The sequence below is a fragment of the Antiquaquibacter metalliresistens genome, from assembly GCF_029211225.1.
Classification (GTDB): Bacteria; Actinomycetota; Actinomycetes; order Actinomycetales; family Microbacteriaceae; genus Rhodoglobus; species Rhodoglobus metalliresistens.
In genome coordinates, this window is the sequence record NZ_JARGEM010000004.1 from 143945 (window position 1) to 255515 (window position 111571).

The 111571-nt window shown below is 70.0% G+C and carries 113 protein-coding genes and 1 tRNA gene (1 of these 114 only partly in view); 67 read left to right on the forward strand and 47 right to left on the reverse strand.

The genetic code is table 11. The annotated features are described in order from the left end of the window. Positions 1–62: 62 nt before the first annotated feature. On the reverse strand, positions 63–221 hold the full coding sequence (locus PYV02_RS08735) for a hypothetical protein (protein ID WP_275758212.1): 159 nt from the start codon (positions 219–221) through the stop codon (positions 63–65). 313 nt (positions 222–534) lie between these two features. On the opposite strand from PYV02_RS08735, the gene PYV02_RS08740 reads away from it, so the two are divergent. Further along, the gene (locus PYV02_RS08740) at positions 535–1665 is read left to right on the forward strand and encodes an acyltransferase family protein (protein WP_275758214.1); all 1131 of its coding nucleotides are present in this window, start codon (positions 535–537) and stop codon (positions 1663–1665) included. Here the strand turns inward: PYV02_RS08740 and PYV02_RS08745 are convergent. From PYV02_RS08745 to PYV02_RS08760, 4 genes are read right to left on the reverse strand one after another with little or no spacing between them, the layout of a single operon-like run. Continuing rightward, on the reverse strand, positions 1662–2561 hold the full coding sequence (locus tag PYV02_RS08745; protein ID WP_275758216.1) for a class I SAM-dependent methyltransferase: 900 nt from the start codon (positions 2559–2561) through the stop codon (positions 1662–1664). The genes PYV02_RS08740 and PYV02_RS08745 overlap by 4 nt on opposite strands. Positions 2562–2617: 56 nt before the next feature. Beyond that, positions 2618–3601, reverse strand: a complete 984-nt coding sequence (locus PYV02_RS08750) for a Gfo/Idh/MocA family protein (RefSeq protein WP_275758706.1) — start codon at positions 3599–3601, stop codon at positions 2618–2620. Continuing rightward, complete coding sequence (locus PYV02_RS08755; protein ID WP_275758218.1) at positions 3598–4695, reverse strand: DegT/DnrJ/EryC1/StrS family aminotransferase; 1098 nt, start codon at positions 4693–4695, stop codon at positions 3598–3600. Before PYV02_RS08755 ends, PYV02_RS08750 begins: the two co-directional genes overlap by 4 nt. Then, entirely contained in the window at positions 4692–5294 is a 603-nt protein-coding gene (locus PYV02_RS08760) for an acyltransferase (RefSeq protein WP_275758220.1), read from the reverse strand. Before PYV02_RS08760 ends, PYV02_RS08755 begins: the two co-directional genes overlap by 4 nt. Positions 5295–5424: 130 nt before the next feature. On the opposite strand from PYV02_RS08760, the gene PYV02_RS08765 reads away from it, so the two are divergent. From PYV02_RS08765 to PYV02_RS08775, 3 genes are all read left to right on the forward strand, one after another. Continuing rightward, positions 5425–6672: an MATE family efflux transporter gene (locus PYV02_RS08765; protein WP_275758222.1), complete on the forward strand. Its 1248-nt coding sequence runs from the start codon at positions 5425–5427 to the stop codon at positions 6670–6672. A 64-nt stretch (positions 6673–6736) separates the two neighbouring features. After that, complete coding sequence (locus tag PYV02_RS08770; RefSeq protein ID WP_275758224.1) at positions 6737–7726, forward strand: GDP-mannose 4,6-dehydratase; 990 nt, start codon at positions 6737–6739, stop codon at positions 7724–7726. Beyond that, positions 7723–8667, forward strand: coding sequence for a GDP-mannose 4,6-dehydratase (locus PYV02_RS08775; protein WP_275758226.1), 945 nt, complete (start codon positions 7723–7725; stop codon positions 8665–8667). The genes PYV02_RS08770 and PYV02_RS08775 overlap by 4 nt, the downstream gene beginning before the upstream one ends. Here PYV02_RS08775 and PYV02_RS08780 read toward each other — a convergent pair. Next, positions 8664–9968, reverse strand: a complete 1305-nt coding sequence (locus PYV02_RS08780; RefSeq protein ID WP_275758228.1) for an O-antigen ligase family protein — start codon at positions 9966–9968, stop codon at positions 8664–8666. The two genes, PYV02_RS08775 and PYV02_RS08780, sit on opposite strands and share 4 nt — an antisense overlap. A 53-nt stretch (positions 9969–10021) precedes the next feature. Between PYV02_RS08780 and manA the strand changes: the two genes are divergently transcribed. Further along, positions 10022–11134, forward strand: a complete 1113-nt coding sequence (gene manA, locus PYV02_RS08785; protein WP_275758230.1) for a mannose-6-phosphate isomerase, class I — start codon at positions 10022–10024, stop codon at positions 11132–11134. On the opposite strand, the gene PYV02_RS08790 is transcribed toward manA, so the two are convergent. Further along, positions 11131–12084 (reverse strand): GlxA family transcriptional regulator, encoded by a 954-nt coding sequence (locus PYV02_RS08790; protein WP_275758232.1) that lies wholly within the window; start codon positions 12082–12084, stop codon positions 11131–11133. The genes manA and PYV02_RS08790 overlap by 4 nt on opposite strands. A gap of 205 nt (positions 12085–12289) precedes the next feature. Then, on the reverse strand, positions 12290–13615 hold the full coding sequence (locus PYV02_RS08795; RefSeq protein WP_275758233.1) for an O-antigen ligase family protein: 1326 nt from the start codon (positions 13613–13615) through the stop codon (positions 12290–12292). A gap of 35 nt (positions 13616–13650) precedes the next feature. Here PYV02_RS08795 and galE point away from each other — a divergent pair, with 35 nt between their 5' ends. The 4 genes from galE (at position 13651) to PYV02_RS08815 (ending at position 19428) form a co-directional block, all read left to right on the forward strand. Further along, complete coding sequence (galE, locus tag PYV02_RS08800) at positions 13651–14619, forward strand: UDP-glucose 4-epimerase GalE (protein ID WP_275758235.1); 969 nt, start codon at positions 13651–13653, stop codon at positions 14617–14619. A gap of 109 nt (positions 14620–14728) precedes the next feature. Then, positions 14729–15052: a WhiB family transcriptional regulator gene (locus tag PYV02_RS08805; protein WP_275758237.1), complete on the forward strand. Its 324-nt coding sequence runs from the start codon at positions 14729–14731 to the stop codon at positions 15050–15052. Between the two features lie 66 nt (positions 15053–15118). Beyond that, complete coding sequence (locus tag PYV02_RS08810) at positions 15119–17917, forward strand: glycosyltransferase family 2 protein (protein ID WP_275758239.1); 2799 nt, start codon at positions 15119–15121, stop codon at positions 17915–17917. After that, the gene (locus tag PYV02_RS08815) at positions 17914–19428 is read left to right on the forward strand and encodes a DUF5719 family protein (protein WP_275758241.1); all 1515 of its coding nucleotides are present in this window, start codon (positions 17914–17916) and stop codon (positions 19426–19428) included. Before PYV02_RS08810 ends, PYV02_RS08815 begins: the two co-directional genes overlap by 4 nt. 29 nt (positions 19429–19457) lie before the next feature. Here PYV02_RS08815 and PYV02_RS08820 read toward each other — a convergent pair whose 3' ends face one another. Next, positions 19458–19901 (reverse strand): metallopeptidase family protein, encoded by a 444-nt coding sequence (locus PYV02_RS08820; protein ID WP_275758242.1) that lies wholly within the window; start codon positions 19899–19901, stop codon positions 19458–19460. Positions 19902–19962: 61 nt separating this feature from the next. Between PYV02_RS08820 and PYV02_RS08825 the strand changes: the two genes are divergently transcribed. Genes PYV02_RS08825 through ahcY form a run of 3 tightly spaced genes read left to right on the forward strand, consistent with a single transcriptional unit; the run spans position 19963 to position 23084 of the window. Next, positions 19963–20178 carry a DUF3499 family protein gene (locus PYV02_RS08825; RefSeq protein ID WP_275758244.1) on the forward strand — a complete coding sequence of 72 codons (216 nt, stop codon included), beginning with the start codon at positions 19963–19965 and terminating at the stop codon, positions 20176–20178. After that, entirely contained in the window at positions 20165–21589 is a 1425-nt protein-coding gene (locus PYV02_RS08830) for a phosphomannomutase/phosphoglucomutase (protein WP_275758246.1), read from the forward strand. The genes PYV02_RS08825 and PYV02_RS08830 overlap by 14 nt, the downstream gene beginning before the upstream one ends. Before the next feature lie 28 nt (positions 21590–21617). Further along, entirely contained in the window at positions 21618–23084 is a 1467-nt protein-coding gene (gene ahcY, locus PYV02_RS08835; RefSeq protein WP_275758248.1) for an adenosylhomocysteinase, read from the forward strand. Between the two features lie 101 nt (positions 23085–23185). On the opposite strand, the gene PYV02_RS08840 is transcribed toward ahcY, so the two are convergent. Beyond that, positions 23186–24043, reverse strand: a complete 858-nt coding sequence (locus tag PYV02_RS08840) for an RDD family protein (RefSeq protein WP_275758250.1) — start codon at positions 24041–24043, stop codon at positions 23186–23188. A gap of 16 nt (positions 24044–24059) precedes the next feature. Here PYV02_RS08840 and PYV02_RS08845 point away from each other — a divergent pair, with 16 nt between their 5' ends. From PYV02_RS08845 to PYV02_RS08855, 3 genes are read left to right on the forward strand one after another with little or no spacing between them, the layout of a single operon-like run. Continuing rightward, positions 24060–25055: a stage II sporulation protein M gene (locus PYV02_RS08845; protein WP_275758252.1), complete on the forward strand. Its 996-nt coding sequence runs from the start codon at positions 24060–24062 to the stop codon at positions 25053–25055. A 57-nt stretch (positions 25056–25112) separates the two neighbouring features. Next, positions 25113–25562 (forward strand): Fur family transcriptional regulator, encoded by a 450-nt coding sequence (locus PYV02_RS08850; protein ID WP_275758708.1) that lies wholly within the window; start codon positions 25113–25115, stop codon positions 25560–25562. Positions 25563–25571: 9 nt separating this feature from the next. Further along, positions 25572–27020 carry a catalase gene (locus tag PYV02_RS08855; protein ID WP_275758254.1) on the forward strand — a complete coding sequence of 483 codons (1449 nt, stop codon included), beginning with the start codon at positions 25572–25574 and terminating at the stop codon, positions 27018–27020. A gap of 50 nt (positions 27021–27070) precedes the next feature. Here PYV02_RS08855 and PYV02_RS08860 read toward each other — a convergent pair whose 3' ends face one another. Genes PYV02_RS08860 through PYV02_RS08880 form a run of 5 tightly spaced genes read right to left on the reverse strand, consistent with a single transcriptional unit; the run spans position 27071 to position 32321 of the window. Continuing rightward, entirely contained in the window at positions 27071–28378 is a 1308-nt protein-coding gene (locus PYV02_RS08860; protein WP_275758256.1) for a DUF58 domain-containing protein, read from the reverse strand. A gap of 4 nt (positions 28379–28382) precedes the next feature. Continuing rightward, the gene (locus tag PYV02_RS08865; RefSeq protein ID WP_275758258.1) at positions 28383–29339 is read right to left on the reverse strand and encodes an AAA family ATPase; all 957 of its coding nucleotides are present in this window, start codon (positions 29337–29339) and stop codon (positions 28383–28385) included. A 14-nt stretch (positions 29340–29353) separates the two neighbouring features. Next, the gene (locus PYV02_RS08870) at positions 29354–30517 is read right to left on the reverse strand and encodes a DUF4350 domain-containing protein (protein WP_275758259.1); all 1164 of its coding nucleotides are present in this window, start codon (positions 30515–30517) and stop codon (positions 29354–29356) included. Next, on the reverse strand, positions 30514–31164 hold the full coding sequence (locus tag PYV02_RS08875; protein WP_275758261.1) for a DUF4129 domain-containing protein: 651 nt from the start codon (positions 31162–31164) through the stop codon (positions 30514–30516). Before PYV02_RS08875 ends, PYV02_RS08870 begins: the two co-directional genes overlap by 4 nt. After that, the gene (locus PYV02_RS08880; RefSeq protein WP_275758263.1) at positions 31161–32321 is read right to left on the reverse strand and encodes a hypothetical protein; all 1161 of its coding nucleotides are present in this window, start codon (positions 32319–32321) and stop codon (positions 31161–31163) included. Before PYV02_RS08880 ends, PYV02_RS08875 begins: the two co-directional genes overlap by 4 nt. Positions 32322–32438: 117 nt before the next feature. Between PYV02_RS08880 and mtrA the strand changes: the two genes are divergently transcribed. From mtrA to secA, 6 genes are all read left to right on the forward strand, one after another. Then, positions 32439–33119, forward strand: coding sequence for an MtrAB system response regulator MtrA (gene mtrA / locus PYV02_RS08885; protein WP_275758265.1), 681 nt, complete (start codon positions 32439–32441; stop codon positions 33117–33119). Between the two features lie 3 nt (positions 33120–33122). Then, complete coding sequence (gene mtrB / locus PYV02_RS08890; RefSeq protein ID WP_275758267.1) at positions 33123–34706, forward strand: MtrAB system histidine kinase MtrB; 1584 nt, start codon at positions 33123–33125, stop codon at positions 34704–34706. After that, complete coding sequence (locus tag PYV02_RS08895; protein ID WP_275758268.1) at positions 34699–36342, forward strand: LpqB family beta-propeller domain-containing protein; 1644 nt, start codon at positions 34699–34701, stop codon at positions 36340–36342. Before mtrB ends, PYV02_RS08895 begins: the two co-directional genes overlap by 8 nt. Positions 36343–36402: 60 nt before the next feature. Next, the gene (locus tag PYV02_RS08900; protein ID WP_275758270.1) at positions 36403–37131 is read left to right on the forward strand and encodes a ComF family protein; all 729 of its coding nucleotides are present in this window, start codon (positions 36403–36405) and stop codon (positions 37129–37131) included. A 17-nt stretch (positions 37132–37148) separates the two neighbouring features. After that, the gene (gene hpf / locus PYV02_RS08905) at positions 37149–37832 is read left to right on the forward strand and encodes a ribosome hibernation-promoting factor, HPF/YfiA family (protein WP_275758272.1); all 684 of its coding nucleotides are present in this window, start codon (positions 37149–37151) and stop codon (positions 37830–37832) included. A gap of 77 nt (positions 37833–37909) precedes the next feature. Beyond that, on the forward strand, positions 37910–40735 hold the full coding sequence (gene secA / locus PYV02_RS08910) for a preprotein translocase subunit SecA (RefSeq protein WP_275758274.1): 2826 nt from the start codon (positions 37910–37912) through the stop codon (positions 40733–40735). 54 nt (positions 40736–40789) lie between these two features. Here the strand turns inward: secA and PYV02_RS08915 are convergent, their stop codons facing one another. Continuing rightward, positions 40790–41257 (reverse strand): Rv3235 family protein, encoded by a 468-nt coding sequence (locus PYV02_RS08915; RefSeq protein ID WP_275758276.1) that lies wholly within the window; start codon positions 41255–41257, stop codon positions 40790–40792. Between the two features lie 156 nt (positions 41258–41413). Between PYV02_RS08915 and PYV02_RS08920 the strand changes: the two genes are divergently transcribed. Continuing rightward, entirely contained in the window at positions 41414–41989 is a 576-nt protein-coding gene (locus PYV02_RS08920) for a hypothetical protein (RefSeq protein WP_275758278.1), read from the forward strand. 44 nt (positions 41990–42033) lie between these two features. Here the strand turns inward: PYV02_RS08920 and PYV02_RS08925 are convergent, their stop codons facing one another. Continuing rightward, positions 42034–42309: a helix-turn-helix domain-containing protein gene (locus tag PYV02_RS08925; RefSeq protein ID WP_275758280.1), complete on the reverse strand. Its 276-nt coding sequence runs from the start codon at positions 42307–42309 to the stop codon at positions 42034–42036. Between the two features lie 87 nt (positions 42310–42396). Here PYV02_RS08925 and PYV02_RS08930 point away from each other — a divergent pair, with 87 nt between their 5' ends. Further along, positions 42397–43029 (forward strand): hypothetical protein, encoded by a 633-nt coding sequence (locus PYV02_RS08930; protein WP_275758283.1) that lies wholly within the window; start codon positions 42397–42399, stop codon positions 43027–43029. A gap of 1 nt (position 43030) precedes the next feature. Further along, a complete protein-coding gene (locus tag PYV02_RS08935; protein WP_275758285.1) occupies positions 43031–44254 on the forward strand; it encodes a CpaE/TadZ family protein in 1224 nt (407 codons plus the stop codon). On the opposite strand, the gene PYV02_RS08940 is transcribed toward PYV02_RS08935, so the two are convergent. Then, complete coding sequence (locus PYV02_RS08940; RefSeq protein ID WP_275758286.1) at positions 44244–44807, reverse strand: DJ-1/PfpI family protein; 564 nt, start codon at positions 44805–44807, stop codon at positions 44244–44246. The two genes, PYV02_RS08935 and PYV02_RS08940, sit on opposite strands and share 11 nt — an antisense overlap. Positions 44808–44964: 157 nt before the next feature. Here PYV02_RS08940 and PYV02_RS08945 point away from each other — a divergent pair, with 157 nt between their 5' ends. After that, a complete protein-coding gene (locus tag PYV02_RS08945; RefSeq protein WP_275758288.1) occupies positions 44965–45741 on the forward strand; it encodes an IclR family transcriptional regulator in 777 nt (258 codons plus the stop codon). Between the two features lie 64 nt (positions 45742–45805). Continuing rightward, positions 45806–47332: a sensor histidine kinase gene (locus tag PYV02_RS08950; RefSeq protein WP_275758290.1), complete on the forward strand. Its 1527-nt coding sequence runs from the start codon at positions 45806–45808 to the stop codon at positions 47330–47332. Between the two features lie 114 nt (positions 47333–47446). On the opposite strand, the gene PYV02_RS08955 is transcribed toward PYV02_RS08950, so the two are convergent. Then, positions 47447–47695, reverse strand: a complete 249-nt coding sequence (locus PYV02_RS08955) for a WhiB family transcriptional regulator (protein WP_275758292.1) — start codon at positions 47693–47695, stop codon at positions 47447–47449. Between the two features lie 226 nt (positions 47696–47921). Here PYV02_RS08955 and PYV02_RS08960 point away from each other — a divergent pair, with 226 nt between their 5' ends. Further along, positions 47922–48281, forward strand: coding sequence for a hypothetical protein (locus tag PYV02_RS08960; protein WP_275758294.1), 360 nt, complete (start codon positions 47922–47924; stop codon positions 48279–48281). A 40-nt stretch (positions 48282–48321) separates the two neighbouring features. On the opposite strand, the gene PYV02_RS08965 is transcribed toward PYV02_RS08960, so the two are convergent. Beyond that, a complete protein-coding gene (locus PYV02_RS08965; RefSeq protein ID WP_275758296.1) occupies positions 48322–49689 on the reverse strand; it encodes an HNH endonuclease signature motif containing protein in 1368 nt (455 codons plus the stop codon). An 83-nt stretch (positions 49690–49772) separates the two neighbouring features. Continuing rightward, positions 49773–50243 (reverse strand): thioredoxin-dependent thiol peroxidase, encoded by a 471-nt coding sequence (gene bcp, locus PYV02_RS08970; RefSeq protein ID WP_275758298.1) that lies wholly within the window; start codon positions 50241–50243, stop codon positions 49773–49775. 70 nt (positions 50244–50313) lie between these two features. On the opposite strand from bcp, the gene PYV02_RS08975 reads away from it, so the two are divergent. Further along, a tRNA-Lys gene (locus PYV02_RS08975) sits at positions 50314–50389 on the forward strand. Positions 50390–50487: 98 nt separating this feature from the next. Further along, complete coding sequence (locus PYV02_RS08980; protein WP_275758300.1) at positions 50488–50658, forward strand: hypothetical protein; 171 nt, start codon at positions 50488–50490, stop codon at positions 50656–50658. 16 nt (positions 50659–50674) lie between these two features. On the opposite strand, the gene PYV02_RS08985 is transcribed toward PYV02_RS08980, so the two are convergent. From PYV02_RS08985 to PYV02_RS09005, 5 genes are all read right to left on the reverse strand, one after another. Beyond that, positions 50675–51595, reverse strand: a complete 921-nt coding sequence (locus PYV02_RS08985; RefSeq protein ID WP_275758302.1) for an SMP-30/gluconolactonase/LRE family protein — start codon at positions 51593–51595, stop codon at positions 50675–50677. Between the two features lie 2 nt (positions 51596–51597). Next, a complete protein-coding gene (locus tag PYV02_RS15390) occupies positions 51598–51780 on the reverse strand; it encodes an SDR family NAD(P)-dependent oxidoreductase (RefSeq protein ID WP_420833607.1) in 183 nt (60 codons plus the stop codon). Further along, positions 51777–54656: an FAD-binding and (Fe-S)-binding domain-containing protein gene (locus tag PYV02_RS08995; protein ID WP_275758304.1), complete on the reverse strand. Its 2880-nt coding sequence runs from the start codon at positions 54654–54656 to the stop codon at positions 51777–51779. The genes PYV02_RS15390 and PYV02_RS08995 overlap by 4 nt, the downstream gene beginning before the upstream one ends. After that, positions 54643–54900, reverse strand: a complete 258-nt coding sequence (locus PYV02_RS09000) for a Gfo/Idh/MocA family oxidoreductase (protein ID WP_275758306.1) — start codon at positions 54898–54900, stop codon at positions 54643–54645. Before PYV02_RS09000 ends, PYV02_RS08995 begins: the two co-directional genes overlap by 14 nt. Before the next feature lie 79 nt (positions 54901–54979). Further along, entirely contained in the window at positions 54980–55471 is a 492-nt protein-coding gene (locus tag PYV02_RS09005) for a Gfo/Idh/MocA family protein (RefSeq protein ID WP_420833612.1), read from the reverse strand. A 139-nt stretch (positions 55472–55610) separates the two neighbouring features. Here PYV02_RS09005 and PYV02_RS09010 point away from each other — a divergent pair, with 139 nt between their 5' ends. Further along, positions 55611–55835 (forward strand): hypothetical protein, encoded by a 225-nt coding sequence (locus PYV02_RS09010; protein ID WP_275758307.1) that lies wholly within the window; start codon positions 55611–55613, stop codon positions 55833–55835. Further along, entirely contained in the window at positions 55817–56089 is a 273-nt protein-coding gene (locus PYV02_RS09015) for a hypothetical protein (RefSeq protein ID WP_275758308.1), read from the forward strand. Before PYV02_RS09010 ends, PYV02_RS09015 begins: the two co-directional genes overlap by 19 nt. Before the next feature lie 11 nt (positions 56090–56100). Here the strand turns inward: PYV02_RS09015 and PYV02_RS09020 are convergent, their stop codons facing one another. The 4 genes from PYV02_RS09020 to PYV02_RS09035 all read right to left on the reverse strand — a co-directional run bounded on the left by PYV02_RS09020 (position 56101) and on the right by PYV02_RS09035 (position 61385). Further along, on the reverse strand, positions 56101–56826 hold the full coding sequence (locus PYV02_RS09020; protein ID WP_275758310.1) for a hypothetical protein: 726 nt from the start codon (positions 56824–56826) through the stop codon (positions 56101–56103). A gap of 25 nt (positions 56827–56851) precedes the next feature. Then, positions 56852–58036, reverse strand: coding sequence for a thiolase family protein (locus PYV02_RS09025; protein ID WP_275758312.1), 1185 nt, complete (start codon positions 58034–58036; stop codon positions 56852–56854). A 154-nt stretch (positions 58037–58190) separates the two neighbouring features. After that, on the reverse strand, positions 58191–59708 hold the full coding sequence (locus tag PYV02_RS09030; protein WP_275758314.1) for a hypothetical protein: 1518 nt from the start codon (positions 59706–59708) through the stop codon (positions 58191–58193). Positions 59709–59831: 123 nt separating this feature from the next. Continuing rightward, positions 59832–61385 (reverse strand): amino acid permease, encoded by a 1554-nt coding sequence (locus PYV02_RS09035; protein WP_275758316.1) that lies wholly within the window; start codon positions 61383–61385, stop codon positions 59832–59834. A 189-nt stretch (positions 61386–61574) separates the two neighbouring features. On the opposite strand from PYV02_RS09035, the gene PYV02_RS09040 reads away from it, so the two are divergent. The 5 genes from PYV02_RS09040 to PYV02_RS09060 all read left to right on the forward strand — a co-directional run bounded on the left by PYV02_RS09040 (position 61575) and on the right by PYV02_RS09060 (position 66612). Continuing rightward, positions 61575–62936: a glutamine synthetase family protein gene (locus PYV02_RS09040; RefSeq protein ID WP_420833608.1), complete on the forward strand. Its 1362-nt coding sequence runs from the start codon at positions 61575–61577 to the stop codon at positions 62934–62936. Positions 62937–63018: 82 nt separating this feature from the next. Continuing rightward, a complete protein-coding gene (locus PYV02_RS09045; protein WP_275758710.1) occupies positions 63019–63726 on the forward strand; it encodes a gamma-glutamyl-gamma-aminobutyrate hydrolase family protein in 708 nt (235 codons plus the stop codon). Further along, positions 63719–65077 carry an aldehyde dehydrogenase family protein gene (locus PYV02_RS09050; protein WP_275758320.1) on the forward strand — a complete coding sequence of 453 codons (1359 nt, stop codon included), beginning with the start codon at positions 63719–63721 and terminating at the stop codon, positions 65075–65077. Before PYV02_RS09045 ends, PYV02_RS09050 begins: the two co-directional genes overlap by 8 nt. 7 nt (positions 65078–65084) lie before the next feature. After that, entirely contained in the window at positions 65085–65873 is a 789-nt protein-coding gene (locus PYV02_RS09055; protein WP_275758322.1) for a 3-oxoacyl-ACP reductase, read from the forward strand. 22 nt (positions 65874–65895) lie between these two features. Next, positions 65896–66612, forward strand: coding sequence for a FadR/GntR family transcriptional regulator (locus tag PYV02_RS09060; RefSeq protein WP_275758324.1), 717 nt, complete (start codon positions 65896–65898; stop codon positions 66610–66612). Here the strand turns inward: PYV02_RS09060 and PYV02_RS09065 are convergent. Beyond that, the gene (locus PYV02_RS09065; protein ID WP_275758326.1) at positions 66605–66934 is read right to left on the reverse strand and encodes a hypothetical protein; all 330 of its coding nucleotides are present in this window, start codon (positions 66932–66934) and stop codon (positions 66605–66607) included. The two genes, PYV02_RS09060 and PYV02_RS09065, sit on opposite strands and share 8 nt — an antisense overlap. Positions 66935–66937: 3 nt before the next feature. Beyond that, a complete protein-coding gene (locus tag PYV02_RS09070) occupies positions 66938–67129 on the reverse strand; it encodes a hypothetical protein (protein WP_275758327.1) in 192 nt (63 codons plus the stop codon). A gap of 71 nt (positions 67130–67200) precedes the next feature. Here PYV02_RS09070 and PYV02_RS09075 point away from each other — a divergent pair, with 71 nt between their 5' ends. The 4 genes from PYV02_RS09075 (at position 67201) to PYV02_RS09090 (ending at position 73628) form a co-directional block, all read left to right on the forward strand. After that, a complete protein-coding gene (locus PYV02_RS09075; RefSeq protein WP_275758330.1) occupies positions 67201–68355 on the forward strand; it encodes an ArsB/NhaD family transporter in 1155 nt (384 codons plus the stop codon). A gap of 83 nt (positions 68356–68438) precedes the next feature. Continuing rightward, on the forward strand, positions 68439–68993 hold the full coding sequence (locus PYV02_RS09080) for a TetR/AcrR family transcriptional regulator (protein WP_275758332.1): 555 nt from the start codon (positions 68439–68441) through the stop codon (positions 68991–68993). A gap of 52 nt (positions 68994–69045) precedes the next feature. Continuing rightward, on the forward strand, positions 69046–71943 hold the full coding sequence (locus PYV02_RS09085) for an MMPL family transporter (RefSeq protein WP_275758334.1): 2898 nt from the start codon (positions 69046–69048) through the stop codon (positions 71941–71943). Continuing rightward, entirely contained in the window at positions 71940–73628 is a 1689-nt protein-coding gene (locus tag PYV02_RS09090) for a YhgE/Pip family protein (RefSeq protein WP_275758336.1), read from the forward strand. Before PYV02_RS09085 ends, PYV02_RS09090 begins: the two co-directional genes overlap by 4 nt. A 6-nt stretch (positions 73629–73634) precedes the next feature. Here the strand turns inward: PYV02_RS09090 and PYV02_RS09095 are convergent, their stop codons facing one another. Genes PYV02_RS09095 through PYV02_RS09105 form a run of 3 tightly spaced genes read right to left on the reverse strand, consistent with a single transcriptional unit; the run spans position 73635 to position 75941 of the window. After that, positions 73635–74024 (reverse strand): hypothetical protein, encoded by a 390-nt coding sequence (locus PYV02_RS09095; protein WP_275758338.1) that lies wholly within the window; start codon positions 74022–74024, stop codon positions 73635–73637. A 49-nt stretch (positions 74025–74073) separates the two neighbouring features. Continuing rightward, positions 74074–75090, reverse strand: coding sequence for a magnesium/cobalt transporter CorA (gene corA / locus PYV02_RS09100; RefSeq protein WP_275758340.1), 1017 nt, complete (start codon positions 75088–75090; stop codon positions 74074–74076). A 35-nt stretch (positions 75091–75125) separates the two neighbouring features. Next, positions 75126–75941: a sugar phosphate isomerase/epimerase family protein gene (locus PYV02_RS09105; RefSeq protein ID WP_275758341.1), complete on the reverse strand. Its 816-nt coding sequence runs from the start codon at positions 75939–75941 to the stop codon at positions 75126–75128. A 61-nt stretch (positions 75942–76002) separates the two neighbouring features. On the opposite strand from PYV02_RS09105, the gene otsA reads away from it, so the two are divergent. The 13 genes from otsA to PYV02_RS09170 all read left to right on the forward strand — a co-directional run bounded on the left by otsA (position 76003) and on the right by PYV02_RS09170 (position 90703). Then, entirely contained in the window at positions 76003–77499 is a 1497-nt protein-coding gene (otsA, locus tag PYV02_RS09110) for an alpha,alpha-trehalose-phosphate synthase (UDP-forming) (RefSeq protein WP_275758343.1), read from the forward strand. Further along, on the forward strand, positions 77469–78317 hold the full coding sequence (gene otsB / locus PYV02_RS09115; protein ID WP_275758345.1) for a trehalose-phosphatase: 849 nt from the start codon (positions 77469–77471) through the stop codon (positions 78315–78317). Before otsA ends, otsB begins: the two co-directional genes overlap by 31 nt. 99 nt (positions 78318–78416) lie before the next feature. Beyond that, on the forward strand, positions 78417–81266 hold the full coding sequence (locus PYV02_RS09120) for a Na+/H+ antiporter subunit A (protein ID WP_275758347.1): 2850 nt from the start codon (positions 78417–78419) through the stop codon (positions 81264–81266). Further along, positions 81263–81739, forward strand: coding sequence for a Na(+)/H(+) antiporter subunit C (locus PYV02_RS09125; protein WP_275758349.1), 477 nt, complete (start codon positions 81263–81265; stop codon positions 81737–81739). Before PYV02_RS09120 ends, PYV02_RS09125 begins: the two co-directional genes overlap by 4 nt. Beyond that, positions 81736–83253, forward strand: a complete 1518-nt coding sequence (locus PYV02_RS09130; RefSeq protein ID WP_275758351.1) for a Na+/H+ antiporter subunit D — start codon at positions 81736–81738, stop codon at positions 83251–83253. The genes PYV02_RS09125 and PYV02_RS09130 overlap by 4 nt, the downstream gene beginning before the upstream one ends. Continuing rightward, complete coding sequence (locus PYV02_RS09135; RefSeq protein ID WP_275758353.1) at positions 83250–83813, forward strand: Na+/H+ antiporter subunit E; 564 nt, start codon at positions 83250–83252, stop codon at positions 83811–83813. The genes PYV02_RS09130 and PYV02_RS09135 overlap by 4 nt, the downstream gene beginning before the upstream one ends. Next, positions 83801–84073, forward strand: a complete 273-nt coding sequence (locus PYV02_RS09140) for an MrpF/PhaF family protein (RefSeq protein WP_275758354.1) — start codon at positions 83801–83803, stop codon at positions 84071–84073. The genes PYV02_RS09135 and PYV02_RS09140 overlap by 13 nt, the downstream gene beginning before the upstream one ends. Continuing rightward, positions 84070–84429 carry a monovalent cation/H(+) antiporter subunit G gene (gene mnhG / locus PYV02_RS09145; protein WP_275758356.1) on the forward strand — a complete coding sequence of 120 codons (360 nt, stop codon included), beginning with the start codon at positions 84070–84072 and terminating at the stop codon, positions 84427–84429. The genes PYV02_RS09140 and mnhG overlap by 4 nt, the downstream gene beginning before the upstream one ends. 81 nt (positions 84430–84510) lie before the next feature. After that, positions 84511–86208, forward strand: coding sequence for a dihydroxy-acid dehydratase (gene ilvD / locus PYV02_RS09150; RefSeq protein ID WP_275758358.1), 1698 nt, complete (start codon positions 84511–84513; stop codon positions 86206–86208). Positions 86209–86282: 74 nt separating this feature from the next. Beyond that, positions 86283–88067 (forward strand): acetolactate synthase large subunit, encoded by a 1785-nt coding sequence (locus PYV02_RS09155; RefSeq protein ID WP_275758359.1) that lies wholly within the window; start codon positions 86283–86285, stop codon positions 88065–88067. A 4-nt stretch (positions 88068–88071) separates the two neighbouring features. Further along, positions 88072–88578, forward strand: coding sequence for an acetolactate synthase small subunit (gene ilvN, locus PYV02_RS09160; protein WP_275758361.1), 507 nt, complete (start codon positions 88072–88074; stop codon positions 88576–88578). Between the two features lie 75 nt (positions 88579–88653). Then, the gene (gene ilvC, locus PYV02_RS09165) at positions 88654–89682 is read left to right on the forward strand and encodes a ketol-acid reductoisomerase (protein ID WP_275758363.1); all 1029 of its coding nucleotides are present in this window, start codon (positions 88654–88656) and stop codon (positions 89680–89682) included. A gap of 169 nt (positions 89683–89851) precedes the next feature. Continuing rightward, on the forward strand, positions 89852–90703 hold the full coding sequence (locus tag PYV02_RS09170) for an SDR family oxidoreductase (protein ID WP_275758365.1): 852 nt from the start codon (positions 89852–89854) through the stop codon (positions 90701–90703). 214 nt (positions 90704–90917) lie between these two features. Here PYV02_RS09170 and PYV02_RS09175 read toward each other — a convergent pair whose 3' ends face one another. From PYV02_RS09175 to PYV02_RS09185, 3 genes are read right to left on the reverse strand one after another with little or no spacing between them, the layout of a single operon-like run. Then, positions 90918–91169: a DUF6510 family protein gene (locus tag PYV02_RS09175; protein WP_275758367.1), complete on the reverse strand. Its 252-nt coding sequence runs from the start codon at positions 91167–91169 to the stop codon at positions 90918–90920. Continuing rightward, complete coding sequence (locus PYV02_RS09180; protein ID WP_275758369.1) at positions 91169–91879, reverse strand: ferredoxin reductase; 711 nt, start codon at positions 91877–91879, stop codon at positions 91169–91171. The genes PYV02_RS09175 and PYV02_RS09180 overlap by 1 nt, the downstream gene beginning before the upstream one ends. A 7-nt stretch (positions 91880–91886) precedes the next feature. Beyond that, positions 91887–92477 carry a sulfite oxidase-like oxidoreductase gene (locus tag PYV02_RS09185; protein WP_275758371.1) on the reverse strand — a complete coding sequence of 197 codons (591 nt, stop codon included), beginning with the start codon at positions 92475–92477 and terminating at the stop codon, positions 91887–91889. 88 nt (positions 92478–92565) lie between these two features. On the opposite strand from PYV02_RS09185, the gene PYV02_RS09190 reads away from it, so the two are divergent. After that, positions 92566–93186 (forward strand): TetR/AcrR family transcriptional regulator, encoded by a 621-nt coding sequence (locus PYV02_RS09190; RefSeq protein ID WP_275758373.1) that lies wholly within the window; start codon positions 92566–92568, stop codon positions 93184–93186. Here PYV02_RS09190 and PYV02_RS09195 read toward each other — a convergent pair. Further along, positions 93180–94298: a YncE family protein gene (locus PYV02_RS09195; RefSeq protein WP_275758375.1), complete on the reverse strand. Its 1119-nt coding sequence runs from the start codon at positions 94296–94298 to the stop codon at positions 93180–93182. The genes PYV02_RS09190 and PYV02_RS09195 overlap by 7 nt on opposite strands. A 121-nt stretch (positions 94299–94419) precedes the next feature. Here PYV02_RS09195 and moaA point away from each other — a divergent pair, with 121 nt between their 5' ends. Then, positions 94420–95505: a GTP 3',8-cyclase MoaA gene (gene moaA / locus PYV02_RS09200; protein WP_275758377.1), complete on the forward strand. Its 1086-nt coding sequence runs from the start codon at positions 94420–94422 to the stop codon at positions 95503–95505. Then, positions 95498–95731, forward strand: a complete 234-nt coding sequence (locus PYV02_RS09205; protein WP_275758379.1) for a MoaD/ThiS family protein — start codon at positions 95498–95500, stop codon at positions 95729–95731. Before moaA ends, PYV02_RS09205 begins: the two co-directional genes overlap by 8 nt. A 1-nt stretch (position 95732) precedes the next feature. On the opposite strand, the gene PYV02_RS09210 is transcribed toward PYV02_RS09205, so the two are convergent. Further along, complete coding sequence (locus tag PYV02_RS09210; RefSeq protein ID WP_275758381.1) at positions 95733–96134, reverse strand: molybdenum cofactor biosynthesis protein MoaE; 402 nt, start codon at positions 96132–96134, stop codon at positions 95733–95735. 40 nt (positions 96135–96174) lie between these two features. Between PYV02_RS09210 and PYV02_RS09215 the strand changes: the two genes are divergently transcribed. Continuing rightward, complete coding sequence (locus PYV02_RS09215; RefSeq protein ID WP_275758383.1) at positions 96175–97083, forward strand: EamA family transporter; 909 nt, start codon at positions 96175–96177, stop codon at positions 97081–97083. Here the strand turns inward: PYV02_RS09215 and moaCB are convergent. The 3 genes from moaCB to PYV02_RS09230 are packed head-to-tail and all read right to left on the reverse strand — an operon-like array spanning position 97036 to position 100234. Next, a complete protein-coding gene (gene moaCB / locus PYV02_RS09220; protein ID WP_338056614.1) occupies positions 97036–97989 on the reverse strand; it encodes a bifunctional molybdenum cofactor biosynthesis protein MoaC/MoaB in 954 nt (317 codons plus the stop codon). The two genes, PYV02_RS09215 and moaCB, sit on opposite strands and share 48 nt — an antisense overlap. Continuing rightward, complete coding sequence (locus tag PYV02_RS09225) at positions 97986–99158, reverse strand: molybdopterin molybdotransferase MoeA (RefSeq protein ID WP_275758388.1); 1173 nt, start codon at positions 99156–99158, stop codon at positions 97986–97988. The genes moaCB and PYV02_RS09225 overlap by 4 nt, the downstream gene beginning before the upstream one ends. Beyond that, the gene (locus tag PYV02_RS09230) at positions 99158–100234 is read right to left on the reverse strand and encodes a ThiF family adenylyltransferase (protein ID WP_275758390.1); all 1077 of its coding nucleotides are present in this window, start codon (positions 100232–100234) and stop codon (positions 99158–99160) included. Before PYV02_RS09230 ends, PYV02_RS09225 begins: the two co-directional genes overlap by 1 nt. 66 nt (positions 100235–100300) lie before the next feature. Between PYV02_RS09230 and PYV02_RS09235 the strand changes: the two genes are divergently transcribed. From PYV02_RS09235 to PYV02_RS09260, 6 genes are all read left to right on the forward strand, one after another. Beyond that, a complete protein-coding gene (locus PYV02_RS09235) occupies positions 100301–100708 on the forward strand; it encodes a TOBE domain-containing protein (RefSeq protein WP_275758392.1) in 408 nt (135 codons plus the stop codon). Further along, positions 100705–101472 (forward strand): molybdate ABC transporter substrate-binding protein, encoded by a 768-nt coding sequence (gene modA / locus PYV02_RS09240; RefSeq protein WP_275758394.1) that lies wholly within the window; start codon positions 100705–100707, stop codon positions 101470–101472. The genes PYV02_RS09235 and modA overlap by 4 nt, the downstream gene beginning before the upstream one ends. Then, positions 101459–102253: a molybdate ABC transporter permease subunit gene (modB, locus tag PYV02_RS09245; RefSeq protein ID WP_275758396.1), complete on the forward strand. Its 795-nt coding sequence runs from the start codon at positions 101459–101461 to the stop codon at positions 102251–102253. The genes modA and modB overlap by 14 nt, the downstream gene beginning before the upstream one ends. Beyond that, positions 102250–102945 carry a sulfate/molybdate ABC transporter ATP-binding protein gene (locus PYV02_RS09250; RefSeq protein WP_275758398.1) on the forward strand — a complete coding sequence of 232 codons (696 nt, stop codon included), beginning with the start codon at positions 102250–102252 and terminating at the stop codon, positions 102943–102945. Before modB ends, PYV02_RS09250 begins: the two co-directional genes overlap by 4 nt. 617 nt (positions 102946–103562) lie before the next feature. Further along, on the forward strand, positions 103563–104591 hold the full coding sequence (locus PYV02_RS09255) for an acetamidase/formamidase family protein (RefSeq protein WP_275758400.1): 1029 nt from the start codon (positions 103563–103565) through the stop codon (positions 104589–104591). Continuing rightward, complete coding sequence (locus tag PYV02_RS09260; protein ID WP_275758403.1) at positions 104588–106084, forward strand: AtzH-like domain-containing protein; 1497 nt, start codon at positions 104588–104590, stop codon at positions 106082–106084. The genes PYV02_RS09255 and PYV02_RS09260 overlap by 4 nt, the downstream gene beginning before the upstream one ends. Here the strand turns inward: PYV02_RS09260 and PYV02_RS09265 are convergent. Beyond that, positions 106074–106517 (reverse strand): hypothetical protein, encoded by a 444-nt coding sequence (locus PYV02_RS09265; protein ID WP_275758405.1) that lies wholly within the window; start codon positions 106515–106517, stop codon positions 106074–106076. The two genes, PYV02_RS09260 and PYV02_RS09265, sit on opposite strands and share 11 nt — an antisense overlap. Positions 106518–106558: 41 nt before the next feature. On the opposite strand from PYV02_RS09265, the gene PYV02_RS09270 reads away from it, so the two are divergent. Both PYV02_RS09270 and PYV02_RS09275 read left to right on the forward strand, forming a co-directional pair. Then, complete coding sequence (locus PYV02_RS09270) at positions 106559–107776, forward strand: pyridoxal-phosphate-dependent aminotransferase family protein (RefSeq protein ID WP_275758407.1); 1218 nt, start codon at positions 106559–106561, stop codon at positions 107774–107776. After that, positions 107766–108983, forward strand: coding sequence for an allantoate amidohydrolase (locus PYV02_RS09275; protein ID WP_275758409.1), 1218 nt, complete (start codon positions 107766–107768; stop codon positions 108981–108983). The genes PYV02_RS09270 and PYV02_RS09275 overlap by 11 nt, the downstream gene beginning before the upstream one ends. A gap of 14 nt (positions 108984–108997) precedes the next feature. On the opposite strand, the gene PYV02_RS09280 is transcribed toward PYV02_RS09275, so the two are convergent. Further along, positions 108998–109531: a nucleotidyltransferase family protein gene (locus tag PYV02_RS09280; protein ID WP_275758411.1), complete on the reverse strand. Its 534-nt coding sequence runs from the start codon at positions 109529–109531 to the stop codon at positions 108998–109000. A 16-nt stretch (positions 109532–109547) separates the two neighbouring features. On the opposite strand from PYV02_RS09280, the gene uraD reads away from it, so the two are divergent. Together uraD and uraH are read left to right on the forward strand one after the other, a co-directional pair. Continuing rightward, positions 109548–110027, forward strand: a complete 480-nt coding sequence (uraD, locus tag PYV02_RS09285; RefSeq protein WP_275758414.1) for a 2-oxo-4-hydroxy-4-carboxy-5-ureidoimidazoline decarboxylase — start codon at positions 109548–109550, stop codon at positions 110025–110027. Next, a complete protein-coding gene (gene uraH, locus PYV02_RS09290; RefSeq protein ID WP_275758416.1) occupies positions 110024–110350 on the forward strand; it encodes a hydroxyisourate hydrolase in 327 nt (108 codons plus the stop codon). Before uraD ends, uraH begins: the two co-directional genes overlap by 4 nt. A gap of 218 nt (positions 110351–110568) precedes the next feature. Here the strand turns inward: uraH and PYV02_RS09295 are convergent, their stop codons facing one another. Both PYV02_RS09295 and pucL read right to left on the reverse strand, forming a co-directional pair. Continuing rightward, positions 110569–111039: a nucleoside deaminase gene (locus tag PYV02_RS09295; RefSeq protein WP_275758418.1), complete on the reverse strand. Its 471-nt coding sequence runs from the start codon at positions 111037–111039 to the stop codon at positions 110569–110571. Then, a protein-coding gene (gene pucL / locus PYV02_RS09300; RefSeq protein ID WP_275758420.1) for a factor-independent urate hydroxylase crosses the window boundary here: on the reverse strand, positions 111036–111571 show its 3' portion. 358 nt of this gene lie beyond the right edge of the window; only the last 536 of its 894 coding nucleotides appear in the window; the start codon falls outside the window, past its right edge — the gene reads right to left on this strand; it ends in the stop codon at positions 111036–111038. The genes PYV02_RS09295 and pucL overlap by 4 nt, the downstream gene beginning before the upstream one ends.

Sequence of the window (111571 nt, forward strand, 5' to 3'; positions counted from 1 at the left end):
GGTGGGGCCAACGCGACGACGTATGTTTCGACGGCGGCGGATGTTGGTAAGTACCTGACGGCTCAGCTCGCCGGGAGCAACTCCTCAGGGTTCGCCCTTTCCGGGGCGGTGAACACGACGGCGGTGACGGGGGCGGCGTCGGCTTCCCCGGCGAATACGGTTGCGCCGACGGTGTCGGGTTCGCCGGTTGTGGGTTCGACGTGGACGTTGAACACGGGCACGTGGACGGGTTCTCCGGCCCCGACGTTCGTGCAGGCGTGGTTGCGGTGCAGTGCGCCGGTGTCGGCTCCATTTACGACGGTGCCGTCGGGGTGCGTGGCGATTGGTGGGGCCAACGCGACGACGTATGTTTCGACGGCGGCGGATGTTGGTAAGTACCTGACGGCTCAGCTCGCCGGGAGCAACTCCTCAGGGTTCGCCCTCGCGGGGGCGGCGGCGTCCATCGCGACGCAGCCGTAACCTCGCCCGATCCGGCCACCGCACGTCGTCCTTTACAATTGGCGTTGGTCCATCGTCAGCACAACGATCATCCACATGCCAACCGGTGAAGCCAGGGGAGAGCGAGTGTCACAGCGGTCGGTTGGGCTGGATGTCATTCGCGCCGCGTGCGTCGCCGGAGTGGTCGCCACTCATTTTTCGCCCTTCTTCTTCCCCGCTGAGGGCATCGGCGCATTGATGCGAAACGGGCTTTCGCTCGGATCGTTCGGGGTCACCGGGTTCTTCCTGTTGAGTGCCTACCTGCTCATGGGCATCCTCCTCAAGGAGGTCGGTACGGGCCAGAAGCAGGTCTGGAAGCGGTATTGGATTCGCCGCTCGCTGCGGATCTGGCCACTGTATTTCCTGGCCATTCTTGTCGTGATAGTTGTTTCGCTGATCACGGCAACGCCAGTTTCGGGACTTCCGTGGCTTGCCACATTCACCTACAACTGGGTTAGTTGGCGCGAGCCCAGCCTATTCCTGAGCCATTTCTGGTCGATGGGTGCGGAGGAGCAGCTGTATGTCCTCATCCCCATCCTCGCTTTCGTTGCCTTCAAATGGCGTTGGCCGATCATTGTCGCCCTGATTGCAATCGCCCCGGTGAGCCGGTTGTTCGTCTCCGAGCACTTCCCGTATCCGGCGGTTTGGAACTTCACGACCTCCCACCTGGACGTCTTTGCGATCGGGATTCTGATCGCGTCCCTTGACTACAACCAGTCGCTGCCATGGTTGCGAGTGCGTGCCGTAATCGCCAGCAGCCGCTGGGTCGCGGGCGGCGTGGGGGTGCTGGCCCTCGTCCTGGCTGGCGCCGCCGTCCTCAACCCACAGTGGGTATTCGGAAGCGCGGCGGCCTCGTGGACTTACCTTGCGGTGGCATTGGTCTGGACCTGGCTTCTGGTGAAGCTCACGCAGCGGCCGCGGACCGAGATTGGGGCGCCTACCCGAGCCGCGGTTTGGATGGGGCAACGCAGTTACGGCATTTACGTCTACCACTGGCCAGCAGCGGTGCTCGGCACCTGGTTGGTCACCTCGACCGCCATACCGGCGCCGCTCGTCGGCGTGGTCCTCATCGCTGTGGTGCTGGCCTTCAGCGAAGTCTCCTTCCGCTGGATCGAGAGCCCGTTCCTCAGGCTGAAGTCCCGCTTCAGCCGGGTCGACGCCCCGATCGCCGAGAAGAGCGCGCCCTAGCGCGAGCGAACGCCCCGCACCGTGATCCCGTACGGATCCACCAGACGGTGCACGATGTCGAGATTCGCCGCGTCGAACCAGCCCTCGACTTCTTCCAAAGTGTGTCGAGTGGCGAGCTGCGGGTGGTACCAGTCGTAGTTGATCGCGGCGTTGGCTTCGAAGTCCAGTTCTGGGCTCCAGAACATCTTCGTGAAGAAGTTGTAGATGAGGCGCTGAACGTCGTAGGTGCCCGCCGGGATGTCGAGCACCGTCACCTCTGGCACCGTGACGTCGACCTTCAAGTCCGAGAGTGCGCGCCCGAGCTCCGTGATCTGCCGCATCGCTGCCATGGCCTCTTCATAGGGGAGGCCCGAGATGCGGTCGCGAACGTAGTCGTCGCTGAACTCGCGAATAGCGGGCTTGATCTTGTAGACGTAGATGGCGATCTCGCCGCCTTCAGCGAGAAGACCGGTCAGGTTCTGGAACGCCGCGGCCGGATCGCCGGTGTGGTGCAGCACTTCTTGGCAGTAGATGAGGTCGAACTCGCCCAGACCCGTCAAGTCGCCAAGCAGGTCCCGCGTCTCGAAGTGCATGTTGGGTGCGCCGGCGAGGTTCTCGGCCGCTACATCCGCAGCTGTCAGGTCGATCCCGACCAACTGGGCGTCGTCTGGCGCATACCGACGAAGCAGCGCTGTCACGCGACCGTTGCCACACCCGGCATCAAGCACGCGCGTGCGCCTGGAGAGCCACGTCTTCAGACCCTCGATGCTCCCGAGGCCGTTTCGGGTGAGGATCCAGTTCTGAATATCGGAGTTCTCAACGGAGGTCGTGTCAAAAGCCAGCTGGCGATTGTTGTGCCACTTCTCGCTGAAGCTCTTGGCGGTCTGCTCTTTGTTGTTGGTGTCTGGATTACTCAAGGTCTCGACTCCGATTCGTGTGGAAAGCCAATAGAAGGGCGTCAGCCGCGCCGCGGCTAACCCAGCCGCCGCTCGACGCCGTCGGCGACCATCCGCTCGGCGATCTCGACCACCCGGGTGCCCTCGGCGAGCGTAACGATGCCCTTCGGCTCGCGGGCGAGCACCGAGTCCCGGAATGCCTCGTGCTCGGCGAGGAGAGGCTCTTTACGGTCGAGAGCGAACCGGGTCATGTCGCCCTCAGAGACCCCGCGGAACACCGCCGCCTGATCCCACGTGTTGCGCACCGTGCCGTTCTCAAAGTGCGTGAGATCAGCGGTGAGGGTATCGGCGACCAGCACACCCTTCTCGCCGGAGATGATCGTGACCCGCTCTTTGAACGGGGTTAGCCAGTTCACGGTGTGCGAGGTGATCGTGCCGCCCGAGAGGGTGCCGACCGCCACGACCATGTCCTCGTGCGGTCGCCCGCTGCGATGCGCTGTGCGGGCGTTGACGGAGACGTAGTCCTGTTGAGCAACCCAGGCGGTGAGGTCGATGTCGTGCGATGCGAGATCTTTGATGACCCCGACATCCGCGATCCTGCCCGGAAACGGTCCCTGACGACGGGTGGCGATCTGGTAGATCTCACCGATGAGGCCGTCTTCGATGCGCTGCCGGGCCGCCTGCAGCGAGGGGTTATATCGCTCGATGTGCCCTACGGCGCCGACGAGCCCCTTCTCGGCGAAGAGGTCGCGCAGCACAGCCGCATGCTCGGCGCTTGAGGCGACCGGCTTCTCGATCAGCGCGTGAACGCCTGCCTCAGCCAGCCGTGTGCCCATCTCGAGGTGATAGATCGTGGGCGCCGCCACGATGGCGTAGTCGAGGTCGAGCTCGAGCAGGTCCTCGAGATCGTGGACCACCGGCTGGTCGTGCACCCGATCCGGAACGTTCGGCGCAGGGTCGAAGACACCGACGAACTCGACGCCCTCCAGGCCAGCCAGCACACGGGCGTGATTGCGGCCCATGACCCCGAGCCCGAGCACACCGGCTCGCAACGTCATCAGGCGCCAGCCTTCGCCACCGCGTTGACCGCGGCGACGATGCGCTCGAGATCAGCCGTGCTGAGCGACGGATGCACCGGGAGCGAGACGACTTCGCGAGCGGCGCGCTCGGTCTCCGGCAGGTCGAGTCCCGGCGCATACGGTGCGAGCGAGGGCAGGCGGTGGTTCGGGATCGGGTAGTACACCCCGCTGCCGACCTGGTACTCCTCGCGCAGTGCCGTGACGAATCCGTCCCGGTCCTCACCGACGCGGATCGTGTACTGGTGGTAGACGTGGCGGGCTCCGTCGGCGACTGGAGGCACAATCACGTTCTCCAGGTTGGCATCGAGGAACGCGGCATTGGATCGGCGAGTCTCGGTCCAGGCGTCGACCTTCGTGAGCTGGACGCGCCCGATCGCGGCGTGGATGTCGGTCATCCGCGCGTTGAAACCGATGATCTCGTTCTCGTACTGCTTCTCCATGCCTTGGTTGCGAAGCAGCCGCACGTTGCGGGCGATCGTGTCGTCGGCACAGGTGACCATTCCACCCTCGCCACTGGTCATGTTCTTGGTCGGGTAGAGGCTGAACATGGCGAACGCACCGAAAGTGCCGACCGGGGCGCCGTTGAGCGAGGCGCCGTGCGCCTGCGCGGCATCCTCATAGAGCGCGACGCCGTGCTTGCTCGCAATCGCGGCGAGCTCGACCATCCTGGCCGGGTGACCGTAGAGGTGCACCGGCATGATTCCCTTGGTGCGCGGAGTGATCGCGGCTTCGACTGCTGCAGGGTCAAGCGTGAAGGTCTTCGGCTCGATGTCGACGAAGACCGGACGAGCGCCCGCGAGCGCCACGGAGTTGCCCGTCGCGGCGAAGGTGAACGATGGCACGATGACCTCATCGCCGGCCCCGACACCCGCTGCCAGGAGGCCGAGGTGGAGCCCGGAAGTGCCGGAGTTGACCGCGACGGTTGGTCGGCCATCCACGAAGTGCGCAGCGAACTCGGATTCGAATGCCGCGACCTCCGGTCCTTGCGCGACCATGCCGCTGCGCAACACACGATCAACGGCCTCACGCTCCTCGTCGCCGATGATCGGTTTTGCCGGGGGGATGAAGTCGTTCACAGGTTCGCCTCTCTTAGAGCGCCGTCGGTCTCCAGGTATCGGTCGCCGGTCTTCGGGCAGATCCACTCGTCGTCGTTACCAGGCTCAAGCGGAAGACCGGCCTTGCCAACCCACCCGACTCGGCGCGCGGGGCTGCCGACGACGAGCGCGAAGTCCGGCACGTCCTTGACGACGACCGAGCCCGAGCCCACGAGCGCCCAGCGACCGATCGTGACGGGGGCCACGCACGTCGCGCTCGCGCCGATCGACGCGCCCTCGCGGATCTCGACGCCGACGGGGTGCCAATCGTCAGCGGACTTCGGCGTTCCGTCGGCATTGATGGCACGAGGGAAGTGGTCGTTGGTGAGCACCACGGCGGGGCCGATGAAGACCCCGTTCGCAAGGCTGGCGGGTTCGTAGACGAGGGCGTAGTTCTGGATCTTGCAGTTGTCGCCGACCTCGACGCCGGTGCCGACGTAGGCGCCACGGCCAACGATCACGTTCTCGCCGAGCTTCGCGTGCTCACGCACCTGCGCGTAGTGCCAAACCCTCGCGCTCGCCGCGATCTCGGCGCTCGCGGCAACGTCAGCGGTCGAATGCACGCGGGAGGGGTTGCTCATAGGTGACTCCAGGGATTGAGGCGGACGCCAGCGTCCATCGTAGTAGTTGTCTCAGAGAGCCCCACTCATGATCCCGAATGGCCAATAGTGTGGTGCGTATGGCACATCACGGTTCGGCTCGCACTTGGCGGTGACGCCCAGTACTGCGGGTGCGAGCCTGCCGAAGCGGGTGCTCGCCTTCGCCGGGCTGCCCTTCCTGTCACTCGTCACTCCCTTTCTCTTCCTCCCATTGCTCGCTCGCGTTGCGGGGCCCGATGCGTGGCTCGCAATCGCCGTCGGACAGTCGGTCGGCGCCTTCGGAGCGCTATTCGTCGCACTCGGCTACAACACGGTCGGTCCTACGATGGTTGCCCTCGCCGCGGCTGCGGAGCGGCGGGAGCTGCTGATCGTGAGCGTTCGCGCACGCACCACGATCCTCATACCAGCGGGAGTGCTCGCCGTCGCCATCGCGGTGCTCGTTGCGCCGGCATCCCACCGACTTGAGGCGGGCCTCATGAGCCTCGCGATGGTGCTGACGGGCCTCTCATCGTCGTGGTTCATGATCGGTTTGGGGCGGGCCGGGCTCATCGTTCTGTACGAGATCTTGCCGAGGATTGTGGCGACGCTCATCGCTGCCGCGGTGCTCGTGTTGCTCGGCGAAGTGATCTGGTACCCCATCCTGCTGGTGCTGGCCGCACTCGTGAGCGTGATTGGGTTCCTGTTGCGAACGGTGCCGATGCGCGAGCTGGTGCGCGCCGACCCGGGCACCGTGCGCAGGGTGTTGCTGGCCAACCGAAGCGCGCTCGTAACTGAGGTCGCGGCGGGCGCGTACAACTCCCTCGCGGTGACATTCGTCAGTCTCACCGCGTCTGTCGCCCAGGCCGCCAGCTACGTCTCAGGTGACAAGCTCTACAGAATCGGGCAGTACTCGGTCTCGGCGCTCGGCAACGCCCTGCAACCATGGGTCGTCGAGGAAGACCGGCGCGAGTTCGCGCATCGTGTGCGTCGCGCCCTGGTCCTCCATCTCAGCTTGGGCTTGGCCGGGTTGTTGGGGTTCGCCTTCCTCGGGTCATGGTTGTCAGGGTGGTTGTTCGGCGCTGCGGTGGCGATCAACGAGACCACAGCGCTCGGGTTCGGGGTCGCGACGCTCGGTATCGCGCTCGGCACTGCGCTCGGACGCGTCACCCTCGTCGCACTCGGCGCTCGAAGAGAGTTCATGACGAGCGTGCTGCTGGGAGCGGGGATAGGGGTGCCGGCCATCCTCCTCCTCGCCGCCCAGTTCGGTTCCGCGGGCGGCGCCTGGGGGCTCGCGCTCGGCGAGGCCGTGTCGGTCACATGCCAGGCGATCTTCGTGTTGCGCCGTTGGCCCCGCGCTGTCCCTGCGCCGCGCGTCGAGTAGCGTTGAGGCACCCGCCTCGCGCTGAAACGGGATCGCCTGTGGGCGACGACAGATGAAGGAAACCATGCCCCGCGCCCTCATCACCGGCATCACCGGCCAGGACGGCCTGTACCTGTCCGAGTTGCTCCTGTCGAAGGGCTACGAGGTCTACGGCCTCATGCGCGGCCAGAACAACCCGAAGCTCGCGCTGCTCGAGGAGCTCGTCCCCGACGTCAAGGTGCTCACCGGCGACCTCACCGACCTCTCGAGCCTCATCCGGGCGCTCGCCGTCGCGCAGCCCGACGAGTTCTACAACCTGGGCGCCATCTCATTCGTCGCCTACTCGTGGGAGAACGCGCACCTCACCACCGAGGTCACGGGCACGGGCGTGCTCAACGCGCTCGAGGCCGTTCGGTTGCACTCGGATGCCACGGGCCGCGAGGTGCGGTTCTACCAGGCATCCAGCTCGGAGATGTTCGGCAAGGTGCAGTCCGTGCCGCAGAACGAGGACACGCTGCTCTGGCCGCGTTCGCCCTACGGCGTCGCGAAGGTCTACGGCCACTACATGACGATCAACTACCGCGAGTCCTATGGCATGCACGCCTCGTCCGGCGTGCTGTTCAACCACGAGTCGCCCAGGCGCGGGCCGGAGTTCGTCACGCGCAAGGTCTCGCAGGCGGTCGCGCGCATCTCGCTCGGCCTGCAGGACTCGCTCGTGCTCGGCAACCTCGACGCGCAGCGCGACTGGGGCTTCGCAGGGGACTACGTCGAGGCGATGTGGCTCATGCTGCAGCAGCCCGAGGCCGACGACTATGTGATCTCCACCGGCGAGACCCACTCCATCCGTGATCTGCTGGATGCCGCGTTCGCCGCGGTCGGCATCACCGACTGGTCGGGCTACGTCAAGCAGGACCCGCGCTTCATGCGTCCTGCGGAGGTCGACCTGCTCGTCGGTGACTCGGCCAAGGCCCGCGAGCGACTCGGCTGGCAGCCGAAGGTCGGCTTCGCCGAACTCGTCGCGATGATGGTGGATGCCGACGTCGCCGAGCAGAAGCTCCTCGCCGACCGGGCATGATGCGCGCACTCGTCACCGGCGTCACGGGCCAGGACGGCAGCTATCTCGCGGAGGCGCTCGTGAGCGCCGGGCAGGAGGTGCACGGCGTCGTTCGCGACATCGGCGAGACGGTGACCGCGGGGGTGCAACCGCACCGGGTGGACTTCGCCGAGGAGGGCGGCCTTGCGGCCGTGGTGTCGGAGGTGCGACCGGACGTGATCTACAACCTGGCGGCGGTGAGCTCCGTGTTCCGCTCCTGGGAGGAGCCGACCGTCACCGCGCGGGTGAACGCCCTGGCGGTGGCCGAGCTGCTCGCGGCGGCGCGGTCGCTCGGCGAGGGCATCCGGTTCGTGCAGGCCTCGAGCGCCGAGATATTCGGCTCGCCCGAGACGGCACCGCAGAACGAGTCCACGCCGGTGCGGCCGACATCGCCGTATGGCGCTGCGAAGGCGTACGCGCACGGTCTCGTCGGTGTCTATCGCGGTGCGGGCATGCACGCGAGCTCCGTCATCCTCTACAACCACGAGTCACCGAGGCGACCCGAGACCTTCGTCACCCGCAAGATCACCGCCGCTGCCGCCCGCATCTCGCGCGGGCTGCAGGATCGCCTCGCACTCGGCAATCTCGCGGCGCGACGGGACTGGGGTTGGGCCCCCGACTACGTCGAGGCGCTGCAGCTCGCGGCCGGTGCCGATGCACCCGGTGACTACGTGATCGCCACCGGTGTCGCCCACTCGGTGGAGGACTTCGTCGCGCTGGCGTTCGCCCGCGCAGGCATCGCCGATTGGCGGGCGTACGTGGACGTGGACGACACGCTGCTGCGCGCCGGAGACGCTCCCGAGCAGCGCGGCGACGCGGCGAAGGCCCGGCGGGTGCTCGGCTGGCGCCCGAGCCACGACTTCGAGCAGATCGTCAGCGCCATGGTCGACGCCGACCTGGCGCGGCTGGATGCCCCGAGCTAACGCCCGCGCGGAAGGTCGGTGCTCTGCGTCGCCATCCACGCCGACCGCCAGCTCATCGTCTGGGCCGCGCGCGTGATGCAGACCACGAGGGTCAGCCATCCGAAGTCGACGAGCACGGAGCTCTCGGCCAGGGAGGTGACCAGCAGCGCGACCATCACGAGCGCCGGCCACAGGTAGGACACGGTCTTGCGGCGGGTGGCGACGAGCCACGATCGGACGAAGCCCAGGCCGACCAGCACGATGAAGGCGAACAGGCCGACCAGCCCGGCCTGGAACACGACGTCCACGTAGGCGTTGAGGGCCGATCCGTGCAGGCCCTCGGTCACGCCGAGGCCGGCATACGGAGTCTGATCCGCGCGCCAGATGCCCACCCAGCCCCAGCCCTCGAGCTGGTGGAAGGGGATGAGCGCGCCCAGGGAACGCCAGAGCTCGAGACGCGACTCGACCTCCGTCGCAGCGCTCAGCACCCGCACGATCCCCTGGCGGCTGGCGAACACGACGATGATCGCGACCACGGCGACGGCAGCGACGGCGATGTCCCAGAAGCGCCGCCGGGAATCCGGCACGGTGCGCAGCGCCAGGATCACGCCGGTCGCGATCGCGACAGCGAGAGCGGTGCCGATCGCCACGGGGGATCCGGTCAGCAGCAGGGTCGCCGTCGCACCGATGAGCGAGAACACGCCGAGCATGGTGGGGATCGACCGGGTGTTCGTCTCGATCGCGAAGGTGATCAGCGCGATGACGGCGATCAGGCCGAGTTGATTGCGGTTGCCGGCGAGTCCCTGGATCGGCCCCCCGGCGGCCAGGTCGCCATCGATGCCGAGCCATTCGATCGGCTGGTCGATGAGGAGCCCTGCGAAGATCTCGAGGGCGAGTGAGATCGCGAGGTACCCGCGCAGCACGTCGCCGAAGTCCCGGATCACCTGGATGAGGTCGCGCACCAGCGCGACGTAGACCGCGAGGAACGCCACGGCCACCTGGTGGGCGACTCCGCCGAGGGCGGACCACTGCTGCGCCGTCCAGAGGATCGTCAGGCCGCACCACCCGACGAACACCAGGAGCGAGACCGGCAGCAGGCCACGCCATTCGAGCGTGCCGCGGCGGGCGAACAGGCTCGCCCCGGCGAGCAGGACGAGCACCACGAGCGCGGCACCGTAGCCCGGCCAGCCGATCAGACGTCGCACCGGATCCGCGGCGATCGTCGCGGTGATGATGGTGAACGACAGTGCCGAAGACAGGCGAGGGTCCGCGAGGAACGACTCGAGCGCCGCTCGAGTGCCGCTGCGGGGTGTCAGATCCATCGGCCCTACGCTAGCGGGGCGGGCCGGGAATGCGCCCTTGGTACCGTGGTGGCATGTTCCTGCCGATCGCTAATACCCCCCGCGACTACGCCTGGGGCGCCGACGGGGCGATCTCCGCGCTGCTCGGTGCCGAGGCATCCGGTCGCACCGAGGCCGAGCTGTGGCTCGGAACCCATCCGGGTTCGCCCAGCCGGATCGTCGGTTCCGAGGGCACGCTGCTGGAGGCCGTGGGCGGTCTGCCGTTCCTGCTCAAGGTGCTCGCCGCCGGATCGCCCCTCTCGCTGCAGGCGCACCCGACGATGGCCCAGGCGCAGGCGGGCTTCGCGCGCGAGGAGGCGGCGGGCATCCCCGTGGATGCGCCGCACCGCAACTACCGGGACGCGTTCCACAAGCCGGAGCTCATCTACGCGCTGAGCGAGCGCTTCGAGGCGCTCAGCGGGTTCCGCCCCGCCGCGGAGACCCGCGCGAGCCTCGAACGGCTGCTCGAACGCCGGGGGCCGTCGGCGCCCATCCAGGCATGGATCGATCGGCTCAGCGGCGACGACGCGATCCGCGACACCTTCGCCTGGCTCATCACGCGCGGCGAGGGCGTCGACGAGCTGGTGTCGGCGCTCGTCGAACTCGCGGATGACGCGACCGCCGCCATGACCACCGTGCGCGAGCTCGCGGTCGCCTACCCCGGCGACCCCGGTATCGCCATCTCGCTCATGCTGCACCGGGTGACCCTCGAGCGCGGACAGGCGCTGTACCTGCGCGCGGGGAACATCCACGCCTATCTCTCGGGGGTGGGCATCGAGCTCATGGCCTCCTCCGACAACGTGCTGCGCGGCGGCCTGACGCCCAAGCACGTCGACGTGCCCGAACTGCTCGAGGTGCTCGATTTCCGGCCGGTGCCGGTGCCCTACCTGGAGCCCGCGCGACCGCAGCCCGGGGTGGCCGTCTTCGCCCCCGACGTGCCCGATTTCGAGCTCGTCGTGATCGAGGGGGATGCCGTGGTGCCCCTGACCGGGCCGGCGATCGCGCTGTGCGTGCAGGGCTCGTTCGCCCTCGCCGGCGAGCGTGAAGCTGCCGAACTGGCGCGGGGGGATGCCACCTACGTCAGCGCGGACGAGGCCGAACTCGCCGTGCGCGGCAGCGGCCTGCTCTTCGTCGCGACGACCGGCTAGCCGGCCTCGCGCGCTCCGAACGCGCGGCGGTAGGCCAGGGGAGAGACCTGCAGCACCTTCACGAAGTGGTGCCGCATGACGGCGGCGGAGCCGAACCCGGTCTGCTGGGCGATGGTCTCGAGCGGCAGATCGGACTCCTCCAGCAGGTGCTGTGCGCGCAGGATCCGCTGCCGGTTGAGCCAGGCCGCCGGGGTGGTGCCCATCTCGGCGCGGAAGCGTCGCGCGAAGGTGCGACTGGACATGAGCGCCTTGCGGGCGAGCTGGTCGATGGTGAGGTCTTCGGCGAGGTTCTCGAGCATCCATTCGGCCACGGCGGCGAAGGAGTCGCTCGTGGCCTCGGCGACGGGGCTGTTGATGTACTGCGACTGGCCGCCGTCGCGCTGCGGGGGTACGACCATGCGACGCGCGACGACGTTCGTCGCCGCGGCGCCGTGCTCCTTGCGCACGATGTGCAGGGCGGCGTCGATGCCCGCGGCGGTGCCCGCGGAGGTCACGACCTTGCCGTCCTCGACGAACAGCACGTCGGGGTCGACCGTGGTGCGCGGATACCACTCGGCGAGCTTGTCGGTGTGCATCCAGTGCGTCGTGGCCCGCCTGCCGTCGAGGATGCCTGACTGCGCCAGCGCGAACGCTCCACTGCAGACGCTGAGCACCCAGGCCCCCCGGGCCTCGGCAGCGCGGATCACCTCGAGGTAGCGCTCGTCGACGGGCCCGATGCCGTGGGCGGGGACCGCCACCAGGTCGGCATCGGCGGCGCCTTCGAGGCCGCGGGTGATGTCCATGGTGAAGCCGAGGCTCGTGCGCACCGGGCCGGGGTCCGCGGTGACGATGGCGAGTTCGAAGCTCGGGCCGCCCGTCTCGCTGCGGTCGATGCCGAACACCTCGCAGATGACGCCGAACTCGAAGGGCGCGAGCCCTGGGATCGCGAGCAGGGCGACCTTGCGCAGCATCCGTACTCCTTGGCAGTAATCGACCGAAGGATGTCAATACTGCCACTCGTGGCAAGAATTCGCAATCCGTAGCGTTTCTGCCATGACTGGTGCAGGCTTCCTCCTCACGGCGCTCGTGGTGCTCGCCGTACTCGCGATCCTCGGGACGATGCGCGTGACGGTGCGCGACGGGTTTCGTCGCGTGCCGCGGCGCTGAGGAGTCCGGCTAGCGGGTGCTCGGGACTTCGAGCACCTTCGTCTTGGTCGCGATGAGCACGAGGAAGGCCCAGCCGTACTCGGTGATGAGCCTACTTTCGGCCACGCTCTGCACCAGGAGCACGACGATGATCGCCAGTGGGAGCAGGGCCCAGGCGGTGTACGACCCCGCGGGCGCACGACCGAACTGTGGGCGGTCGATGGCGAAGGTCCAGGAACGGATCGCGGCAGACAGCACGAGGGCCGCGAAGACGACGACGCCGAGGATGCCCAACTGCAGCCACACGTCGAGCCAGACATCGTGCGCCTGAAGCTGGCGCACCCCGTTGCGGAACGCGAGATTCTCGAACGGCTCCGCCCAGGGCACCCAGTAGCCCACCCAACCCCAGCCGAAGGCGGGGCGCTGGGCGGCGAGCTCGATCACCTTCTCCCAGATGCCGACGCGCCCGGTGAAGTCGGCGCTCTTGCCGAGCACGCCCAGCAGCGACGACCGGAAGACGATCGCGAGTGCGGCACCGACCGCGATCACGGCCGCGATGGTGCCGTAGGCGATGCGCCGTCGCCGGGGGGTGTCGGCACGCCTCACGACGATTGCGGCGAGCACGGCGACCGCCGCCGCCGCGAGGGCGAGTGTGACCGTGGCCGATCGGGTCAGCAGCAGCGTCACACCGGCGAGGGCGAGCCAGAGCACGGTCCACGAGCGCCGCGTCGACCGATCGGCGAGCTGGATCGCGAACACGATCACGCCCAGGGCCGCGAGCATCCCGAGATGGTTGGCGTTGCCCACGATGCCCTGGATGCGACCCTCGTCGAACACCTCGAAGAGCTCGTTGCGCGACCAGTACAGCATCTTCGGGAGCTTCTCGTAGTCCGAGTAGTCCACCCCCGGCTGGATGAACAGCGGAAGGATCGGGCGCCGCAGCACGAGGGCGACGAACAGTTCGAAGACGATCGACGCCCCGAGCACGATGCGCAGCAGGGTGCCGAGCCCACGCACGAACTCCTGCCAGCGGTAGCCGACGGCGAGCCAGAGCGCTGCCACGGTCACCAGCCAGGTGCTGAGCAGACCGAGGGCCGTCGCGGCCGGGTAGAAGGACCACGCCAGCGATGCCGTGGCGAGCACCAGGAACACCAGCAGCGGGTAGGGAAGCGCTCCGATGCGCCACCGGTCGCGGTGCGCCACGAGCATCAGCACCGAGAATGCGGCGGCGATCACGGCGAGCACCCCGTACACCCACCAGCCGGCCGCATAGCGCCAGGCGTCTCCGGCCAGCAGCAGGCTGAGCAGGAGCACCAGGAACACCGATCGAACCCGCGGGCTGTCGAGGAGTCGCATCACGCAAGGCTATGCGCTCGCGCTAACGTGGTGCTATGACCTGGCTCGTCACCGGCGGTGCCGGTTACATCGGGGCGCACGTGGTGCGTGCGCTCGCGGCATCCGATCTCGACCCCGTCGTGCTCGACGACCTGTCGAGTGGCCATGAGGACTTCGTGCCCACGGGGGTGCCGTTCGTTCGTGGCTCGATCCTCGACGGCGACCTGCTGCTGCGCACGATGGAGCGGCACGACGTGGACGGGGTCATCCACGTGGCGGGATTCAAGTACGCCGGCGTCTCCGTGCGCGAGCCCCTGCACACCTATCGTCAGAACGTCACGGGCACGGCGACCCTGCTCGCGGCGATGGAGGAGCGGGATGTCTCGGCCATCGTGTTCTCCTCCAGCGCCGCCGTCTACGGCACCCCCGACACGGAGCTCGTGACCGAGCAGACCCCGCGCCGGCCGCAGTCGCCCTACGGCGAATCGAAGCTCATCGGTGAATGGCTGCTCGCCGATCAGGCGGTCGCGCGCGGATTGCGGCACACCTCGCTGCGCTACTTCAACGTGGTCGGATCCGGCGACGAGTCGCTCTACGACTCGAGCCCGCACAACCTCTTTCCGCTCGTGTTCACTGCACTGGTCGAGGGTCGCACCCCGCGGATCAACGGCGACGACTACCCGACGCCCGACGGTACGAACGTGCGCGACTACATCCACGTCTCCGACCTCGCCCTCGCGCACGTCGCGGCGGCCCGGCGGCTCGCGGCGGGGGAGCCACTCGAGCCCGCCTACAACCTCGGCAGCGGCTCGGGCAGTTCGGTCGGAGAGATCATGACGACGATCTCGGCGGTGACGGGCATCCCGTTCACCCCGGAGATCGCGCCCCGCAGGCCTGGTGACCCGGCGCGCATCGTGGCGACCGGCGAGCTCGCCGCGCGCGACCTGGACTGGGCGATGCGGCACGACCTGCAGTCGATGGTCTCCTCGCAATGGACCGCAACACGCCGTGCGCTCCAACCCTGAACGAGCGGTCGAGGCATTTATGATCTGCGACTTGACTCCGAGGTAACTACACGGGTGTAATTATCCCTAACGCGGCGGGCCGGTGGGCCGACGCGGAGGGGAGAGACTGATGGCGAACACGGGATACCGCTCGGGGGTGCCGGACGACTGGTTCGTCGACCCCGTCCGCCTCGGCGTACCCGGGGTGCGCAAGCCGCTCCTCGACGAGGACGAGAATCCGCTCGCCTGGCAGACCGACTCGCTGTGCGCCCAGACCGATCCGGAGGCGTTCTTCCCCGAGAAGGGCGGCTCGACGCGCGACGCGAAGAAGATCTGCGCATCCTGCGAGGTCAAGGCGCAGTGCCTCGAGTACGCACTCGCCAACGACGAGCGGTTCGGCATCTGGGGCGGCCTGTCCGAGCGCGAGCGTCGTAAGCTGCGCAAGCGCGCCTAGCAAGCTTCGCGCGACCCGCGCGTCACCGCGGGGCCCGGGTGCGGCCCGCATAGTCTCGAACGTGACATGCAGCCGACCGTCACCGCGGTGCTGGTCGCCCGAAACGGGGCGAAGTACCTGCCGAGAACCCTCGCCGCACTCGCGGCGCAGACTCGGCGACCCGATCGGGTGATCCCGGTCGATGCCGGTTCGTCGGATGCCACGGCCCGTCTGCTCTCCGAGGCCTTCCCCGCGCGACTCGTGTCGACTCCTGGGCGGCGCACGTTCGGCGCCGCGGTCTCCGCGGCCCTCCAATCGGAGCCGGCGCCCGAGTCGCCCGACGACTGGCTCTGGTTGCTCGGTCATGACAACGCGCCCGCGCCGGACGCGCTCGCGACCATGCTGGGAGCGGTCGAGATCGCGCCGTCCGTCGCGGTCGCAGGTCCCAAGCTCATGCGCTGGGACGACGCCGCGGTCATCGCGAGTTTCGGTGAGACGGTCACCACCCTCGGTCGATCCGTCGAACTCGTCTCCGGAGAACTCGATCAGGCCCAGCACGACTCCCGCAGCGACATCCTCGCGGTCGCCGCGGGCGGCATGCTCGTGCGCCGCCGGGTCTGGACGGCGCTCGGCGGATTCGATCCGGCTCTGCCGAGCGTGGATGCCGCACTCGACTTCTGCGTCCGCGCCCGTCTCGCCGGCCATCGCGTCGTGGGTGTCGCCGGCGCGCGGGTCGCCAGCGCCGGTCCGCCCGAGCTGTTCGGACGGCGCTCGGTCTCCGCCGGCGCACAGAACCGCATCCGGCGGGCGGCGCAGCTGCACCGGCGCCTGGTCTGGGCCAAGCCCGCGGCCGTGCCGCTGCACTGGCTCACGCTCGTGCCGCTCGCGGTGCTGCGCTCCCTCGGTCACCTCGTCGCGAAGCGCCCCGGCTGGGTGGGTGGCGAGCTCGCTGCCGGACTCGCGGCGGCCTTCGACACAGGCGTCGCACCCGCACGTCGAACCCTGCGTCGCAATCGGCAGTTCAGCTGGGCGGCCGTCGATCCGCTCCGGATGCGATGGGCCGAGGTGCGCGAGCGTCGCGCGGCCGAGCGTGCGGCCCTGGCTCCCGCCGCCCGGCCGCGGGAGCGGGTCGGATTCTTCCTCGGCGGCGGTGCCTGGGTGGTGCTCGTCATGGCGATCGTCGGCGTGGTGTCCTTCGGAAGGTTCGTCGGCGCGGATGCCATCGCCGGCGGCGGGCTGCTGCCGTTGAGCGCAACCGTCGGTGAGTTGTGGAGTCACGTCGGCGTCGGCTGGCATGACATCGGGGCCGGATTCTTCGGCGCGGCGGACCCCTTCGCCGCGCTGCTCGCGGTGCTCGGCACCCTCGCGTTCTGGGCGCCGTCGTTCTCCGTCGTGCTGCTCTACCTGGTGGCGATGCCCCTGGCGGCACTCGCCGCCTGGTGGTGCGCGGCGAGGTTCGCCCGCGGCGCGTGGGGTCCGGCGATCGCCGCCCTCGGGTGGGCGCTCGCACCGCCCTTCCTCGCATCGCTCGACACCGGTCACCTCGGCGCGGTGATCGCGCACGTGCTGCTGCCCACGCTCGTGCTCGCCGTGGTGAACGCCGCCCGCAGCTGGTCGATGTCCGCGGTCGCCGCCCTGCTCTTCGCCGCCGTCGCGGCCTCCGCGCCGTCGATCGTGCCGGCGCTCGTCGTCGGGATCGTGGCCTGGGCCGTTGTGAACCCGCGGGGCGCGCTTCGGGTGCTCGGCATCCCGCTGCCCGCCGCCGCGCTCTTCGCCCCGCTCGTCATCGAGCAACTGGCACGCGGCAACTGGCTCGCCCTGTTCGCCGACCCGGGACTTCCCGTCGTGACGACCGCGCCGTCGGCCCTGCACCTCGCGGTCGGCGGCGGGCTCGCCGGATGGGATGGCCTGCTGTCCTCGCTCGGACTGGACACCGTCGCCGCGCCGATCGTCGTGGTGGTGCTGCTCGCGCCGTTCGCGGTGCTCGCCGTGCTCGGGGCGTTCCTTCCGGGGGCGGCGCGCGGCATCCCCGCCCTCGTCGTGGCACTCCTGGGCTTCGTGACCGCCGTCACCGCCTCGCACATCGAAGTCACGATCGTCGGAGCGGCGACCACGCCGATCTGGCCCGGAGCCGGCCTCAGCCTGTACTGGCTGGGACTACTCGGCGCCGCCGCCGCCTCCCTCGACGCGTTGCGGCGGGCGGCCACCGTGCCCGCGCTCGTGGCGACGCTGGGGCTCGTGCTGCTCGCCGTGCCCGGGATCACCGCCGCGGCGTCCGGAGCGACCGCGACGGCACCCAGCAACGGACGTCTGCTGCCGGCGTTCGCGGCCGCCGAGGCGGCGGCACGGCCCGGTCTGGGCACCCTGCAGCTGACCGCGCAGCCCGAGGGCGGCGCGGCCGTGGCGCTGCACCGCGGTCAGGGCACCACCCTCGACGAGCAATCGACGCTCGCCGCCACGGACACGCGCCTCGATGATGCCGAGGCCCGATTGGCCGTGCTCGCCGGCAATCTCGCGTCGCGCTCCGGGTTCGAGATCACCGGCGAGCTCGATGACCTCCAGATCGCCTTCGTGCTGTTGACGAACGGTGACGGCGCCGACCAGCAGCGCATCGCCGAGGCGCTCGACGGCAATCGCAACCTGACGCCGATCGGTGCCACGGCATCCGGCACGCTGTGGTACTACTCGGCGCTCGCCGAGGGCGACGCGCCCTCCGGGCCGGGACCGGCCTCGACCACGCTCGGGGTGGGGGTGCTCGTGGCGCAGGGGATCGTGTTCGGCTTCACACTGCTGCTCGCGATCCCGACGACGCGTCGGCGACGCGTGCGCTCGGCCAAGGCCGACGCGGAATCCGGCACCGAGGAGACGGCGGGGGAGAGCCGATGAGCGATCCTCTGGAGCCTCGGGGCGAGAGCGTCGACGCGGACGAGCTGTTCCCCGAGCAGGACCTGCCCGAAGCGCGCGTCAAGCGGCAGGTGACCGCGCGGGGCGCCGCGATCGCGGGGGCGCGCGTGGTTGCCGGACTCGTCGGACTCGGCGTGGCGGCGCTCACGATCGGGGGCGCCGCCCTCATCCCGTTCCCGACCGTGCGTTCCACGCCGCCGAGTCAGCTGATCGAACCGGTGCCGACCGCCCAGCAGCTCGTCTGCCCCGGTGCCGTGCTGCGGCTGGCCGACGAGGCTGGCGAGGGTGCGACGACGTCGTCCGCCCTCGGCGCACCGACGATCTCCTCCGACGCGAGCACCGGCACGGTGGATTCGAGCGCCTTCAGCCAGTCGGATGCCGCGACCGGCGGCACCCGCGAGGCCCCGACCCTCATCAGCACCCCGCCGTCGGCCTCGGGCGATGCGGAACCGCCGCTCCTGAGCGGAGCGCAGGCGCAACTCGTCGCCGAGGGCGAGTACGTCGGCCTGGCCGCCGCCTCGTGCCAGGTCGCGAGCGGCGAGGCATGGTTGGTGGGCGGGTCCACGACGGTGGGCCGCACGACGCTGCTGACGCTCAGCAATCCCACCGAGGTGCCCGCGACGGTCGATCTCACGCTGTACGGGGAGTCCGGCCAGATCAGCGCGCCCGGCACCAGCGGCATCGTCGTCGCGCCACGCGGCCAGCGGGTGCTCTCGCTTGCCGGTTTCCGACCGGATGTGCTCTCGCCGGTGGTCCGGGTCGCGAGCCGCGGCGGGCTCGTGGTCGCCGATCTCCAGCAGTCGCTCGTGCGCGGGCTGCTGCCCGGCGGCGTCGACATCGTCGGACCGACGGCGCCCTCGACCGAGAACGTGATCCCCGGCGTGGTCATCGCCGACCCCGCGGCGGTGCAGCCGCTGCTCGGCGGCGGTGCCGCGTTCGAGGATGTGCGCACGGTGCTGCGACTGTTCGCCCCGGGCGAGGAGGGCACCGAGGCGACGGTGCGGGTCATCCCGGAAGGCGGCACCGAGACGGGCAACTCGTTCCAGTTCTCGCTCGAAGCGGGCCGGGTCGCGGAGGTGCCGCTCGACGAGCTCGCATCGGGCAGCTACACCGTGCGGGTGGAGACCGCGGTGCCGGTCGTGGCTGCGGTGCGGGTGACGGCCGCCGCTGGTGAGAGCACCGACTTCGCCTGGGCGACCGCAGCTCCCGTGCTGACCGGGAGTGCGCAGGTGACGGTCGCCGACGGACCTGGCCCGCTGCTGCACCTGCACAACCCTGCGGCGGAGCTCGTCACGGTGCTGGTGGGCGACGTGCCCGTGGAAGTGCCGGGCGGCGGCTCCGCGACGGTGCCGGTCGAGGGTGGTCGGAGCATCCTGCTCACCGGCTTCGAGCGCCTGTACGCGGCCGTGAGCTTCGTGGACGCAGGCATGATCGCCCACTACACGGTGCCACCGCCCGGTGTCTCCTCTGGGCCGATCGTGATCTACCCCTGAGCCGGCCGACCGGCTGACGACGGCAGCGTTCAGAGGTGACGGAACCGCTCCGGGGCGAGATCCCAGGGGTCCTTGCCGAGCAGCTCGGCGACGGCACGGAAGACGCAGCTCTCCACCAGCATCCTGCGGTGCAGGTCGTCATGGCGGTGCAGTCTGGCCAGTCGCTCGATGGTCAACCGGTACAGGATGACCCGCCGCTGTGCGGCGAGCACTCGCCACCGCTCCACGATGCGCGCGTCGACCGGCTCGGCAGGCAGCCCCGCGATCTCGAACCTCACGTCCGCGAGCTCCTCGGGCCAGAGCTCCTTGAGATACTCCGCTGTGGATGCCACCGTCATCTCGAAGAAGTCCTCGCGGCTGCGCAGCACCGGCAGATGCGGCCCCGCGACGGACGAGCGGATGCCGCGCCCGTGACGGTCCCGCCAGCCCGGCCGCACCGATGCCGACGCCGATCGTCTCCCGCTACGCGCCACCTCACGATCCTAACGGCGAGGCTGCGCGGTGGCGCCGCGATCGGGTCGTAGGCTCGCCATCGTGACCGGTCGAGTGTGCAGCAAGGTCGCCTGCAGCCAGGAGGCGAGCGCGACGCTCACCTACGTCTACGCGGACTCGATGGCGGTGCTCGGCCCGCTCAGCCTCGTCGCCGAACCGCACTCCTACGACCTCTGCGATCGCCACTCCCAGTCGTTGTCGGCACCGCAGGGTTGGCAGATCGTGCGGCATGTAGTTTTAGGGCATGAGTTCAGCTAGCCCCATCGACCTCGCACCGTTCATCAAGGCATACGACGTCCGCGGACTGGTCGGTTCGCAGCTGACCGATGAGGTCGTGCGCGCACTGGGCGCGGCGTTCGCCGACGAGGTCGGCGCTGCGGGTCGGGACCTCATCGTCGGCCATGACATGCGCGACTCCTCGCCCCGCTTCGCCGACGCCTTCACCGGTGGGGCCACCGCCCGCGGGGCGAACGTCGTCTCGATCGGGCTGTGCTCGACGGACGAGACGTACTACGCATCCGGTCGGTACGACGCGCCGGCCGCCATGTTCACCGCCAGTCACAATCCCGCCACCTACAACGGCATCAAGTTCAGCCGAGCGGGCGCCCAGGGCATCAGCTTCGAGACCGGGCTCAAGGCCATTCGGGATCGGGCGCAGGCGTACCTGAGCACGGGCATCCCGGAGGTCGAGACGCCGGGCACGCCGCGCGAGCTCGACGTGCTCGCCGAGTACGCCGCCTACCTGCGGGAGCTCGTCGACCTGACTGGCATCCGTCCGATCCGCGTCGTCGTCGATGCGGGCAACGGCATGGGCGGCATGACCGTGCCCGCGGTGCTCGGCACGGCGGCGGGCCTGCCCTCGCTGCCGATCGAGATCATCCCGATGTACTTCGAACTCGACGGCACCTTCCCCAACCACGAGGCCAACCCGCTCGAGCCGGCGAACCTCGTCGACCTGCAGAAGGCGGTCGTGGAGCACGGTGCCGATCTCGGCCTCGCGTTCGACGGCGATGCCGACCGGTGCTTCGTCATCGACGAGCTCGGCGCTCCGGTCGGCCCGAGCGCGGTCGCGGCCATCGTCGCGCTCCGCGAGATCCAGCGGGTGCGGGCGACGCAGCCGGAGGGCGACATCGTGGTCATCCACAACCTGATCACCTCGCGCATCGTTCCCGAGACGATCGAGAAGGCGGGTGCCATCCCCGTGCGCACCAACGTGGGCCACTCGCTCATCAAGGATCGGATGGCCGAGACCGGCGCGATCTTCGGTGGCGAGCACTCCGCGCACTACTACTTCCGCGACTTCTGGGGCGCCGACAACGGCATGCTGGCCGCGATGCACCTGCTCGCGGAGTTCGGCGCGCAGCCCGGCGCGCTGTCCGCGCTCGCGGCCGAGTACATGCCCTACGCGCTCAGCGGCGAGATCAACTCGACCGTCACCGACGTGCCCGCGGCGTACACCCGCATCGTGGAGGCGTTCGCCCCGATCGCCGATTTCGACGAGCTCGACGGACTCACCGTCACCGGCCGCGTGGCCCCCGGCCAGCCGTTCTGGTGGTTCAACGTGCGTCCGTCGAACACCGAGCCGCTGCTGCGGCTGAACGTGGAGGCGGGGACGCAGGCGGAGATGGCGCGGATCCGCGACGAGGCTCTCGCGCTCATCCGCGCTTAACGTCGCCAGAGGCTGCGAGAATAGTGGCATGACTTCAGCCACGAGCACCGCCCTGCCCTTCAAGGTCGCCGACCTCTCACTCGCAGCGTCGGGTCGACACCAGATCCGACTGGCCGAGCACGAGATGCCGGGGCTCATGGCGCTTCGCGAAGAATTCGGTGCGAGCCAGCCCCTGAAGGGCGCCCGAATCGCCGGCTCGCTGCACATGACCACGCAAACCGCCGTGCTCATCGAGACCCTCGTCGCGCTCGGCGCCCAGGTGCGCTGGGCCAGCTGCAACATCTTCTCGACGCAGGATGACGCCGCCGCCGCGATCGCGGTCGGTCCGACCGGAACCCCCGACGCCCCCGCCGGCGTCCCCGTGTTCGCCTGGAAGGGCGAGACGCTGGAGGAGTACTGGTGGTGCACCGAGCAGATCTTCGACTGGTCTGCGGAGGGCTTCGACGGCCCCAACATGATCCTTGACGACGGCGGGGATGCCACGCTGCTCGTGCACAAAGGCCGCGAGTTCGAGCTCGCCAAGGCCGTGCCCCCGACGCCCGCCGACGCGAGCCACGAGTACGGCGTCATCCTCGACGTGCTCCGCCGCTCGCTGGCCGCCTCACCGGACCGCTGGACTCGCGTCGCCGCCGAGATCAAGGGTGTCACCGAGGAGACCACCACCGGTGTGCACCGCCTCTACGAGTTCGCGAAGAACGGTGAGCTGCTGTTCCCCGCGATCAATGTCAACGACTCGGTGACGAAGTCGAAGTTCGACAACAAGTACGGCATCCGGCACTCGCTGCCCGACGGCATCAACCGCGCCACCGACGTGCTCATCGGCGGCAAGGTCGCCTTCGTCGCCGGCTACGGAGACGTAGGCAAGGGCGCCGCCGAGGCGCTTCGGGGCCAGGGCGCGCGCGTGATCGTGTCCGAGATCGACCCCATCAACGCGCTGCAGGCGGCGATGGACGGTTACCAGGTCACGACGATCGAGAGTGTGCTCGGCGACGTGGACATCTGGGTGACCGGCACCGGCAACGAGAACGTCATCACCGTCGAGCACCTGCTGGGCATGAAGCACCTCGCGATCGTCGCGAACGTCGGGCACTTCGACAACGAGATCGACATCGCCGGTCTCGAGGCGCTGCCGGGTGCGGTGAAGGTGGAGATCAAGCCGCAGGTGCACGAATGGCGTCTGCCCTCGGGCAAGAGTGTGCTCGTGCTCAGCGAGGGGCGGCTCATGAACCTCGGCAACGCGACCGGGCATCCCTCGTTCGTGATGAGCAACTCGTTCTCGAACCAGGTGCTCGCGCAGATCGAACTGTGGGCGAACAATGCGGATGGCCGCTACGAGAAGACCGTGTACGTGCTGCCCAAGCTCCTCGACGAGAAGGTCGCCCGCCTGCACCTCGACGCGCTCGGTGTGCGCCTGACGACCCTCAGCCCGGAGCAGGCCGCCTACATCGGCGTGCCGGTGGAGGGGCCGTACAAGGTCGACCACTACCGCTACTAGTCCCACCGGTCGCGGCTGGAGCTACGACCTGGGGGACGGAGTCGTGCGGCCCTCCCCGGCGTCACAGCTCCCGCTACGGCGGATGTGGGGGGCCGGGGGGGCTAGCCGCGGTCCGGGAACCCACGCGGCATCCCACCCAGCACGGGGGCGAGGCGGTCCAGCCCGGCCTTCTCGAGCTCAAGGGCGGCGAACTCCCGCTCGCGGCGCAGCACCGCGACCGCGGCGAGGAACGGCTCGGCGCCCGACGCGGGCAGTGGCGAGACGCGCACGGCGACCTCGTTCGCGAGCTCCCGCGCGAGGCGCGCGCGCGAGTCCGGCGTCATGGCGCTGGCCTGGGCAAGGAACTGCGCCACGCGTCGCGCGAGCGCATCGGGGAGCTTCGCGACATCCGCGGTCCTCGACCACTCCACGAGCTCGAGCGGCATGCCGAAGGCCGGGGGCACGAGGCGCGCGACCCGCTCGTGCTGGCTGTAGGTTCCGGCGACGAGGTCGCCGAGCCGCTTCGCGCGCCCGTTGAGCAGGGCGATGATCGAGGCCATGCCGCCGAAGGTGAAGTAGATCTCGAACACACCCGTGAGCGCGCGGATGAAGGCGTGCCGGAACCCGATCGACCCACCATCGTCGCGCACCACCCGCGCACCGATGGCGAGCTTGCCGAGCGATTTGCCCTGCGTGAGGGTCTCGACCGCGGTCGGGATCACGACGATCGCGAGCACGAGACCGGTGATCGTGATCGCGCGGGTGATCGCCTCGTCGAGACCGAGCTGCCCGGCGAGGTTCAGGAACACGATCGCCAGCACGAGATACGTGCCGAAGTACACGAGCCAGTCGATGATCGCCCCCGCCGCACGCAGCACGAAGCTCGCGGGTCGAAGGTCGAGGGCGACCGCCTCGCCGGTGACGAGCTCGTCGAGGCGCTCATCGTGGGCAATCGCTCCGGATGCCGCGGCAGTGGCCATGCCATCATTGAACCAGATGGACCTTGACGCCTACACCGCCGCCCACCGCGCGGAGTGGGACCGCCTTGCCGAACTCGGGTCGCAGCGCCGCTTCAGCGGGGCGGAGGCGGATGAGCTCATCGAGGGGTACCAGTCCGGCGCGAGTCAGCTCTCGGCGATCCGCACCACCGCGGGCGCCTCGGTGCAGGGCGACCGCCTGTCGCTGTGGCTGAGCCGCGCGCGGCTACGGTTCACCGGTGCATCCGCGAACGTGCTGAGTCAACTGCCGCGGTTCTTCGTCGCGCAACTGCCCGCCGCCCTGTTTCGCATCCGCTGGTTGAGCCTCGCGGTCGCGCTCGCGACGGCGATCATCGCCGTGCTCTACGGCTTCTGGGCCGCGGCCAACCCCGCCGTGCTGGCCTCGATGGGCTCGACCGCGGAGCTCGAGCGGTACGCGAAGGAGGACTTCGTGAACTACTACTCCGAGAACTCCGGCACCTCGTTCACGGGGTTCGTCTGGACCAACAACGCGTGGCTCGCCGCCCAGTGCATCGCCTTCGGCATCGTCGGCGTCTACGCCCCCTACCTGCTCTTCACGAACGCGCAGCAGCTCGGACTCACCGCCGCGATCATGGCCGAGTTCGATCGGCTCGACGTGTTCTTCCTCTACATCGCCCCGCACGGACAGCTCGAGCTGTACTCGATCTTCGTCGCGGGTGCGACCGGGATGCGGATCTTCTGGGCCTGGATCGCTCCCGGCCCGCGCACCCGGGCCCAGTCGCTCGCGCACGAGGGCCGCGCGTTCTTCACGATCGTCGTAGGTCTCATCCTCGCGCTGCTCGTCTCCGGCATCATCGAGGGCTTCGTCACCCGTCAGGACTGGCCGTGGCCGATCAAGATCGGCATCGGCACGCTCGCGCTCGCCGCGTTCCTGGTCTACCAGTGGGTCGTCGGTCGCCGCGCCGCGCGAGCCGGCGAGACCGGCGACCTCGACGAGTTCGAGGCGGGGGCGCGGCAGCTCGTCGCGGGCTGACGGGACCTTCGTCCTTTTTTGAGTGATTCACGATAGGGCTAGACTCGGGTCGTGTCCATGGTGATCGAGCAGGAGCTGCGCGAGGCGGGCCTGCGCGTCACCGACGGTCGCACACGCGTCCTGCGGATGCTGGAGTCGCACCCGCACGCCGACGCGGCCACGCTCCATGCCGCGCTCAACGAACTCGGCCACCGCACCTCGGTGCAATCGGTGCACAACATCCTCGGCGACCTCGTGGACGCCGGGGTCATCCGCCGCATCGAACCGGCCGGTTCCGCCGCACGCTACGAGCGCCGCGCCCACGACAACCACCACCACATCGTCTGCACCTCGTGCTCGGCGATCGCCGACGTCGACTGCGCGGTCGGCGAGGCCCCCTGCCTGCATCCCGCCGACATGGCCGGGTTCACGATCGCCTCCGCGGAAGTGACCTTCTGGGGGCTGTGCGAGGACTGCGCCACCGACCGACCCATCCACTCATCCGAACCACTCACAACCGCACGCTAGGAGAACGCCATGTCCGACAACTTCACCACCACCCAGAGCGGGGCGCCCATCGGCAGCGACGCGCACTCGCTCACGACCGGGCCTGACGGTATCACCGCGCTGCACGACCGCGTGCTCGTCGAGAAGCTCGCCTCGTTCAACCGCGAGCGCGTGCCGGAGCGCAACCCGCACGCCAAGGGCGGCGGGGCGTTCGGCGAGTTCGAGGTCACCGAGGACGTCTCGAAGTACACGCGTGCCGCGGTCTTCCAGCCCGGCACGAAGTCCGAGATGCTCCTGCGTTTCTCGTCCGTGGCCGGCGAGCAGGGCTCGCCCGACACCTGGCGGGATGTGCGCGGCTACGCGCTGCGCTTCTACACGACCGAGGGCAACTACGACATCGTCGGCAACAACACCCCCGTGTTCTTCATCCGCGACGGCATGAAGTTCCCCGACTTCATCCACTCGCAGAAGCGCCTCGCGGGCTCGGGCCTGCGCGATGCCGACATGCAGTGGGACTTCTGGACCCTCTCGCCCGAGTCCGCCCACCAGGTGACCTACCTCATGGGTGACCGCGGCCTCTCCAAGTCGTGGCGGCACCTCAACGGCTACAGCTCGCACACCTACCAGTGGATCAACGCCGACGGTGAGCGCTTCTGGGTGCAGTACCACTTCAAGTCCCGCCTGGGCGTCGAGCGACTGGACCCGGCCGAGGCGGAGAAGCTCGCCGGTTCCGACGCGGACTACTACCGCCGCGACCTGCACGACGCGATCGAACGCGGGGACTTCCCGACCTGGGACGTCTTTGTGCAGATCATGCCCTACGAGGAGGCGAAGACCTACCGGTTCAACCCCTTCGACATCACGAAGGTGTGGCCGCACGCGGACTACCCGCTCATCAAGGTCGGCCACTACACCCTCAACCGCAACCCGCGGAACTTCTTCGCCGAGATCGAGCAGGCCGCCTTCTCGCCCTCCAACCTCGTTCCCGGCGTCGACATCAGCCCCGACAAGATGCTCATGGCCCGCGTGTTCGCCTACCCGGACGCCCAGCGCAACCGCATCGGCACGAACTACAACCAGCTGCCCGTGAACCAGCCGCATGCGGCCGAGGTGCGCAACTACCAGCACGAGGGCAGCATGCGCTACCAGTTCAGCGATGCCACGGCGCGCACCTACACGCCCAACTCCTACGGTGGGCCTGAGGCCGACCCGGCGCGCGCTGGCGAGGGCGGCTGGGAGACCGACGGCACGCTCATCCGTGCGGCGCAGACCCTGCACGCCGAGGATGACGACTTCGGCCAGGCCGGCACGCTCTATCGCGAGGTCTTCGACGACGAGTCGAAGGCGCGCCTGCTCGAGACGCTCGTGGGCCAGTACTCGGCCTTGACGGTCGCGGACATCAAGGCCCGCTTCATCCAGTACTGGACGAACGTGGATGCTGGCCTGGGCGCGAAGATCGCGGCGCGCGTCGGCGCCTGATCTGCAGCACGTGAGGAACGGCCGGTCCTTCGGGCCGGCCGTTCCCGCGTTCAGAGCCGCCCGGCGGCCTTGAGCGCGATGTAGGCGTCGGCGAGCGCCGGGGGGAGCTCCTGCGGCGCGCCCGTGACGACCTCTCCGCCCAGTTGCCGGATGGCGGCGGCGACGCGGGCCTGGTCGAGCAGCGCGCGCTCGGCGGAGGCGGCGAGGTAGACCTCATCGCGCGTGGTGCGGTGGCGGGTGGCATCCAGCACCGTCGGGTCGGTGACGGAGGAGACCACGACCGTGTGCTTGCGAGTCAGTTGCGGCAGCACGCCGAGCAGGCCCCGGGTCGCGCCGGGCGCGTCGATTGTGGTGGCGAGCACGACGAGCGCCTGGTGCGCCGTCACCGAGCGCACGAGCCCCGGCACCGCGGCCCAGTCCATCTCGATGAGCTCGGGCTCGATCGGGGCCATCGTCGAGACCATGCGCGAGAGCAGTTCGGCGCCGGTCGCGCCCTGCACGCGGCCACGCACTCGGCGGTCGAAGATGACGACATCGACGCGGTCCCCGGCGCTCGAGGCGAGGGCGGCCAGCAGCAGTGCCGACTCGAACGCCGTGTCGATGCGCGGTTCGTTGTCGATGCGGGCCGCCGACATGCGACCGCTGTCGATCAGGATGACGACCCGGCGATCCCGCTCCGGTCGCCACGTGCGCACGACGAGTTTCGGCCCCGTCGGCTCGAGTCGCCGCGCGGTCGCGCGCCAGTCGATCGAGCGCACATCGTCGCCGCGCACGTAGTCGCGCAGGCTGTCGAACTCGGTGCCCTGACCGCGCACCATGACGCTCGTGGCGCCATCGAGCTCGCGCAGTCTCGCGAGCCGGGAGGGCAGGTGCTTGCGGGAGTTGAAGGGCGGCAGCACCGAGATCGCGCCGGGCGCGGTGATCGTCGCTTGCCGCGCCGCGAGGCGCAGGGGGCCGAAGGAGCGGATCGTCACGTGTTCGGTTCGGCGCTCCCCACGTCTGAACGGACTCAGGCGCATGGTGATCGCGCGCCGCTCGCCCGCCGGCACATCGAGCCGCACGGCGCGGGGGCTCGCCCCGGCGGAAGGTTGCCAGCCGTCGCGGAGCACGCCGCGCACGCGACGGCCTCCCGCGTTCGTCACGATCAGCCCAGACTCGGCGCTCTCGCCGAGTCGAACGCGCCCCGGAAGCTCGCGCGCGAGCCGCACGCGCCGTGGTGACCCGGCGATGGCCAGATCGACGCCGGCGAGCACGAGCACGAACAGCAGCCACAGCACGAACACGATGGGCTCACCCGTGATCACGATCGGCAGCACGCCGAGCGCGAGGAGGGCGACGAAGAATCCGGAGAGGGCCATGGGCTTAGATCGGCACCCGTACCTGCTGCAGGATCGAACGCAGGATCGCGTCGGCCGAAATGCCCTCCAGCTCCGCCTCGGGACGCAACTGGATGCGGTGCCGCAGCACCGGCAATGCCATCGCCTGCACGTGGTCGGGGGTGACCCCGTCGACACCGCCCAGCCACGCCCAGGCCTTGCTGGCCGCCAGGAGGGCGACCGCACCGCGCGGGCTCACGCCGAGTTTGACCGAGGGGCTCTGCCGGGTGGCCCGCGCGAGGTCAACGGCGTAGCCGATGACATCCGCCGACGCGCCGACCTTGCCGACCGCGGCCTGCGCGGCGGCGAGCTGCGCCGCGTCGAGCACGGGAGTGACTCCCGCGGCGGCGAGGTCGCGTGGGTTGAAGCCGGCCGCGTGCCGCTCGAGCACGACGACCTCGTCGTCGCGCTCCGGCAGGTCGAGCACGAGCTTGAGCAGGAAGCGGTCGAGCTGTGCCTCGGGCAGCGTGTACGTGCCCTCGTACTCGATCGGGTTCATGGTCGCGGCGACCATGAACGGCACCGGCAGCTTACGGGTCTGCCCGTCGACGGAGACCTGACGTTCCTCCATCGCCTCGAGCAGCGCCGACTGGGTCTTCGGTGGCGTGCGGTTGATCTCGTCGGCGAGCAGGATGTTCGTGAACACCGGCCCCGGTCGGAACTCGAACTCGCCCGCCTTCGCGTCGTAGACGAGCGAGCCCGTGACATCCCCGGGCATGAGGTCCGGCGTGAACTGCACGCGCTTGGTCTCGAGCGACAGCGCCTGACTGAGGGTGCGCACGAGGAGGGTCTTCGCGACCCCGGGCACGCCCTCGAGCAACACGTGGCCGCCCGCGAGCAAGGCGATGGTCAGGCCGGTGACCGCCGGCTCCTGGCCGACCACGGCCTTGCCGACCTCCGTGCGCAACTGGGCGAAGGCATCCCGCAACTGGGCATCGGTCATCGTGCGATTCTTCCTTACGGTCGGCGCGCGCGGTCGACGGCGCGTTCAAGGGTGAGCAGGGCATCGGAGAGGGACATGAGTTCGGCGTCGGTCGCGGGCACCGCATCGACGAGCAGCCGACGGATGCCGCCCACCTGTTCTCCGGTGAGGGCCGCGACCGCGCCGATCACGTCGTCGACGGTCGCGGCGCGGGGCAGCCCGCACGACTCCGCGAGCCGCTGGAGCGATCCGACTCGCAGCGCATCGAGCGCACGGAGCCGTGACGACGACTTCTCGTAGAGTCGCGCGCGGCCGAGCATCGTCTCGCTGGCTCGCACCGTCACCGGCAGGTTCTCGATCACGAGCGGTCCGAGCCGGCGACCGCGCCAGAACGCCGCCGCGACGAAGCAGATGAGTAGCAGTGCCAGCGCCGGCGTGACCCACGCCGGGGTGAGTTCGCCGAGGGTGGCCGGCGGCGCCTGGGGCAGGTCGGCGAAGCTCGGCAGGTACCACACCAGGTGCTCGTGCTCGCCGAGCAGCCCGAGGGCGAGGGCCGCGTTGCCGTCCTGGATGATGACCTCGTTGCTGAGCGCGGCCGTGGTTCCCAGAACGGTCAGTCCGCCCGGCAGGGACACGAGCGAGACGACATCGTCGCCGGAGCCGAAGCAGCCGATCGCGCCCGCATCCTCGTCGAGGATGCGGTATCCCGACGCGTCGCCGGAGACGGTGCCGGCGCGGCTGGCCGCGGGGATGCCGCACCCGGCCTCCAGCGAGCCCTCCACCACACCGGCCTGCGCCACCGCCGGTGCCACCGCCTGCAACTGCGCGAATCCCGGGTCGATGAGCACCACCGTGCCGGCAAGCGAGACCGCCTGGCGCAGTTGCTCGTCCTCGAGGTACCCGCCGAGGTCGTGCAGCACCAGGGTGGTGTCATCCGCAGAGCCGATCGCCTGCCGGGTGTCGGCGAGGTTGTCGGTGACGATCACCTCGACGCCCTGCTGGCGCAGCACCTCCGCGAGCGCCATCGCGCCGCCGGGCGCGGGGTCCGTGGGGTCGAGGGGCTGACCTGCACTCGATGAACCCACCGAGAGCAGCGTCACGACCGCGATGACGGCGGCGAAGGTCGCGACCGCGACCCAGAACAGCGCGCGCTTGAGCACGCGTCCCGTGGTCGGGGTGACCACCAGCTGCGTCGTCATGACCCGACCGGCTCGAGGGCGGGCCGCGCGCCGCGCACCTCGGCGGCCAGCTCGGCGATCGCGCGGTACTGCTCCGCCGAACCGACGTGACCGAGGTAGCGCACCCCGTCGAACGTCACGGCGCTGACGGCGAGCGGTTCCGCCAGTGCCGGCAGCGCGCGACCGGCACGCGACGCGAAGTCGTGCGCCGTGGTGCCCGGACTGGTCGTGACGATGGTGCGTTCGGCGAGGTCGCGGGCGATCGAGCGGAAGGCCTCCGTGATGGCGAGCGACCAGTCGCCTCGGCGCGCCGCCGCCTCGGCGTCACGGGCGATCCTGGCCGCCGAGCGATGGTCGTCCTCGCCGAAGAGTGCTCCGGCGACGGCGCTGCGCCGGTTCAGTCGCGGCAGACCGAAGATCAGGATCGCGACCACGATGCCGACCACGATGAGCGCGACGACGAACCCGAGCGCCAGCGCGGGCGGGCCCTCCAGGTCGCCGAAGCGCAGTGAGGCGATCCACTCGCCGATCGCCTGCGCGATGCGGTCGAAGAGGGTGGGCTTCGCAGCCTGGTAGACGGGCTTGGCGAGCTCCTCGATCAGCCACTGCGCGGCTTCCGGCGGCTCCGGGTCGACGGGGACGTCGATGGGGAGGCCGGCGAGGCTCACGCCCAGGGCGCGCCTTCCGCCGCGGCAGCCGGTGCCCCGCCGGCCTTCGCGAGGTACGGGTCGGGCACGGTCGCGTCCCCGGCCTGGCGCGCCTCCACGAAGCGGATGAGTTCGAGGTCGAGTCCCTCCTTGCGCATGCGGATGTCGATGTAGATGAGCGCCGGGGTCGACGACATGATCACCGCGGAGATCGCGCCGAAGACCACGGAGAGCACGATCGTGAGGAAGTACACCACGATCCCGGCGACGGCGAGGCCGGTGTTGTCGCCGTTGGGATTGATGAGGAAGGCGCCGAAGCTGATGATGAGCTGCAGCGGCGCCGCGATGATGCCAGCCACGGTCTGCACGATCACCGATACGAGCAGGATGATGCCGAAGGTCTTCCAGAAGTAGCCGCCGGTCAGCGACCAGGAACGCGCGATCGCGGCGCGCAGCGGCAGCCGCTCGAGCATGAGCACGCTCGGCACCAGCGCGAGCTTCGTCGACAGCCATGCGAAGAGCACCACGGCCCCGAGCGTGAGCAGCAGTCCCAGCAGCACGCCGATCACGAGGCCGGCGGTGCCGCCGAACACGATGATCAGGCCGAGCAGCACGGCGACGATCACGAGGGCGGCGATGACGACACCGGTGATGAGCAGCGACCAGCCGATGAGCGCACCGATGCGGCCCTTCGCGCCGGCCCACAGCCCGGGCAGTCGCAGCTTCTCGCCGACGGTGCCGCGGGCGACCTCGAGCGAGACGATCCCCTGCAGGATCGCGGTGCCCACGATGCCGAGCGCGACGGGCACGAGGGACGACAGCACGATCATCGCGACCGATCCCGCGGCGAGGGCGTCGGCATCCGCGTCGCTGGCGTTGAGGGTGCGGGCGATGGCGAAGAACGAGACGAGACCGACGATCACGAGGGTCAGCAGCATGATCGCGCCGGTGATCAGCAGGGAGAACCCGAAGGTGGGTCGGGGATTGCGGCGCAGCACCTGGAACGCGGCTCCGAGCAGCGTGCCGAGCGTGAGGGGGCGCAACGGGATGAGGCCGGGCTTCGGAGGCGGCGTCCAGCCCGGTGCCGGAGCACTGGGGCCGTATCCTGTCGCGGCCGCAGGCGGCGCGCTGTTCTCCGCCGGCCCTGCCGGCGGCTGCCAGGATGTGCTGTCAGACACGCTCGCCCTCCCTCGCGGCCTCCGGCCGACGCCATCATGCTGTCACACTCGGGTTACGCTTGTGCGAAAGCTCGACGCGGTCGACCGCGCCCGGGCTCGAGTGGGATGCGAGGCCATGTGAACGCGCGAATCCTGGTGGTCGACGACGACACCGCGCTCGCCGAGATGATCGGCATCGTGCTGCGTGGTGAAGGGTTCGAACCGACGTTCTGCGACGACGGCGCACTCGCGCTCGCCGCCTTCCGCGACTCGAGCCCCGACCTCGTGCTGCTCGACCTCATGCTGCCCGGCATGGACGGCATCGAGGTGTGCGCCCGCATCCGCGAGGAGTCCGGGGTGCCCATCATCATGCTCACGGCAAAGAGCGACACGGCGGATGTCGTCAAGGGGCTCGAATCGGGTGCGGACGACTACGTGGTGAAGCCGTTCAACCCGAAGGAACTCGTGGCTCGCGTGCGCACGCGACTGCGACCGGCGCCCCCTACCACCAGCGGACCGTTGCAGATCGGCGACCTCACGCTCGACGTCGCGGGCCACGAGGTGCGGCGCGGCGATACGCGCATCAACCTGACCCCGCTCGAGTTCGAACTGCTGCTCGCCCTCGCGGCGAAGCCGGAGCAGGTCTTCACGCGCGAGATGTTGCTCGAGCAGGTGTGGGGCTACCACTACAAGGCGGACACCAGGCTCGTCAACGTGCATGTGCAGCGTCTGCGGGCGAAGGTCGAGCACGATCCGGACAACCCGAGCATCATCATGACGGTGCGCGGCGTCGGCTACCGCGCGGGCAGCACACCGTAGGCGATGCGCGGTCTCGACTGGCGTGCCGCACTCGCGCGGGTGATGGAGCTGTGGCGCTCGTCGCTGCAGGTGCGCACGGTCGCCATCACGGTGCTGCTCTCCGGGCTTGCGGTCGCGATCATCGGCACCTCCATGGCGATCAGCGTCGGCTCCAACCTGTTCACCGCTCGCCGGGTGCAGTTGACCGCCACTACCGAGAATGCCAACCTCGCCGCGCAGCGTGTGTTCGACCAGGCCGCGGAACAGCTGAGCCCGGAGGATCCCGACGTCACCATCGGCGCGGCGGCCGTGGCGATCTCGAACGCCGCACCGGGCGCTTGGTTCACGATCCCGCCGGCCCAGGGCCAGGCGGGCATCACCTCCGGCCTCGACCAGTCGGAGTCCCTGATCTCGAGCGAGCTGCGCGATGCGGTGCGCGACTCCGAGGAGCCGCGCACGTTCTCGCAACCCGTGGCGTTGCCGCAGGACGACGGCTCGACGCATCCCGGTCTCGTCGTGGGGTCGACGCTCGACATCCGGGGCGACCGCTACGAGCTGTACCTCGTCTACGACAACATCGATGCGCAGGAGACCCTGGGCTTCGTGCAGCAGACCCTGGTGATCGGCGGGCTCGCACTCGTGCTGCTCATCGCGGCCGTGACGTTCATCGTGGTGCGGCTCGTGGTCGGGCCGGTGCAGCTGGCTGCCCAGACCAGCGAGCAGCTCGCCGCCGGCGATCTGACCGTGCGCATCCCGGTGAAGGGCGACGACGTCATCGCCACCCTCGCGCGCTCGTTCAACGGGATGGCCACGAGCCTGCAGAACCAGATCACCCGCCTCGCCTCGCTCTCCCAGGTGCAGCAGCGCTTCGTCTCCGACGTCTCCCACGAGCTGCGCACCCCGCTGACGACCATCCGGCTGGCCGGTGACGTGCTCTACGACCAGCGCGAGAGCTTTCCGCCGGCCACGGCGCGCACCGCGGAGCTGCTCCACACCCAGGTCGAGCGCTTCGAGACGCTGCTCGCCGACCTGCTCGAGATGAGCCGATACGACGCCGGCGCTGTCGAGATGGATGCCGAACCCACCAACCTCGTGCGCCTGGCCGAGGAGGCGATCGACATGGTGCGCGCCCTCGCGGAGTCGAAGGGCTCGCAACTGCGACTGGTGGCACCCGGTGGGTACTTCGAGGCCGAAGTGGACTCGCGTCGCATCCGTCGCATCCTGCAGAACCTGCTCGGCAACGCCATCGATCACGGCGAGGGCCGACCCATCGTGGTGTGGATCGACAGCGATGCCGACGCGGTGGCGATCGCGGTGCGCGACTACGGTGTCGGCATGACGCCCGAGGCGATGGCGCGGGTCTTCGACCGATTCTGGCGGGCCGACCCCTCTCGGCAGCGCAGCACGGGCGGCACCGGCCTCGGCCTCGCCATCGCGCTCGAGGACTCCGCCCTGCACGGCGGCTGGCTCGAGGTGTGGTCGGCCGAAGGCGAGGGCTCGTGCTTCAGGCTGACCCTCCCGCGGGTGCGCGGGGCCGTGCTGACCTCCTCGCCGCTGGAGCTGCCCCCCGATGACGGGCCGCCGATCGAGGAGGTGCCGCATGCGTAGGGCATCGTTGTCCGCCGGGGTCGCGGTGCTCGTGCTGGCCCTCGCCGCGTGCGTCGGCATCCCGACGTCCGGCGGCGTTCAGGCCGGGCCGGTGATCGACGAGCAGCTGGAACCCGAGGTGGTCGTGCTCGCCTCCGGACCGGTCGCGGGTTCCGACCAGGAGCGGATCCTCACCGACTTCATGCAGGCGGTTCGCAGCCCGCAGAACGACTACGCGATCGCCCAGCAGTTCCTCACCCCGCAGCTGCGGTCCACCTGGGACCCGAACGCGAGCACCATCATCCGCTCGAGCGAGACGCACGCGCCGGCGGCGGCCGCCAACACCTGGACCTACACCGTCGCGACGCGGGCCAGCGTCGACGGCGAGGGACGGTACACGCTACAGGATTCCTCGAGCCTCACCCTGACCTTCGGGTTCGAGCAGGTCGACGGCGAGTGGCGCATCAGCCAGGCCGCCGACGGCATCGTGCTCTCCCAGTCCAGTTTCGATGTCGCGTTCCGCGAGCAGCCGCTGTACTTCTTCGATCCGAGCCACGCCTTCCTCGTGCCGGACGTGCGGTGGTTCCCGGCGCGCGCGACGGCGCCCATCCGCGTCGTGCGCGCGCTGCTCAACGGACCGACGAACTGGTTGCAGGGGGCGGTGCAGACCGCGTTCCCCGTCGCGACCACCCTGGGCGAGGGCTCGGTGGATGTCACGGGCAACACCGCGACCGTCGATCTCAGTGCCGAGGCGCTCGCCGCGGGCACCACGGAGCTCGACCGCATGCGGCAGCAGCTGGCGGCCACGCTCGACACGCCTAACGTGACGATGACCGTCGGCGGCCGGGCGCTGCCGAGCGCCGACCCTTCGGGCAACGACGCGATCGTCGACCCCGCGGTCGACAGCGCCGCGCTGGTCGGCGTCGGCGACCAGTTCGGATTCGACGGCGGCGCTGGCGTGACACCGATCGACGGTCTGAGTCAGAAGGTCGTCGAAGCCGGAGCGGATGCCGCGGTGCTCGCCCGTGATCGCACCGCGGTCGCCTTCCGCTCCGCCGATGGCGTCGGCGTCGCGACGATCACCGACGAGCCGGTGCTCCTCGACCGGCGGCCGGGGCTGGCGGTGCCTTCCATCGACCCGTTCCTGTTCGTGTGGTCGGCCCAGGCGGGCAGTGCGGCCTCGTTGACGACCTTCGAGCTGGACGGCTCATCCCACTCGATCCAATCCGCGCTCCCGAGCGATGCCACGGTCGTCTCGCTCGATGTCTCCCGCGACGGAACACGGCTGCTGCTCTACCTCTCCTCGCCCGTGGGCCCGCAGTTGCTGGTCGCCGGCATCGTGCGGCAGGAGAACGTGCCGACGGCGCTCGGTCCGCTCATCCCGCTCGGCGTGCCGACCGCAACGCCGGTCGACGCCACCTGGGTCGACGACCGCACCGTCGCCACCCTCTCGGCCGATGGCGCAGTCACCGCATTCGAGGTCGGCGGCCCGAGCGCGGCGCTGGGGCAGGTCGCCGGCGGGGTCTCGATCGTGGGCGGCAACAACGGTACCGACGGCCTCCGGGTGCTCGCCGGTGGCGAGATCTGGCGACCGCAGGGCAGCTCCGGTTGGGTCTCGACGCTCATCCCCGCCTCATACCTGGCCACCAAGCAGTAGTTCTCCACACTTCCGCAGACGTGGCACGTGCGTGCCCGCGCGGTCGCGGAGGCTCTCCTGGTGACTTGGCGCGACGCGATCCTCGACGCCTGGAGCGTGCTGTTCCCGGTCGACTGCGCGGGGTGCGGGCAGCACGATCGCGCCCTCTGCCCGCACTGCCGGGCGGCACTGCTGCCGACACCCACGCTGCACAGCACCCCGGGCGGTCTCCAGGTGTGGTGCGGGCTGCGCTACGAGGGCGCGGTGCGCCGGGTGCTGCTGGCGTTGAAAGAGCAGGAGCGCACGGATGTCGCGCCAGCCCTCGCCACGAGCCTCGCCGCCGCGGTGGCCGCCGCCGCCCCACCGCCCGGTACCGCGATCACCGCCGTGCCCTCGAGCCGCGCCGCCTACCGCCGCCGGGGATACGACCCCGTCGCGCTCCTGGCCCGCAGGGCGGGGCTGCGGTCGCAGCGAGTGCTGCGGCACGCCCGCAGCACTGCCCGTCAGAAGTCCCTCGGCGTCGCGGACCGGGCGGCCAATGTGCGTGGCGCGCTCGCCGCGCCGCGGCCGCTCGAGGGCAGCGCCTTCCTGATCATCGACGACGTGCTCACCACCGGCGCGACGCTCGACGAGGCCGCGCGAGCCGTGCGCGCCGCCGGTGGCGTGGTCATCGGCGGGGCAACCTTGGCGTTCACTCCGAGGCTGCATCCGATCCGTGACACGGCTCCCGCACAGGACTACGGTGGGCCTCAAGGCGCGCAACGAAGCACCGCCTGGACTGGACCCTTCAGCCCCGGCGGTGGCGCATAAGGCACGGGGAGGTCGCCATGGACATCACGATCACTGGACGCAACCTTGGGGTCACGGATCGCTTTCGCGATTACGCGACCGAGAAGGCGGAGAAGATCGATCACCTCGCCGAACGGGCCATCGCCTTCGAGGTGAAGGTCTCCCGTCACCACGAGACGCGAGGCGCCACCGGCGACGATCGCGTCGAGCTCACCCTGATCGGGCCGGGCCCCCTCGTGCGCGCCGAGTCCGACGGCTCGGACAAGTACGTCGCGTTCGACCTGGCGATGGCCAAGCTCGTGGAGCGCATCCGCCAGTCCAAGGACCGCAAGAAGGTGCACCGCGGCCAGCACCGCCCGGTGTCGCTGCGCGAGGCATCCGCCGACGGCTTCCGTGTCGTCGACATCACGCCGGCCAGCCCCGACGTGATCGAGGCGGTCGCGACCGGCGAGATCCCGGTGCAGGCGGCACCGGAGCCCGGCGAGGAAGGCTACTCGCCGGTCGTCATCCGCAAGAAGGTGTTCCCCTCGTCGACGATGACGGTCGAGGATGCCGTGGACCACATGGAGCTCGTCGGCCACGACTTCTTCCTCTTCATCGACGCGACCACCGATCGCCCGAGCGTGGTCTACCGCCGCAAGGGCTGGGACTACGGAGTCATCTCTCTGGAGGACGAGGCCGCGCCGGTGGGCCGCAGTTCGCGCAGAGCGAGCGCCGGATAGCGCGCGGGGGAGGGCTTCACAGCCTCGCGTTGGTACTATTACAGGCCGGTAACAGACCCGGACGACTGGAGTAATCGGTGGCCAACGTACTCGAGCGCGCGCTCCGTGTCGGCGAGGGACGGCTTCTTCGCCGCCTCAAGAACTACGCGGATGCGGTGAACCACCTCGAAGACGACTTCAAGGAGCTCTCCGACGACGATCTCAAGCACGAGACCGTCGAGTTCCGCGAGCGTTACGCCAAGGGCGAGTCCCTCGAGGATCTGCTGCCCGAGGCGTTCGCCGCGGTGCGCGAGGCGGCCGTGCGCACGCTCGGCATGCGGCACTTCGATGTGCAGCTGATGGGCGGCGCTGCCCTGCACCTGGGCAACATCGCCGAGATGAAGACCGGCGAGGGCAAGACGCTCGTCGCGACGCTCGCGGCCTACCTCAACGCCATCCCGGCGCGCGGCGTGCACGTGATCACGGTGAACGACTACCTGGCCAGCTACCAGTCCGAGTTGATGGGGCGCGTGTTCCGAGCGCTCGGGATGACCACGGGCGTCATCCTCTCCGGGCAGACCCCGGCGGAGCGTCGTGAGCAGTACGCGTGCGACATCACCTACGGCACGAACAACGAGTTCGGCTTCGACTACCTGCGCGACAACATGGCCTGGCAGGCCCAGGACATGGTGCAGCGCGGCCACCACTATGCGATCGTCGACGAGGTCGACTCGATCCTCATCGACGAGGCGCGCACCCCGCTGATCATCTCGGGCCCGTCGTCGGGCGAGGCCAACCGGTGGTTCACCGAGTTCGCCAACATCGCCACCAAGCTCGTGCCCGACGTCGACTACGAGGTCGACGAGAAGAAGCGCACCGTCGGCGTGCTCGAGCCCGGCATCGAGAAGGTCGAGGACTACCTCGGCATCGACAACCTCTACGAGTCCGCGAACACGCCGCTGATCTCCTTCCTCAACAACTCGATCAAGGCGCGAGCCCTGTTCAAGAAGGACAAGGACTACGTCGTGATGAACGGCGAGGTGCTCATCGTCGACGAGCACACCGGCCGCATCCTGATGGGCCGTCGCTACAACGAGGGCATCCACCAGGCGATCGAGGCCAAGGAGGGGGTCGCGGTCAAGGCCGAGAACCAGACGCTCGCCACGGTGACCCTGCAGAACTACTTCCGGCTCTACAACAAGCTCTCCGGCATGACCGGTACCGCCGAGACCGAGGCGGCCGAGTTCATGTCGACCTACAAGCTCGGCGTCGTGCCCATCCCCACCAACAAGCCGATGCTGCGCAAGGACCAGTCCGACCTCGTCTACAAGAACGAGCAGGCCAAGTTCGAGCAGGTCGTCGAGGACATCGTGCGTCGTCACGAGGTCGGCCAGCCGGTGCTGGTCGGCACCACGAGCGTCGAGAAGAGCGAGTTGCTCTCGAAGATGCTCGCCAAGAAGGGCATCAAACACGAGGTGCTCAACGCCAAGAACCACGCGCGCGAGGCGGCGATCGTCGCCCAGGCAGGGCGCCTGGGTTCCGTGACCGTCGCGACGAACATGGCGGGGCGTGGCACCGACGTCATGCTCGGCGGCAACGCGGAGTTCCTCGCGGTCGCGAAGATGAACGCGCAGGGCCTCAGCCCCGTCGAGACCCCGGAAGAGTACGAGGCGGCCTGGGACGAGGTCTACGAGCAGGTCAAGGCCGAGGTCGAGGTCGAGGCGGCGAAGGTCATCGAGGTCGGCGGACTCTACGTGCTGGGCACGGAACGCCACGAGTCCCGTCGCATCGACAACCAGCTCCGCGGGCGCTCCGGACGACAGGGCGACCCGGGCGAGAGCCGGTTCTACCTCTCCCTGCAGGACGACCTCATGCGCCTGTTCAACTCCGGCGCGGCCGAGGCGCTCATGGGTCGCAGCAACGTGCCGGACGATCTCGCGATCGAATCGAAGGTCGTCAGCCGCGCCATCCGGTCGGCCCAGTCGCAGGTCGAGGCGCGCAACGCCGAGATCCGCAAGAACGTGCTCAAGTACGACGATGTGCTCAACCGTCAGCGCGAGGCGATCTATGGGGACCGACGCCACATCCTCGAGGGCGACGACCTCAAGGATCGCGTGCAGCAGTTCCTCGAAGACGTCATCACCGAGGTCGTCGAGGTGCACACCGCCGAGGGCCACTCCGAGGACTGGGACCTGCCGGCGCTGTGGGCCGAGCTCAAGACGCTGTACCCGATCACCCTCACGATCGATGAGGTGCTCGCCGAGGCGGGCACCCGCAACAAGGTGACCACGCAGTTCCTGGCTCGCGAGGTGCTCTCCGACGCCAAGATCGCCTACGACCGTCGCGAGCAGCAGCTCGGCGAACCGGCGATGCGAGAACTCGAGCGTCGCGTCGTGCTCAGCGTGATCGACCGCCGTTGGCGCGACCACCTCTACGAGATGGACTACCTCAAAGACGGCATCGGCCTGCGGGCGATGGCCCAGCGCGACCCGCTCGTCGAGTACCAGCGCGAGGGCTTCGCGATGTACCAGTCGATGATGGGGTCGATCCGCGAGGAGTCCGTCGGCTTCCTGTTCAACCTCGAGGTCGAGGTCACCGGCGGGGCCGGTGTGCAGGCTCGCGGTCTCGCGCAGCCGGCGGCACCGGCATCCCAGCTGACCTACACGGCGCCGAACGCGGATGCCGCTGGCGCCGTCGAGGTGCGCAACGAGCGCGGGCAGGTGGAGCGTGCCGCCACGGCGCGGGCCCAGCAGCAGCAGACCCGTCAGGCTGCGGCGCTGAACCCCGCGTTCGCGCAGCCGACCGGACAGCCGCAGCCCGCCGCACAGGGCGAGCGGGGGGCGTTCGGACAGCGGGCGGCAACGCCGGATGCGCCACCGCAGAACCGTGCCCAGCGTCGTGCTCAGGAGAAGAAGGGCCGCTAGCCGCGGAGCCCTGATCGCTGAAGCACGGGATCGTTGGGGCTCGAGCCCTGATCGCTAGAGCACGTTGATGGCGGTGGCGCGCCACCGCGCATCCAGGCCCTCGAGCCGCAGCGCGACGGCGCGAGCCCGCGCCCGACCGCGCACGATCACGACGGCCTCGACCACGCCGTCTCTCGGCTCGCAGCGATGTGCCGGACCGAGTGCGAATGCCGGGCGGCTCGGGGCGCGACCCTTCGCATTGCGCGCCCGCGCCGAGAGCACCGTGCGCTTGAGCAGGTGCCGATAGACGTCGTCGGTGACCCAGCGCGAGATCTGCTCGAGGTCTCGCGCCCCCGCGAGGATCTCGATGACGCAGCGCGTCAGGTTTTCGATCAGCGGGGTCGGGTCGGGCAACGCCGCGCTGGAGGTGGGCTGGTGGCCGAAGAACTCGTCGGGGACGAACCGTGGCCGTATCACCTTCGACGGCAGCGGAACGATGCCCCTGCCCGTGTCGTGCTGGTCTGTCGGTAGCGCTGTGCTCATTGGATCTCCCCACGAATCCGATGCCCAGACGGAATGGTCCACCCCCCGAGTGGGGGGTGAAGGATACTCAACCAGTTCGGGCATCCGTTGTCCATCGTCTCGCCGAGATTGTGGATAACCCGATCCCGGGTCGGTGCGCCTGACTAGCGTCGGGGCATGCGCTGGGACAAGCTCTTCGACGACCTCGAGAGCCAGCTCGAGCGCGAACTCACCGCCGAGGAGCTCGATCTCGGCGCCGAGGAGGAGCGCCTTCGGCTGAGCAGGCTCACCATGCGTGACCGACTCGACGCCGCCCCGGGAGCCGTGCTCGCCCTGACTCTGGTCGACGGCACCCGTCTGGCCGTGCGGGTGGTCACGGTCGGCAGGGACTGGCTCTCGGCGGATGTCGTCGACGACTCCACGGCGCGCCGCCAGGCCATCCTCCCGATCGCAGCGATCGCCTCCGTGGTGCTGCCCCGCGAGATCGTCGCCGCGAGCCTGGCCGCCCGGCACGAGCCGCATCCCGCGCTCACCGCGCGGCTGGGTCTGGCGTTCGTGCTGCGCGATCTCTGCCGCCGACGCCGACCCGTGGGGCTCTCGGTCGCCGGCGCGACGCTGCACGGCACGATCGATCGCGTCGGCCGTGATCACTTCGACCTCGCGATCCACGAGCCCGGCAGCGCACGCCGCGATTCGGAGGTCGCGGAGATCCGGATGGTCGCGCTCGCCGCCGTGCTCATGGTGCGGCTCTAGCGGATCGCACGGCGGCGACAGCGGCGACCGCCGCACCGGAGGGTCTAGCGACCACGCCGCTCCGGGAACTCGGCGAGGTCCGCGAAGTCCGCCTGGTTCCAGAGATTCATGCGCCGGGTCTCCTCGTACATCGCCTCGATATACGACTCGAGCACCGTGCGCTCGATGCGCCACTGCCCGCCGGCGCCGACCTTGATGGCGGGCAGTTCGCCCGAGCGGATGAGACTCGCCGCCTGCTTCGTCGAGATGGCGAGCACCTCGGCCGTATCGGCGAGGGTGAGGAATCGCCCGAGGGATTCGGCTGGCGTCTGCTCGTCCATGCCACGATTATTCAGCGGTCGAGGAGGCCGTGGGGTGGATGTGGATAACTCGGGGCGCGGTCGCTCGGTGCCGCTGAGCATGGTCGCATGAAGTCCGCTTCCGCACCCAGGAAGGCGCGTTCCATCGCCTTCGACCCGCGCTTGGCCATCGGCCTCGCGCTCGTCATCGGCTCCGTCGCCGGCGTGGTCGCCATCGTCTCGGCGGCCGATCGCACCGTCACGGTCTATGCGGCGCCGGGGGCACTGACACCCGGCGAACGCATCCGCCCGGCGGATCTCGATACCCGCCACGTGCGACTCGACGACGCCGAGACGCTCTACCTCGTCCCGGGAGACGTGCCCTCGGATGGACTCGTCGTCACGCGCACCATCGCCGCGGGCGAGCTCGTGCCGACCTCGGCGATCGGCAGCGCGCAGGGCCTGCGGTCGACCTCGGTCGTGCTCGATGTCGGCGTCGCCCTCGCGGCAGCGGTGCAGCCGGCCGCGCTCGTCGACGTCTGGGCCGCCCGAGAGGTCGACGGCGGCGGGTATGGCCCGCCCACCGCCATCGTGTCCGGGGCGACGGTGGTGCGCCTGTTGGAATCCGACTCCATCGTCTCCGGCGGCGACAGCACCGCCATCGAAGTGCTCGTACCGCGTTCGAAGCTCGCCAGGGTGCTCGAGGCCGTCGCCAACGGCGACGCGATCTCGATCGTGCCCGCGGGACTGCCGGGGCGCTGACGTGCGACTCGTGCTGGCGCTGCCACTGGCGCTCGAGGATCGCATCGCCGAGGAGGCGACGCGGCACGGCCACGAGGTGATCGCGCGCTCCCCGAGCGGGGCGGAGCTGGCATCCCTCGTCGGTGCCCTGCGGCCGGATGCGGCGATCGTCGCCGCCGAGCCGCGTTACCTCACCGACCGGCTGCTCGCGACCTGCGACGAATCGGGCACCCGGGTCGTCGCACTCGCCGCCGACGACGTCGGTCGCCGCCACGCGAGCGTGCTCGGGTTGTTCGAGACTCTGGATGCCGCGGCCGCCTGGTCCGACGTCGAGCGTGCTCTCGAGGGCGCCCACCCGGCGCCGCCGAAGCCATCCCGCGCCGCCGGGCGCGGCACCGTGATCGCGGTGTGGGGACCGGCGGGCGCACCGGGTCGCACCACCCTCGCGATCGGCATCGCCGCCGAACTCGCCGCCCTCGGCCACGCCGTGGTGCTCGCCGACGTCGACACCCACGGCGCCTCGGTCGCACCCGCGCTGGGCATGCTCGACGAGGCGCCCGGATTCGCGGCCGCCTGCCGGTTGGCCGGCAACGACGCCCTCGATCACGCGGAGCTGCAGCGCATCGCGCAGCGCTACGAGTCCCCGTCCGGCGGGTTCGAGGTGCTCACGGGCATCGGGCGTCCGACCCGCTGGCCGGAGCTCTCCGCCGAGCGGGTGTCGACGAGCATCCGCGCCTGTCGCACCTGGGCGGACTTCACCGTGCTCGACACGAGTTCGAGCCTGGAGAACGACGAGGAGATCTCGAGCGACCTGTACGCGCCGCGGCGCAACGCCGCCACCGTCACCGCCGTGCACGAGGCGGACGCCGTCGTCGCGGTGGGCTCGGCCGACCCGGTGGGCTTGTCCCGCTTTCTGCGAGCGCACGTCGATCTCGTCGAGACCGCGTCGACGACCGACGTCACCGTGGTGATGAACCGGGTGCGCGCCTCGGCGATCGGCATGAACCCGAGCGGCCAGGTCACGCAGACGCTCTCGAGATTCGGGGGCATCGCCTCGCCGGTGCTCGTGCCGCACGACCAGGCTGCACTCGACGGCGCCGTGCTCAGCGGGCGCACCCTGGTGGATGCGGCGCCGCGCTCCCCGGCACGCGCCGCGATTCGCGGGCTGGTCGCCTCGCGGCTCGCCCCGGAAACCGCCCCGCCCGCGTCGTCCAGGCGGGGCGTGCTCCGAGCGCTCAGGCGGTGATGCCCGCCGCCTCGAGGTTCTTCAGGAACGCGGCCATCCAGGTGCCGTTGTCCGGCCAAGCGCGGGCGCTCACCAGGTTGCCGTCGACGACGGCTCCGCCGTCTTCGAAGGTCGCACCGGCGAGCTGCACGTCGATCGCGAGCTCGGGATACGCCGAGGTCGTGCGCCCGTCGAGCACGCCCGCCGAGGCCAGCAGCAGCGGCCCGTGGCAGGTCGCCGCGACGGGCGCCCGGCGCTCCATGATCGCGCGCACGATGCGCTTGGCGTGCTCGTTGTTGCGGATGTACTCGGGTGCGCGCCCGCCGGGGATCACGGCGGCGACGTAGTCGTCGGGGTCGACGTCCTCGAAGGCGATGTCGGCATCCCAGCTGTGGCCGGGCTTCTCGGTGTAGGTGTCGTAGCCGGGCACGAAGTCGTGCACGACGAACTGCAGCTTCTTCTTCTCGGGAGCCGCGATGTGCACTTCGAAGCCGGCCTCTTGCAGCCGGTGGTACGGGTAGAACACCTCGAGGGTCTCGGCGGCGTCGCCGGTGAGGATGATGATGCGAGCCATGGCGGCCAACCTCCTTGTCAGCGGGGCGGGCTCGGATGCCGGCCCCGCAAGCATCGTGGGCGCAGCCCGCGCGCACGGCAACCACGCTTCCCACGATGTGCGAATCGGGCCGGAATCCGTTCTGCGCGCGCCGACGGAGCGGACGTACGATGTCGACATGGGCACTGCGATGGAGCAGGAGGGGTCGTCCGGCACCCAAGCGGCCGAACGTCTGCTCAAGGTGCTCGAGATCGTCGGGTCGAGCGATGACGGGGCGGATGTCGCATCCATCGCCGCGCGGTTGGGACTGAGCCTGTCGACCACCTACCGGCTCGTGGGGGTGCTGCAGCGGCAGGGCTACCTGCTGCGGCGCAGTCAGGAGGCGCGCTATGTGCTCGGGCGCACCGTCGCCCTGCTGGGTCTGGCCGTGCAGCGTCAGGTGTTCGCGACGCCCGAGGTGCGCGCCCTGCTCGAGGCCGCCCGCGACGAGCTCGGCGCCCCGATCTACCTGACCGCGTTTCACGCCGATGAGATCGTCGTCGCGCACATCGCGGATTCGCCCGAGCATCCTCGCATCGGGCAGTTGCACACCGGCTTCGCCGACGCCAGCCATGTCACCGCGTTCGGCAAGCTCATGCTGGCCGCCAAGAGTCGCGAGGAGCTCGATCGCCACTTCGAGGAGCACTCGTTGCGGGCGCTCACCCCGCGCAGCGCGACCGACGCCGGCACGCTGCGGGAACAGCTCGAGACCGTGCGCCACGAACGGATCGCCGTGGAGGTGGAGGAGTACATGCCACGACTGGCGTGCATCGCCGCGCCGGTGCGCTCGGCGCACGGCAGCACGATCGGGGCGGTCTCGGTCTCCGTCTCGGCTGAGGACTTCACGAGCCGAGCCGACGCGTTGGAACGCGTCGTGCGGCGCACCGCGTGGACGGTCTCCTCGCGCCTGGCCTGATCGACCGATCGCGCCTGGCGCACCGCGGCGACCCGCTGCGATCGGCCCACGATAGCCTGAGAGCATGTCGACACTCTCCGACCTCGTGCAGGCACAGGGGCGCTCGGACGAGGCGGACATCGAATGGCTGCATCTGCTCGTCGGCGACTGGCAGCTGCTTGCCGATCTCGCCTTCGCCGACATCGTGCTCTGGGTGCCGAGCAAGGACGGCAGCTTCGTCGCCGTCGCCCACGCCCGCCCGTCGAGCGCGGCGACGCTGTTCTACCGCGACTTCGTCGGTCAGCCGATCAAGCCGGAGTGGAAGGCGCAGGTCACCGAGGCCTTCGAGTCCGTGCGCATCGTGGACACCGCGGCACCCGACTGGTACGAGGAGACCCCGACGCGCGTGCGTGCGGTGCCGGTGCTGCGGCGGCTCAGCCCGAGCGGGAGTGCCACGACCGTGTTCCCGATCGCGGTGATCACCCGCCACAGCAATCTCAGCGAGGCGCGAACGCCATCCCGGCAGGAGCTCACCTTCAATGAGTGCGCCAATGACCTGTTCGCCATGATCGCTTCGGGAGACTTCCCCGACCTCGGCGCGCCGAGCGGTCCGCGCCGCGGCGCGCCACGGGCGTCCGACGGCCTGATCCGCCTCGACGTGGACGGCATCGTCACCTTCGCGAGCCCGAACGCGCTCTCCGCGTTCAACCGCATGGGGTTCGCGGGCGAGCTCGAAGGCGAGTCCCTCGCCGAGGTGACCACCGGGCTCATCACCGGCCAGTTGACCGTCGACGAGTCACTGCCTCTGGTGGTTACCGGTCGCGCACCGTGGCGCACCGACATCGAGGCTCGCGGGGTCACGGTCTCGCTGCGCACCATCCCGATCCGCAACAAGGGCGAGCGGGTCGGCGCGATCGTGCTCTGCCGTGATGCGACCGAGATCCGGCATCAGGAGCGCGAGCTGATCACCAAGGATGCCACGATCCGCGAGATCCACCACCGGGTCAAGAACAACCTCCAGACGGTGGCGTCGCTGCTGCGCATCCAGGCGCGCAGCACTCACAGTGAGGTCGCGAAGGAGGCGCTCGGTCAGGCGATGCGGCGCGTCGCGGCCATCGCGGTCGTGCACGACACGCTGAGCGAGGGGCTGAACCAGAACGTCGACTTCGACACCGTGTTCGACCGGGTGCTGCTGCTGGTGGCGGAGGTGGCATCCGCGCACAACACCACCGTGCGGCCGAAGTTCCAGGGCAGCTTCGGTGTGCTGCCGAGCGAGTATGCGACGCCGCTCTCGTTGGCGCTGACCGAACTGGTCACGAACGCCGTCGAGCACGGCCTCGCGGGTCAGACCGACGGCGAGGTGCTCATCGTCGCGCGGCGCACGGACAAGAAGCTCAGCGTGAAGGTGCAGGACAACGGCTCGGGTCTGCCCGAAGGCAAGGTCGGCGCCGGGCTCGGCACGCAGATCGTGCGCACGCTCATCCAGGGTGAACTCGGCGGCACGATCGACTGGCACACGCTCGAGGGCGAGGGCACCGAGGTGACGATCGAGGTGCCGACCAGGTGGCTCTCGCGCAGCGAGGTGCTGAAGCCGCCGCCGACGCGGGACTAGAGCGGGCGGGCGCGAGACTGATGCGCGGCGAGCGCGGGCGGCGCGAGACGAGGACGCGCGGCGAGCGCAACGAGGGCGCGCGGCGAGCGCAACGAGGGCGCGCGGCGAGCGCGACTAGGACGCGCGGCGAGCGCGGGCGGCGCGGCGCTTGAGCGCGCGACGCTCGTCTTCGCTCAGACCGCCCCAGACGCCGGAGTCCTGGGAGGTGTCGAGCGCGTACTGGAGGCACATCTCGGTGACGGAGCAGCGTGCGCAGACCGACTTCGCCTTGTCGATCTGGTCGACGGCGGGGCCGGTGTTGCCGACCGGGAAGAACAGCTCCGGGTCCGCGGTGAGACAGGCGGCCTTGTCACGCCAATCCATGTGGTGCTCCTTCGGTGCGCGGCGGCAAAAACCGCCAGAACAGGCCAGTTCAGCCTGGAGAGAAAACTCGGGTTCGAGAAACGTTCAGCGACCCGCTCGCGACACTGGGAGCAAGAAATCGACCTCCAATAGACTCTCATAGCGTTTGATGCAAATCAATGATTTTTTCCGTGAGGACCCCGTGAGCGACCGCCCGCCGACACCGCGTCGACACCCCCTTCTGCTAGTGCTCGCCGGCATTCTGTTCGCCGAGTGCGCTCTGCTGACCGTCGCCACGATCTATCTCGTCATCGAGCTACTTGTGGACGAGCCGGACTCCTTCGCCAGTGCCGTGGCGCTGACCGCGCTGACCGCGGTCGCGGCGGTCTGGCTCGCCGTCATCGCCGTCAATCTGCTGCGCGGCAAGGCGTGGACCCGCGGAGCCACCGTCGTCTGGCAGGTGCTGCAGCTCGCGGTCGCGGTCGGTTTCTTCCAGGGACTCTTCGCCAGGCAAGACCTCGGCTGGGCCCTGCTGCTGCCGGCCGTGGCCGCGCTGGTGCTGCTGTTCACTCGCCCCGTGATCGCGGCGACCGCCCGGCGCGGCTAGGCGCGTTCGATGGGCGCACTTCTGCATCGCGCGCAGTCGCTCAGCCGGCGGCGTAGTGGAGGCGACTCTTGCTGGGTGCCGGAATCCGCCGCTGGTCCGGATCGTCACGTGGTGGGGGCGTAACGAAGTAGTTCCCCGCCTCTCTGGTGATGGTCCAGCCGTTGTTGTGGATCAGCAGGTGGTGATGTCGGCAGAGCAGGATGCCGTTCGCGATGTCCGTGCGGCCGCCGTGCTGCCAGTGGGTGACGTGGTGGGCTTCGGTCCAGGAGGGTGGTCGCGCGCAGTCAGGGAAGCGGCATCCGCCGTCCCGAGCGGCGAGGGCTTGCCGTTGGCGGCCGGTGAAGTGCCGGTATTCGAGACCGACGTCGACGACCTGCCGGTCGGCGTCGAACAGGATCGGCACGATGGTGGCGTCGCAGGCATGGCGTTCGGCGGTGCGGACGCTGATCGGAGCGGTCTGACCTTCGAGGCGGGCAATGCCGGCGCGGCGGTCGAGGTCGGTGGCGGTGACGTGGAGGGTGACGGTGCGCCCCGTGCCCAGCAGGATGCTGTCGTCGACGACGGTGCCAATGCGGACGAGTTCGACGAGCGCGTCGAGTGCGATCTGCTCGGTGGTGCGCCGGTCATCGATGAGGGCGTCGGCGGCGTCACGCGCGGTGGGGTCGACAAAGCGCGGTCCGCCGCGTCGGGGTGAGGTGGCGGCGTCGATCGCGGTGGTCACGGTGGCCGCGGACTCGGGGTCGAGGAGTCCGATGAGGCGGGTCATCCCGTCCGCCTGGCGAGTCAGGTGCAGGGAGCGGCGTTCCCGGAGGGCGTGCTCGAGGTCGGTGACCCGACCGAGATCGAGTTCGGCGCGCAGATCACGGGCGTCGGCGGCCAGGCGTTCGACCGTGATGGCTGGGGCACGAGCCACCAGGGTCGTGGCGGCATCCGTGAGGTCGACGGTCGTGATGTGATCGTCGGGGGCGCCGAGGCCGGCGCGGATGGCCTCGAAGGCGTCCAGCGAGATGGCACCGTGGGCGAGCGCGGTGGCGGCGGGAGCCAGCCACAGGGCTGCGGTGCCCGCGGCGATGCCGGACGGGCTGGGGCCGGCGGCGGTCGGGTCAGCGGAGTCGAGGGTCGCGGCGAGATGCGCACCCGCGCGCACCAGCGAGTTCGCCTGCCTGGCCGTAGCCCCGGTGAGCTGCTGCACGAGCACCGCCGGCGTGCGGGCGCCGAGGCGCTGGGCGAGGCCATCGTGGCCGAGCTCGGGGCGGGAGCGGCGGGCGATCTCGTCCGCGATGAGGGCAGCCGCGGCATCCACCCGACGCCCGAGCTCCGCGACCGAGCGCTGGCGCTCGAGCAAGGCGGGGTCGGGGAGCCCACCGAGCAGCCCCGAGTTGAGCTCGAGGAGGTCGGTGGGGTTCATACCCCAATTCTCCCAGGATTCGAACATTTGTACTAGTACAAGAAGTCCGAGCGAGGTGGCCTGTGGAGGAGAAGAGCCGGGCGCTACTCGAGCCCGAGCTTCTTGCGCAGCATCGCGACGTGACCGGTGGCCTTCACGTTGTAGAGCGCGAGCGTGATCACGCCCTGCTCGTCGAGCACGAACGTCGAGCGGATGACCCCCACCACCGTCTTGCCATACAACTGCTTTTCGCCCCACACGCCGTACGCCTCATGCACCACGCGGTCGGGGTCGCTCAGCAGCTCGAAGTTCAGGCCGTCTCGCTCGCGGAACTCGGTGAGCTTCGCCGGGGCATCCCGCGAGATCCCCACGACGGTGTAGCCGGACGACTTCAGCGAGTTCAGGTTGTCGCGGAAGTCGCAGGCCTGCTTCGTGCATCCTTCGGTCATCGCCTCCGGATAGAAGTACAGGATCACCTTCTGCCCGCGCAGATCGCTCAGCGAGACGGATGCGCCGTCCTGATCTTCGAGGGTGAATGCGGGTGCCGCGGTGCCGGCCTCGAGCTTCTCGGTCATTGGTCTCCTCCAGTGCTCCGCTGTCATGCTAATCTTGTTCGTCGGCCCGGATGTTCGCGGATGGGCCCAAGCACCTCTAGCTCAATTGGCAGAGCAACTGACTCTTAATCAGTGGGTTCCGGGTTCAAGTCCCGGGGGGTGTACCAGAAGCACTGCGTGCCGCGCCGGCATCCAGTCGCAGACGGATACCGCTCGCGAAGCAGATGCGGCCCGTGAGAGCGATGCAGCCGAACTCGAGCAGGAGTTGCAGTACATCACCGACACCACCGACGCGTGCCGGAGCTCGATCAAGGTCTTGGAACCCGCCGTTCGGCTCGACGGTGATGGGAGCATCCTGAACGTCAGCGAGCTCGAGGCGCTTGCAGAGCAGGAGGGCGTCGTCCAGCAGCGCTCCGGGGATTTCGGAACCTGCTAGTCCACGCGTACGAGGCTCATTGCTCATCTCTTTGAGGCAACAGCCAGTAGGGGGTTGTCGTGGACCCCGTCCAGCGAGGGGCGCGTAGTCCGGTGGCATCGACGTACGCGAGGAAGATCGCGCCGGTCTGATCGGTGATGGTGGCGAGGTTCTCCTGGCCGGATGTGATCGCGAGGCGGTCGAGCTTCGGCCCGACGAATCCGGAGCAGGTGACCTGACCCGCGTCGACCATGACGATGTCGAGCAGGTCGCCGTTCGGTGCGTGGCGGCGGATGTTGGACCCGCCGAACTGGGCGACCCACAGCATCCCTTGCGCATCGACGGTGAGCCCGTCGGGATAGGCCGGCAGGTCGTTCTCGTCGAGGACGGTGACCCAGGGCTCGCGCGAGTCGAAGGGACCGAAGCCGTAGGAGTGCTTCGAGACGGTCTTGGCGAAGGTGTCGACGTGGTAGATCGTGCCGCCGTCGGGGGAGAAGGCGATGCCGTTGGAGAGGCGGACCCCCTCGCGGAGCACCTCGACCCTGCTATTGGGGAACACCCGCAACAGTCGCTCTTCGCCGGTGTCGCCGCCGATGGTGAGGCTGCCGACGACGAACGCGCCGAACATGTCGGCCGCGCCGTCGTTGAGGCGCACGTCGCTGCGGTCGCCGAGCAGGTCGGGGCCGAACGAGATCACCCCACCGGGAGAGATCGTGGCGAGGCCACGTGATGCCGCGACGAGCAGGCCGCCGTCCTCGGCGAGTGCGACCGCGCCGACCGTCTGTCCCAGGGCGATGTCCTCGACGACGGTCAGCCTGTCGTCGGCGAGCTCGCCGGCGAGCACCCGCCCCTTCCAGATGTCGACCCAGCGCACGAGCGCCCGCTCCTCGTCCCAGATCACGCCCTCGGCGAGGTCATAGGTCGCCTCGGTGGCGGCGACGCCGGTGTGTAGTGCCATGCTCACTCCGACCGGAGGCGGAGCTCTTGCATGCCGCCGTCCACCGCGATGGAGGTTCCCGTCGTGGTGTTCACGTCGAGCACCGCCACCTGTGCGCCGAATGCAGCCAGTCGGCTCGCGACCGCGGCCCCGATGCCCGAGGCCCCTCCGGCGACGATGGCGACCAGGTTCTGGAACTCGCTCATGATGCGTCCGCTTCTTCGGTGACGGGGGAGGCGGCCCGGTCCAGCACCTCCAGGATGTGCTGGTAGTCGTGCCCGGTGGCTCGGGTCATCCCGATCTCGCACGTGCGGTTGCAGGAGACGTAGGCGTCGAACTCGCTCCCGCCGACCTCGGCGGATTCGCGTGCTGTGGCGCTCGCGGTCAGTTCGGGGTGGAGCATCCCTCGATCGCCGGCGAAGGCGCAGCAGCCCCAGTCGTCCGGCACGGTGACCTCGCCCGAGACGGCCGCGGCGAGGGTGGCGAGGTTCGCATTCGAACCTGCGCGGGTGCTCGAGCAGGTCGGGTGCACGACGATGCTGCCGAGCGTCGGATCGACGACCAGATTCGGGAGGATGTGCTCGGCGGCGAAGTCGACGGCGTCGATGATGCGCATCGAGTGGTAGTCGGGGCGCTCGTCGATCGCCTTCTCGAGTGCGAGCACGAGTCCCTCGGAGCAGGAGGAGTTGTCGCACACGATGGGCAGGCGTCCGTGGTCGGAGGCCACCCAGAGAGCGTCCGCGGTGCGGGCGACCATGTCGTGGTAGCCATCGAGCATGCCCTTGGACTTCCAGGGGGTGCCGCAGCACAGGCTGCCGATGCCCTCCGGTCGCACGAGTCCGATGCCCGCCTTCTCTGCCAGGGACTGGAACGCCACGGCGACGCCCTCGCCGCCCTCGGCGGGGCCGAACATCGTGCCGACGCAGGCCTGGAAGTACACGGCGTCCGCGACTCCGGTCGTGCCGGACCTGCGCTTGCTGCCGCCCTTCGGGAGGTCCTTCGACCACAGCGGCATCACGTCGGAGCCGACCACCGCTCGGGCCGCCTTGTTGGGCGCCGTGATGAGCGGAGCGGGGATCGCCGAGGCGACGCTGAGCGCGAGGGAGGCAACGCCGGTGACCGGACCCCACGCCTTGCCTGCCGCGTTCCACACGGCGCTGTTGACGGCGCCGACCGTCTCGGAGCGCAGGCGGCGCACGAGGTCGCCGGTGTTGATGAGCACGGGGCAGGCGGTCTGGCACATGCCGTCGACGGCGCAGGTGTCGATGACGTCGTATCCCTGCGCGGCGCGCAGTTCCTTCGCCAGCGCCGCGTCGCCGCGCTGGTCGGCCTCCGCGATCGCGCGGCTGACGACGATGCGCTGCCGGGGAGTCGTGGTCAGATCCTTGCTCGGGCACACGGGCTCGCAGTACCCGCACTCGACGCAGCGGTCGGCCTCGACCTCGATGGTCGGGGTGGACTTGAGGTTGCGCAGGTGCAGGTCGGCGTCCTCGGTGAGGATCGTGTCCGGGTTGAGGATGCCTGCCGGGTCGAAGGCGGCCTTGATGTCGAGCATGATCCCGTAGAGCTCCGGGCCGTACTGTCGCTCCACGAAGGGCGCCATGATCCGACCGGTTCCGTGCTCGGCCTTGAGGGTGCCGCCCGCCGTGAGCACGAGCTCGACCATGTCCTCGGTAAAGGCGCGGTAGCGGGCGAGGTTGGACTCGCTCTCGAAGTCCTCGTTGATGAGGAAGTGGACGTTGCCGTCCTTGGCGTGGCCGAAGATGACCGCGTCGTCGTAGCCGTGGATCGCGAACAGCCTGGTCAGGCCCGCGCAGGTCTCGGAGAGGCGGGCGACGGGAACCGCGATGTCCTCGAGCAGGGCGGTCGTGCCGGAGGGCCGGGCCCCGGCGACCGTCGCGTAGAGCCCCTTGCGGATGTGCCACAGCGAGGCGCGGAGCTTCGGATCGCGCGTGAGCACCGGTGTGGTCGTCAAGGGCAGACGCGCGAAGAGCCCTTCGGCGCCCACGCTGAGTTCGAACAGCTCGCCGACGTCGGCGGCCTGGTACTCGACGAGCAGCGCGCAGTGATCCACGATGTCGAAACTCGGCAGGGCATCGCGCGACTCGGGGTCGATGAGGGCGGCGCGCAGGGATGCCGCATCCATGAGCTCGATCGTGGTGGGGCTCGTGGCGATGATGTCGACCAGCGCGTCGGTCGCCGCGCGCAGCGTGTCGAACACGAGCAGGGTCGTCGCCGCGTGCTTGAGGAGGGGGACGGTGTTGAAGGTCGCCTCAGCGACGAACCCGAGCGTGCCCTCGCTGCCGATGATGAGGTGGGCCAGGATGTCGGCAGGGGCCTCGTAGTCGACGAGTGAGTTCAGGCCGTAGCCCATGGTGTTCTTGATGCCGTACTGGCGCACGATCTCGTCGACCAACTCGGGCCTGGCCATGATCTGCCGTCGCAGTGTTGCGAGATCGCGCCAGAGCGCGGGCTCGCGCTCGCGCAGGCGGTCGTCGGCGTCCGGAAGGGACGTGTCGACGATCGTGCCGGACGGCAGCACGATGACCGCCGACCGCAGCGTGCGATACGTGTTCTGCTCCGTGCCGCAGGCCATGCCGCTCGAGTTGTTGGCGACGACGCCGCCGATCGTGCAGGCGATCTCGCTCGCCGGGTCGGGGCCGAGCTTGCGGCCGTGCCGCAGCAGCCGTGCGTTGACCTGTCGCACCGTCGCGCCGGGGCCGACCCGCGCGATCAGGCCATCCTCTTCGATGGAGATGGAGCGGAAGAACTTGCGTGTGTCGACGAGGATGCTGCCCGTCGAGGCCTGCCCCGAGAGAGAGGTGCCGCCGGACCGGAACGTCAGCGCCTCACCTCCCGCGGTCGCGTAGGCGAACAGGGCCGCGACCTCCTCGGCGTTCTTGGGAGTCACCACCGCCCGCGGCGTGAGGAGGTAGTGCGAGGCGTCCACGGCCGCGATCACGCGGTCGAAGGAACTCGTCGACACCGCCCCGTGGCGGGGCAGGGCCGCGCCGATGGCCGCGCCGAGCGTCGTCTCGTCGCGCGCGAGGTCGGCACGCGATGCGGATTCAATGAGACTCACGGCTCACCTTGTCTCCCGAAGAACCGACGAGGAAATCGAGATCAGCGCCCTGGTCGGCTTGCAGCACGTGATCGACATACAGCTTGGCCCACCCGCGCACATGCGCGCGCATCGACGACCCCAACCTGGACGTGACCTTCTCGATGACGACGTGCTTGCCGGCGTCGAGCGCGAGCAGGGTGTGCTCCTCGTGCATCGGGTGCTCGGTCGCGACATAGACCACGTCGACGGACGGGCCGTCCACCAGCGCCGCGCGAGGCTCGGCGCCTGCAGCAGCTCTTCGATCGGTGGACGGAGGAGGATCCCGGCGTTCTCGGACATGGCTAGACGGCTACCGGCCGACCGGTGGTGGCCGAGAGCTGGGCGGCATCGGCGAGGATGAGGGCGGCTCGTCCATCCTCGAAGTCCGGGCTGCCGGACGCGCCGCTGACGAGCACAGAGCTCGACGGCACGTTCGTGGCCTGCAGCATTCCGTCGCTCCCGAAGGCCTCGATGCGCTGGTCGTACCCGAAGGCGCTGTGGCGCGAGTTGATGATCGTTGCTACGGCCCCGTTCGCCGCGCGGGGGGTCACGACGGCGGAGTCGAAGTCGCCTGCCTCCGCCATTTCCGCGCTGAACGAGTTCGCACCGACGGCGGAGACCCCGACGATGTCTCCGAGCATAGAGCGGGCCATGTCGAAGTCGTGAATCGTCATGTCTCGGAAGATGCCGCCGGAGGCGGCGACGTACGTCGCGGGCGGCGGAGCCGAGTCCCGGCTCATGATGATGAGTCGTTCCTGCCGGCCGAGCTCACCGCCGGCGAACCGCCTCTGGATCTCGGCGAAACACCGGCAGTCCGGCGTCGAGGCACGCGGCGATGAGGTCGACGTGGGTCGGCACCGATCTCGGCGATGGGCTGTTCGCCGACAGGCTCGCCGCCGACGAGCGTGCCGCTGTGTCGCGATGAGGATCAGGATGGCGGCGCAGGAGAAGACGCTGCCCGGTTCGTCCCTCCTCGACCGCCACACCGCGGTGCTCGCCGCGGGCTTCGACGGCGTCGAGGTCTCCATGCCGGTGGATGGTCCCAGCCGCAGGACGGAACTCGTCGACGCCGTCGCATCCGGACCGGGAGCCCGACGAGGTGGAACGCGAGCGCGCTGCGGTCGTGGCGGACGTTCCACATGTCGTTGGAGGAGGTGAGCATCCCGGCGGCCTTGCGCCGTGTCTCGGGATGGCTCGCGCACGTGCGGCTCGGTGACAGCAACCGCTTGGAGCCCGGCGCCGGGCACACGGTGTGGACAGAGGTGCTGTCGGCGCTCGACGAGATCGGGTACGACGGATGGCTCGCGATGGAGTGCATGCTGAGCGAGGAGGCGACGGTCGTGCTGCCCCGGGTGAGCGCTCTGCTGCGCGCCGACTCCGCGCGCGCGAGCACCGACGGCCGCCGCGCCTGAGTCCCCGGGCGTCAGGGCGCGGTGACCGGCGTCCCCGCCCGATCGGCACCCGCCCGCACCCCGCGCACCGTCGTGACCCCGACGCAGACGACCCACACCAGCCACGGGAAGATCGCCAGCAGCGCGTTGCCGAACCCGCCGACGGCGAAGAAGCTGTCGGGTGACGTGCCGCCCAGGCCGACGATCGCCCAGGCGAGGTTGGAGAGGGCGGTCGCGGCGGCCAGGAAGCCCGTCCAGCGCGGCACCGCCGCAGACGCGAACGTCAGGTAGGCGGCGGTTGCCGAGACCAGGGCGAGCAGCACCGCGCCGGTGGAGCCGAACATGATGCTGTGCCCGAGGATGAGCGCCTCGATCACCGCGGGGTCCGGCCTGATGCCGATGACATCCAGCGCCGCGCCGCCGTCCATGGCGTCGCCGACGAGGGTGACCGCGATGAAGACGAGTCCCGCACCGAAGGTGATGTCGGCGATCCACTCGAGATCGGGGCGCGCCTTGTTCACGAGCTGGCGGAACGCGCCGAGGAAGACGATGAGGAACGCCATCAGGAACGTGTCGGCCAGGATCACGATGATCGTCTGCGTCGCCGTCGCCTGGGTGTACGCGATGAGCGCCTGGGAGTCATCGAGCTCGGGTCGAGCGCCCATCGTGAGCTTGGTGATCGACTCGAGCGCCAGGAACACGGCGACGGCGATCGCGGAGACGCCGGTCCAGCGGCGCACGTCGGGGGTTCTCAACATGCGACCAGTCTGGCCGACGTGGGAGCTATCCGTCCCAGCGCTTGATGAGCGCCGCGAGCGCCTGCCCGCCGCCGATGCACATCGTCACGATGCCGTACTCGAGGCCCCGGCGCTTGAGGTCCTTCGCGGCGCGCACGGTGAGGATGGCGCCGGTCGCCCCGACCGGGTGGCCGAGCGCGATCGCGCCGCCGTAGGGGTTCACCTGGGCGGGATCCAGGCCCACGTCGCGGATCACGGCCTGCGCCTGCGAGGCGAAGGCCTCGTTGAGCTCGATCGTGCCGATGTCCTTCGGGGTCATCCCGGTGTTCTTGAAGAGCTTGCGCAGCGCGAGCGTGGGGGCATAGCCCATCAGCTCGGGCTCCAGCGCGGCGGTCGCGACGTGTTCGATCGTCGCGAGGCCGCTCAGGCCCTGCTCCTTCGCGCGCGAGGCCTTCATCAGGATCACCGCGGCGGCCCCGTCGTTGACGCCCGAGGCGTTGCCGGCCGTGACCGACCCGCCCTCCCGGAACGCGGCCTTCAGCGCGCCGAGCGCCTCGAGGGTCGTCTCGGGGCGCGGGTGCTCATCGACCTCGAAGGTGAACGGATTCCGACCGCCGACCTCGACGGGCACGATCTCCTCCGCGAATGCGGCCAGGGCTTCGGGTGTCGCGGCGCGGCGCTGGCTCTCGAGCGCGAAGGCGTCCTGCTCCTCGCGGGAGATGCCGAACTTCTCGGCCACGTTCTCGGCCGTCACGCCCATGTGCTTCTTGCTGAACGGGTCGGTGAGCATCGCGATCGTGCCGTCGACGAGGGTGCGGTTGCCCAGGCGCGGATTGTCGCGCGCGTCGAAGTCGAGGAAGGGCATCCGCGACATCGACTCGTTGCCGCCGGCGAGCACGACGTCGACGCCGCCCCACAGTAGCTCTTGCGCGCCCGACCAGATGGCCTGCAGGCCGGAGCCGCAGAGCCGGTTGACGGTGAAGGCCGGAGTGTTGGTGTCGAGGCCCGCGGCGAGCGCGACCGCCCGCGCGTTGTACGCGTCCGGCCCCACCTGGCCGATGATGCCCATGATGACCTCACCGATCTCGGCCGGATCGACGCCGCTGCGCTCGATGGCACCCTTCGCGGCGATCGCGCCCAGCTCGTGGGCCGGTACGGTCTTGAGGCTGCCGCCGTAGCGACCGACCGCGGTGCGCGCGCCGTCGACGATGAGGATGGATTCTGCGGACAACGGTGTCTCCTTGTTTCCCGTGGGCAATCGGGCTTCGTAGCGTGGTGGCCGACCCTTTGACGATACTCCGATGCGCCGGAGCCGCCCGCCGTCCACTCGTGCGCGCGGGCGGAGGACCGCCGAAGGGTGGCGACTGCCGAGCTCCTCGGGCCTCCTAGTCGCACGGCTCTGTCGGGGTGAGCGTGTAGGTCAGATCGATCGGTGCATCGGCGGTGTGCCCTTCGGGCGTCGTGAGCGTGCTGTCTCCCGACGCGTGGAGGCTCGTCGCCACGTCCTCGGAGTTGCGCGCGACCGAGTAGTCACCGTCGCCGGCAAAGGTGAGATCGTACCGGCCGCCCTCCATCTGGAACCTCCCGTCGTCCTCTCCCGCGGGCGTGAAGCTGAAGGTGAGCCCGGACCCAACGATCTCGAAGGGTTCGGTAAGGCTGCAGATCGTCGCGCGAGCGGTGTACTCGTCGACCGTGACATCCGCGACGTACGCTCCGCCCCCAGTCGACAGCGGGATGCTCGCCCGCCCCACTCCACGATTGGACCGCGACTCCACCGTGACCGTGCCGGATCGGTCCTTCTCCGACGGTGCGCGGTAGTCGAGCGTCGCAGGAGCTGAGTGCCGGTCGCCGGACGAGGCGAGTGTGCCTTCGCCCGTGAGCGTGGCGACGAGCGTACCGCCGGTTTCCGAGCCGTCGAGTACCGAGCGAGGGACCGCCTCGATCGTGATGTCGGCCTCGGGTGTGAGGCTGCCAGGGTCCTCGGAGGGGCTGAGCGTCACCTCCACGCAACGCCCCGACATCCAGCCGTCTCGGGCCGCCGTGAACAGGTCGTTGGCGACCATCGCCGCGAGCCCTGCGGCCATCTCGGCGGCGCCTTGCACGAACTCCGCGCTCGCTTCGCTGCTCCACCGGTTTGCGGTTACCTCGCCCGCGGAGTTGCCGCTGTGGTCGAGGAACTCGCCCTTGCCGCCCCGGCTCTGTGAGTGCTGTTGCCGGTAGGTGTACTCGCTCGACGACAGCGCCGCGGAGTCGTCGAGCTGGCCCGTGGCATCCACCTCGAGCTCGATTGAGCCCCCCGCGGTTCCGAGGCTCACACGGACGGATACGTCGGCGGACAGCTCGACCGTCCCGGAAGCATCCGGGCACGGCTGGATCTCCGACGATGCGGCAATCGCGACGCTCAGATCGCCCTCAGTCCCGCCCGCCGAGTAGGTCGTCTCGACCACCCCGTCGGCCCCGACCGAGATGGTTGCAGAACCGCCCGTGATCTCTGTGGTGTCGGAACCGCGAGTTCCGCTGTTGCTGTGGTCGACGCCCATCTTCCCGAACTCGCCGATCGCGAGGAAGCCGATTCCGAATGCCGAGGCGATGCTGTTCACGCCCGCGGCAGAGCTCACGAGCTGAACCGTCGAAGGGGACTCCCGCTCGTGAAGAATGGCGTCTCCGAGCGGCTTGACCGCGGTCGCGACGATCTCCGGATCGAGACCCCACTCTTGCCACGTCCGTGCCTCAGCCCGAGTGGCGATCGAGATCACCGCCGCCTCGAGATCGTCCTGGTCGAGGGCCGCGAGCGAGCGGATCGTCTCCCGGGCCGCGGCGCCGAGGGGATCGGCCGGTGCGCAACCGGTGAGAAGCGCGGCCACGAGGGCGACGGGCAGGAGGGCGCAGACGGCTCGGCTCATCTCTCGACGCTAGGCCTGGAGGCACCCCGGTGAAACCGATTCGGAGGCTCAGCAACCCTGGTGCAACGTTCACGAACTTGGCCCCCGCTCGAGAAGGGCGGGGGCCAAGTGTAGGTGTGGTGCCTACTGCTTCTTCGGCGCCTTCGCGTCGCCGTCGAAGACCTCAGACTCCATCGCGTCGTACCCCTCGGCCTGCGGGTCGCCGTGCAGTCCGCCGCTGATGGCGTACTCCTCCTCGGGCGAGAGCACGAGCTGCTTGCGCCCCCAGATCGCGAACCCGGCAAGGATCACCACGTAGACGATCACGATCGCGATGATCGCCGGCTGGAAAGTCGGGTTGATGAGGAATCCGACGAACACGAGCGCCGCGATGATCGCCGCGATGTACGCGCCGGGCAGGCCCCACGGGCTCTTGTACGGGCGCTTCGCGTCGGGGAACTTGCGCCGCAGGATGATGAACGACACCATCTGCAGGAAGTACGCGAGCACCGCGCCCCACACCGCGATGTTCAGGATGATCGCACCCGCCACCGCGCCGACACCCTCCACGCCGGCGAGCAGGTCGAGCACGATGAGCGCCACGAAGCCGATCACCGCACCGACGATGAGCGCGACCCACGGGGTCTGGCGCTTGCCGGTGAGCGAGAAGAACTTCGGGTAGTACCCGGCGCGGGAGAGCGAGTACATGTTGCGCCCGTAGGCGAACATGATGCCCTGCAGCGAGGCGAGCAGACCGATGAGCGCGAACAGCGACAGCACCGCGGCGAGTTCGTCGCCGACGATCGCGCGGAATCCGTCGAGCAGCGGTTCACCCGCGACGCCGGTGGCTTCGGCACCGATCACGCCCGTGTTCAGCACGAGCACCAGCACGCCCGTGACGATGAGCGTGCCGCGCGCGATCAGCCCGGCCCGCGGGATGTCGCGGCTGGGGTTGTGGGACTCCTCCGCCGCCAGCGGCAGCTCCTCGATGCCGAGGAAGAACCACATCGCGAACGGCAGCGCGAACAGGATCGGCACCACGCCGTGCGGCAGGAACGCGCTCTGGCCCGGGTCGGGGACGATGTCGAAGAGCTTGTCCCAGCTGAAGACGCCGGAGAACACGGCCATCACCGAGAACACGAGCAGGATCGCGATCGAGATGATCGAGACCACGATGGCGAACTTGAAGGAGATGTTCGCGCCGGCCGCGTTGAGGGCGATGAACGCGATGTAGAGCACGGCGTACCAGATCCACATGTTGCCGGTCAGGTCGAAGCCGAGCAGCTCGCTCGTGATGCCGTTGGCGTAGCTGGCGGAGAAGAACACGATCACCGCGGTCGTCGCGACGTACTCGATCGTTTCGGCCAGTCCGGTGACGAGTCCGCCCCACGGCCCCATCGCCGAACGGGAGAACGAGTACGCGCCACCGGTGTGCGGCATCGCCGCCGCCATCTCGCCGATGGAGAAGATGAGGCCGTAGTACATCGCGACGAGGATGACGAAGGCGATCGTCATCCCGCCGAAGCCGGCGAAGTCGATGCCGAAGTTCCAGCCGGAGAAGTCGCCGGAGATGACGGCGGCAACCGCGAGACCCCACAGTCCCCACACGCCGGCGGTGCGCTTGAGCTTGCGTTTTTCGAAGTACTCGGCGCCGGCCGTCGTATACGTGACGCCCGAGACGTTCTTGGTCTCTGCCATGTCGGTCCTTCCCAGTCGATGATCGGGTGCGCAACCACGGCAGACCGCCGCGTCCACGCTTAAGCCATGAGCATGGCCTCCATTGGTCGCTTGTGTCTACCTTTGGATGTAAACACCGCGTTACAGCAGGCGGCGATCAACGGCATCGGCTGTGATGTAATGGTCGGGTCATCCGAGCAAGGAGTCGCCGTGGCCGCAGGAAACCTCACCGTCGAGCAATTGCGGACCGACGTCGCGGCGGGCGCGATCGACACCGTGATCATCGCCTTCACCGACATGCAGGGCCGTCTGGTCGGCAAGCGGGCGTCGGCGCGGCTCTTCCTCGAAGAGCTCGCCGAGCACGGTGCCGAGGCGTGCAACTACCTGCTCGCCGTCGACGTCGAGAACAACACGGTCGGCGGCTACGCGATCTCCAGCTGGGAGCGCGGCTACGGCGACATGGTGCTCAAGCCCGACCTGCCCACGCTGCGGCGCACGCCCTGGCTGGCGGGCACCGTGATGGTCACGGCCGATCTCACCTGGCTCGACGGCACTCCGGTGAACCCCGACCCGCGGCAGGTGCTCAAGCGGCAGCTCGCCCGCCTCGCCGAGCGCGGCCTCGAGGCCTACGTCGGCACCGAGCTCGAGTTCATCGTCTTCGACGACGGCTATCGGGATGCCTGGGCCAAGAAGTACGAGGGCCTCACCCCGGCCAGCGACTACAACATCGACTACGCGCTCATGGCCTCGAGTCGCATGGAACCGCTGCTGCGCGACATCCGCCTCGGCATGGACGGCGCCGGCATGTACTGCGAGGGCGTCAAGGGCGAGTGCAATCTGGGGCAGCAGGAGATCGCGTTCCGCTACACCGATGCGCTGACCACGTGCGATAACCACTCGATCTACAAGAACGGGGCCAAGGAGATCGCCGACCAGCACGGCAAGGCCCTCACCTTCATGGCCAAGTTCAACGAGCGCGAAGGCAACTCCTGCCACATCCATCTCTCGGTGCGCGGCACCGACGGCACCGCGGTCATGGCCGACCCCGACCGGCCGTACGGCTTCTCGAAGCTCATGGAGCACTGGCTCGCCGGGCAGCTGAAGACCCTGCGCGAACTCACGCTCTTCCTCGCGCCGAACATCAACTCCTACAAGCGCTACGTCGAGGGCAGCTTCGCCCCGACCGCGGTCGCCTGGGGCGTCGACAACCGCACGTGCGCGCTGCGCGTGGTCGGCCACGGTCAATCGCTGCGAGCGGAGAACCGCGTGCCCGGCGGCGACGTCAACCAGTACCTCGCGGTCGCCGCCCTCATCGCCGGCGGCCTCTACGGCATCGAGCACGAGCTCGAACTCGAGCCGATCTTCGAGGGCAACGCCTACGCCTCCGATGCTCCGCGCGTGCCCTCCTCGCTGCGCGAGGCGATGGCGCTCTTCGCCGAGTCCGAGGTCGCCGTCGAGGCCTTCGGTCAGGATGTCGTCGACCACTACCTCAACAACGCGCGTATCGAGCAAGCGGCCTTCGACGCCGCCATCACGGATTGGGAGCGGGTTCGTGGCTTCGAGCGGTTCTGAGCCTTCTGGCGCGCCCGTCCCCGCCGGGCGCGCGTCCGACGAGGCTTCGGCCAAGCCGGCGCCTCGTCGGGCCGCGGGGCCTCTGATCGGACTGACGACGTACCTCGAGCAGGCACAGACCGGGGTGTGGGACGTGCCTGCGTCGTTCCTGCCCAAGGTGTACTTCGAGGCGGTGAACAAGGCCGGTGGCATCGCGGTGCTGCTGCCGCCGCAGCCGGTGACTCCGGAGATCGCGAACCGCGTGCTCGACGGTCTCGACGGGCTCATCATCACGGGTGGCAAGGACGTGAACCCCGAGCGATACGGGCAGCAGCCGCATCCGGCCACCGACGAGCCCCGCCACGATCGCGACGCGTGGGAGGATGCCCTGCTCACCGCCGCGATCGAGCGCGGTCTGCCCTTCCTCGGCATCTGCCGCGGCGCGCAAGTGCTCAATGTCGCGCTCGGCGGCACGTTGCATCAGCACCTGCCCGAGGTGGTCGGCTCCGACCGGTACAACAAGGGCGGCGGGGTGTTCGCGACGAACGCGGTCGCCGTCGAGGGCGGTACGCTCGCGACGATCGTCGGCGACGGTCTCGACGTGAAGTCATACCACCACCAGGCCATCGATGAGCTCGCCGACGGGCTCGTCGTCACCGCGCGGTCCGACGACGGCACGATCCAGGCGGTGGAACTGCCGGCGGTGCCGTTCGGGGTCGCGGTGCAGTGGCATCCCGAAGAGGATGCCGCCGAGGACGTGCGCCTGTTCCAGGGGCTCGTGGACGCTGCGAAGGAGTACCGCCGTGGGTAGCACCACCCTGATCAACCCGGCCGACGAGTCCGTGATCCGCGAGGTCGAGCACACGAGCCTCGAGGCGGTGGATGCCGCGGTCGCCCGAGCGGTGATCGCCCAGCGGGCATGGGCGGCCCTGCCTCCCGTCGAGCGCGCGAACGCCCTGCGCCGGTTCGCCGACGTGGTCGGCGAGCACATCGAGGAACTCGCGGGGCTCGAGGTCGTCAACTCCGGGCATCCCGTCGCCCAGGCGCGCTGGGAGGCCGGGCACGTGCGCGACGTGCTCAACTACTACGCGGCGGCGCCCGAGCGGATGATCGGCAAGCAGATCCCGGTGGCCGGTGGCCTCGACGTGACCTTCCTCGAACCGCTCGGGGTCGTGGGCGTCATCGTGCCGTGGAACTTCCCGATGACGATCGCCGCCTGGGGTTTTGCGCCTGCGCTCGCCGCCGGCAACGCCGTCGTGCTCAAGCCAGCGGACTGGACGCCGCTGACCGCGATCCGCCTCGGCGAGCTCGGCCTCGAGGCGGGGCTGCCCGATGGGCTCTTCCAGGTGCTGCCCGGTCGCGGCTCGGTCGTGGGGGAGCGCTTCGTCACCCATGAGTCGGTGCGCAAGATCGTCTTCACGGGCTCGACCGAGGTCGGCAAGCGCGTGATGGCCGGGTGCGCCGACCAGGTGAAGGCGGTCACGCTCGAGCTCGGCGGCAAGAGCGCCAACGTGGTCTTCGCCGACGCCGACCTCGAGAAGGCCGCGGCGACGGCGCCCTACGCGGTGTTCGAGAACGCGGGGCAGGACTGCTGCGCTCGCAGCCGCATCCTCGTCGAACGCAGCGTCTACGATCGCTTTCTCGAACTGCTCGAGCCCGCCGTCAAGGGCGTGAAGGTCGGGGTGCCGACCGACGAGTCAACCGAGATGGGGCCGCTCGTCTCGAAGGCCCACTTCGAGTCCGTCTCCGGCTACCTCGACGGCGCGAACGTGGCCTTCCGCGGCACCGCGCCCGAGGGCGCCGGGTACTGGTTCGCGCCGACCGTGCTGCTGCCGGGCTCGCGCACTGACCGCACGGTGACGGAGGAGATCTTCGGCCCGGTCGTCTCGGTGCTGCCCTTCGACGACGAGGCCGACGCGATCGCGCTCGCCAACGACTCGATCTACGGCCTGAGCGGCTCGATCTGGACCAGGGATGTCGGCCGCGCCATCCGCGTCGCCCGCGGCGTGGAGAGCGGCAACCTCTCCGTCAACTCGCACTCGAGCGTGCGCTACTCCACGCCATTCGGCGGGTTCAAGCAGTCCGGCCTCGGCCGGGAGCTCGGGCCGGATGCCGCCACAGCCTTCACCGAGACCAAGAACGTCTTCATCGCAACCGACTAGGAACCACATGACCATCGAGAAGATCGACCTCACCCAGCGCCTGAAGGGCAAGGTCGCCGTGATCACCGGCGGCGCGAGCGGCATCGGGCTCGCGACCGCGCGTCGTTTCGCCGCCGAGGGCGCGACCGTCGTGATCGGCGACTTCAACCCCGAGACCGGTCAGGCCGCGGCCGCCGAGGTCGACGGCCTGTTCGTGCAGGTGGATGTCACCGACGAGGCCCAGGTGAACCACCTGTTCGACACCGCGGCCGCCACCTACGGGTCGGTGGACATCGCGTTCAACAACGCCGGCATCTCACCGCCCGACGACGACTCGATCGAGACCACCGAGCTTCCGGCCTGGGAGCGGGTGCAGGACGTGAACCTCAAGTCCGTGTACCTGTGCTCGCGGGCCGCACTGCGGCACATGGTCGCCCAGCAGTCCGGGTCGATCATCAACACGGCATCCTTCGTCGCGGTGATGGGGTCGGCGACCTCGCAGATCTCCTATACCGCCTCCAAGGGTGGCGTGCTCGCGATGACGAAGGAACTCGGCGTGCAGTTCGCGCGGCAGGGCATCCGGGTCAACGCGCTGTGCCCCGGCCCGGTGAACACCCCGCTGCTGCAGGAACTGTTCGCGAAGGATCCGGAGCGCGCGCAGCGACGTCTCGTGCACATCCCGAAGGGCCGGTTCGCCGAGCCCGAGGAGCTCGCAGCCGCGGTCGCGTTCCTCGCCAGTGACGACGCGAGCTTCATCACCGCCTCGACGTTCCTCGTCGACGGCGGCATCAGCTCGGCCTACGTGACGCCCCTGTGATCCCGATCCGGACCGACCACCGGTGAACGACGTGTCCTACGAGGGCCTCGCCGATGAGGTGCTGTTCCGCCCGCTGCGGGGTGCCAACGCCTTCGAGGACACCGTCGCGAGGCTGCTGCAGACGATCCGGCTTGGGGTCGTCGCGCCCGGCGAGGCGCTGCCGTCGGAACGGGACCTCGCGGCGCGGTTCTCGGTGAGCCGCGACACGGTGCGCGATGCCATCCGCTCGCTCTCGGATGCGGGGTACCTCGTCGCGCGCCGAGGCCGCTACGGCGGCACCTTCGTCAGCGACGTGCTCCCGGCCCCGGATGCCGCGCCGCCGGATGCCGCGGAGATCGAGGACGTGCTCGTGCTGCGGGAGATCCTCGAGGTCGGCGCGGCGCGCGCCGCCGCGGCACGGGAGCTGGGTGCGGCGGAGCGCGATCTGCTCTGGACCCGCCTCGGGGAGACCGCCGTGGCATCCATCGACGACTACCGGCGCCTGGACTCCCGGTTGCATCTGACGGTCGGCGAACTCGTCGGCGCACCCTCGCTCGTGTCGCTGCTCGCCGACAATCGCACCCGGGTCAACGGGCTGCTGGACGGCATCCCGCTGTTGGCGCGCAACATCGCGCACTCCAATCAGCAGCACGAGGCGATCGTGGTGGCGATCCTGACCGGCAACCCCGATCGTGCGGCCACCGCGATGAGCGAGCACCTGGCCGGGTCCGCCGCGCTGCTGCGCGCCTTTCTCAGCTAGCGGGCGGCGTCTTCGGCGTGCGCGGCTTCGCCGCGGGCTTGGTCGCTGCGGCCGGGGTGGGCTTCGCGGCCGGTGCCGGTGCCGCCTTCGTTGTGGTCGGTGCCGCCGCGGCGGAGGCGGCCGGGGACGCGGGCGTGGTCGGCGCGTGCCGGTCCACGTAGAGCTGGGCGGCGCGCGTGGCGACGATCAGAAAGCGCACCAGCAGGAACACGAGGCCCGCGATCACCAGCACCGCGAACAGGGTCAGCAGCCCGCCGATGATCGTGCCGACCACGTGGCCGAACCATCCGAAGCCCCACATGCCAGGTCCGTCGTAGCCCATCCGTCACTCCTCCAGTTCGTTCGCCGCGCGGGATTGCTCGATGACACTGCCGACCGCGAGGGCCACGGCGATGCCCCACCCGATCCACATCAGTACGAGGCGCCAGTCTCGCGGACCCTTTCGAGTCGCCTGCACCACACCCCACACCCCGAACAGGGCGCTGAGGATGCTCGTGTTGAAGATGAACTTGCGCACGTAGCCTCCGACCGTCCCCTCCACGCTACCCCGTGCAGCGGGGTGCTCGGTGGGCTCGATACTGGTTTCTTGTGAAGACCGCGGGATTGGGCATCGTGCTGCTCCTCGCCGGCGCGGTGCTCGTGGTCACGGGCATCCTCCCCGCGGCGGGCGCGTTGGCCGTCGCCGAGCGCGTCTGGCCGATCCTGCTCTTCGTGGTCGCGATGACGGTCGTGACGGAGTTGGCAGCGGAGGCGGAGCTGTTCCGCGTGCTCGCCGAACGAGCGGCGACCTGGGGACTGGGCCGCAGCTGGGTGCTCTGGCTGATCGTCGTGGCCATCGCCGTGCTCGCGACCGTGTTCCTCTCGCTCGACACCACGGCGGTGCTGCTCACCCCCGTGGTGGTGCTGCTCGCGCGCCATGTCGGGCTGCCGCCGGTGCCGTTCGCGTTGACCACGGTGTGGCTCGCGAACACCGCGTCGCTGCTGCTGCCGGTCTCTAACCTCACCAACCTGCTCGCGCAGCATCGTCTCGGCGGCATCTCACCGCCCGCGTTCGCCGCGCTCATGTGGGCACCGGCGATCGTCGCGATCGTGGTTCCCATCGCGGTGCTGGCGGTGCTCTATCGGCGATCCTTCGCGAGCCGCTATGTGACGGATGCCCCCGCCCCCGCACCCGACCGCGTGCTGCTGATCGCGAGCGCCGTCGTCGTCGCGCTGCTGCTGCCCGCGCTGGTCTCCGGAGCGCCGGTGTGGATGCCCGCCCTCGCCGCCGCGCTCGGGCTCGGCATCGTCTTCGCGGTTCGTCGCCCGTCGGCGCTGAAGCTCTCCCTGCTGCCCTGGCAGCTCGTGCTGCTGGCGAGCGGCCTGTTCCTCGTGATCGAGGCCTGGCACGCCACCGGACTCGCGCAGCTGCTCTCCTCGCTCGCGGGGGAGGGCGAGGACCCGGTGAGCCTGCTGCGACTCGCCGGCGCCGCGGCCACCGGGGCGAACGCGGTCAACAACCTGCCCGCCTATCTCGCGTTCGAGGCGATCGCCGACAGTCCCGCGCGCATCGCGGCGGTGCTCATCGGAGTGAACGCCGGCTGCTTGGTCACCCCCTGGGCGTCCCTGGCGACACTGCTCTGGCATTCGCGCCTGGTCTCCCTGGGCGTCGAGGTGTCGTGGGCGCGGTTCGCGCTGCTCGGTGTCGGAGTCGCGCCGGCCACGGTGATCCTGGCGACTCTCGCGCTCGCGCTGACAACCTGACCAACTGAGGGTTTGCTGGGTGTTCACCCCGAACTGACCGATCGGACAGGATTCTGACCGATCGGTCAGATACCGTGGATCGCATGTCCAGCCAGGAAGACCTCCGCACCATCGCGCTCGGCGAGTTCGCCACCGCGGGATATGCGGGCACCTCCCTGCAGCGCATCGCGGAACTCGCCGGCCGCTCCAAGTCGAGCGTGCTCTACCACTACGCCTCGAAGGAGGCGCTGCTCGAGGCGGCGATCGGTCCGGCCATCGACCGGATGGCCGCCATCCTCGACCCGATCGAGCGGGCCGGCCTGAGCGAGGACGCCCGTCAGGAGTTCCTCGAGGAGTTCGTGGACTTCCTGCTCCAGCACCGACTCGAGGTGCACATGTTCATCAACCAGGGACCCTCCCTCGTCGATGTGCCCGTGGTCGATCGGGCCAACGCCCTCGTGCGACGCCTCGCCGAGTTCTTCGGCGAGCACACGGCGTCGCTCGAGGAGAAGATGCGCTTCGGCATCGCCCTCGGTGGCGCCGCCTACATGCTGTGCACCGCACAAAGCCTCGGCCTCCCGGCCGAACCCGTCGAGGAGACCAGGGCTGCTCTCCTGACGATCATGGGGGAGTTGCTCTCCCCCGTCCATATCCGCTGACCTCGGATCTCGACTCCGCTCGATCACCGAACAACCACCCTGGGGTAATCGCATGGCAACACTGCTCTACCGAATCGGCCGGTTCTCCTACCGTCACGCCTGGCGCGTCATCGGGGTGTGGGTGCTGCTGCTGGCGGGCATCCTCGGCGGCGGAATCGCCCTCGGCGGACAGACCCAGGAGTCCTTCAGCATCCCGGGCACCGAGTCGCAGAACGCGCTCGACCGGCTCGAGGCGGTGTTCCCGACCGTCGCGGGCGCAGCGGCCCAGGTGGTGCTCGTCGCCCCCGACGGCACCGACGTGACCGACCCCCAGATCACCTCGACGATCGAGGAGCTCGTCACCGAGCTCGGCACCATCGACGGCGTCGAGACGGTGATCTCCCCGTTCAGCGAGTACGCCGGCCAGGCGATCAGCGACGACGAGTCGATGGCGATCGTGCGGGTGCAGTTCGACGGCACCATGTCCGAGGTCACGGATGAGACGCTCGCCGAGGTGGAGAAGGTCGCGCCGATCGCCGAAGACGCCGGCCTCCGGGTGGAGTTCGGCGGCGAGGTCTTCAAGGACACCACGTTCGGCATCACCGTCACCGAGGCCTTCGGCGTGCTGTTCGCCGGCGTCGTGCTCTTCATCACCTTCGGCTCGCTGCTGGCGGCGGGCATGCCGCTGCTCGGCGCCCTGGTCGGCGTCGGCGTCGCGATGGGCGGCATCACCGCCTACACGGCGTTCGCGACCGTCTCGAGCACCGCACCGTTGCTCGCCCTCATGATCGGCCTCGCGGTCGGCATCGACTACGCGCTGTTCATCCTGTCGCGGCATCGAAACCAGCTCGCCGCGGGGGAGGACCCCGAGGAGTCCGCCGCAATGGCCGTCGGCACCGCGGGCAGCGCCGTCGTGTTCGCGGGCGTCACGGTGATCATCGCGCTGCTCGGACTGCTCGTGGTCGGCATCCCGTTCCTCAGCGTCATGGGCGTCGGTGCGGCGTTCGCGGTGCTCATCGCCATCGGCGTCGCCGTCACCCTGCTGCCCGCGCTCATGGGTCTGGCCAAGGGGCGGCTCGCACCGAAGGAGGGCTCGCGGGCCTTCAAGCGTGCGCACACCGGCGCGAACGCGAAGCCGACCATGGGGCTGCGCTGGGTGCGCGGCGTGATGAAGCGCCCCATCCTCGCCGCCGTCGGTGTCGTCGCGGTGCTCGGCACCCTCGCGATCCCGGCGCTCAGCCTCGATCTCAACGTGCCCGACGCGGGTTCCGAGCCGGCCGGCTCGACGCAGCGCGAGGCCTACGACCTCGTCAGCGAGGGGTTCGGGCCCGGGTACAACGGTCCGCTCATCGTCGCGGTGGACATCACCCAGACCGTCGACATCGTGGACGACCTCGAGGGCATCGCGGATCAGTTGCGCGGGCTCGACGACGTCGCCTACGTGCAGCAGGGCTTTCCCGACGAGGGGCTCGACACCGCGATCATCCAGGTGACTCCCGAGAGCGCGCCCGACTCGGCCGAGACCAAGCAGCTGGTGCAGTCCATCCGCGACCTCGCACCCGACATCGAGGCCGAGTACGACACCCCGATCTCCGTGACCGGCACCACGGCGGTCGCGATCGACATCTCCAATCGGCTCACCAGTGCCCTCGTGCCCTTCGCGCTCGTCGTGGTGGGCCTGTCGATCCTGCTGCTGCTCATGGTGTTCCGATCGGTGCTCGTGCCCATCAAGGCCGCGGTCGGCTTCCTGCTCTCCGTCGTCGCCTCGTTCGGCGTGGTCGTGGCGATCTTCCAGTGGGGATGGCTCGGCGATCTCATCGGCGTCGAGAACCCCGGCCCCATCCTGAGCTTCCTGCCGATTCTGCTCATGGCCGTGCTGTTCGGTCTCGCCATGGACTACGAGGTGTTCCTCGTCTCCGGCATGCGCGAGGAGTACGTCAAGACCGGCGACCCCAAGTACGCCATCGAGCGCGGGTTCTCCGGCGCTGCCCGGGTGGTCACGGCGGCAGCGCTCATCATGTTCTTCGTGTTCTTCGCCTTCGTGCCAGAAGGCAGCGGCATGATCAAGCCCATCGCGCTCGGCCTCGCCGTCGGCATCGCGTTCGACGCCTTCCTCGTGCGCATGACCCTCGTTCCCGCACTCATGACCCTGTTCGGCAAGGCGGCGTGGTGGATGCCCAAGTGGCTCGCGCGCGTGCTGCCCGACGTCGACATCGAGGGCGAGCAACTGCGCGAGCACCGTGCCGCCGTCGACTGGGCGCACCACGAGAGCGGCATCTCGATCTCCACCGAGCACCTCGTCTCCGGCTCGCGTGAGCACTCCGTCGGTCCGCTCACGGTGTCGGTGCCGTCCGGTGCGCTGGTGATCGCCAGCGGCGAGCCGGTCGATCGACGGCTTCTCGCGGCGACCCTTGCCGGGCGCCTCGATCCGGTCGCCGGCCGTGCGCAGGTGGCCGGGCATCCCCTGCCGTCGGAGGCCGCGGCGGTGCGCTCGCTGGTCGCTCTCGCCGACGTCGGCGGCATGCAGCGCACCGAGTCCAGCGTGACCATCGCGGACCTGCTCGTCGAACGGCTGGAGATGACGCAGCCGTGGTACCGCGTCTTCACCACACGGCGCACCGCGCGGCGCTGGCTCGGACGGATCAACGCCGTGCTGGAGTCCGAGGCGAGCAAGGTGGGCTGGAGCAGCACCCTCATCGACCTGCCGCAGTTCGAGCGCGCGGTGGCGCTCGCCGCGGTGGCGCTCGCCGAGGGCACCCCGGTGGTCATGCTCGACCAGGTCGACCCGTTTGCAAGCCCCGCGGACGAAGCCCGGTTCATCAGCGCGGTCAGCGCGCTGGCACCTGCCACGACGACGATCGTCGTCGGATCGCCGCTCCCAGCACGCGCCGTCGAGGCCGGGGATGCCGGTGGCCGACCCATCGCCGCGATCGATCTCTATTCACTCCAGACGGAAGGTTCACTGCGATGACATCGCGACGCATCCTGAAATGGGCCGGACTCTCGGCCGTCGTGCTCGTGCCCCTCGCCTTCGCCGGACTCTTCGTCGGCGCGATCGGGGGCGGCAACGAGTCGCTCGAGCACATCCCCGTCGCGGTCGTGAACGAGGACGAGATGCAGACCGTGCCGCAGGCCGACGGCAGCGACCAGATCGTGTTCGCCGGTCGTCAGCTCGTGACCGAGCTCGTCGGCGCGGAGGGCTTCGACTGGACCATCACCAACAGCGAGGATGCCGACGCCGCCCTCAAGGCCGGCGACGTCTACGCCGTGCTCACGGTGCCGAAGAACTTCTCCACCTCCATCCTGTCGCTCTCGGGCGCCGACCCGCAGCAGGCGGACATCTCCATCCGCACCGACGACGCGCACAGCTATCTCACCGGTTCGGTCGCCCAGGTGGTCGGTCAGACCATGACGGACACCTTCGGCAAGGCCATCACTGCGCAGTACATCGGCGGCATCTACTCGAGCCTCGGCGAGCTCGGCGGCTCTCTGACCGCCGCGGCCGACGGCGCGAGCCAGCTCGCGAACGGCGCGGCCTCGCTGTCATCGGGCCTGAGCCAGTACACCGACGGCGTCGATTCGCTCGCCTACGGGCTCTCGCAGCTCGAGGAAGGCGCAGCCGGGCTCTCGCAGCTCAGCGGCGGGGTCTCGCAGTACGCGGGCGGTATCGCGCAGCTCTCCGCGCTCATGTCGTCGATCGACCTGTCGAGCGTCACCGATCCGATGGCGGCGGCTCAGCTGGCCGGCGTGCGCGACGGGCTCGCGCAGGCCGCGAACGGTGGTGCCGCACTGAGCGGTCAGGCCTCGGCGGCGGTCTCGGGCATCCAGTCCGGCATCGCGCAGAGCGCGGACGGCGCCTGGCAGCTCTCCTCCGGCGGTGGCGCGCTCGTCGACGGCGCCAACGGACTCGCCTCCGGTGCCACCGACCTGGCGACCGGCCTCACGGCGGGCGCGGCGCAGATCCCCGCCACCGATGCGGATGCCGCCGCGGCATCCGCCGAGGTCGCCGCGGACCCGGTCGGCCTCTCGGTGACCACGGACAACGCGGTGACCGAGGTCGGGCAGGTCGTCGCGACCTTCTTCGTGCCCCTCGGCCTGTGGATCGGCGCGCTCGCCGTCTTCCTCGTGCTGCGCCCCGTGACGCGACGCGCCCTCGTCTCCACCGCGCGCAACGGGCGCCTCGTGGCGACCGCGATCCTGCGCGCGAGCGCGGTGACGGCCGCGCAGGCGGCGCTGCTCGTGGTGCTGCTGCACGGGGCGATCGGGGTCTCCTGGGCGCTGCTGCCGGCGACCCTCGGGTTCTCGCTGCTCACGGCGCTCGCCTTCACCGCGTTCCACTACCTGCTGACGATCGGGCTCGGTCGTGCCGGCCTCGTCGTGTCGCTGTTCCTGCTGGCGGTGCAGGTGACCTCCACCGGAGGCATCTACCCGATCGAGCTGCTCGCCACCCCGTTCCAGGTGATCAGCCCGTTCCTGCCGCTGACCTGGGCCGTGGACGGCATGCAGGGCATCATCGCCGGCGGCAGCGCAGGCAGCGTGATCGGTTCTGCGCTCGTGCTCGCGGCATTCGGCATCGGCAGCGCGCTCCTGGCGCTCTTCGCGATCCGGCGGACGCGACGGGCGAGCGCGCTCGGACTGGTGCCGGAGACCGCGTAGGTCGCGTCAGGCGGCGTGGTTCGCCGCGTGCCGCTCGGCGGAGACGTCGATCGAGTCCTCGTCGTTGCGACGGCGCAGCAACTCGGCCTCGACGTGCTTCCAGATGCGCCGGTATTCCTCTTCCCCGGGGTCGATGGGATTGGCGCGGCGGCCGGTCATGGGCGCGGTGTGCTCGTCGGTGGGCGCCTCGGCCCCATCGGCCGGCGCGTCGACCTCGGGCGTCGGCTCGAGGGCGGCCGCGACATCCCACGCGATCGTGTCGGCGACGGTGGAGACGAACACCGCGTCGTCGGCGCCGGGACGGCCGAGCGTGATGCGGAAGCTGCCACCCGGGCCGAACAGCGCGAACAGCCGCTCTCGCATGAGGTCGTAGACGGCCTGCTGATCGGGGTGCACGCCCCCATTGTGGGGGACCGTCTTGCTGCCTCCGAGCCCAACACGCCGCCTAGAGCCAGCCTCGGCGCTTGAAGACGACGTAGAGGCCGACGGCGGAGACGAGCATGAGCCCGAGCGCGAAAGGGTAGCCCCAAGGCTGTTCGAGCTCCGGCATGAACCGGAAGTTCATGCCGTAGATCGCGGCGACGAGGGTGGGCGCGAACAGGATGGCGGCCCACCCGGAGATCTTCTTGACCTGCTCGCCCTGCTCGACGCTCGTCGCCGAGAGGCTGCGCATCTCGTCGTTCTGGTTCTGCGCGACCATCGTCGACTGCACGGTCAGTGCGTTCTGCAGCAGGGCGCGGAAGGAGTCCGCGCGCTCGACGGTCTTGATGGCGTGATCGAGCACGTCGCGCAGGTTGCGCCGGAGCTCGACGTCGACGTCGTACTTCTCGTAGCCGGCCTCCAGTGCGGCGAGCATGCCGATCAGCGGCTGCGTGGCGCGCTGGAATGCCATGGTCTCCCGCGCGAGTTCGTAGATGCGCCGCGAGACGGCGGCGTCGCCGCTGAAGAGCTGGTCCTCGATCTCGTCGATGTCGTTCTCGAGGCCCGCGATCACGGGGTGGTATTCGTCGACGACCTCGTCGAGCACCGCATAGAGCACCGCCTGCGGGCCGAGGGCGAGCAGCTCCGGCTGGGCTTCGAGGCGCTTGCGCACGCGGCCGAGATCGGGGGACTCGGCGTGGCGCACCGTGATCGCGAAGTTCGGCCCGACGAAGAGGTGCACCTCGCCGAACTCCACCTGCTCGGGCGCATCCAGGTAGCGAGCCGGTCGCAGCACCACGAACAGCGTCTCGCCGTACCGCTCCAGCTTCGGTCGTTGGTGGCCCTGCAGTGCGTCTTCGACGGCGAGCGGGTGCAGGCCGAACTCGTCGGCGACCGCGGTGAGCTCGTCATCGGTGGGCCGGTAGAGGCCGATCCACGCGAAGCCGCCGCCGGTGTGCAGCGCCTCGAAGGTGCGGTCGAGGTCGACGGTGCGCGATTCGCGCACGCCGTTGCGATAGATCGCCGACTCGACGATGGGCATGGTCGCCCTCCTCCCGGGCCCGACTGCACCCGCGATCAGGATACGGCGGTCGCACCGGGCCGCGGGGCGAGATGCCCGCGAGCGAAGGCGAGTGTCTCGGCGAGCAGCTCGACTCGTCCCTGTTCGGTGCGCGCCCTGCGGGTGTTCACTTCGGCGGTGATCGAGCCCGACCAGCCGGTGTCGGCGAGATGGCGCAGCACCTGGGCGACCGGTTCGGTGCCGCGGCCCGGCGCGAGGTGCTCGTCGATCACCTTGCCCTCGGCCATCGAGCCGCTGCCGTCGCACAGGTGCAGGTGTCGCAGCCTGGGTCCCATCGCGAGCGCGAGCTCGAGCGAGTCCCGGCCGGTGAGGGATGCGTGGGAGAAGTCGAGCGTCATCGCCGCGACATCCAGCACGGTCGGGTCTGGACTCGGGGCATAGGCCGTCACGGACCTGCCGCGCAGCCCCCACGGGAACATGTTCTCCACGGCGACCTCGACGTCGTAGCGCTCGGCGGTCTCGCGCACGATGCGCTCGAAGTTGACGGCATAGCCGGCCTGCCAGCGGAACGGGGGATGCACGACCACCGTCGGCGCCCCGACATCGACGGCGAGCTGCGCCGACCGCTCGAGTTTCACCTGCGGGTCGCGGCCCCACACGAAGCTCGTCAGCAGCAGCACGGGCGCGTGGATGGCCAGGATGGGCAGCCCGAACCGTCGGGACGCCGAGCGCAGACCCGAGGCATCCCGGCTGGCAGCGTCGCCCGTGACCATGATCTCCATGCCGTCGAAGCCGACCTCCGCGGCGAGCCGGAAACCCTGCTCCGGCGGCGACGGCAGCGTGCACGAGGTGCTCATTCCGACGGCGATCACGCCAGAGATGCTAGCCCGCCCGCCCGAACGCAGCCATCGGGGTCCGGTAACGTGGAAGTACATGGCCTCCCCCGGATCGACGCTCTACCACTTCGTCGTGGTCTCGAACCGCCTACCCGTCGACCATTCGACGGCGGCGGACGGCACCACGACCTGGACCCGCTCGCCCGGCGGCCTCGTCACCGCGCTCGAACCGGTGATGCGGGATGCCGACGGCGCCTGGGTCGGTTGGGTGGGTCAGCCGGATGTCGAGATCGCGCCGTTCGAGATCGACGGCATGCATCTGGTGCCGGTCACCCTCAGTCAGCAGGACTACGAGGAGTACTACGAGGGCTTCAGCAACGACACCCTCTGGCCGCTCTATCACGACGTGATCGCCTCACCGGCCTATCACCGGGTGTGGTGGGAGCGCTACGTCGCGGTCAATCAGCGGTTCGCGGATGCCGCGGCCGCCGTCTCCGCCGACGGCGCCACCGTGTGGGTGCAGGACTACCAGCTGCAACTCGTGCCCAGGATGCTGCGCGAGTCGAGGCCGGACCTGACGATCGGCTTCTTCGACCACATCCCGTTCCCCCCGTACGGCATCTTCGCCCAGCTGCCGTGGCGCACGCAGATCATCGAGGGGCTGCTCGGCGCGGACGTCATCGGCTTCCAGCGCGTGGCCGACGCCGGCAACTTCTTCAGCGCGGTGCGCCGGCTCACCACCCATGCCACCCGCAGTCCCGCGATCGAGGTGGCCGCCCCCGGCGAGCCGACGCGCACCGTCGTGGCGCGGCCGTTCCCGATCTCGATCGATGCTGCCGGCTTCGAGGCGCTCGCCCGTCGGCAGGACGTGCAAGACCGCGCCCGCCAGATCCGCGCGGACCTCGGCAACCCGCGCACGGTCATCCTCGGTGTCGACCGGCTCGACTACACGAAGGGCATCGGCCACCGGCTCAAGGCCTTCGGCGAGCTGCTGCAGGAGCGACGGGTCGACGTCGAGCAGATCACGCTGGTGCAGGTCGCCAGCCCGAGCCGCGAGCGCGTCGAGGCGTACATGCATCTGCGCGACGAGATCGAGCTGACGGTGGGGCGCATCAACGGCGACTACTCGACCATCAGCCACACCGCGATCAGCTACCACCACCACGGCTACCCCCGTGAGGAGATGGTGGCGCTGTATCTGGCCGCCGACATCCTGCTGGTCACCGCGCTGCGCGACGGCATGAACCTCGTGGCCAAGGAGTACGTGGCCTCGCGCTTCGACGACGACGGCGTGCTCGTGCTGAGCGAGTTCACCGGGGCATCCGACGAACTCAAACGTGCACTGCTCGTCAACCCGCACGACATCGACGGGCTGAAGGATGCCATCGTGACCGCCATCGAGATGCCACGACGCGAGCGGGCGGCGCGCATGCGATCCATGCGCAAGCGGGTGAGCGAGAACGACGTCGCGCGCTGGTCGAGCAACTTCCTCGCCACCCTCGAACAGGCCAAGACCACGCGCTATCAACGCATCGCACCGGCCAGGCTCCCCGACGAACTCGAATGGACCGTCGATCGGCGGTGGAGCAACTGACCATGGTCGACGTCGACACGCCGCCCAGTTTCTCCCGATTGCCCGAACCGCTCGTGGGGGCCCTGCGCGAACTTGCGCGGGTGAAGCGACTGCTCGTGGCCCTCGACTTCGACGGCACGCTCGCGCCCGAGGTCGACGACCCCGAGAAGGCGCGCGCGCTGCCCGAGGCCCGCGCCGCCGTGCTGCGCCTGCTCCGGATGCCAGACACCCGCGTCGCGCTCGTCTCCGGCCGCGCGCTGAAGAGCCTCGAACACGTCGCCGACCTGCCCGACACGGTGCTGCTCGTCGGTTCGCACGGCATCGAGATCCGCCTCGATTCCCCCGACGACCAGTTCGACCTGGACAGCGATGAGCAGCACCGCGTGGAGTTGCTCAACTCGGTGCTCGGCGAGGTCGCGGACGCCGTCGACCAGGTGTGGCTCGAGCCGAAGCCTGCCGGTTTCGCGCTGCACACCCGCATGGCGACCGAGGCCAACAGCAGGATCGCCCACCTCGTCGCGCGCAGCGAGGCCAGTGCCGAGGTGACCGGCCTCACCATCCGCGAGGGCAAGAACGTGCTCGAGTTCTCCGTGCGGTCGACCACGAAGGGCGAAGCCGTGGAGCACCTGCGGCAGTACACGCACGCGGATGCCGTCTTCTACGCCGGCGACGACGTGACGGACGAGGACGCCTTCGCCGCCTTGAACCCCGACGACGTGGGGCTCAAGAGCGGGTCGGGCAGCACCCTGGCGAACTTCAGGGTCGGCGGTCCCGCCGAGGTTGCGCGCACCCTGGCACTGCTCGCGGACCTGCGCGAAGGCGACGTGCACGAACAGTAGGGCGAGACCGGGCGGGTAGAATCGACTCGCGGCCCTGGGATCTTCCGGGTGCTCTCCAGCGACGTGCACCTGCCGCAATGACGCCCTGGAGGAGATGCCGTGCTCGCGCTCCTCCTCGTGTACGCGCTCGTCGCGGTCGTGCTGCCGCCCCTGAGTCGGCGAGTCGGGCCGCGCGTGTTCTTGATCGCGGCACTCGTGCCGACCGCAGCGTTCGTCGTCACCGTGCTCGCGGGCCCGGTCGTCATGACCGGCGGCGTCGTCGAAGAGGTGCTGCCCTGGGTGCCGCAGCTCGACCTGGCGATCGCGCTGCGGCTCGACACGCTCTCCTGGGTGCTCGCACTCGTCGTCACCGGTGTCGGAGCGCTGGTGCTCGTCTACTGCTGGCGCTACTTCGACGACGACGCACCGAACCTCGGGCGGTTCGCGGCCGAGCTGCTCGCCTTCGCGGGTGCGATGTACGGGCTCGTGATCGCCGACGACGTGTACGCGCTGTTCATCTTCTGGGAGGCCACCAGTGTGCTCTCCTTCCTGCTCATCGGCCACCGCACCTTCAGCGTGACCAGCCGCGGCGCCGCGCTGCAGGCGCTGCTGGTGACCACCTTCGGCGGTCTCGCGATGCTCGTCGGCCTCGTGCTGCTCGCCGTGCACACCGGCACCTCGAGGCTCTCCGAGATCGTCGCGATCGCCCCCAGTGGGCCGCTGGTGACCGTCGCGGTCATGCTGGTGCTGGTCGGGGCGCTCTCCAAGTCGGCGATCCTGCCGTTCCACTTCTGGCTGCCCGGGGCGATGGCGGCGCCGACGCCGGTGAGCGCCTACCTGCACGCCGCCGCCATGGTGAAGGCCGGCATCTACCTCGTGGCGCGGCTGGCACCCGGTTTCGCCTCGACGCCCGGATGGCACGAGGTGCTCGTCGGGCTCGGCGTCGCGACGATGCTGCTCGGCGGCGTGATCGCGCTCCGACAGACGGACCTCAAGCTGCTGCTCGCCTACGGCACCGTCAGTCAGCTCGGACTGTTGCTCGTCGTGCTCTCCGTCGGCACGCGGGTCGCGGCACTCGCCGGGCTCGCGCTGCTCGTCGGTCACGCGCTCTTCAAGTCGACCCTCTTCCTCGTGGTCGGCATCATCGACCACGAGGCGGGCACCCGCGACCTCGGCAAGCTCTCGGGTCTCGGTCGCGCCTCGCCGATGCTCGCCGGCATTGCGACGCTCGCGGTCGCCTCGATGGCGGGGCTCCCCTTCCTCGTCGGGTTCCTGGCGAAGGAGGCGGCCCTCACCGGGTTGATCGAGGCGGCGACGGGGCCGATCGGCTGGGTCGCACTCGTCGGCGTGGCCATCGGCTCCGCGCTCACGGTGGCCTATGGGGCTCGGTTCCTGTGGGGGGCGTTCGCCGCCAAGCGCGGGATCGAGACCCGGCCCTTCGCTCGGCAGAGGCCGTCGTTCCTGGTCGCGCCCGCCATCCTCGCCCTCACGGGACTGGCGCTCGGACTCGCAGCACCGCTCGTCGACGGTGCTCTGGTGGGCTATTCGGACGAGTTCCCGGCCGACGGGCCCGCGTATCACCTCGCCCTCTGGCACGGCTGGGAGCCGGCGCTCGGCATCTCCGCCCTCACGATCGCAGCGGGACTGGGCCTGTTCGCGATCGGGGCGCGCGTCGCGCGCATCCCCGCTCCGTTCGCCGGCCGGCTCACGGCTGCGGCGGCGTACGCCGCGATCATGCGGGGCATCGACCGCACCGCCGCCCGCACGACGAGCCTCACCCAGCGCGGTTCGCTGCCGTTCTACCTCGCCGTGATCCTCGGTGTGTTCATCGTGTCCGTCGGCGCCGCGCTCGCGCTGAACCGCACCTGGCCCGACGAGATCCGCTGGTGGGACTCTCCGGGGCAGGTGGTCATCGCGGCGATCATGATCGTGGCCGCCATCGCCGCGACCCGGGCCGGCAAGCGATTCCAGGCCGTGGTGCTCGTGGGCGTCACCGGGTACGGGATGTCGGCCCTCTTCGCCCTGCAGGGCGCACCCGACCTCGCCCTCACCCAGATCCTCGTCGAGGTCGTCACGCTCGTCGCCTTCGTGCTCGTGCTGCGCCGCCTTCCCGCCAGGCTCGGGGAGGCGCACGGCTCGCACCACCGCGGACTACGCGCCGCGATCGGCATCGCGGTCGGCGTGATCATGTCCGTGGTCGCGGTCGTCGCCCTCGGTGCCCGCATCGACGCGCCGGTCTCGCTCGACTGGCCGGCGCTCGCCTACGAACAGGCGCACGGCAGCAACGTGGTCAACGTCGCCCTGGTCGATCTGCGCGGCTGGGACACCATGGGGGAGCTCTCGGTGATCATCGCCGCAGCGACCGGCGTCGCGAGTCTGATCTTCATCAGCGGTCGGGCCGACAACCTGCCCCGCGTCTCACGCAGCGTGGCGCGCCGCACGATCCGCGATCGGATGCACCGCGCCCAGGGCACGAGCAGCCGCGCGTCGTGGCTGGTCGCCGGGCGCACGCTCGACCCGCGCAATCGCTCCATCCTGCTCGAGGTCGTCGTGCGCCTGATCTTCCACGCGGTGCTCGTGATCTCGGTCTACCTGCTGCTCGTGGGCCACAACGCACCGGGCGGCGGTTTCGCCGGGGGACTGGTCGCGGGCATGGCGCTCGTCGCGCGCTACCTCGCGGGCGGCGCGGAGGAGCTGGGCGCCGCAGCCCCCGTCGACGCGGGCAAGATGCTCGGCCTCGGTCTCGCGCTCGCGGTCGGCACCGCGCTCGTGCCGCTGTTCTTCGGAGCCGATGCCCTGACCTCCACCTGGTTCACCATCGACCTCGGGGTGCTGGGTGAGATCGACTTCGTCACGTCGACCATCTTCGACATCGGCGTCTATCTGGTGGTGATCGGGCTCGTGCTCGACGTGCTGCGCAGCCTCGGCGCGCAGGTCGACCGCCACCAGGAGCAGGAGGTGGGCTCATGAGCGTGTCCCTCGTGCTCGTGGTGGCGATGGCCGTGCTCTATGCCTGCGGCGTCTACCTGCTGCTCGAGCGCAGCATCACCCGGGTGCTGCTCGGCTTCCTGCTCGTCGGCAACGCGACCAACCTGCTGCTGCTGATCATGGCGGGCAAGGCGGGACTCGCACCGATCGTCGGCGACGGCGTCGAAGCGAGCCAGATGACCGATCCGCTGCCGCAGGCGCTCATCCTCACGGCGATCGTCATCACGTTCGGCGTCTCCGCGTTCCTCATGGCGCTCATCTACCGGTCCTGGCGGCTCGGCCAGCACGATCGGGTCAGCGACGACGAGGCCGATGTCGCCATGCGCGGCGGGGCGAATCCGATGCCCGACGAGGCGGTCGAATCCGAGGCCGCCGCCTCCGACACGGAGTTCGAGTGGGGCCGAGCGGGTGGGGGCCACCGCATGGACCCGCCCGCCGAAGGGGGGAGCCGATGAACGTGCTCGTCCCGCTCGTCGCTCTCGTGCCGCTGCTGTCGGCGGCCGCGGCCCTGGCGCTGGGACGCTCGCCGCGCGCCCAGCGCATCATCGCGATCCTCGGACTGACGGCAGTGCTCGGCATCGGGGCGGCGCTCGTCTGGATCGTGGATGCCACGGGCCCCCTGGTCATGGAGGTCGGCGGCTGGGCCTCGCCCTTCGGCATCGTGCTCGTGGTCGACCGTCTCGCCGCGCTCATGGTCGTCGTCTCGGCGCTCGTGCTGCTCGCCGTGCTCGTCTTCTCGGTGGGGCAGGGTCTGGCCGACGGGGACGAGGAGACCCCGGTCTCGATCTACTACCCGACCTATCTCATCCTCGCGACGGGCGTCTTCACCGCGTTCATCGCCGGCGACCTGTTCAACCTCTACGTGGGCTTCGAGATCCTGCTCGTGGCCAGCTACGTGCTCATCACCCTCGGCGGCACCGAACCGCGCATCCGCGCGGGTACCACGTACATCATCGTGAGCCTGGTCTCATCCATGTTCTTCCTGGCCTCGATCGCGATGATCTACGGCGCGACCGGCACGGTGAACATCGCTGAGCTCTCGGTGCGTCTGGCCGAACTGCCGGTCGACGTGCAGATCCTGCTGCACGCGATGCTGCTGATCGGATTCGGCATCAAGGCGGCGGTGTTCCCGCTGTCGTTCTGGCTGCCGGACTCCTACCCGACGGCGCCGGCGCCGGTGACCGCCGTGTTCGCCGGCCTGCTCACCAAGGTGGGCGTGTACGCGATCCTGCGCACCGAGACCGTGATCTTCCCCGGTCCGGAACTCAACACGGTGCTCATGATCGTCGCCCTGCTCACCATGGTCATCGGCGTGCTCGGCGCGGTGGCGCAGGCGGACATCAAGCGACTGCTCTCCTTCACGCTCGTCAGTCACATCGGCTACATGATCCTGGGCGTGGCGCTGGGATCGGCCGCGGGCACGGCGGCCGCGATCTTCTACATCGTCCATCACATCATCGTGCAGACCACGCTGTTCCTCGGGGCGGGCCTCATCGAGCGCGTGGGCGGCACCACCTCCATCCGCCGACTCGGCGGGCTGCTCACCGCGGCGCCCGTGATCGCGGTGCTGTTCTTCGTGCCCGCGTTGAACCTCGGCGGCATTCCGCCGTTCTCCGGATTCATCGGCAAGCTCGGCCTGTTCGAGGCGAGCGCCGAACAGGGCACGCCGCTGGCCTACGTTCTGATGGGTGCGGGTGCGCTGGTGTCGCTCCTGACCCTGTACGCGCTCATGCGCGTGTGGAACCTGGCGTTCTGGCGCAAGGCGGAGGACGCCGAACCGGTGGAGGAGGGATCCGGCGTGCGCGGCATCCCGAAACTCATGACGGCGGCGACGGCCGGCATGGTGATCGTGAGCCTGGGCCTGACCGTGTTCGCGGGCCCGCTCTACGGGTTGAGCACGCGAGCCGGCGACAACCTCGAGGGCCCGAGCTTCTATGTGGACCTCGTCTACCCGGAGGCGCTGCGATGACCGCGCCACCGCGCACCCGGCGGGAGATCGGCTGGCGCATCTGGCAGCAGGTCCCCTTGATCCTCGGTCTCGTCGTGCTCTGGATGCTGTTGTGGGGCGAGTTCAGCTGGCTCGCCCTGGCCAGCGGGGTGCTCGTCGCCGTGCTCGTCACCCGCGCGTTCTACCTGCCGGCCGTGGAGCTCTCCGGTCGGTTCAACCCGTTCTGGTTTCTCGTGTTCCTCGGCCGGTTCGGCTTCGACCTCGCGGTCGCCTCGTTCCAGGTCGCCTGGATCGCGGTGCGTCCCCGGCCGCCCGGCCGCAACGCCGTGATCGCGGTCGACCTGGTCACGCGCACCGACTTCATGACCACGGCCGTGGCGCTCGCCATCTCGCTCGTGCCGGGTTCGGTGGTCGTCGACGTCGACCGGGAGGCCTCGATCCTCTACCTGCACGTGCTCGGCGTCGATGATCAGACGCAGGTGACCGCGGTGCGCGAGCGCGTGCTCGGCGTCGAGCGGGCGCTGGTGCGTGCGCTCGGATCCGCCGACGATGTGCGAAGGGTGAAGGCATGGACCTCCTGACCATCGGGTTCGTCGTCGCCGGGGTGCTGTTCTCGGCAGCGGCGATGCTCGTGCTCTACCGCATCGTGCGCGGTCCGACGATCCTCGATCGGATGATCGCCTCCGACGTGCTGCTGACCACGCTCATCCTCGTGCTCGGGGCGGAGATGGCCTACAACGGGCACACCCGGTCCGTGCCGATCATGCTGGTGATCGCCGCCATCGCGATCTTCTCCACCGTGACCGTGGCGCGCTACGTCTCCAAGCAGGACCGCTCGTGAACCTCGACGTGATCCTCGATGCGCTGGCGGGTCTCTGCCTCGTGCTCGGTGCGACCCTGTCACTGGCCGCCGGCATCGGACTCGTGCGCTTCCCGGACGCGCTCAGCCGCCTGCACGCGGCGACCAAGCCGCAGATCCTCGGGCTCGTCTTCATCCTCGCGGCGATCGCGCTGCAGGCCCGCAACTGGTCGACGCTGCTGGTGCTCGCGCCCGTGCTGGTGCTGCAGATGATCACCGCGCCCATCTCCGCCCACATGGTGGCGCGGGCCGGCTACCGCACCGGCAACTTCGATCGGGACGCCCTGATCGTCGACGAGCTCGACGACGTGGTCGAGCGGGCCTCCGACCAGCGCTGAGTCCGAAGCTCCGAGGTCCGAGCAACCGCGAGGCATTCCGAGCAGTCAGCGGCGGTCCGCACGGAACGCTACCCTCGTAACATGCCTGAAACGCCCGACATCAAGCCGCGCTCACGCACCGTCACCGATGGGATCGAAGCCACCACTTCGCGCGGAATGCTGCGTGCGGTCGGCATGGGTGACGCGGACTGGGACAAGCCGCAGATCGGCATCGCGAGCTCGTGGAACGAGATCACCCCCTGCAACCTCTCGCTCGACCGGCTCGCCCAGGCGGCGAAGGAGGGCGTGCACTCCGGTGGCGGGTACCCGCTGCAGTTCGGCACCATCTCCGTCTCCGACGGCATCTCGATGGGCCACGAGGGCATGCACTTCTCGCTCGTGAGCCGCGAGGTGATCGCCGACAGCGTCGAGACGGTCATGCAGGCCGAGCGTCTCGACGGTTCGGTGCTGCTCGCCGGCTGCGACAAGTCGATCCCCGGCATGCTCATGGCGGCCGCCCGGCTCGACCTGGCATCCGTCTTCCTCTACGCGGGCTCGATCGCGCCCGGCTGGGTGAAGCTCTCGGACGGCACCGAGAAGGACATCACGATCATCGACTCCTTCGAAGCGGTCGGCGCGGTCAAGGCCGGCAAGATGAGCCTCGACGATGCCAAGCGCATCGAGTGCGCCTTCGCTCCGGGTGAGGGCGCGTGCGGCGGCATGTACACCGCCAACACCATGTCGTCCGTCGCCGAGGCGCTCGGCATGGCGCTGCCGGGCTCCGCGAGTCCCGCCGCCGCCGATCGCCGTCGCGACTACTACGCGCACCGGTCGGGGGAGGCCGTGGTCGGCATGCTCGAGCGCGGGCACACCACGCGCGACATCCTCACCATCAAGGCCTTCGAGAACGCGATCACCGTCGCGATGGCCCTCGGCGGCTCGACCAACGTCGTGCTGCACCTGCTCGCGATCGCGAACGAGGCAGAGGTGCCGCTGACCCTCGACGACTTCAATCGCATCGGCGACAAGGTCCCGCACCTCGGCGACCTCAAGCCGTTCGGCAAGTACGTGATGAACGACGTCGACCGCCACGGCGGCATCCCCGTGCTCATGAAGGCGCTCCTGGATGCCGGACTGCTGCACGGCGACGCCCTCACGGTCACGGGCAAGACCGTCGCCGAGAACCTCGCGGAACTGAACCCGGAGCCCCTCGACGGCGAGGTGCTGCGCACCCTCGACAACCCCATCCACGCCACCGGCGGCCTCACGATCCTCAATGGTTCGCTCGCCCCGGAGGGTGCCGTCGTGAAGACCGCGGGCTTCGACGTGGCGGTGTTCGAGGGTCCGGCACGGGTCTTCGAGCGCGAGCGCGGCGCGCTCGACGCGCTGACCGAGGGATCGATCGAGCCGGGCACGGTCGTCGTGATCCGCTACGAGGGCCCCAAGGGCGGGCCGGGCATGCGCGAGATGCTCGCGATCACCGCGGCCATCAAGGGCGCCGGCCTCGGCCGCGATGTACTACTCTTGACGGACGGCAGATTCTCAGGCGGCACAACCGGCCTGTGCATCGGCCACATAGCTCCCGAAGCGGTGGACGCAGGTCCCATCGCCTTCGTGCGCGATGGTGATCTGATACGGGTCGATATCGCAGCTCGCTCGCTCGACCTACTGGTCGACCCTGCAGAGCTGGAAGCCCGCCGCAACGGCTGGGCTCCCCTTCCACCGCGCTATACCCGTGGCGTTCTCGCAAAGTACTCCAAGCTCGTGCACTCCGCCGCTGAGGGCGCGGTCACGGGCTGATCCGACACGGCGGTCGAGCGCAGCCGAGACGGGATCTCGGCGGGCTCGATCACCGAACTGACAGAAGGAAGACCATGTCCACGGACACGGCCCCACGGCCGAAGAGCAGTACACCGGAGATCCTCACCGGGTCCGGTGCGATTCTCCGTTCCCTCGAGATGCTCGGCATCAAGGATGTCTTCGGCCTCCCCGGCGGCGCCATCATGCCGTTCTACGACGAGCTCATGGCTTCCACGGCCATCCGCCACATCCTGGTGCGCCACGAACAGGGCGCGGGGCACGCGGCCGAGGGCTACGCGTCATCCACCGGCAAGGTCGGTGTCGCGATCGCCACCTCCGGCCCCGGCGCGACCAACCTCGTGACCGCGATCGCGGATGCCTACATGGACTCGGTGCCGCTGCTGGCGATCACCGGGCAGGTCTTCTCGACCTCGATGGGCACGGACGCCTTCCAGGAGGTCGACATCGTCGGCGTGACGATGCCGATCACGAAGCACTCATTCCTGGTGACCAAGCCCGAGGACATCCCGGCGACCCTGGCCGCGGCCTATCACATCGCCACGACCGGACGTCCCGGTCCCGTGCTCGTCGACGTCACCAAGGACTGCCAGCAGAAGAGCGCGCCGTTCATCTGGCCGCCCAAGGTGGACCTGCCCGGCTACCGCCCGGTGATGAAGGCCCACGGCAAGCAGGTCATCGCCGCCGCCCAGCTGCTCGCCGAGGCCGAGCGCCCCGTGTTCTACGTCGGCGGCGGCGTCGTGCGCGCCGGCGCCGCAGCCGAGCTGCTCGAGCTCGTCCACCGGGTCGGTGCGCCGGTGGTGACCACGCTCATGGCCCGTGGTGCGTTCCCGGACTCGGATCCGCTGCACCTGGGCATGCCCGGCATGCACGGCGCGGTGCCCGCGGTGCTGGGTCTGCAGGAATCGGATCTGATCATCTCGTTCGGTGCGCGGTTCGACGACCGCGTCACGGGCAAGGCGAGCGAGTTCGCCCCGCACGCCAAGATCGTGCACGTGGACATCGACCCGGCGGAGATCGGCAAGATCCGCGCAGCAGACGTCCCGATCGTCGGCGATGCCAAAGACGTCATCGTCGACTTGAACGCAGCCTTCGCCGACGCCGCGAAGGGGCACAAGCCCGACTACACCGCGTGGTGGAAGCGGCTGAACACGCTCAAGGAGCAGTACCCGCTCGGCTACACGGACCTCGACGACGGCATCCTCGCCCCGCAGATGGTCATCGAGCGCATCGGGCAGCTGACCGGTCCGGAGGCGATCTACGCCGCCGGCGTCGGCCAGCACCAGATGTGGGCGGCGCAGTTCATCAAGTACGAGCGCCCCAACGCCTGGCTGAACTCCGGCGGCGCGGGCACGATGGGCTACGCGGTGCCCGCGGCCATGGGCGCCAAGGTGGCCAACCCCGACCGCGTGGTGTGGGCGATCGACGGCGACGGCTGCTTCCAGATGACCAATCAGGAGCTCGCCACCTGCACGATCAACGAGATCCCGATCAAGGTCGCGATCATCAACAACTCGTCGCTCGGCATGGTGCGGCAGTGGCAGACCCTGTTCTACGAGGGCCGGCACTCGTTCACCGACCTGCACACGGGCACGGACACGAAGATGATCCCGGACTTCGTCAAGCTCGCCGAGGCCTACGGCTGCCTCGCGATCCGCGTGACGAAGGAGGAGGAGATCGACCCGGCCATCAAGCTCGCCCTGGAGACGAACGATCGCCCGGTGGTGATCGACTTCATCGTCAGTCGCGACGCGATGGTGTGGCCGATGGTGCCGCAGGGCGTCGGCAACTCGCAGGTGCAGTACGCGCGCGACCACGCGCCCGAGTGGGAAGAGGAGTAAGCCCATGTCTCACGTTCTCTCCCTCCTCGTCGAGGACAAGCCCGGCCTGCTGACCCGCGTCGCGGGACTGTTCGCCCGCCGGGGGTTCAACATCGAGTCGCTCGCCGTCGGCAAGAGCGAGATCGAGGGCCTCTCCCGCATCACGGTCGTGGTGGATGTTGAGGAGCTGCCGCTCGAGCAGGTGACCAAGCAGCTGAACAAGCTCATCAACGTCATCAAGATCGTCGAGCTCGACCCGAGCCAGTCGGTGACCCGAGAGCACCTGCTCATCAAGGTCAAGGTCGACAACACCACGCGCTCGCAGATCCTCGAGGCCGTGAACCTCTTCCGCGCGCGGGTGGTGGATGTCGCCACCGACGCCCTCGTCATCGAGACCACCGGCGACTCCGGCAAGATCCAGGCGTTCCTGCGGGTGCTCGAGCCCTACGGCATCAAGGAGATCGCGCAGTCGGGTCTGCTCGCGATCGGCCGCGGCAGCAAGAGCATCACCGAACGAGTCTTCAAGAACTGACCATCCGTCGATCGAGCGCGGTCGAGATCTCGGCACGCTCGGTCACCGAACACCAACACACGAAGGAACGAAACAGTGGCAGCAGAACTTCTCTACGACAAGGACGCCGACCTGTCCATCATCCAGGGCAAGAAGGTCGCGATCGTGGGCTACGGCTCGCAGGGTCACGCGCACGCGCAGAACCTGCGCGACTCGGGCGTCGAGGTGAAGATCGCCCTCAAGGACGGCTCGAAGTCGACGGCGAAGGCGCAGGAAGACGGCTTTGAGGTGCTGAGCGTCTCGGACGCGGCCGAGTGGGCCGACGTCATCATGATCCTTGCGCCCGACCAGCACCAGCGCGGCATCTACAACGACAGCATCAAGGCTGCGCTCAAGCCCGGCAAGACGCTGGCCTTCGCGCACGGCTTCAACATCCGCTTCGGCTACATCGATGCTCCCGAGGGCGTCGACGTGATCCTCATCGCCCCGAAGGCGCCGGGTCACACGGTGCGTCGCGAGTTCGTCGCGGGTCGCGGCATCCCGGACATCATCGCGGTCGAGCGGGATGCCTCGGGCCACGCCTGGGACCTCGCCCTCTCGTACGCGAAGGCGATCGGCGGCACCCGCGCCGGCGTGATCAAGACCACCTTCACCGAGGAGACCGAGACCGACCTGTTCGGTGAGCAGGCCGTGCTCTGCGGCGGCACCTCGCAGCTCGTGCAGTACGGCTTCGAGACCCTCGTCGAGGCCGGCTACCAGCCCGAGATCGCCTACTTCGAGGTGTTGCACGAGCTCAAGCTCATCGTCGACCTCATGTGGGAGGGCGGCATCGCCAAGCAGCGCTGGAGCGTCTCGGACACCGCGGAGTACGGCGACTACGTCTCCGGCCCGCGCGTGATCGACCCGCACGTCAAGGAGAACATGAAGGCCGTGCTCGCGGACATCCAGTCCGGTGCCTTCGCGAAGCGCTTCATCGCCGACCAGGATGCCGGAGCCCCCGAGTTCCTCGCGCTGCGCGAGAAGGGCGCGGCGCACCCGATCGAGGCGACCGGCAAGAAGCTGCGGGCGTTGTTTGCCTGGAAGCAGCAGGACGAGGGGTACACCGAGGGGTCTGCCGCTCGGTAGGCGCTGACGGCTCCGAAAGGGGGCCGGTTTCCTGGAGGCGGTAAACGGAGCCTCCAGGAACCGGCCCCCTTTCTGCGCCTTCGTTCTGCGCCGCTTTGGCCCCTTCTGCGCCTGTCTCGCAGCGCGTCGGGGCGGCCCCCGGTGGCCTCGTCCGGGGGAGGATGGGGGCATGGTGCAGCGTGCGGTGTTGGTGACTGGGGCGTCGACGGGGATCGGGCGCGCGACGGCGCTGCTGCTCGACGCGCAAGGGTGGACGGTGTTCGCCGGGGTGCGCAAGCGGCAGGACGGCGAGGCGCTGGCGGCCGCGGCATCCGGACCCCTCGTGCCGCTCATGCTCGACGTGACGAAGCCGCGGCAGATCGAGGCGGCGGCGAAGGCGATCGGTGAGCGGGGCATCCCGCTGAAGGGGCTCGTGAACAATGCGGGCATCGCCTCGGCGGCGCCGCTCGAGTTCGTGCCGATCGACGACTTCCGGCACCAGCTCGAGGTGAACGTCGTGGGGCAGCTCGCGGTGATCAAGGCGGTGCTGCCCCTGCTGCGGTCCGCGAAGGGCCGCATCGTGAATGTGACCTCCATCGCCGGGCTCATCGCGGGGCAGATGCTGGGGCCCTACAGCGCGTCGAAGTTCGCGCTCGAGGCGCTCACCCACACCCTGCGTCAGGAGCTCGCGCCGTGGGGCATCGAGGCGATCGCGATCGAGCCGGGGCAGATCGCGACGCCGATCTGGTCGACGTCCGCCGCATCCGCCGACCGGATGCTGGGCCCCGTGCTCCCGCAGGTCACGAGCCTCTACGGCCGTCAGTTGCGTGCCGCCAGCCGAATGGCCGAGCGTGCAGCCCGGGACGGGCTGCCGCCCGAGGAGGTCGCGAAGGTCATCGCGCGGGCGCTCACCGCGAAGCATCCGCGCACTCGGTACCCGGTCGGCACCGACGCGAAGCTCGGTGCCGCGTTGGTCGCACGCCTGCCCGACCGCGTGCGGGACCGGCTGCTGGGCGGCCGGCGCGCCGCACAGGGCTCCTAGGGGCCGCGAGCGGGCGAACCGCTCGCCCCGCCCGGTCGCGCGGTGCGCAACTGCACGGATTCGGGGAGCGGGCGGCGTGTCGCGGCGGGCGCCCCGGTGTGTCGCGCGGGATCCGTGCAGTTGCGCACAGCGGCGGCGCACAGTTCACGGCGACCGGAGCACGGGGCGGCCTGCCGCAGCTGCCGCACGTAGGCGCGCGGCCCGCTGCGGAGGCCTACGCCTCGAGGGCCGTGATGCCGCGCAGGTCGATGCGCAGGCGATCGCCCACGCGCACGAGGGTCATGAGCACGTCGCCGCAGATGTGGCAGCGCACCGCCCAGCCCGGTGCGGCGTCGTAGACCATCGCCTCGGCCAGCACGCTGACGTCCCCGCAGTGCGCGCAGCGGCCGGTGGCGGTGGTCATGTCGTCGCGGAACAGCTCGCTCAGCGGGCCGGCGAGCACGTTGCCGTCGAGGTGATCGGTCATCAGGCGCCTCCGAACCGCTCGGTCTTCACGGCCGCGGCATCGTGCCCCATCGCGACCAGGGCATTGGCGACCGCCTCGACGAATCCGGTCGGCCCGCAGACGAACACGGCGGGTTTGCGCTCGGGCGGCAGGGTGAGTGCGGCGAGGGTCTCCGGCGTGACCCGCCCCGGCTTCGACGGCCAGTTCGGGGGTGTGGCTCGGGTGTAGACGTAGTCGACCGTGTCGAGCATCCCGAGCTCATCCGCGAAGAAGCGATCCTCGGGGGTGCGCACCGAGTACAGCAGCCGCATGTCGACGGCGGACCCGGATGCCGCGTGCGAGCGCAGCATCGCGACCAGCGGCACGACGCCCGACCCGCCCGCGATGAGTTGCACGGGCGGCGTGAGCTCCGGCGTCCACACGAACCAGCCGCCGAGCGGACCGCGCAGCTCGAGCATGTCGCCGACCATCAGGTCATCGACGAGGTACGGCGAGACCTCGCCGTTCGGCAGCCGGTCGACGGCGAGTTGAAGCTTCGACTCCGGGCCGCTCGAGGCGATCGAGTAGGAGCGGCTGGCCTGGTACCCGTCCGGCGCGGTGAGCCGCACATCGACGTGCTGGCCGGCGATGTTGCCCGGCCACCCGGGTACCTCGATGACGATGCTGCGGCCGGTCGGGGTCTCCCGCCGTACTTCGGCGACCGTGCCCACGATCCAGTCCCCGACTACCAAGCGCGCATCACCAGGACCGCTGTTCCTTCCACGGGTCGCCGTAGATGTGGTAGCCGTTCTGCTCCCAGAAGCCGGGGTCGTCGTTCGGCATCATCGTGAGGCCGCGGATCCACTTGGCGCTCTTCCAGAAATACAGGTGCGGCACGAGCAGCCGGGCCGGTCCGCCGTGCTCGGGGTCGAGCGGCTCCCCGTCGAACTCGAAGGCGATCCACGCCTTGCCGTCCATGAGGTCCTCGAGCGGGATGTTCGTCGTGTAGCCGCCGTAGGAATGCTGCATCACGAAGTCGTAGCTCGTCTCGATGCCTTCGAAGAGGGTGTCGAGGCTCACGCCGCGCCAGCTGGTGCCGAGCTTCGACCAGCGCGTGACGCAGTGGATGTCGGTGTGCACCTCGTCGATCTTGAGCGCCATGAACTGTTCCCAGTTCCATTTCGTGACGCCGTTCTCGGTGGTGATGGAGAATTCCCACGTGTCGGTGGGGACGTCGGGCGTAGGCCCGGCGGAGAGAACCGGGAAGTCCTCGGTGAGGTACTGTCCCGGTGGCAGGTCGGGATTGCTCTCCCGCCCGCGGCCGGAGAAACCGCGCGTGATAAAGCTCATGCTTGACTGTACTGCGTGAGTTGAGTGCTGTCAGCGAGCGATTCGATCTGATCCCGCGGATCGACCGGACAGCCAACGAGGAGGCACGATGAACTCGCCGCCGGCCGGACCTTCGTCGGTGCTGCCCGAGGAAGGCACCCGATCGCACGACATGCTCATGCAGGTCGTGGCGCACGTTCGCACCATCGGCAATGTGAACGTCTCGCTGCGCCAGCTCGCCGCGGGCATCGGCACCAGCCACCGCATGCTGCAGTACTACTTCGGCACTCGCGAGAACCTGCTGAGCTTGGTGATGATGCAGCTCAGCCGTGAGTACATCGCCACGTTTGCGGGCAACCGACCCACGTCTCGGGCGGAAGCGATCCAGGGCACTTGGGACATGTTCCGCGACCCCAGCAATCGCCTCCAGACCCAGATTCTGCTGACGCTCTCTGGCGCGGCGGCGGAACAGCCAGACCTTCAACTGCCGGGGCTGACGATCGACCTGGACAACTTCGCCATGGGCCTCGCGGCATTCGGGCGTGCGGAGGGTCTACCGCCGGAGCGTGCTGAGCGCGAGGGGCGATACATCGTCGCGAGCCTGCTCGGGCTCTACCTCGACTTCTACATCACCAAGAGCGAAGAGAGCGTCGACGCGAGTTTCCAGACCCTCAAAGGCTGGGTGGAGCGCAGCACTCGCGACGCGGGCGGTCCGTCCGCCCCTCACTGACCGGAGCGTCGGCCGGATCGTACCGCGAAGGTCAGGGCGACGGCGCCGAGGGCGAGCACCCCGAGCCCGAGCGCGGCGATGACCGGGGATGCCGAGCCGCCCGTGCGCGCGAGCGCCTCGCCTGCGGGCGCGGCAGCCGGTACCGAGATCACCGACACGGTGTTGTCGCCATGGTTCGCCGAGTAGGCGACGCCGGTCGCGGAGTTCACGGCGATCGCCGATGGGTTCGTGCCGATCGTCAGCGTCTTCGCGACGAGCCCGGTGGTCGTGTCGATGACCGACAGGGTGCCGTCGGTGGTGTTCGCGACGAACAGCGTCGCCGCGGCCGAATCGAGTGCGATCGCGGTGGGGTAGGCGCCGACGGCGATCGTGCTGACGAGCGCGAGCCCGCTGAAGGTCGAGACCGTATTCGCACCGGATTCGGCGACATAGACCACGCCGCTGGCCGCATCCACGGCCACGCCGGCGGGTTCCGATCCCGTGGCGATGGTGCTCGTCACCGTCGCGGTGACACCGTCGATGACGGAGATCGTGTCGTCCAGGCGGTTCGCGACGTAGATGGTGTTCGTGGATTCGTCAACGGCGATGGCGATGGGGTCGGCACCGACCGCGACGGTGCTGACGACGGTGTTCGTCGCGCCGTCGATGACCGAGACCGAATCGTCGTTGAAGTTGACGGCGTAGACCCGGTGGGTGGTCGAGTCGACGGCGATCGCGCTCGGACCCGTGCCCACTGCGATCGTCGCGACGACGGTGTTGCTCGCGCCATCGATGACGGAGACGGATGACGACGTGCTGTTGGCCACGTAGACCAAGCCCGTCGACTGGTCGACGGCGACCGCGTAGGGGTGCGGTCCGACCGTGACGGTCGCGGTGGTCGCGTTCGTCGCACCGTCGATCACGGCCACCGTGCCGCCGCTGAGGCTCGGGACGTACAGCGTGCCCGTGGACTCGTTGACGGCGACGCCGATCGGTCCGGTGGCTGCGGCGATCGTCGCCGTCACAGCGTAGTCCGCGGCAGCAGCGCTGGCAGAGGATGCGGTGACGCCGACGAGCGCGGCCACGGCAGCGACGGTGGCGATCGAGCGCACGGACCGGGACGTTCGCGACAAGGTGGCCTCTTTCGATTCTGCGCGCGTGATTACCCAGTGGCACACGACTCGCTCGCGCTCATCTTATCCACTGGCACATGTCTGTCAAGGTGGCGCCCGGCACGCCGATTAGGGTTGACGCATGACGCTCTCGCTCGGATTGCCGGGCATCCGCCGCGATCCGGCGGAGGCCCCATCCACGCTGGGACGTCCCGACGCCTCGGAGCTCATCGACCGGTTCGGGCGGATCGCCCGCGACCTGCGCGTCTCGCTCACCGAGAAGTGCTCACTGCGCTGCACGTACTGCATGCCCGCCGAGGGGCTGCCCGCGATCGCTCGGGACGACCTGCTGACGCCGGTGGAGATCGCCCGGCTGGTCGGCATCGCGGTGCGGGAGCTGGGGGTGCGCGACATCCGCTTCACCGGGGGCGAGCCGCTCATGCGGGCGGATCTGGAGGAGATCGTGGCCCGCTCGCGGGAGGCCGTCATGGATCTCGACGAGCCCGATCGCCGGGTGTCGCTGTCGATGACGACGAACGGCATCGGGCTCGACAAGCGCATCGACGCGCTGGTCGCGGCCGGCCTCGACCGGGTGAACATCTCGCTCGACACCGTCGACCGCGACCACTTCGCGCGGCTCACCCGACGTGACCGGTTGCCCGCGGTGCTGCAGGGCATCGAGGCCGCCCGTCGGGCGGGCGTCACGCCGCTGAAGATCAACGCGGTGCTCATGCGCGACACGCTCGCCGGCGCGGCCGACCTGCTGGCGTGGGCGCTCGAGCACGGCGCGCACCTGCGCTTCATCGAGCAGATGCCGCTCGACGCCGACGAGCAGTGGGCGATGGACAACATGGTGCCCGCGCAGCAGCTCATCGACACGCTCTCCGCGCGGTTCGCGCTCACCGAGCCGCACCGCGACGACCCGTCCGCACCGGCCGAGGAGTGGCTCGTGAACGGGGGGCCGGCGACCGTCGGCATCATCGCCTCGGTCACGCGCAGCTTCTGCGAGGCCTGCGACCGCACGCGGGTGACCGCCGAGGGCACGGTGCGCTCCTGCCTGTTCGGCGACGACGAGACCGACCTGCGCGGCCTGCTGAGAGGCGGCGCGGATGACGCGGCCATCGCCGACCGCTGGCGCGCCGCCCAGTGGCACAAGCAGGCCGGCCACGGCATGGCGCTGCCCGGCTTCCAGCGCCCGATCCGCTCGATGGGGGCGATCGGTGGTTGAGGTGCGCTACTTCGCCGCCGCCGCCGAGGCGGCGGGGCGGGAGTCCGAGTCGCTCGACGCGGCGACCGTGGGTGAGCTCAAGGGGATGCTCGTGGAGCGGTATGGGGCGCTCATGGCGAAGGTCGTGGCATCCGGCTCGTTCCTCGTCGACGGCATCGCGTCGCGCGATGACGCCAGGGCGATCGGTGCGCGGGTGGACGTGCTGCCCCCGTTCGCCGGGGGGTAGGTCAGAGCCCCACCCACTCCGTGACGCCGTCGGCGAGGTGCTGGCGCTTCCAGATCGGCACCTCGGCCTTGATGGCGTCGACGAGCCGCGCGCAGGCCTCGAAGGCCTCGGCGCGATGGGCGGCGGCGACCACGGCGACGAGCGCGACATCCCCCACCTCGAGGGAGCCGACGCGGTGCGCCGCCGCGGCAGGGAGCCCCACACGCTCGACGCACGCCGCGAGGAACGACTCGGCATCGGGATGCGCCTGGTAGTCGAGCCGGGTGACGGCCGCGTCGTGATCGTGGTTGCGCACCACCCCGCGGAAGGTCACGAGCGCGCCGTCGGCGGGGGTGAGCACGAGGGCCTCGATCGCCGCGGCGTCGAGGGGTTGGCTCGATATCGTCGCGAATCGGCGGTCCATGCGTCCTAGCCTGACACGCCGACGTGCCAGGCTTGGGGCAATGAGTCTGCGCCACGCCCTCCTCGCGACCCTCGTCGCCGTGATCTGGGGGTTGAACTTCATCGCCATCCGCTTCGGTGTGGACGACGTGCCCCCGCTGCTGTTCCTCGCGATCCGCTTTCTGCTGGTGTCGATCCCGGCGATCTTCATCCTGAAGCCCCCGGCGATCGGCTGGAAGAACATCGTGCTCATCGGCACGTTCCTGAGCCTCGGGCAGTTCACCCTGCTCTACCTGTCGATGTCCCTCGGGATGCCGCCCGGGCTCGCCTCACTGCTGCTGCAGACGCAGGTCGTGCTCACCGTGATCGTCGCGGCGATCGTGCTGCGTGAGCGGCCGACGCGCACACAGATCGTGGGCATCGTCGTGGGCATGGCGGGCCTGGCCGTGGTCGTGGTCTCGCACGGCAGCGTCGCGCCGTGGCTGCCGCTCGTGATTATTCTGCTCGCGGCGCTGTCGTGGGCGATCGGCAACGTGCTCGCGCGGCGCGCGAAGGCGGCCTCCGGGCTCTCCCTCGTGGTCTGGTCGGGCGCGGTCGTGCCGATCCCGGCCCTGGCGCTCTCGCTGCTCATCGAGACGCCGCCGGTGGTCGTCGATGCGCTGAGCCATTTCACGCTGAACGCCGTGCTCAGCACGCTCTACACCGTGATCTTCGCCTCGCTCGTCGGCTACGGCATCTGGAACACCCTGCTCGCCCGCTACCCGGCGAGCGCGGTGGTGCCCTTCACGCTGCTCGTGCCGATCGTCGGCATCCTCTCCGCGTGGCTCGTGCTCGGCGAGCTGCCGACCGTGCTGGAACTGGTCGGCGGGGCGGTGATGCTCGCCGGGCTGGCGATCGCGGTGGTGACGTGGGGACCGCGGCGTTCAGTGTCGCCCATCGCCCGTCAGCTGCGCGACGAGGTGCTCGAGTAGCTCGTCGAGCACGGCGAGCCCGTCCTTGACCCCGCCGGGGGAGCCGGGGAGGTTCACGATGATCGTGTTGCCCGCGACGCCGACGAGCCCGCGGCTGAGGGCCGCCGTCGGGGTGACCTGCAGTCCGCGGGCACGGATCGCCTCGGCGACGCCGGGCAGTTCGCGGGTGAGTAGGGGGCGGGTGGCCTCCGGGGTGCGGTCGGTCGGCGTCATCCCCGTGCCGCCGGTTGTGATCACGACGGCGGGGGCGGCCGCGACGGCGGCGGCGAGCGCCTCGGCGACGTCGGCGTCCGCGACGACCTCGACGGCATCCACCGCGTAGCCGCGCTCGGCGAGCCAGGCGGCGATCACTGGGCCCGTGGTGTCGTCACGGGTGCCTTCGGCCGCGCTCGTGGACACGACGACCACCGCGGCGGTGTCGGGGCGCACCGGCACCCGGGTCTTGCCGCCCGTCTTGCTCGTGACCCTGACGTCGCCGAGCACCGAGCCGGGGTCGACCGCCTTCGTCATGTCGTGCAGCGTGAGCCCCGCGACGGCGACCGCGGTCAGGGCCTCCATCTCGACGCCGGTCTGCCCGGTGGTGCGCGCGGTGGCGGTGATGACGACGTGGTCGTCACCGAGCTCGAAGTCGACGTTCACCGAGCTGAGCGGCAGCGGGTGGCACAGCGGGATGAGCTCGCTCGTGCGCTTCGCGCCCTGGATGCCGGCGATGCGCGCGGTGGCGAGCACGTCGGCCTTGGGCAGGTCGTCGGCCCGGATGAGCGCGATCACCTCGCGGGTGGTGGTGAAGGTGCCGGTCGCGACGGCGGTGCGCCGCGTGACGGCCTTGCCGCCGACGTCGACCATGCGCGCGCGGCCGTCCGCGTCGAGGTGGGAGAGGCCTGCCCCGGGCTGCGTGTCGCTCATAGCTGCCATGTTTCCACGGTGTCGCCGGCGGCGAGCTCGGTGACCTCCTCCGGCACGATCACCAGAACGTCGGATGCCGCGAGCCCCGCCACGAGGTGCGAGCTCGCACCCGACACCTCGACCCGGTCATCCGCCGTCACCCGCGCACGCAGGAACTGCCGCTTGCCGGCCGGCGACCGCACCCCGGTCGCGAGCACCCGGGGCCTGCGCACCGCCTGCGGCAGGCCGGCGAGTTCGCGCAGCAACGGGGCGAGGAACACCTCGAACGAGAGCTGCGTGCTCACCGGATTGCCCGGGAAGCACACCACCGGCACGCCCTGGAAGAGCGCCGTCGCCTGCGGTCCGCCCGGCTGCATGGCGACGTGCCCGACGCGGGCGCCGCGCGGTTCGAGCACGTCGCGCACGACCTCGTGGTCGCCCGCGGAGATGCCGCCGGAGGTGAGGATGAGGTCGGCGTCGACGGCGGAGTCGAGCGCGGCGAGCATGAACGCGGCATCGTCGTCGACGTGCTCGCGGTGCACCGGCAGCGCCCCGACCGCGCGCACCGCGGCGGTCAGTGCGGTCGCGTTGGAGTCGAAGAGCTGCCCGGGCAGCGGCTCGGTGCCCGGTTGCACGATCTCGCTGCCGGTCGTGATGATCGCCACGCGCACCCGGCTGCGCACCTCGAGCCCGGTGAGCCCGGCGGCGGCGAGGGCGGCGAGATGCCGGGACTCCAGCCGCGTGGCCTCCGGCACGAGGAGCGAGCCCGCCCTCAGATCGCTGCCGCGCTCGCGCACGAACTCGCCGACCGCCCGACCGCGCGTGACCGTCACGGTGTCACCGTGCGCCTCGGTGTCCTCGACGGGAACGATCGCGTCCGCGCCCTCGGGCACGACGGCGCCGGTCATGATGCGCACCGCGCTGCTGGGGGCCAGGGCTGCGGGCTGGGCGGGCCCGGCCGGCAGGTGACCGGTGATCGGCAGCGTGGTGGGGGAGGATGCGACATCCGCCGCCCGCACGGCGAAGCCGTCCATCTGGGAGTTGCGGAAGAGCGGCAGGTCGACGGGGCTCAGCACCGCCGATGCCGTCACCCGGCCGAGCGCGTCGTCGAGCGTCACGAACTCGGGTCGCCAGCGCAGCGCCACGTGCTCGGCGATGTGCGCGGCGTGCTCGTCGACGCTCCAGCTCATCAGTACCTCGCCGTGCTCGGGTCCACCTGCAGCGCCCAGGCGTCGATGCCGCCGGCGAGGCTCGTGGCGGGGATGCCGCGTGCCGCGAGCTGTTCGCGCGCCGTCTGCGAGCGCACGCCGTGGTGGCAGTAGACGACGATCGGCCGCGCGTCGTCGAACTCGGCCTCGGCGACTGTGCCGAGCGGCACGAGCACGGAGCCGGGGATGCTCGCGATCGCGGCCTCCCACGGCTCGCGCACGTCGACGAGCAGCACGTCGTCGCGAGCGGCGAGCTCGGCCGGGGTGATCTCGGCGGCGGGCTCCGTTCGATGACCGGCGGCCGCCGCTCGATCGCCGGCGCAGAACAGTTCGTAGTCGATGAGCGCGGTCACCGCGGGCGCCTGCGGGTCGCGCGCGTACGGGATCTCGCGGAACGCACCGCTGAGCGCGTCGTAGGTCGTCACCCGCCCGATGAGCGGTCGGCCCACGTCGGCGATGAGCTTGAGCGCCTCGGTCGCCATGATGGAGCCGATCACCGCCACGGTCGTCGGCAGCACCCCGCCGACCGCGCACGAGGGCACCGAACCGGGCGGCGGTGGCGCCGGGAACAGGTCGCGGTAGCTCGTGCCCGCCCAGCTGATGCCGGCCTGCCCGCCGTATTGCGACACCGCCCCCCAGACCAGCGGGATGCCCGCCAGCTCGGCCGCGTCGTTCGCGAGGTACCGCGTGGGAAAGTTGTCGCTGCCATCGATCACGAGGTCGTAGCCGGAGAACAGCTCGAGCGCATTGTCGCTCGTCAGGCGCTCCTCGATCGCGACCGCGCTCACGCCCAGCGCCTCCACGAGGGCGGCCGCCGACGCGGCCTTCGCCTCGCCGATGCGACCGGCGTGCATCACCTGGCGGTGCAGGTTGCTGAGTTCCACGCGGTCGTCGTCGATCACCCCGATCGTGCCCACGCCGGCCGCGGCGAGCGAGGGGATGACGGTGGATCCCAACCCGCCCGCGCCGATCACGAGCACGCGGGCAGCGCCGAGGCGCTGCTGGGCGGCCACGCCGAAGCCGGGAAGGGCGAGTTGGCGCGAGTACCGGGCATCCACTCCACCATTCTCGCCCGGGCCCGCCGTCACGGCGTGATCAGCCGCATTCGCGGCTAGGATCACCACATGCAAACGCAGAAGCGGAGATTTCGCGTGAGTGAGGCCGCGGCGCTGCTCGGGGTCAGCGACGACACCGTGCGGCGGTGGGCGGAGGCCGGTCGTCTCGAACTCACGGGCAGCCCCGCGACGGTCGATGGCGTCGCGCTCGCCGGCCTGGCCCAGGAGCTCGCGACGGACTCGGCGCTCGCCGCCGCCTTTCCGCACACCCGGGCATCGGCCCGAAACCGGCTGACCGGCATCGTGACGAAGGTCACCAGAGACGGCGTGATGGCCCAGGTCGAACTGCAGGCCGGTCCGTTCCGCATCGTGAGCCTCATGAGTCGTGAGGCCGCTGACGAACTCGGGCTGGAGCCCGGCGTGCTCGCGACCGCGAGCGCGAAGGCGACGACGATCGTGGTGGAGGTCCCCGAGTGAAGACGCTGCTGACCGTCGGTGCAGCCGTGCTGCTGCTGGCCGGATGTGCGAGCACCGCACCCGAGCCGACCGAGGAGCCGGACACGCTCGGCGGCACCGTGACGGTGTTCGCCGCGGCATCCCTCACCGAGAGCTTCGACGAGATCGCGGCCGCCTTCGAGCTGGCCCACCCGAACGTCGAAGTGGTGCTGAGCTACGGGGGCAGCTCGGGGCTCGCGACCCAGATCGTGGAGGGCGCTCCGGTGGACGTCTTCGCGGCGGCCAGTCCGGCGACCATGGCGACGGTGGTCGATGCCGGGCTCGCGGCAGACCCGGTCGACTTCACCGCCAACGTGCTCGAGATCGCGGTGCCGGTCGGCAACCCCGGCGGCATCGAGGGCATCGCCGACTTCGCGAACCCGCACCTCGCGCTCGCCGTCTGCGCGGTCGAGGTGCCGTGCGGTGCGGCCGCCCAGAAGGTGTTCGATGCCCTCGGGCTCGTCGCCGCGCCCGACACCCTCGAGCAGGACGTCAAGTCGGTGCTCACCAAGGTCGAGCTCGGCGAGGTGGATGCCGGACTCGTCTACCGCACGGATGTGCTGGCCGCGGGCGACGCCGTCGAGGGCATCGAGTTCCCGGAAGCGGCGGCGGAGGCCGTGAACCGCTACCCGATCGTGGCGCTCACCGGGGCGCCGAATGCGGATGCCGCCGCGGCCTTCGTGGCCTGGGTCCTGTCCGACGCCGGTCAGACGGTGCTGCAGAAGGCCGGGTTTGGGACACCGTAGGCGCGGGTTCGCGCCCGTGCTGTGGGTGCCGGCGGGTCTCGCGCTCGCCCTGCTGGTGCTGCCGCTGGTCGCCCTCGTGGTTCGGGCGCCGTGGGGCCAGCTCGGTCCGCTGCTGGCCAGCAGCGAGGTGGCGCCGGCGCTCGGCCTGTCGTTGGTGACCGCGTCGCTGGCCACGCTCGCGAGTCTCGTGCTCGGCATCCCTCTGGCCCTCGTGCTGGCGCGCTCACAGGACTGGCCCGCAGTGCCGCGGCGATTGCTGCGAGCGCTCGTGACGGTGCCGCTCGTGCTGCCGCCGGTCGTCGGCGGTGCGGCGCTGCTGCTGCTGCTCGGTCGTCGCGGACTGCTGGGTCAGTGGCTGCCGTTCACGCTGCCGTTCACGCCGGCCGCGGTGGTGATCGCCCAGGTGTTCGTGGCGATGCCGTTCCTGGTGCTCGCGGTGGAGGGGGCGCTGACCTCCTCCGACCGCCGCTTCGAGCTCGCGGCGGCCACGCTCGGCGCCTCCCGCCTGACGGTGTTCCGCCGGGTCACGCTGCCGCTGGTGGCACCCGGCATCACCGCCGGAGCGGTGCTGTGCTTCACGCGGGCGCTCGGCGAGTTCGGCGCGACCATCACGTTCGCCGGCAACCTGCCGGGCGTCACGCAGACCATTCCGATCGCCACCTACCTGCAGTTGCAGCACGACGTGCCGAGCGCGATCGTGCTCTCGCTCGTGCTCATGGCGGTGTCGATCGGGGTGCTCGTGGCGCTGCGGGACCGCTGGGTGCCCGGGATCACGCGATGAGGCTCGACGTGGATCTCCGCGTGCCAGAACGCGGGGTGTCGGCGGCGTTCGCCGTGGATTCCGGCGCGCCCCTCGCCCTCGTGGGCCCGAACGGGGCAGGCAAGTCCACCCTCGTGCAGGCGATCGCCGGACTCATCGACGCGGAGGGCACGGTCGCCCTCGACGGCCGCCGCCTCGACGGCCTGCCGCCGGAACGCCGTCGGGTGGGGCTCGTGTTCCAGGACTACCTGCTGTTCCCGCACCTGAGCGTGCTCGAGAACGTCGCATTCGGGCCGCGGGCGCAGGGGCGGCGGGATGCCCGTGCCGCGGCATCCGCGCAGCTCGACCGTCTCGGCATCGCCGACCTCGCCCACCGCCGCCCCGCGCAGCTCTCCGGAGGCCAGTCCCAGCGCGTCGCCCTCGCCCGCGCCCTCGTCGCGGACCCGCAGGTGCTGCTGCTGGATGAACCCCTCGCAGCCCTCGACGTGGAGGTGCGTGACGATGTGAGGGCCGAGCTTGCCGAGCACCTGGCGGGATTCTCCGGGGTGACCCTCATCGTCACCCACGACATGGAGGATGTCGCCGCCCTGGCCCGCGACGTGCTCGTGCTCGAGGCCGGTCGCATCACCCAGCGCGGGGCCGTGCGCGAGCTGATCCGCGCGCCCGCGACCGCGTACGCCGAGCGCCTGGTCGCGCGCTGGGCCGAGGACTGAACCGGGCCACCCTGCGGCCCCGCATCGCCGTCGCCGTCGCCGGACGCCGCCGCCTCGGCTCGGGGGCCTCGCCCGACATGCGGCAGGTGTGTCCGAGCCGGGCTCGCGGCGTAACGGCCCCTCCGCCGGATTCGCGGGAAACCTCCGCCGGACTCGCGATAGCCTCGGCCGGATTCGCGGGAAACCTCCGCCGGACTCGCGGAGACCTCCGCCGGGCTCGCGGAACTCAGGACCGACTCCTGAGTTCCGCAGGCACATTCGGGCCGCCTCGGCGCTAGTTCCAGAGCCAACCGCAGGCTAGCCAGGTCAACCCCGACCTCGTGCTCGACCAGTGCGTCCAGGTGGACCGTGGTGATCGTGCCAAGCGAGCGCGCCCCGCCTCCGATTGGCATCGGGCGTGTGTGCGGAACTCAGGAGTCGGTCCTGAGTTCCGCGAGTGTGCCGGGGTGGCGCGCGGTCGCGGGCGGGGGTGGGTTGGCAAGACGACCGACCGACGACCGACGACGGACGACCGACCGACGACCGACGGCAGGTGGCAGACGACCGAGGGCGGGTGGCGGGTGGTGGGTGGCAGACGGGCGCGCTGGGCGGTGCGTGCTGGTCGGTAGTCTCGACGCATGGATGTACTGCAGCCCGGGCGGGGACCGATCCGCGCCGCCGCGTACCTGTCCGCCGACCCGGAGCGGGTGTTCTGGGGCGAGTTGCCGTGCGAGGCCGACGAGCCGGTGCTGACGATCGACTCCGGCACCGAGGTGACGATCGACACGATAAGCCACGAGGGGATCCTGGAGGACCAGGGGCGCGATCCGCTCGCCTTCTTCGCCGCGCACGGCGCCGACGAGGTGCTGGAGGATGCGATCGCGCTCGCCGCCTCGGGCCGCGAGCGCGCCGCGGGCCCGCACGTGGTCACCGGTCCGATCGCGGTGCGCGGCGCCAAGCCGGGCGACGTGCTCACCATGACCCTCATCGAGGCCCTGCCGCGCGTGCCGTACGGCGTCATCTCCAATCGCCACGGTCGCGGGGCGCTGCCGGACGAGTACCCGGCGCATGGGCAGACGGTGAGCATTTTCGCGGGCGTCGACGGCGATCACGGCACCATCGCTCGCGTGGCCGGCGGGTCACGCGACGTGCGGTTCCCGCTCGCGCCGTTCCTCGGCACGATGGGCGTCGCCGTCGCCGGTGACATCCGCCCGAACTCGGTTCCGCCGGGGCTGCACGGCGGCAACATCGACATCAACCTGCTGACCGCCGGGGCCTCGTTGCATCTGCCGGTGCAGGTCGACGGTGCCCTCGCCTACGTCGGCGACCCTCACTTCGCCCAGGGCGACGGCGAGGTCGCCCTCACGGCGATGGAGGCATCCCTCAGGGTCACGGTGCGCTTCGACCTGGTGCCCGGGGGCATGGAGGTGGAGGGGCCGCTCGGCGAGACGGACGAGTACCTGATTCCGACGGGACTCGATCGCGACCTCGACACCGCGGTGCAGAAGGCCGTGCGCAACGCCATCACGCTGCTGCGCCACCGTTACGGCATGGATGCCGAACACGCCTACGCCTACCTCTCGGCTGCGACCGACTTCGACATCTCCCAGGTCGTCGATCAGGTCAAGGGCGTGCACGCCCGCATCCGCAAGGCCGACTTCGCATGACCGGCCCCCAACAGCACGCCGAGATCATCGACGCCTTCTGGCAATACGAGCGGGCGCTGATGTCCAACGACCTCGACGCGCTCGACCGGCTGTTCGCGCCAGGGGCGGAGACGCTGCGCGGCGATGCCGCGGGCATCCTGGTCGGGCACGACGCGATCGCGGACTTCCGCGGCGGCGCCCCGGCGCGCGCGATCCTGCACGTCGAGGTGCGCGAGATCGCGGATGACGCCGCCCTCGTCGTCGCGATCACCGCCCCCACGACCGGCGGCCGCGGCCAGCAGACCCAGCTCTGGCGCAAGGCCGAAGGACTCTGGCGCGTCGCCGCCGCCCACGTCGCAGTTCCGGTCAAAGCCATCGACGCCGCCATCTGGCGCGCGGTCGGCACGCCCCTGGTGCGCGGAGCCGCGCACGGGCCCCTGCGCGGGCAGACCGTCGCCGTGAAGGACCTCTACGACATCGTCGGTCAGAAGGTGGGCGCTGGCATCCCCGCCTGGCTCGACCGGGCGGAACCCGCGACCGGCACCTCCCCGGCCGTCGCCGCGCTGCTCGCCGCCGGGGCCGATGTGACCGGCATCGCGCAGACCGACGAGTTCGCGTACTCGATCGCCGGGCGCAACCCGCACTCGGGCACGCCGCTCAATCCCGCGGTGCTCGGCGGGGTGCCGGGCGGCTCGTCGAGCGGGCCGGCCTCCGCGGTCGCGTCGGGGCAGGCATCCATCGGCCTGGGCACCGACACCGCGGGCTCGATCCGCGTGCCCGCGAGCTACCAGGGACTCTGGGGGCTGCGCACGACCCACGGCGCGGTCTCCCGCGAGGGGCTGCTGCCGCTCGCGCCGAGCTTCGACACGGTCGGTTGGCTCACCCGCGACGCCGCGACCCTGCGCGCCGCGGCGGCCGCGACGCTTCCCGCCGGTGGCGGTGTCGCCGACCTCGTCAGTGCCCCCGCCCTCCTCGATGTCGTCGAGGCGGACGTGCGGGCCGCGTTCGAGGCGTTCGACCGCTTCGAGCACGTCGAGCTGGGCGACCTCGATGAGCTGTTCTTCGCGTTCCGCACCGTGCAGCAGGCCGAGGCGTGGCGTGCCCATGGGGCGTGGATCACCGCGCACCCCGGTGCACTCGGCGACGATGTCGCGGGCCGGTTCGCGCTCGCGGCGGCGGTCACGCCTGAGCAGGAGTCCGCCGCTCGCGTCGTGATGGCGGCGGCGCGGCAGCGACTGGATGCCGTGCTCGGCGACCGCGTGCTGGTGCTGCCGTCCGCGTCATCCGTCGCCCCCTCGGTGTTTGCCGACGCCGAGCTCATCGAGCGCACCCGGCAGGGCACCCTGCGCCTGACGTGCATCGCCGGACTCACCGGTCGCCCGGCGCTGAGCGTGCCGCTGCTGGGTGTGCCGCAGCCCGGCGCGCTGCTCGCGGCTCCCGTCGGGGTGTGCCTCGTCGGGCCGCGCGGCAGCGACCTGGCGCTCATCGACGTCGCGGAGTCCCTCACGCAGTGACGGTGCGGGCGATGAGCCAGCTTGCCGGGATGTGCCCGGCGGCGAGTACGACCGTGGCGACCGCCAGCCAGGGCGAGGCTCCCCACGCCGCGGCGAGACCGAAGGCGAGCACCGGGAACACCGCCATCGGCACCGGCAGCGGGCCGAGCCGACGGTAGAGCAGAGCGAACGTGCGCCCCCGCAGCAGATACCGCGCCCACAGCGCGAGATAGGCGAGTTCGGCCGCGGTCACCCCGACGAGCCACCACGGATGCTCGCCGAGGGGGAAGGCGACGAGGGCCAGACAGCCCGCCTGGCCCGCCCGTTCGAGGATCGTCAGCCCCAGGGGCACGGGCACTCGGCGCATTCCGTCGCGCGGCGGGAACCGCAGCAGCAGCAGATTCGGGGCGAGCACGGCCAGCCCGATCGCCAGACCCACCCAGGAGAAGCTCACGTCGTCATCTTGCCGCAACACGACATCCGTAGCATTGACTCATGCCGACCGAGCCGATCAACCCTCCCGCGCGCCTGTTGATGGGTCCGGGCCCGATCAACGCCGACCCGCGCGTGCTGCGTGCCATGTCCGCGCAGCTCGTCGGCCAGTACGACCCGTTCATGACCGCGACGATGAACGAGACGATGGCGCTCTACCGCGACGTGTTCCGCACCGACAACGACGCGACCCTGCTGATCGACGGCACGTCGCGGGCGGGCATCGAGTCGGCGTTCGTGAGCCTCATCGAACCGGGGGATGTCGTGCTCGTGCCGATCTTCGGCCGCTTCGGCCACCTGCTGCGCGAGATCGCCGAGCGCTGCCAGGCCGACGTGCGCGTGATCGAGCGCGAGTGGGGCACCGTCTTCACCGCCGCCGAGATCGAGGCCGCGCTCATCGAGCACCGACCGAAGCTGCTCGCCATCGTGCACGGTGACACTTCGACGACCCTCGTGCAGCCGCTCGCCGAGCTCGGCCAGCTGGCGCTCAAGCACGGCGCCCTGTTCTACACCGACGTCACCGCCTCGCTCGCCGGCAACGAGTTCGCCTTCGACGACTGGTGCCTGGATGTCGCCACCGGCGGCCTGCAGAAGTGTCTCGCCGGTCCGTCCGGCAGCTCGCCGATCACCCTCTCGGAGCGGGCCGTGGAGGTCGTCAACTCCCGCAAGTCCGTCGAGGCCGGCATCCGGTCGGAGGGGGATGCCGTCTCCGCCAGCCCCATCCGCAGCAACTACTTCGACCTCAGCCAGATCCTCGACTACTGGGGGCCGAAGCGCCTCAACCATCACACGGAGGCTACGAGCATGCTCTACGCCGCCCGCGAGTGCGCGCGCTTGCTCGTGGAGGAGGGCATGGACAACGCAGTCGAGCGCCACCGGGTGCACGGCACCGCGATGGTAGAAGGGCTCGTGGCGCTCGGTCTGGAACTGTTCGGCGACCAGTCGGTGCGCATGAACAACGTGGTCGGCGTGAAGATCCCCGAGGGCATCGACGGCGACCGTGCCCGCGCCGCGATGCTGCTCGACTACGGCATCGAGATCGGCACCTCGTTCGGTCCATTACACGGCAAGGTCTGGCGCATCGGCACCATGGGCTACAACGCGCGCCGCGACGCGGTGCTCTCCACCCTCGCCGCCCTCGAGCAGGTGCTGCGCCGCGGCGGAGTCACCGTGACCGCCGGCAGCGGCGTCGCAGCGGCCCTGGACAGCTATGAGCGCTGAGTCCATCCTGGAGCGTTGCGACGATCTCGCGACGATCACCTCCACGCCCGGGTCGCTCACCCGGGTGCACCTGAGCGCCGAGCATCGCGCCGCCAACGACATGATCGCCGCCTGGATGACCGAGGCCGGCCTGTCGACCTGGCAGGATGCCGCAGGCAACCAGTGCGGACGCCGCGAGGGCCGCGAACCCGATCTCCCGGCCCTGCTGCTCGGCTCGCACATCGACACGGTGCCCGATGCCGGACGCTACGACGGCATGCTGGGCGTGCTGTTGGCCATCGCCGTGGCGGACCGCCTGCGCGACGTGGAACTGCCGTTCGCCCTCGAGGTCGTCGCCTTCAGCGACGAGGAGGGCACGCGGTTCGGCAACGCCCTGCTCGGCAGCCGGGCCCTCGCGGGCACCTGGGACGACGACTGGTGGAACCTCACCGATGACGCCGGCATCACCCTGTTCGAGGCCTTCGGCGATTTCGGACTCGACCCGGCGCGGCTGCCCGGGGCGTTCCGGCGGCCCGAGGAACTCATCGGCTACCTGGAGGCGCACATCGAACAGGGGCCGATCCTCGACGATGCCGATCGTCGACTCGCGGTCGTGACCTCGATCGCCGGAGCGCGCCGCTTCGAGCTCGAGATGATCGGCAAGGCGGGGCACGCCGGCGGCACCCGTTTCGAGCAGCGCCGGGACGCGCTCGTCGGCGCGAGCGAGGTCGTCGTCGCGATCGAGCGCATCTCCAAGGCGCGGGGTGTGATCGGTACCGTCGGCCGCATCGAGGCGCAGCCCGGCGGCGTGAACGTGATCCCGGGTCGCGTGGAGTTCAGCCTCGACCTGCGCGCCGAGTTCGACGACGACCGCGACGAGGCCCTCAAGGAGATCTTCGACGAGGCGACCGCGATCGCCGCACGGCGGGGGCTGAGCTTCGCCCACCGCGAGCTGTATCGGGCCGACGCCACCATGTGCGACCTCGACCTGCGCGCGGCGGTCGAGGCGGGCATCCGTGCCACCGGCGACGACGAGCCCCTGGCGTTCTGGAGCCGGGCCGGCCACGACGGCATGGCCGTCGCGGCGGTCACCCCGATCGCGATGCTGTTCCTGCGCTGCAAGGGCGGCGTGAGCCATCACCCCGACGAGGCGGTGCGCAAGTCGGACGTCGCGGCCGCCCTCGACGCGTACGAGGCGGCCGTGCTCGCCCTCGCCGCGCGCCGGTAGCGCGACCCGGGTCGTCAGCCCTCGTCGCGGTCGATCCCGTGCCAGAGGTCACCGCACTCGATCTCGAGCGCGCCCTGGGCCACGAGGTAGTCGCGCGCGCCGCGGTCGCCGTGCGACGATTCGGCCGCTCCCGCCCAGTGCGCCGCCGGGATCAGCACCGGGTGCCCCGGGCGGCCGTCGTACACCGCCTGTGCGAGCGTGCCGGCCGCGAGCACGCGGCGCACGACGCTCACGGGCAGGGACGGCAGGTCCACGAGCGTGACGAGGGCCGCATCGCCGGATGCCGCCGCCAGTCCCGCGCGCAGCGACGCCGACATCCCGGCGCTCCAGTCGTCGGCGACGACCACCTCGGCGGCGCCCGGGACGAGCGGCCGCGCGAGCTGCGCCATCGCGCCCAGCACCACGACGACGCGGGAGCACCCGCCGCCCAGCAGCGCCGCGGTCGACGCCGCGATCCAACTGGTGCCGTCGGGCAGCCGCAGCAGGGCCTTCGGTCCGCCCGCGCGGGTGCCGGCACCGGCGGCGAGCACGATCCCGGTGGCATCCATCGCTACTGTTATACCGATGATCGACGTCCCCCGCGAAGAACTGGTCGAGAAGCTCACGACGGCTCTCGGCGTGCGCCGCTGGGTCGATGCGGTCGCGGGCAACGCCCCGTTCGACGATCTGCAGCAGCTGCTGCTCGTCGCCTACACGGAGGCGACCCCGCTCTCTGCGGGAGAGATCGCCGAGGCGATGGCGCACCATCCGCGCATCGGGGAGAAGCCGACCGGGCAGAGCGCGTCGGCCGCGATGAGCCGCTCGGAGCAGGGCGATGCGACCGAGCTCGCCGAGGAGCTGGCGGCGGGCAATGCGGCCTACGAGGCGCGCTTCGGGCGCATCTTCATCATCCGTGCGGCGGGCCGGTCGCGGGCCGAGATGCTCGCCGAGCTGCACCGTCGCCTCGAACTGGATGATGCGGCCGACCTCGCCATCGTCGGCGAGCAGTTGCGCGACATCGCCCTGCTGCGACTCCAGAGACTGTTCGGAGAGGACACCCCATGAGCCACGTCACCACGCACGTGCTGGATGCCGCACTCGGCCGACCCGCGGAAGGCATCTCGGTCGCGCTCGGCGGTCCGACCGGCGAGATCATCGCCATGGGCGTCACCGACTCGGACGGCCGGATCGCCGACCTGGGCCCGGATGCGCTGCCCGCCGGCGACTACCAGCTCGAGTTCGCGACCGGTCCCTACTTCGCGGCCGCGGGCCGCGCCACGTTCTATCCGCGGGTCGTCGTCTCGTTCGTGATCGCGGAGACCACGGCGCACTACCACGTGCCGCTGCTGCTCTCGCCGTTCGCGTACTCGACGTACCGCGGCAGCTGAGGCGGGTTCCCGCGGCTCTCGCGGAGGGGGATGCGGTTCGCCGGCGGGAGATGCAGCTGGTCGGCGGGGGATGCAGCTGGTCGGCGGGAGATGCGGTTGGTCGGCGGGGGATATCCCGGGTCTGGCGGGAGATGGCGACGGATGGCGGGAGTTGTTGATCCCGCCATCCGTGAGTATCTCCCGCCACAGGATTCGGTGGCGAGGGCCGAGGCGAGCAGCTAGTAGTCGGTGCGGGACTCGTTGGCGAGCCAGGCGTCGAAGGGGGCGGCCGCGTCATCCGGCCGCACCGCCTCGATCGTGACCGGCCAGGTGGCGCGGTCGCGGGCGAAGAGTTCGTAGAACTCCCGGTCGTCGAAGCCGCCGCGGGCCGCGTCATCCCGGTCGGCGGCGAACACGACGCGGTCGATGCGCGCCCACAGCGCCGCCGAGAGGCACAGCGGGCACGGCTCGCACGAGGTGTAGAGCGTCGCGCCCGCGAGGGAGAAGTCCCCGAGGGATGCGCAGGCCCGCCTGATCGCGACGACCTCGGCGTGCGCGGTCGGGTCGTTGTCGCGCGTCACGCGGTTCTGGCCCTCCGCGAGCAGCACGCCGTCGCGCACGATGACCGCACCGAACGGACCGCCGCCGTCAGCGACGTTCGCGGTCGCGAGCTCGATCGCGCGGGCGAGCCAGGCCGCGTCGGAGCTCATGCGAGCCCCGCGGAGAATCGCCAGGCGTCGCCGGCGGGCGGCGCGTCATCCCGCAGCACCTGCGCCTCGATGAGCCCGTACGGTCGGTCGGCGGCGATGAAGACCTCGCCCGGGTTTTCGAGCCCGAACGGTGCGAGATCGACGACGAAGTGGTGCTTGTTGGGCGCGGCGAGGCGCACCTCGACGATCTCGGGGAACTCCTCGAGCACCGCCTTGCCCATGTGCCAGAGCGTCTGCTGCAGGGCGAGCGACTGCAGGGTGGCGAACTCGCGCACCATGATCGCCTTCACCCGCGGGTAGACGGCATCCCAGTCCACCTCGGTCGTGCCGAACCGCCACTTGGCCACGAGGGAGGTGGCCATGACGCGGTCGTGGGTCTCCTCGAGCGTCGTGTACTCGTCCTTGAGGAAGCCGGCGAACTCGCTGCCGGTCGACTTGAGGATCACCAGATCCTTGAAGCCGCCGATCACGTGCTCGCCCGAGGCATCCACGGTGATCGCGGCGGTGCGGATCTCCTGCCCGCGCCGCACCC

Excerpts from the sequence above, each read along its gene's own strand:
- PYV02_RS08770 (WP_275758224.1), top strand. The coding sequence starts at position 6,737 with ATGCCCCGCGCCCTCATCACCGGCATCACCGGCCAGGACGGCCTGTAC.
- PYV02_RS09185 (WP_275758371.1), bottom strand. The coding sequence starts at position 92,477 with ATGAGCTTTATCACGCGCGGTTTCTCCGGCCGCGGGCGGGAGAGCAAT.
- hpf (WP_275758272.1), top strand. The coding sequence starts at position 37,149 with ATGGACATCACGATCACTGGACGCAACCTTGGGGTCACGGATCGCTTT.
- PYV02_RS08775 (WP_275758226.1), top strand. The coding sequence starts at position 7,723 with ATGATGCGCGCACTCGTCACCGGCGTCACGGGCCAGGACGGCAGCTAT.
- PYV02_RS15390 (WP_420833607.1), bottom strand. The coding sequence starts at position 51,780 with ATGAGCGAGTTCCAGAACCTGGTCGCCATCGTCGCCGGAGGGGCCTCG.
- PYV02_RS08780 (WP_275758228.1), bottom strand. The coding sequence starts at position 9,968 with ATGGATCTGACACCCCGCAGCGGCACTCGAGCGGCGCTCGAGTCGTTC.
- PYV02_RS08915 (WP_275758276.1), bottom strand. The coding sequence starts at position 41,257 with ATGAGCACAGCGCTACCGACAGACCAGCACGACACGGGCAGGGGCATC.
- PYV02_RS09170 (WP_275758365.1), top strand. The coding sequence starts at position 89,852 with ATGGTGCAGCGTGCGGTGTTGGTGACTGGGGCGTCGACGGGGATCGGG.
- PYV02_RS08920 (WP_275758278.1), top strand. The coding sequence starts at position 41,414 with ATGCGCTGGGACAAGCTCTTCGACGACCTCGAGAGCCAGCTCGAGCGC.
- PYV02_RS08860 (WP_275758256.1), bottom strand. The coding sequence starts at position 28,378 with ATGGCCCTCTCCGGATTCTTCGTCGCCCTCCTCGCGCTCGGCGTGCTG.
- PYV02_RS08810 (WP_275758239.1), top strand. The coding sequence starts at position 15,119 with ATGCAGCCGACCGTCACCGCGGTGCTGGTCGCCCGAAACGGGGCGAAG.
- manA (WP_275758230.1), top strand. The coding sequence starts at position 10,022 with ATGTTCCTGCCGATCGCTAATACCCCCCGCGACTACGCCTGGGGCGCC.
- PYV02_RS09090 (WP_275758336.1), top strand. The coding sequence starts at position 71,940 with ATGACATCGCGACGCATCCTGAAATGGGCCGGACTCTCGGCCGTCGTG.
- PYV02_RS09020 (WP_275758310.1), bottom strand. The coding sequence starts at position 56,826 with ATGTTGAGAACCCCCGACGTGCGCCGCTGGACCGGCGTCTCCGCGATC.
- PYV02_RS08945 (WP_275758288.1), top strand. The coding sequence starts at position 44,965 with ATGGGCACTGCGATGGAGCAGGAGGGGTCGTCCGGCACCCAAGCGGCC.
- PYV02_RS09130 (WP_275758351.1), top strand. The coding sequence starts at position 81,736 with ATGAACGTGCTCGTCCCGCTCGTCGCTCTCGTGCCGCTGCTGTCGGCG.
- PYV02_RS09175 (WP_275758367.1), bottom strand. The coding sequence starts at position 91,169 with ATGACCGATCACCTCGACGGCAACGTGCTCGCCGGCCCGCTGAGCGAG.
- PYV02_RS09260 (WP_275758403.1), top strand. The coding sequence starts at position 104,588 with ATGACCGGCCCCCAACAGCACGCCGAGATCATCGACGCCTTCTGGCAA.
- bcp (WP_275758298.1), bottom strand. The coding sequence starts at position 50,243 with ATGACCGAGAAGCTCGAGGCCGGCACCGCGGCACCCGCATTCACCCTC.
- PYV02_RS08790 (WP_275758232.1), bottom strand. The coding sequence starts at position 12,084 with ATGCTGCGCAAGGTCGCCCTGCTCGCGATCCCAGGGCTCGCGCCCTTC.
- PYV02_RS09035 (WP_275758316.1), bottom strand. The coding sequence starts at position 61,385 with ATGGCAGAGACCAAGAACGTCTCGGGCGTCACGTATACGACGGCCGGC.
- otsB (WP_275758345.1), top strand. The coding sequence starts at position 77,469 with ATGGACCGTCGATCGGCGGTGGAGCAACTGACCATGGTCGACGTCGAC.
- PYV02_RS09065 (WP_275758326.1), bottom strand. The coding sequence starts at position 66,934 with ATGGGCTACGACGGACCTGGCATGTGGGGCTTCGGATGGTTCGGCCAC.
- PYV02_RS09225 (WP_275758388.1), bottom strand. The coding sequence starts at position 99,158 with ATGAGCTGGAGCGTCGACGAGCACGCCGCGCACATCGCCGAGCACGTG.
- PYV02_RS09255 (WP_275758400.1), top strand. The coding sequence starts at position 103,563 with ATGGATGTACTGCAGCCCGGGCGGGGACCGATCCGCGCCGCCGCGTAC.
- ilvN (WP_275758361.1), top strand. The coding sequence starts at position 88,072 with ATGTCTCACGTTCTCTCCCTCCTCGTCGAGGACAAGCCCGGCCTGCTG.
- PYV02_RS08940 (WP_275758286.1), bottom strand. The coding sequence starts at position 44,807 with ATGGCTCGCATCATCATCCTCACCGGCGACGCCGCCGAGACCCTCGAG.
- galE (WP_275758235.1), top strand. The coding sequence starts at position 13,651 with ATGACCTGGCTCGTCACCGGCGGTGCCGGTTACATCGGGGCGCACGTG.
- PYV02_RS08840 (WP_275758250.1), bottom strand. The coding sequence starts at position 24,043 with ATGGCCACTGCCGCGGCATCCGGAGCGATTGCCCACGATGAGCGCCTC.
- corA (WP_275758340.1), bottom strand. The coding sequence starts at position 75,090 with ATGCCCATCGTCGAGTCGGCGATCTATCGCAACGGCGTGCGCGAATCG.
- PYV02_RS08815 (WP_275758241.1), top strand. The coding sequence starts at position 17,914 with ATGAGCGATCCTCTGGAGCCTCGGGGCGAGAGCGTCGACGCGGACGAG.
- PYV02_RS09140 (WP_275758354.1), top strand. The coding sequence starts at position 83,801 with ATGGACCTCCTGACCATCGGGTTCGTCGTCGCCGGGGTGCTGTTCTCG.
- ilvD (WP_275758358.1), top strand. The coding sequence starts at position 84,511 with ATGCCTGAAACGCCCGACATCAAGCCGCGCTCACGCACCGTCACCGAT.
- PYV02_RS09030 (WP_275758314.1), bottom strand. The coding sequence starts at position 59,708 with ATGAGCCGAGCCGTCTGCGCCCTCCTGCCCGTCGCCCTCGTGGCCGCG.
- PYV02_RS09295 (WP_275758418.1), bottom strand. The coding sequence starts at position 111,039 with ATGAGCTCCGACGCGGCCTGGCTCGCCCGCGCGATCGAGCTCGCGACC.
- PYV02_RS09270 (WP_275758407.1), top strand. The coding sequence starts at position 106,559 with ATGCCGACCGAGCCGATCAACCCTCCCGCGCGCCTGTTGATGGGTCCG.
- PYV02_RS08740 (WP_275758214.1), top strand. The coding sequence starts at position 535 with ATGCCAACCGGTGAAGCCAGGGGAGAGCGAGTGTCACAGCGGTCGGTT.
- PYV02_RS08925 (WP_275758280.1), bottom strand. The coding sequence starts at position 42,309 with ATGGACGAGCAGACGCCAGCCGAATCCCTCGGGCGATTCCTCACCCTC.
- ahcY (WP_275758248.1), top strand. The coding sequence starts at position 21,618 with ATGACTTCAGCCACGAGCACCGCCCTGCCCTTCAAGGTCGCCGACCTC.
- mtrB (WP_275758267.1), top strand. The coding sequence starts at position 33,123 with ATGCGCGGTCTCGACTGGCGTGCCGCACTCGCGCGGGTGATGGAGCTG.
- PYV02_RS09125 (WP_275758349.1), top strand. The coding sequence starts at position 81,263 with ATGAGCGTGTCCCTCGTGCTCGTGGTGGCGATGGCCGTGCTCTATGCC.
- PYV02_RS08795 (WP_275758233.1), bottom strand. The coding sequence starts at position 13,615 with ATGCGACTCCTCGACAGCCCGCGGGTTCGATCGGTGTTCCTGGTGCTC.
- PYV02_RS08950 (WP_275758290.1), top strand. The coding sequence starts at position 45,806 with ATGTCGACACTCTCCGACCTCGTGCAGGCACAGGGGCGCTCGGACGAG.
- PYV02_RS08985 (WP_275758302.1), bottom strand. The coding sequence starts at position 51,595 with ATGGCACTACACACCGGCGTCGCCGCCACCGAGGCGACCTATGACCTC.
- PYV02_RS09210 (WP_275758381.1), bottom strand. The coding sequence starts at position 96,134 with ATGGACCGCCGATTCGCGACGATATCGAGCCAACCCCTCGACGCCGCG.
- PYV02_RS08930 (WP_275758283.1), top strand. The coding sequence starts at position 42,397 with ATGAAGTCCGCTTCCGCACCCAGGAAGGCGCGTTCCATCGCCTTCGAC.
- PYV02_RS08805 (WP_275758237.1), top strand. The coding sequence starts at position 14,729 with ATGGCGAACACGGGATACCGCTCGGGGGTGCCGGACGACTGGTTCGTC.
- PYV02_RS08760 (WP_275758220.1), bottom strand. The coding sequence starts at position 5,294 with ATGAGCAACCCCTCCCGCGTGCATTCGACCGCTGACGTTGCCGCGAGC.
- PYV02_RS09280 (WP_275758411.1), bottom strand. The coding sequence starts at position 109,531 with ATGGATGCCACCGGGATCGTGCTCGCCGCCGGTGCCGGCACCCGCGCG.
- PYV02_RS08955 (WP_275758292.1), bottom strand. The coding sequence starts at position 47,695 with ATGGATTGGCGTGACAAGGCCGCCTGTCTCACCGCGGACCCGGAGCTG.
- uraD (WP_275758414.1), top strand. The coding sequence starts at position 109,548 with ATGATCGACGTCCCCCGCGAAGAACTGGTCGAGAAGCTCACGACGGCT.
- PYV02_RS09055 (WP_275758322.1), top strand. The coding sequence starts at position 65,085 with ATGACCATCGAGAAGATCGACCTCACCCAGCGCCTGAAGGGCAAGGTC.
- PYV02_RS09235 (WP_275758392.1), top strand. The coding sequence starts at position 100,301 with ATGCAAACGCAGAAGCGGAGATTTCGCGTGAGTGAGGCCGCGGCGCTG.
- PYV02_RS09155 (WP_275758359.1), top strand. The coding sequence starts at position 86,283 with ATGTCCACGGACACGGCCCCACGGCCGAAGAGCAGTACACCGGAGATC.
- PYV02_RS08870 (WP_275758259.1), bottom strand. The coding sequence starts at position 30,517 with ATGACGACGCAGCTGGTGGTCACCCCGACCACGGGACGCGTGCTCAAG.
- otsA (WP_275758343.1), top strand. The coding sequence starts at position 76,003 with ATGGCCTCCCCCGGATCGACGCTCTACCACTTCGTCGTGGTCTCGAAC.
- PYV02_RS08965 (WP_275758296.1), bottom strand. The coding sequence starts at position 49,689 with ATGAACCCCACCGACCTCCTCGAGCTCAACTCGGGGCTGCTCGGTGGG.
- PYV02_RS09135 (WP_275758353.1), top strand. The coding sequence starts at position 83,250 with ATGACCGCGCCACCGCGCACCCGGCGGGAGATCGGCTGGCGCATCTGG.
- PYV02_RS09010 (WP_275758307.1), top strand. The coding sequence starts at position 55,611 with ATGGCGGCGCAGGAGAAGACGCTGCCCGGTTCGTCCCTCCTCGACCGC.
- PYV02_RS08830 (WP_275758246.1), top strand. The coding sequence starts at position 20,165 with ATGAGTTCAGCTAGCCCCATCGACCTCGCACCGTTCATCAAGGCATAC.
- PYV02_RS08895 (WP_275758268.1), top strand. The coding sequence starts at position 34,699 with ATGCGTAGGGCATCGTTGTCCGCCGGGGTCGCGGTGCTCGTGCTGGCC.
- PYV02_RS09080 (WP_275758332.1), top strand. The coding sequence starts at position 68,439 with ATGTCCAGCCAGGAAGACCTCCGCACCATCGCGCTCGGCGAGTTCGCC.
- PYV02_RS09085 (WP_275758334.1), top strand. The coding sequence starts at position 69,046 with ATGGCAACACTGCTCTACCGAATCGGCCGGTTCTCCTACCGTCACGCC.
- PYV02_RS09015 (WP_275758308.1), top strand. The coding sequence starts at position 55,817 with ATGTCGTTGGAGGAGGTGAGCATCCCGGCGGCCTTGCGCCGTGTCTCG.
- PYV02_RS09250 (WP_275758398.1), top strand. The coding sequence starts at position 102,250 with ATGAGGCTCGACGTGGATCTCCGCGTGCCAGAACGCGGGGTGTCGGCG.
- moaCB (WP_338056614.1), bottom strand. The coding sequence starts at position 97,989 with ATGAGCGACACGCAGCCCGGGGCAGGCCTCTCCCACCTCGACGCGGAC.
- PYV02_RS09190 (WP_275758373.1), top strand. The coding sequence starts at position 92,566 with ATGAACTCGCCGCCGGCCGGACCTTCGTCGGTGCTGCCCGAGGAAGGC.
- PYV02_RS08850 (WP_275758708.1), top strand. The coding sequence starts at position 25,113 with ATGGTGATCGAGCAGGAGCTGCGCGAGGCGGGCCTGCGCGTCACCGAC.
- PYV02_RS08845 (WP_275758252.1), top strand. The coding sequence starts at position 24,060 with ATGGACCTTGACGCCTACACCGCCGCCCACCGCGCGGAGTGGGACCGC.
- PYV02_RS08855 (WP_275758254.1), top strand. The coding sequence starts at position 25,572 with ATGTCCGACAACTTCACCACCACCCAGAGCGGGGCGCCCATCGGCAGC.
- PYV02_RS08865 (WP_275758258.1), bottom strand. The coding sequence starts at position 29,339 with ATGACCGATGCCCAGTTGCGGGATGCCTTCGCCCAGTTGCGCACGGAG.
- PYV02_RS09215 (WP_275758383.1), top strand. The coding sequence starts at position 96,175 with ATGAGTCTGCGCCACGCCCTCCTCGCGACCCTCGTCGCCGTGATCTGG.
- moaA (WP_275758377.1), top strand. The coding sequence starts at position 94,420 with ATGACGCTCTCGCTCGGATTGCCGGGCATCCGCCGCGATCCGGCGGAG.
- PYV02_RS09275 (WP_275758409.1), top strand. The coding sequence starts at position 107,766 with ATGAGCGCTGAGTCCATCCTGGAGCGTTGCGACGATCTCGCGACGATC.
- uraH (WP_275758416.1), top strand. The coding sequence starts at position 110,024 with ATGAGCCACGTCACCACGCACGTGCTGGATGCCGCACTCGGCCGACCC.